The organism is Klebsiella sp. 1SOBk5mer, assembly GCF_046603115.1.
Lineage (GTDB): Bacteria > Pseudomonadota > Gammaproteobacteria > Enterobacterales > Enterobacteriaceae > Klebsiella > Klebsiella quasipneumoniae.
This window is the reverse complement of the sequence record NZ_JBKIUU010000004.1, coordinates 110,799-225,355: the sequence shown is the minus strand read 5'-3', so window position 1 is coordinate 225,355 and position 114,557 is coordinate 110,799. Positions and strand designations below refer to the sequence as shown.

General features: G+C 57.4%; 105 protein-coding genes, 1 other RNA gene and 1 other annotated feature (2 of these 107 cut by a window edge). Of the genes, 42 read left to right on the top strand and 64 right to left on the bottom strand.

What is annotated here, in order from left to right; all coding sequences use genetic code 11:
• Both purE and purK read left to right on the top strand, forming a co-directional pair.
• Positions 1-458 carry the 3' portion of a 5-(carboxyamino)imidazole ribonucleotide mutase gene (gene purE, locus ACLH1U_RS12085; protein WP_004151322.1) on the top strand. 52 nt of this gene lie to the left of the window's left edge, so only the last 458 of its 510 coding nucleotides appear in the window; the start codon falls outside the window, past its left edge; it ends in the stop codon at positions 456-458.
• Positions 455-1,522: a 5-(carboxyamino)imidazole ribonucleotide synthase gene (gene purK, locus ACLH1U_RS12080; protein ID WP_411299265.1), complete on the top strand. Its 1,068-nt coding sequence runs from the start codon at positions 455-457 to the stop codon at positions 1,520-1,522. The genes purE and purK overlap by 4 nt, the downstream gene beginning before the upstream one ends.
• A gap of 263 nt (positions 1,523-1,785) precedes the next feature.
• Here the strand turns inward: purK and ACLH1U_RS12075 are convergent, their stop codons facing one another.
• From ACLH1U_RS12075 to ACLH1U_RS12060, 4 genes are read right to left on the bottom strand one after another with little or no spacing between them, the layout of a single operon-like run.
• On the bottom strand, positions 1,786-2,679 hold the full coding sequence (locus ACLH1U_RS12075) for a carbamate kinase (RefSeq protein ID WP_105490870.1): 894 nt from the start codon (positions 2,677-2,679) through the stop codon (positions 1,786-1,788).
• 8 nt (positions 2,680-2,687) lie between these two features.
• Entirely contained in the window at positions 2,688-3,491 is an 804-nt protein-coding gene (locus tag ACLH1U_RS12070; protein ID WP_411299264.1) for a DUF2877 domain-containing protein, read from the bottom strand.
• Between the two features lie 9 nt (positions 3,492-3,500).
• Positions 3,501-4,760 (bottom strand): DUF1116 domain-containing protein, encoded by a 1,260-nt coding sequence (locus ACLH1U_RS12065; RefSeq protein ID WP_411299263.1) that lies wholly within the window; start codon positions 4,758-4,760, stop codon positions 3,501-3,503.
• A gap of 9 nt (positions 4,761-4,769) precedes the next feature.
• On the bottom strand, positions 4,770-6,437 hold the full coding sequence (locus ACLH1U_RS12060) for an acyl-CoA synthetase FdrA (protein ID WP_411299262.1): 1,668 nt from the start codon (positions 6,435-6,437) through the stop codon (positions 4,770-4,772).
• Between the two features lie 314 nt (positions 6,438-6,751).
• Between ACLH1U_RS12060 and allD the strand changes: the two genes are divergently transcribed.
• Genes allD through allE form a run of 3 tightly spaced genes read left to right on the top strand, consistent with a single transcriptional unit; the run spans position 6,752 to position 9,851 of the window.
• Positions 6,752-7,801 carry an ureidoglycolate dehydrogenase gene (gene allD, locus ACLH1U_RS12055; RefSeq protein WP_050533058.1) on the top strand — a complete coding sequence of 350 codons (1,050 nt, stop codon included), beginning with the start codon at positions 6,752-6,754 and terminating at the stop codon, positions 7,799-7,801.
• Between the two features lie 21 nt (positions 7,802-7,822).
• A complete protein-coding gene (gene allC, locus ACLH1U_RS12050) occupies positions 7,823-9,058 on the top strand; it encodes an allantoate deiminase (protein ID WP_105490873.1) in 1,236 nt (411 codons plus the stop codon).
• Positions 9,059-9,068: 10 nt separating this feature from the next.
• Complete coding sequence (gene allE / locus ACLH1U_RS12045) at positions 9,069-9,851, top strand: (S)-ureidoglycine aminohydrolase (RefSeq protein WP_048334232.1); 783 nt, start codon at positions 9,069-9,071, stop codon at positions 9,849-9,851.
• A gap of 219 nt (positions 9,852-10,070) precedes the next feature.
• Here allE and glxK read toward each other — a convergent pair whose 3' ends face one another.
• From glxK to allA, 10 genes are all read right to left on the bottom strand, one after another.
• Complete coding sequence (gene glxK, locus ACLH1U_RS12040) at positions 10,071-11,216, bottom strand: glycerate 3-kinase (protein ID WP_105490875.1); 1,146 nt, start codon at positions 11,214-11,216, stop codon at positions 10,071-10,073.
• Positions 11,217-11,233: 17 nt separating this feature from the next.
• Positions 11,234-12,544: a uracil/xanthine transporter gene (locus ACLH1U_RS12035; protein WP_411299261.1), complete on the bottom strand. Its 1,311-nt coding sequence runs from the start codon at positions 12,542-12,544 to the stop codon at positions 11,234-11,236.
• Positions 12,545-12,731: 187 nt separating this feature from the next.
• The gene (gene allB / locus ACLH1U_RS12030) at positions 12,732-14,093 is read right to left on the bottom strand and encodes an allantoinase AllB (protein WP_411299260.1); all 1,362 of its coding nucleotides are present in this window, start codon (positions 14,091-14,093) and stop codon (positions 12,732-12,734) included.
• Positions 14,094-14,222: 129 nt separating this feature from the next.
• Positions 14,223-15,677, bottom strand: coding sequence for an allantoin transporter (locus ACLH1U_RS12025; RefSeq protein WP_072420826.1), 1,455 nt, complete (start codon positions 15,675-15,677; stop codon positions 14,223-14,225).
• A gap of 77 nt (positions 15,678-15,754) precedes the next feature.
• Complete coding sequence (locus ACLH1U_RS12020) at positions 15,755-17,011, bottom strand: MFS transporter (RefSeq protein ID WP_110211625.1); 1,257 nt, start codon at positions 17,009-17,011, stop codon at positions 15,755-15,757.
• A gap of 54 nt (positions 17,012-17,065) precedes the next feature.
• A complete protein-coding gene (glxR, locus tag ACLH1U_RS12015; protein WP_048334220.1) occupies positions 17,066-17,944 on the bottom strand; it encodes a 2-hydroxy-3-oxopropionate reductase in 879 nt (292 codons plus the stop codon).
• 119 nt (positions 17,945-18,063) lie between these two features.
• Positions 18,064-18,840 carry a hydroxypyruvate isomerase gene (gene hyi / locus ACLH1U_RS12010; protein WP_050533065.1) on the bottom strand — a complete coding sequence of 259 codons (777 nt, stop codon included), beginning with the start codon at positions 18,838-18,840 and terminating at the stop codon, positions 18,064-18,066.
• Between the two features lie 13 nt (positions 18,841-18,853).
• A complete protein-coding gene (gcl, locus tag ACLH1U_RS12005; RefSeq protein ID WP_263083560.1) occupies positions 18,854-20,635 on the bottom strand; it encodes a glyoxylate carboligase in 1,782 nt (593 codons plus the stop codon).
• Positions 20,636-20,723: 88 nt separating this feature from the next.
• Positions 20,724-21,542 (bottom strand): HTH-type transcriptional repressor AllR, encoded by an 819-nt coding sequence (gene allR, locus ACLH1U_RS12000; RefSeq protein WP_048334214.1) that lies wholly within the window; start codon positions 21,540-21,542, stop codon positions 20,724-20,726.
• A gap of 91 nt (positions 21,543-21,633) precedes the next feature.
• Entirely contained in the window at positions 21,634-22,116 is a 483-nt protein-coding gene (gene allA / locus ACLH1U_RS11995) for an ureidoglycolate lyase (RefSeq protein WP_048334213.1), read from the bottom strand.
• Positions 22,117-22,324: 208 nt separating this feature from the next.
• Between allA and allS the strand changes: the two genes are divergently transcribed.
• Together allS and mnmH are read left to right on the top strand one after the other, a co-directional pair.
• Positions 22,325-23,248, top strand: a complete 924-nt coding sequence (allS, locus tag ACLH1U_RS11990; RefSeq protein ID WP_048334211.1) for an HTH-type transcriptional activator AllS — start codon at positions 22,325-22,327, stop codon at positions 23,246-23,248.
• An 87-nt stretch (positions 23,249-23,335) separates the two neighbouring features.
• Positions 23,336-24,415: a tRNA 2-selenouridine(34) synthase MnmH gene (gene mnmH, locus ACLH1U_RS11985; RefSeq protein ID WP_072420896.1), complete on the top strand. Its 1,080-nt coding sequence runs from the start codon at positions 23,336-23,338 to the stop codon at positions 24,413-24,415.
• Between the two features lie 117 nt (positions 24,416-24,532).
• Here mnmH and ACLH1U_RS11980 read toward each other — a convergent pair whose 3' ends face one another.
• A complete protein-coding gene (locus tag ACLH1U_RS11980; RefSeq protein WP_236947551.1) occupies positions 24,533-25,678 on the bottom strand; it encodes a porin in 1,146 nt (381 codons plus the stop codon).
• 91 nt (positions 25,679-25,769) lie between these two features.
• Between ACLH1U_RS11980 and ACLH1U_RS11975 the strand changes: the two genes are divergently transcribed.
• Positions 25,770-25,883, top strand: coding sequence for a hypothetical protein (locus tag ACLH1U_RS11975; protein WP_032428640.1), 114 nt, complete (start codon positions 25,770-25,772; stop codon positions 25,881-25,883).
• Here ACLH1U_RS11975 and ybbP read toward each other — a convergent pair.
• Entirely contained in the window at positions 25,860-28,274 is a 2,415-nt protein-coding gene (ybbP, locus tag ACLH1U_RS11970; protein ID WP_411299259.1) for a putative ABC transporter permease subunit YbbP, read from the bottom strand. The genes ACLH1U_RS11975 and ybbP overlap by 24 nt on opposite strands.
• Positions 28,271-28,957, bottom strand: a complete 687-nt coding sequence (gene ybbA, locus ACLH1U_RS11965) for a putative ABC transporter ATP-binding protein YbbA (protein ID WP_411299258.1) — start codon at positions 28,955-28,957, stop codon at positions 28,271-28,273. Before ybbA ends, ybbP begins: the two co-directional genes overlap by 4 nt.
• Between ybbA and tesA the strand changes: the two genes are divergently transcribed.
• The 3 genes from tesA to ACLH1U_RS11950 are packed head-to-tail and all read left to right on the top strand — an operon-like array spanning position 28,928 to position 31,263.
• Entirely contained in the window at positions 28,928-29,551 is a 624-nt protein-coding gene (tesA, locus tag ACLH1U_RS11960; protein ID WP_050533146.1) for a multifunctional acyl-CoA thioesterase I/protease I/lysophospholipase L1, read from the top strand. The genes ybbA and tesA overlap by 30 nt on opposite strands.
• Entirely contained in the window at positions 29,541-30,350 is an 810-nt protein-coding gene (locus ACLH1U_RS11955) for an SDR family oxidoreductase (RefSeq protein WP_072096484.1), read from the top strand. The genes tesA and ACLH1U_RS11955 overlap by 11 nt, the downstream gene beginning before the upstream one ends.
• 58 nt (positions 30,351-30,408) lie before the next feature.
• Complete coding sequence (locus ACLH1U_RS11950) at positions 30,409-31,263, top strand: co-chaperone YbbN (protein WP_023288662.1); 855 nt, start codon at positions 30,409-30,411, stop codon at positions 31,261-31,263.
• Between the two features lie 107 nt (positions 31,264-31,370).
• Here ACLH1U_RS11950 and fetB read toward each other — a convergent pair whose 3' ends face one another.
• Both fetB and fetA read right to left on the bottom strand, forming a co-directional pair.
• Positions 31,371-32,153 (bottom strand): iron efflux ABC transporter permease subunit FetB, encoded by a 783-nt coding sequence (fetB, locus tag ACLH1U_RS11945; RefSeq protein WP_004204721.1) that lies wholly within the window; start codon positions 32,151-32,153, stop codon positions 31,371-31,373.
• Positions 32,140-32,817, bottom strand: coding sequence for an iron efflux ABC transporter ATP-binding subunit FetA (gene fetA / locus ACLH1U_RS11940; protein WP_023288661.1), 678 nt, complete (start codon positions 32,815-32,817; stop codon positions 32,140-32,142). Before fetA ends, fetB begins: the two co-directional genes overlap by 14 nt.
• Positions 32,818-32,957: 140 nt before the next feature.
• Between fetA and ACLH1U_RS11935 the strand changes: the two genes are divergently transcribed.
• Entirely contained in the window at positions 32,958-33,875 is a 918-nt protein-coding gene (locus ACLH1U_RS11935; RefSeq protein ID WP_004204723.1) for an SPFH domain-containing protein, read from the top strand.
• Positions 33,872-34,330 carry an NfeD family protein gene (locus ACLH1U_RS11930; RefSeq protein WP_032454207.1) on the top strand — a complete coding sequence of 153 codons (459 nt, stop codon included), beginning with the start codon at positions 33,872-33,874 and terminating at the stop codon, positions 34,328-34,330. The genes ACLH1U_RS11935 and ACLH1U_RS11930 overlap by 4 nt, the downstream gene beginning before the upstream one ends.
• Here the strand turns inward: ACLH1U_RS11930 and cueR are convergent.
• Positions 34,327-34,737: a Cu(I)-responsive transcriptional regulator gene (gene cueR / locus ACLH1U_RS11925; protein WP_004204725.1), complete on the bottom strand. Its 411-nt coding sequence runs from the start codon at positions 34,735-34,737 to the stop codon at positions 34,327-34,329. The genes ACLH1U_RS11930 and cueR overlap by 4 nt on opposite strands.
• A 106-nt stretch (positions 34,738-34,843) precedes the next feature.
• Between cueR and copA the strand changes: the two genes are divergently transcribed.
• From copA to ybaK, 3 genes are all read left to right on the top strand, one after another.
• The gene (gene copA, locus ACLH1U_RS11920; protein WP_032454213.1) at positions 34,844-37,345 is read left to right on the top strand and encodes a copper-exporting P-type ATPase CopA; all 2,502 of its coding nucleotides are present in this window, start codon (positions 34,844-34,846) and stop codon (positions 37,343-37,345) included.
• Between the two features lie 130 nt (positions 37,346-37,475).
• Complete coding sequence (locus tag ACLH1U_RS11915) at positions 37,476-38,270, top strand: TraB/GumN family protein (protein WP_023288658.1); 795 nt, start codon at positions 37,476-37,478, stop codon at positions 38,268-38,270.
• A 201-nt stretch (positions 38,271-38,471) separates the two neighbouring features.
• Positions 38,472-38,951, top strand: coding sequence for a Cys-tRNA(Pro)/Cys-tRNA(Cys) deacylase YbaK (gene ybaK, locus ACLH1U_RS11910; RefSeq protein WP_411299257.1), 480 nt, complete (start codon positions 38,472-38,474; stop codon positions 38,949-38,951).
• Positions 38,952-39,040: 89 nt separating this feature from the next.
• Here ybaK and ushA read toward each other — a convergent pair whose 3' ends face one another.
• The gene (gene ushA / locus ACLH1U_RS11905; RefSeq protein WP_032454206.1) at positions 39,041-40,693 is read right to left on the bottom strand and encodes a bifunctional UDP-sugar hydrolase/5'-nucleotidase UshA; all 1,653 of its coding nucleotides are present in this window, start codon (positions 40,691-40,693) and stop codon (positions 39,041-39,043) included.
• 369 nt (positions 40,694-41,062) lie between these two features.
• On the opposite strand from ushA, the gene ACLH1U_RS11900 reads away from it, so the two are divergent.
• A complete protein-coding gene (locus ACLH1U_RS11900; protein ID WP_023288656.1) occupies positions 41,063-42,283 on the top strand; it encodes an MFS transporter in 1,221 nt (406 codons plus the stop codon).
• A 225-nt stretch (positions 42,284-42,508) separates the two neighbouring features.
• Positions 42,509-44,185, top strand: a complete 1,677-nt coding sequence (ybaL, locus tag ACLH1U_RS11895; protein ID WP_411299256.1) for a YbaL family putative K(+) efflux transporter — start codon at positions 42,509-42,511, stop codon at positions 44,183-44,185.
• A gap of 34 nt (positions 44,186-44,219) precedes the next feature.
• Here ybaL and ACLH1U_RS11890 read toward each other — a convergent pair whose 3' ends face one another.
• The 9 genes from ACLH1U_RS11890 to ACLH1U_RS11850 form a co-directional block, all read right to left on the bottom strand.
• Positions 44,220-45,524, bottom strand: a complete 1,305-nt coding sequence (locus ACLH1U_RS11890) for an inosine/guanosine kinase (RefSeq protein ID WP_032454205.1) — start codon at positions 45,522-45,524, stop codon at positions 44,220-44,222.
• A gap of 63 nt (positions 45,525-45,587) precedes the next feature.
• A complete protein-coding gene (gene hemH, locus ACLH1U_RS11885) occupies positions 45,588-46,550 on the bottom strand; it encodes a ferrochelatase (RefSeq protein WP_023288653.1) in 963 nt (320 codons plus the stop codon).
• Positions 46,551-46,678: 128 nt separating this feature from the next.
• Positions 46,679-47,323, bottom strand: a complete 645-nt coding sequence (gene adk / locus ACLH1U_RS11880) for an adenylate kinase (RefSeq protein WP_002892184.1) — start codon at positions 47,321-47,323, stop codon at positions 46,679-46,681.
• A 222-nt stretch (positions 47,324-47,545) separates the two neighbouring features.
• Positions 47,546-49,420 (bottom strand): molecular chaperone HtpG, encoded by a 1,875-nt coding sequence (htpG, locus tag ACLH1U_RS11875; RefSeq protein ID WP_023288652.1) that lies wholly within the window; start codon positions 49,418-49,420, stop codon positions 47,546-47,548.
• Between the two features lie 111 nt (positions 49,421-49,531).
• On the bottom strand, positions 49,532-50,137 hold the full coding sequence (gene recR, locus ACLH1U_RS11870; protein WP_002892177.1) for a recombination mediator RecR: 606 nt from the start codon (positions 50,135-50,137) through the stop codon (positions 49,532-49,534).
• Entirely contained in the window at positions 50,137-50,469 is a 333-nt protein-coding gene (locus ACLH1U_RS11865; protein ID WP_008805448.1) for a YbaB/EbfC family nucleoid-associated protein, read from the bottom strand. The genes recR and ACLH1U_RS11865 overlap by 1 nt, the downstream gene beginning before the upstream one ends.
• A 57-nt stretch (positions 50,470-50,526) precedes the next feature.
• Positions 50,527-52,434 (bottom strand): DNA polymerase III subunit gamma/tau, encoded by a 1,908-nt coding sequence (gene dnaX, locus ACLH1U_RS11860; protein WP_105490880.1) that lies wholly within the window; start codon positions 52,432-52,434, stop codon positions 50,527-50,529.
• Positions 51,130-51,194, bottom strand: a sequence feature (DnaX frameshifting element). It overlaps the preceding gene by 65 nt.
• A 92-nt stretch (positions 52,435-52,526) precedes the next feature.
• The gene (gene apt / locus ACLH1U_RS11855; RefSeq protein WP_023288650.1) at positions 52,527-53,078 is read right to left on the bottom strand and encodes an adenine phosphoribosyltransferase; all 552 of its coding nucleotides are present in this window, start codon (positions 53,076-53,078) and stop codon (positions 52,527-52,529) included.
• Positions 53,079-53,228: 150 nt separating this feature from the next.
• Positions 53,229-53,606, bottom strand: coding sequence for a DUF454 family protein (locus ACLH1U_RS11850; protein WP_004204740.1), 378 nt, complete (start codon positions 53,604-53,606; stop codon positions 53,229-53,231).
• 69 nt (positions 53,607-53,675) lie between these two features.
• Here ACLH1U_RS11850 and priC point away from each other — a divergent pair, with 69 nt between their 5' ends.
• The 3 genes from priC (at position 53,676) to ACLH1U_RS11835 (ending at position 55,356) form a co-directional block, all read left to right on the top strand.
• Positions 53,676-54,203, top strand: coding sequence for a primosomal replication protein N'' (priC, locus tag ACLH1U_RS11845; protein WP_048296890.1), 528 nt, complete (start codon positions 53,676-53,678; stop codon positions 54,201-54,203).
• Between the two features lie 12 nt (positions 54,204-54,215).
• Positions 54,216-54,389, top strand: a complete 174-nt coding sequence (gene rsmS, locus ACLH1U_RS11840) for a pleiotropic regulatory protein RsmS (RefSeq protein ID WP_004204742.1) — start codon at positions 54,216-54,218, stop codon at positions 54,387-54,389.
• 67 nt (positions 54,390-54,456) lie between these two features.
• Positions 54,457-55,356, top strand: coding sequence for an Rpn family recombination-promoting nuclease/putative transposase (locus ACLH1U_RS11835; protein ID WP_032454012.1), 900 nt, complete (start codon positions 54,457-54,459; stop codon positions 55,354-55,356).
• Between the two features lie 35 nt (positions 55,357-55,391).
• Here ACLH1U_RS11835 and mscK read toward each other — a convergent pair whose 3' ends face one another.
• Both mscK and acrR read right to left on the bottom strand, forming a co-directional pair.
• Positions 55,392-58,739: a mechanosensitive channel MscK gene (gene mscK / locus ACLH1U_RS11830; RefSeq protein ID WP_237902200.1), complete on the bottom strand. Its 3,348-nt coding sequence runs from the start codon at positions 58,737-58,739 to the stop codon at positions 55,392-55,394.
• A gap of 129 nt (positions 58,740-58,868) precedes the next feature.
• The gene (gene acrR / locus ACLH1U_RS11825; protein WP_023288646.1) at positions 58,869-59,519 is read right to left on the bottom strand and encodes a multidrug efflux transporter transcriptional repressor AcrR; all 651 of its coding nucleotides are present in this window, start codon (positions 59,517-59,519) and stop codon (positions 58,869-58,871) included.
• Positions 59,520-59,661: 142 nt separating this feature from the next.
• Between acrR and acrA the strand changes: the two genes are divergently transcribed.
• From acrA to maa, 5 genes are all read left to right on the top strand, one after another.
• Positions 59,662-60,855: a multidrug efflux RND transporter periplasmic adaptor subunit AcrA gene (acrA, locus tag ACLH1U_RS11820; protein WP_023288645.1), complete on the top strand. Its 1,194-nt coding sequence runs from the start codon at positions 59,662-59,664 to the stop codon at positions 60,853-60,855.
• 22 nt (positions 60,856-60,877) lie between these two features.
• Positions 60,878-64,024, top strand: a complete 3,147-nt coding sequence (gene acrB / locus ACLH1U_RS11815; RefSeq protein WP_023288644.1) for a multidrug efflux RND transporter permease subunit AcrB — start codon at positions 60,878-60,880, stop codon at positions 64,022-64,024.
• Between the two features lie 483 nt (positions 64,025-64,507).
• Entirely contained in the window at positions 64,508-64,882 is a 375-nt protein-coding gene (tomB, locus tag ACLH1U_RS11810) for an Hha toxicity modulator TomB (RefSeq protein ID WP_002892066.1), read from the top strand.
• A gap of 26 nt (positions 64,883-64,908) precedes the next feature.
• The gene (locus ACLH1U_RS11805; protein ID WP_002892050.1) at positions 64,909-65,127 is read left to right on the top strand and encodes an HHA domain-containing protein; all 219 of its coding nucleotides are present in this window, start codon (positions 64,909-64,911) and stop codon (positions 65,125-65,127) included.
• 158 nt (positions 65,128-65,285) lie between these two features.
• Positions 65,286-65,852: a maltose O-acetyltransferase gene (maa, locus tag ACLH1U_RS11800; RefSeq protein ID WP_049013780.1), complete on the top strand. Its 567-nt coding sequence runs from the start codon at positions 65,286-65,288 to the stop codon at positions 65,850-65,852.
• Here the strand turns inward: maa and ACLH1U_RS11795 are convergent.
• Entirely contained in the window at positions 65,824-65,955 is a 132-nt protein-coding gene (locus ACLH1U_RS11795) for a hypothetical protein (RefSeq protein ID WP_032428629.1), read from the bottom strand. The two genes, maa and ACLH1U_RS11795, sit on opposite strands and share 29 nt — an antisense overlap.
• A gap of 33 nt (positions 65,956-65,988) precedes the next feature.
• Here ACLH1U_RS11795 and ACLH1U_RS11790 point away from each other — a divergent pair, with 33 nt between their 5' ends.
• Positions 65,989-66,459, top strand: a complete 471-nt coding sequence (locus ACLH1U_RS11790; RefSeq protein WP_023288642.1) for a YlaC family protein — start codon at positions 65,989-65,991, stop codon at positions 66,457-66,459.
• Here the strand turns inward: ACLH1U_RS11790 and ACLH1U_RS11785 are convergent.
• Positions 66,428-67,885: a PLP-dependent aminotransferase family protein gene (locus ACLH1U_RS11785; protein WP_110211634.1), complete on the bottom strand. Its 1,458-nt coding sequence runs from the start codon at positions 67,883-67,885 to the stop codon at positions 66,428-66,430. The genes ACLH1U_RS11790 and ACLH1U_RS11785 overlap by 32 nt on opposite strands.
• Positions 67,886-67,985: 100 nt before the next feature.
• Here ACLH1U_RS11785 and ACLH1U_RS11780 point away from each other — a divergent pair, with 100 nt between their 5' ends.
• Complete coding sequence (locus tag ACLH1U_RS11780) at positions 67,986-68,684, top strand: GNAT family N-acetyltransferase (RefSeq protein ID WP_411299255.1); 699 nt, start codon at positions 67,986-67,988, stop codon at positions 68,682-68,684.
• Here the strand turns inward: ACLH1U_RS11780 and ykgO are convergent.
• The 3 genes from ykgO to ACLH1U_RS11765 all read right to left on the bottom strand — a co-directional run bounded on the left by ykgO (position 68,681) and on the right by ACLH1U_RS11765 (position 70,271).
• Positions 68,681-68,821 carry a type B 50S ribosomal protein L36 gene (gene ykgO / locus ACLH1U_RS11775; protein ID WP_002892018.1) on the bottom strand — a complete coding sequence of 47 codons (141 nt, stop codon included), beginning with the start codon at positions 68,819-68,821 and terminating at the stop codon, positions 68,681-68,683. The genes ACLH1U_RS11780 and ykgO overlap by 4 nt on opposite strands.
• Positions 68,821-69,084 (bottom strand): type B 50S ribosomal protein L31, encoded by a 264-nt coding sequence (locus tag ACLH1U_RS11770; protein WP_004204754.1) that lies wholly within the window; start codon positions 69,082-69,084, stop codon positions 68,821-68,823. Before ACLH1U_RS11770 ends, ykgO begins: the two co-directional genes overlap by 1 nt.
• Before the next feature lie 116 nt (positions 69,085-69,200).
• Positions 69,201-70,271, bottom strand: a complete 1,071-nt coding sequence (locus ACLH1U_RS11765) for a LacI family DNA-binding transcriptional regulator (protein WP_023288639.1) — start codon at positions 70,269-70,271, stop codon at positions 69,201-69,203.
• Positions 70,272-70,541: 270 nt separating this feature from the next.
• Here ACLH1U_RS11765 and ACLH1U_RS11760 point away from each other — a divergent pair, with 270 nt between their 5' ends.
• Positions 70,542-71,813 (top strand): maltoporin, encoded by a 1,272-nt coding sequence (locus tag ACLH1U_RS11760; RefSeq protein WP_023288638.1) that lies wholly within the window; start codon positions 70,542-70,544, stop codon positions 71,811-71,813.
• 136 nt (positions 71,814-71,949) lie between these two features.
• Here the strand turns inward: ACLH1U_RS11760 and ACLH1U_RS11755 are convergent, their stop codons facing one another.
• From ACLH1U_RS11755 to ACLH1U_RS11730, 6 genes are all read right to left on the bottom strand, one after another.
• Complete coding sequence (locus tag ACLH1U_RS11755) at positions 71,950-72,264, bottom strand: glucose PTS transporter subunit EIIB (protein WP_023288637.1); 315 nt, start codon at positions 72,262-72,264, stop codon at positions 71,950-71,952.
• 64 nt (positions 72,265-72,328) lie between these two features.
• Positions 72,329-74,386, bottom strand: a complete 2,058-nt coding sequence (locus tag ACLH1U_RS11750; protein ID WP_032453929.1) for a beta-galactosidase — start codon at positions 74,384-74,386, stop codon at positions 72,329-72,331.
• A gap of 30 nt (positions 74,387-74,416) precedes the next feature.
• Positions 74,417-75,619, bottom strand: coding sequence for an arabinogalactan endo-beta-1,4-galactanase (locus tag ACLH1U_RS11745; RefSeq protein WP_032453928.1), 1,203 nt, complete (start codon positions 75,617-75,619; stop codon positions 74,417-74,419).
• A gap of 4 nt (positions 75,620-75,623) precedes the next feature.
• A complete protein-coding gene (locus tag ACLH1U_RS11740; RefSeq protein ID WP_004204761.1) occupies positions 75,624-76,475 on the bottom strand; it encodes a sugar ABC transporter permease in 852 nt (283 codons plus the stop codon).
• A 10-nt stretch (positions 76,476-76,485) separates the two neighbouring features.
• Entirely contained in the window at positions 76,486-77,793 is a 1,308-nt protein-coding gene (locus ACLH1U_RS11735) for a carbohydrate ABC transporter permease (protein WP_032453927.1), read from the bottom strand.
• A 62-nt stretch (positions 77,794-77,855) separates the two neighbouring features.
• Positions 77,856-79,088, bottom strand: coding sequence for a maltodextrin ABC transporter substrate-binding protein (locus tag ACLH1U_RS11730; RefSeq protein WP_017898899.1), 1,233 nt, complete (start codon positions 79,086-79,088; stop codon positions 77,856-77,858).
• A gap of 354 nt (positions 79,089-79,442) precedes the next feature.
• Here ACLH1U_RS11730 and ACLH1U_RS11725 point away from each other — a divergent pair, with 354 nt between their 5' ends.
• Both ACLH1U_RS11725 and ACLH1U_RS11720 read left to right on the top strand, forming a co-directional pair.
• Positions 79,443-80,552: an ABC transporter ATP-binding protein gene (locus ACLH1U_RS11725; protein ID WP_023288632.1), complete on the top strand. Its 1,110-nt coding sequence runs from the start codon at positions 79,443-79,445 to the stop codon at positions 80,550-80,552.
• A gap of 235 nt (positions 80,553-80,787) precedes the next feature.
• The gene (locus ACLH1U_RS11720) at positions 80,788-82,347 is read left to right on the top strand and encodes an EAL domain-containing protein (RefSeq protein ID WP_032453864.1); all 1,560 of its coding nucleotides are present in this window, start codon (positions 80,788-80,790) and stop codon (positions 82,345-82,347) included.
• A gap of 62 nt (positions 82,348-82,409) precedes the next feature.
• Here the strand turns inward: ACLH1U_RS11720 and ACLH1U_RS11715 are convergent, their stop codons facing one another.
• Entirely contained in the window at positions 82,410-82,682 is a 273-nt protein-coding gene (locus ACLH1U_RS11715) for a metal-sensing transcriptional repressor (protein ID WP_004204767.1), read from the bottom strand.
• Positions 82,683-82,846: 164 nt separating this feature from the next.
• Here ACLH1U_RS11715 and ACLH1U_RS11710 point away from each other — a divergent pair, with 164 nt between their 5' ends.
• Positions 82,847-83,683: a nickel/cobalt efflux protein RcnA gene (locus ACLH1U_RS11710; protein ID WP_044521274.1), complete on the top strand. Its 837-nt coding sequence runs from the start codon at positions 82,847-82,849 to the stop codon at positions 83,681-83,683.
• 44 nt (positions 83,684-83,727) lie between these two features.
• Here ACLH1U_RS11710 and ACLH1U_RS11705 read toward each other — a convergent pair whose 3' ends face one another.
• Complete coding sequence (locus ACLH1U_RS11705) at positions 83,728-84,342, bottom strand: YczE/YyaS/YitT family protein (protein WP_032453862.1); 615 nt, start codon at positions 84,340-84,342, stop codon at positions 83,728-83,730.
• Between the two features lie 88 nt (positions 84,343-84,430).
• Between ACLH1U_RS11705 and ACLH1U_RS11700 the strand changes: the two genes are divergently transcribed.
• Positions 84,431-85,858: a PLP-dependent aminotransferase family protein gene (locus ACLH1U_RS11700; protein ID WP_032453861.1), complete on the top strand. Its 1,428-nt coding sequence runs from the start codon at positions 84,431-84,433 to the stop codon at positions 85,856-85,858.
• A gap of 134 nt (positions 85,859-85,992) precedes the next feature.
• On the opposite strand, the gene ACLH1U_RS11695 is transcribed toward ACLH1U_RS11700, so the two are convergent.
• From ACLH1U_RS11695 to ffs, 3 genes are all read right to left on the bottom strand, one after another.
• Positions 85,993-86,208, bottom strand: a complete 216-nt coding sequence (locus tag ACLH1U_RS11695; RefSeq protein ID WP_004142688.1) for a hypothetical protein — start codon at positions 86,206-86,208, stop codon at positions 85,993-85,995.
• A complete protein-coding gene (locus tag ACLH1U_RS11690) occupies positions 86,205-86,462 on the bottom strand; it encodes a hypothetical protein (protein WP_023288627.1) in 258 nt (85 codons plus the stop codon). The genes ACLH1U_RS11695 and ACLH1U_RS11690 overlap by 4 nt, the downstream gene beginning before the upstream one ends.
• Positions 86,463-86,771: 309 nt before the next feature.
• Positions 86,772-86,868, bottom strand: an RNA gene (ffs, locus tag ACLH1U_RS11685) — signal recognition particle sRNA small type.
• Between the two features lie 241 nt (positions 86,869-87,109).
• On the opposite strand from ffs, the gene ACLH1U_RS11680 reads away from it, so the two are divergent.
• Both ACLH1U_RS11680 and ACLH1U_RS11675 read left to right on the top strand, forming a co-directional pair.
• The gene (locus ACLH1U_RS11680; RefSeq protein WP_032453860.1) at positions 87,110-87,517 is read left to right on the top strand and encodes a hypothetical protein; all 408 of its coding nucleotides are present in this window, start codon (positions 87,110-87,112) and stop codon (positions 87,515-87,517) included.
• Between the two features lie 65 nt (positions 87,518-87,582).
• Positions 87,583-87,894, top strand: a complete 312-nt coding sequence (locus ACLH1U_RS11675; RefSeq protein ID WP_411299254.1) for an MGMT family protein — start codon at positions 87,583-87,585, stop codon at positions 87,892-87,894.
• 37 nt (positions 87,895-87,931) lie between these two features.
• On the opposite strand, the gene ACLH1U_RS11670 is transcribed toward ACLH1U_RS11675, so the two are convergent.
• Positions 87,932-88,423, bottom strand: a complete 492-nt coding sequence (locus tag ACLH1U_RS11670; protein ID WP_023288625.1) for a YbaY family lipoprotein — start codon at positions 88,421-88,423, stop codon at positions 87,932-87,934.
• 216 nt (positions 88,424-88,639) lie between these two features.
• Between ACLH1U_RS11670 and tesB the strand changes: the two genes are divergently transcribed.
• On the top strand, positions 88,640-89,503 hold the full coding sequence (tesB, locus tag ACLH1U_RS11665) for an acyl-CoA thioesterase II (protein WP_032453859.1): 864 nt from the start codon (positions 88,640-88,642) through the stop codon (positions 89,501-89,503).
• A 51-nt stretch (positions 89,504-89,554) separates the two neighbouring features.
• Here the strand turns inward: tesB and amtB are convergent, their stop codons facing one another.
• The 5 genes from amtB to ACLH1U_RS11640 all read right to left on the bottom strand — a co-directional run bounded on the left by amtB (position 89,555) and on the right by ACLH1U_RS11640 (position 95,502).
• A complete protein-coding gene (gene amtB, locus ACLH1U_RS11660; RefSeq protein ID WP_004204781.1) occupies positions 89,555-90,841 on the bottom strand; it encodes an ammonium transporter AmtB in 1,287 nt (428 codons plus the stop codon).
• Positions 90,842-90,874: 33 nt separating this feature from the next.
• A complete protein-coding gene (gene glnK, locus ACLH1U_RS11655) occupies positions 90,875-91,213 on the bottom strand; it encodes a P-II family nitrogen regulator (protein ID WP_002891893.1) in 339 nt (112 codons plus the stop codon).
• 243 nt (positions 91,214-91,456) lie between these two features.
• A complete protein-coding gene (locus tag ACLH1U_RS11650; RefSeq protein WP_032453858.1) occupies positions 91,457-93,235 on the bottom strand; it encodes a SmdB family multidrug efflux ABC transporter permease/ATP-binding protein in 1,779 nt (592 codons plus the stop codon).
• Positions 93,228-95,000, bottom strand: a complete 1,773-nt coding sequence (locus ACLH1U_RS11645) for a SmdA family multidrug ABC transporter permease/ATP-binding protein (RefSeq protein ID WP_023288622.1) — start codon at positions 94,998-95,000, stop codon at positions 93,228-93,230. Before ACLH1U_RS11645 ends, ACLH1U_RS11650 begins: the two co-directional genes overlap by 8 nt.
• Positions 95,001-95,043: 43 nt before the next feature.
• Entirely contained in the window at positions 95,044-95,502 is a 459-nt protein-coding gene (locus ACLH1U_RS11640; RefSeq protein ID WP_004204786.1) for an Lrp/AsnC family transcriptional regulator, read from the bottom strand.
• 115 nt (positions 95,503-95,617) lie between these two features.
• On the opposite strand from ACLH1U_RS11640, the gene ACLH1U_RS11635 reads away from it, so the two are divergent.
• Positions 95,618-96,670: a PLP-dependent cysteine synthase family protein gene (locus tag ACLH1U_RS11635; protein WP_023288621.1), complete on the top strand. Its 1,053-nt coding sequence runs from the start codon at positions 95,618-95,620 to the stop codon at positions 96,668-96,670.
• Positions 96,671-96,714: 44 nt separating this feature from the next.
• Here the strand turns inward: ACLH1U_RS11635 and cof are convergent, their stop codons facing one another.
• Positions 96,715-97,533, bottom strand: a complete 819-nt coding sequence (gene cof / locus ACLH1U_RS11630; protein ID WP_044521268.1) for an HMP-PP phosphatase — start codon at positions 97,531-97,533, stop codon at positions 96,715-96,717.
• A gap of 127 nt (positions 97,534-97,660) precedes the next feature.
• On the opposite strand from cof, the gene ACLH1U_RS11625 reads away from it, so the two are divergent.
• On the top strand, positions 97,661-99,358 hold the full coding sequence (locus tag ACLH1U_RS11625) for an SgrR family transcriptional regulator (protein ID WP_085551207.1): 1,698 nt from the start codon (positions 97,661-97,663) through the stop codon (positions 99,356-99,358).
• Between the two features lie 66 nt (positions 99,359-99,424).
• Positions 99,425-100,126, top strand: coding sequence for a 7-cyano-7-deazaguanine synthase QueC (queC, locus tag ACLH1U_RS11620; protein ID WP_085551208.1), 702 nt, complete (start codon positions 99,425-99,427; stop codon positions 100,124-100,126).
• Between the two features lie 128 nt (positions 100,127-100,254).
• Here queC and ACLH1U_RS11615 read toward each other — a convergent pair whose 3' ends face one another.
• From ACLH1U_RS11615 to bolA, 9 genes are all read right to left on the bottom strand, one after another.
• Positions 100,255-100,656, bottom strand: a complete 402-nt coding sequence (locus tag ACLH1U_RS11615) for a YbgC/FadM family acyl-CoA thioesterase (protein WP_023288617.1) — start codon at positions 100,654-100,656, stop codon at positions 100,255-100,257.
• A 111-nt stretch (positions 100,657-100,767) separates the two neighbouring features.
• Complete coding sequence (locus ACLH1U_RS11610; protein WP_023288616.1) at positions 100,768-101,136, bottom strand: helix-hairpin-helix domain-containing protein; 369 nt, start codon at positions 101,134-101,136, stop codon at positions 100,768-100,770.
• Positions 101,137-101,284: 148 nt separating this feature from the next.
• On the bottom strand, positions 101,285-103,159 hold the full coding sequence (ppiD, locus tag ACLH1U_RS11605; RefSeq protein WP_032453854.1) for a peptidylprolyl isomerase: 1,875 nt from the start codon (positions 103,157-103,159) through the stop codon (positions 101,285-101,287).
• A 214-nt stretch (positions 103,160-103,373) separates the two neighbouring features.
• Positions 103,374-103,646: a nucleoid-associated protein HU-beta gene (gene hupB / locus ACLH1U_RS11600; protein ID WP_002444653.1), complete on the bottom strand. Its 273-nt coding sequence runs from the start codon at positions 103,644-103,646 to the stop codon at positions 103,374-103,376.
• A 209-nt stretch (positions 103,647-103,855) separates the two neighbouring features.
• Positions 103,856-106,210, bottom strand: coding sequence for an endopeptidase La (lon, locus tag ACLH1U_RS11595; RefSeq protein ID WP_023288614.1), 2,355 nt, complete (start codon positions 106,208-106,210; stop codon positions 103,856-103,858).
• A gap of 183 nt (positions 106,211-106,393) precedes the next feature.
• Positions 106,394-107,668: an ATP-dependent protease ATP-binding subunit ClpX gene (clpX, locus tag ACLH1U_RS11590; RefSeq protein ID WP_002891807.1), complete on the bottom strand. Its 1,275-nt coding sequence runs from the start codon at positions 107,666-107,668 to the stop codon at positions 106,394-106,396.
• A 249-nt stretch (positions 107,669-107,917) separates the two neighbouring features.
• Positions 107,918-108,541 carry an ATP-dependent Clp endopeptidase proteolytic subunit ClpP gene (clpP, locus tag ACLH1U_RS11585; protein WP_002891804.1) on the bottom strand — a complete coding sequence of 208 codons (624 nt, stop codon included), beginning with the start codon at positions 108,539-108,541 and terminating at the stop codon, positions 107,918-107,920.
• Positions 108,542-108,850: 309 nt separating this feature from the next.
• Entirely contained in the window at positions 108,851-110,149 is a 1,299-nt protein-coding gene (gene tig / locus ACLH1U_RS11580; RefSeq protein ID WP_023288613.1) for a trigger factor, read from the bottom strand.
• A 345-nt stretch (positions 110,150-110,494) separates the two neighbouring features.
• Positions 110,495-110,812 carry a transcriptional regulator BolA gene (gene bolA / locus ACLH1U_RS11575; RefSeq protein WP_002891649.1) on the bottom strand — a complete coding sequence of 106 codons (318 nt, stop codon included), beginning with the start codon at positions 110,810-110,812 and terminating at the stop codon, positions 110,495-110,497.
• 302 nt (positions 110,813-111,114) lie between these two features.
• On the opposite strand from bolA, the gene ACLH1U_RS11570 reads away from it, so the two are divergent.
• The 3 genes from ACLH1U_RS11570 to cyoA all read left to right on the top strand — a co-directional run.
• The gene (locus ACLH1U_RS11570) at positions 111,115-111,693 is read left to right on the top strand and encodes a lipoprotein (RefSeq protein ID WP_004204800.1); all 579 of its coding nucleotides are present in this window, start codon (positions 111,115-111,117) and stop codon (positions 111,691-111,693) included.
• Positions 111,694-111,736: 43 nt separating this feature from the next.
• A complete protein-coding gene (ampG, locus tag ACLH1U_RS11565) occupies positions 111,737-113,212 on the top strand; it encodes a muropeptide MFS transporter AmpG (RefSeq protein ID WP_032453853.1) in 1,476 nt (491 codons plus the stop codon).
• A 479-nt stretch (positions 113,213-113,691) separates the two neighbouring features.
• Positions 113,692-114,557: the 5' portion of a cytochrome o ubiquinol oxidase subunit II gene (gene cyoA / locus ACLH1U_RS11560; RefSeq protein ID WP_004204802.1), read on the top strand. 79 nt of this gene lie beyond the right edge of the window; 866 of the gene's 945 nt are visible here — the first part of the coding sequence; it begins with the start codon at positions 113,692-113,694; its stop codon lies off the right edge, out of view.

The following is a 114,557-nucleotide window of genomic DNA, read 5'->3' as shown; positions in this document are numbered from 1 at the left end:
GCGACTGGGCTACCATGCAGTTTACCGCAGAAATCCTTGATGCCCTGAACGTTCCGTACCATGTCGAAGTGGTCTCCGCCCATCGCACGCCCGATAAGCTGTTCAGCTTCGCTGAAAGCGCCGAAAGCCACGGTTATCAGGTGATTATTGCAGGGGCAGGCGGCGCGGCGCATCTGCCGGGCATGATTGCGGCGAAAACCCTGGTGCCGGTGCTCGGCGTACCGGTTCAGAGCGCGGCCTTAAGCGGTGTCGACAGCCTCTACTCCATTGTGCAGATGCCGCGCGGTATTCCGGTCGGTACCCTGGCCATCGGCAAAGCCGGGGCTGCAAACGCCGGTCTGCTCGCCGCGCAGATCCTCGCCCAGCATGATGCTGAACTCCACCAGCGCCTGAGCGCCTGGCGTCAGGCGCAAACCGATGAAGTGCTGGATAACCCGGACCCGCGGGGTGCGGCATGAAACAGGTATGCGTGCTCGGTAACGGCCAGTTAGGCCGTATGCTGCGCCAGGCCGGCGAGCCGCTGGGTATCGCCGTCTGGCCGGTGGGGCTGGAAGCCGATCCGGAAGCGGTGCCGTTCCAGCAGAGCGTCATCACCGCAGAAATTGAACGCTGGCCGGAAACCGCCCTCACCCGCGAGCTGGCACGCCACCCGGCGTTCGTCAACCGCGACGTCTTCCCGATTATCGCCGATCGCCTGACGCAAAAGCAGCTGTTCGATAAGCTGGGCCTCGCCACTGCCCCGTGGCAGCTGCTGGCGGATAAAAGCGAGTGGCCGGCGGTGTTTGCCCGCCTTGGCGAACTGGCGATCGTTAAGCGTCGCGTCGGCGGCTACGACGGCCGCGGCCAGTGGCGTCTGCGGGAAAACGAGATCGATCAGCTACCGGACGATAACTACGGCGAGTGCATCGTCGAGCAGGGGATTAACTTCTCCGGCGAAGTGTCGCTGGTAGGCGCCCGCGCCCATGACGGCAGCACCGTCTTCTACCCGCTGACCCGCAACCTGCATCAGGACGGTATTCTGCGCGCCAGCGTCGCCTTCCCGCAGGCCAATGCCCGCCAGCAGGAGCAAGCGGAAAGCATGCTGACGGCGATCATGAACGAGCTGAACTACGTCGGCGTGATGGCGATGGAGTGCTTCGTCACCGCCGAGGGGCTGCTGATCAACGAGCTGGCGCCGCGCGTACACAACAGCGGCCACTGGACGCAAAATGGCGCCTCCATCAGCCAGTTTGAGCTGCATCTGCGAACGATGACCGACCTTCCTCTGCCGCCGCCGGTGGTTAACAGCCCGTCGGTGATGATCAACCTGATCGGCACCGATCTCAATTACGACTGGCTGAAGCTGCCGCTGGTCCACCTGCACTGGTACGATAAAGAAGTGCGCCAGGGTCGTAAAGTCGGCCACCTGAACCTGACCGACAGCGATACAGACCGTCTGAGCGCGACGCTGGAAGCGTTGAAGCCGCTGCTGCCAGCGGAATACGCCAGCGGTATCGTCTGGGCGCAGGCGCAGCTGGCGTAATCCAGCTCTCCACAGTCCCGGAGGCGGTGCTGCGCACCTGTCCGGGCTACCTCTATGGCATAATCCTTCGCCTGAATCCCGGCTTGCGGCGCGCTGCGCCTTAGCCGGGCTACCAGACCAACCATCATTCGCCCCGTAGCCATTCAACAAAATCCGCAAACCGCACGAACATGTAGCCCGGGCAAGGCGCGTCGAGCGCCGCCCCCGGGGAAAGAGCGCAGGATATTTCAGCGTCTGCTTCGCTGCTTGATTTTACCTGTGCATCAGGGCTTAATGCAGGTTCCCGCCCGCCCGGCAAGGGTATCCTCAATGCGTGATAGTGCGCCAATCCACGCCCGCTTGCCCCTGCGGCTAACATAGCTGCTGACTGCCGAAATTTTCGGCCCCATCGCCCCATCGTCGCGAGCAAAAGGCGCCAGCGCTTCCGGAGTCGCTTCACGGATCGGTCGCTGCATTGGGGTGCCCCAGTGTTCATATACCGCATCCGCATCGGTGAGGATCACCAAACCATCGGCATCAATCTGTTCCGCCAGTAGCGCTGCGGCCAAATCTTTATCGATAACCGCCTCTGCGCCCTGTCCGCTCTCGAGCACCGGAATGCCTCCGCCGCCACAGCAGATCACGACATGTCCCTCGCCCAGCAGGCGCTCAATCGAGTCGCTCTCCGCAATTTTCACCGGCCTTGGCGAGGCGACGACCCGACGCAAGTATTTGCCGTCGCGCTTCATCGTCCAGCCATACTCCTCTTCCAGCTGCTGCTGTAACTCAGGGTCATAGACCGGACCGATAAATTTCTCCGGCGCCGAAAAGGCCGGATCGTTCGATGCCACAGTAATACGCGTCATCACTGTCGATACCGGCGGTACCGATGATTCCTGCGCCAGACATTGGGCCAGCATATAACCAATCATGCCCTGGCTCTCCGCGACCAGCACGTCCAGCGGGTAAGGTTCGACGTCGCTATAGGCCAGATTTTGCAGCGCCAGCAGACCTACCTGCGGCCCGTTGCCGTGCACAATGGCCAACCGGTAATGCTGCGCCAGGCGCGCCAGCGCGGGAACGGCACTGTGAATATTGCGATACTGATTTTCTACCGTCAGCGCTTCCCCGCGCTGTAATAAAGCGTTCCCCCCGAGGGCAACTACCAGCGTTTTCATAAAAGTCCTTACATTATTTGTTGCGCCAGCCAGAATCCCAGAAGCGTATCGGCACCAGAGGTGTGCCCCATCGCCAGCAGGGCTTCGACGGCAGGTTCAATTCGTCGTCCGCACTGAAGCGCGTTAACAACATGCAGTAGCGGTGAAGCGAAGCATCCCGCGCTGGCGTAGCGTAAATAGTTGACGCTGACCTGCGTTGTGGCGGCATGCAGATCGCCAGAGGCACGAAAGAAATGGTGTCCGCTGTTGCGCGACATCAGTCCAGAACACCACGCGAACAGCATCATGCCGATCAGCATATCGTCCATGCTCGGCGTCAGGCCTGGCCCCTTCCCCAGCCACAGCCGCCAGTCGACAGCGTTGCCAGCCAGCGCGGAGGCAAAACAGTGGCGAAGCTGGCGCAGCTCGGGATGCTGCTGCAGTTCGATAGCCTGCGACAGCGGCCCAAACAGCCCGGTCTCTTCCGGTCGACTCATCAGCGCTGGCGGCAGGTAAGCGCCTGCGGATTGACAGCGGAGCCGCAGGGAGCAGCGTCTGCGCGGCGGCATCAGCAAAAGATCGCCGACCTGAATACCGTCATTCCGCGCTATCGGCGACGCCCCCGTCCGCAGCGCCGCGTGCAGCCGGATAAAATCGCGATGACGAACAACCCATCCGCCGGGGCTCACGCCCTGTCCCCGATGATGCAGCGTCAGCAGCGCGCCGCCTGCAACATAGAGGTTAATGGTGCGCCGCCAGAGGCCGCCGGTTCGCCACGGTTGGCGATGATCCGGTGCATCGACGCTGCCTATCAGCGGACGAATCCTCTCCATCGCGCCACCTCAGCTCACGCCCAGTTCGTCCGCCAGCGCTTCCAGCGCCTGCTCGAAACAGGCCAGCGGCGCTCTGACGGTTCCGGCGCCAATCTGGCCGATCCCCGCTTCTTTATGGGCGATCCCGGTGTTAATGAGCGGCGTAATGCCGGTTTCAACCACCCGGCGAATATCCAGTCCCAGACAGGCGCCCTGGAAATCCCAGCCCGGAATCTGCAGCTGCATATTGCGCTCAAGGAAGATTTCCGCCATCTCCTCCGAAACCGATTTTGCCGCCTCCATTCCGCCAGCGCCGACAAAGCGGGTCACCCCCGGCGCCGCGATCATCGCCGCGCCGCCGATGCCGAAGGTTTCGGTAATGGCGCTGTCGCCCATATCCGGGTTGGCCTGTTCCTGAGAGAAACCGGTAAAGAACAGCCCCTGCGGCGTATTCACCGGTGCGGTAAACCAGCGGTCGCCCAGTCCGCTAACGCGAATACCGAACCTATCGCCGTTGCGGGTCATCGCGGTGACAATACTGCCGGCGCGGATCTGCGCCCCGGCATCCATCGCTGATTTGCAGTAGGCCATCGCCAGGTTGAGGAAGAACTGATCGGTGATGGCGAGAAAATCCATCACTTCGGCGATCTGTTGTTTGTCGTGGTCGAGTCGCGCCAGATGCGGTGCCAGCGTGCGCATCAGCAGCGCGGAGGTGGCGATATTACGCTGGTGGAACTCATCGCCCATAGTGATGCCCTGCGCCATCATCGCGGTGAGATCAATGCCGCGCGTCATCTGTTTCAGCGCCGCGCTGAGGACGGGCATCAGCACATCGCGCATCCAGCGCAGGCGCTGCTGCACGTCTTCGCCGTAGGCGCCGAAACGCATCACCTTGCCAATGCCTTCGTTCAGGTTGCAATACGCGCGGTTACCTTCGGCGATGTTCTCCACGACCAGCATCGGCATATTCGGCGAAGTAATACCGCCCATCGGCCCTACGGCATTAACGTGGTGGCAGGGAATAAAAGTAATCTCGCCGTTTTCCAGCATCGCGTGGGCCGTTTTCTCATCCTGCGCCCAACCTTCGAACAGGCAGGCGCCAATGCAGGCCCCTTTCATCGGACCGGTCATCTCCTGCCAGCGCATCGGCGGCCCGGCGTGGAGCAGCGTTTTGTTTTGATTCAGCGCCCCGATTAAAGAACCCGCCGGCTTCACATCCAGCCAGTGCGGACGTGCATTACGAATTCGTTCTATTACTGCGTCATTGGCCTGCGCCACTGATGTAAACATAGAGACCTCTTATTGCAAACGTTCTAATAAACGAGCCAGTTTCTTATTCCCACCGGCAATCGGCGCCCACTGATAGTGAACAACCGGCGTTCCGGCGGTCTGTAAATCGAGCGCAAAGCTGCGCAGGCCAGCATTAATCACCGACACGCCGTCCAGCAGTCCAGCGCGCGGGGCCGGAGCGGCTTTCCGCGGCGGGCTAATCAGTGCGGCGGCAAGCAAGGTAGCTTCAGGCAGGCTATCGACCACGGCGATCCCCGCATCTTCAAGGACTGAAATCTGACCGGAGCGGCACTGCGGATCGCTTTCGGTTCCGGTCACCGTCGCGATAACGTGCAGCGGACTATCGTCGGCCCTGGTCGCCCACGCCCGCTGGCATGCTTCGACCAGCGAGCCGGCCGGATCGGCGGTGGCGCCGTAGCCAATCACCACGTCCAGCAGCAGTACGCCAACCTGAGTTTCCGCGCCAAGTTCGGCAATCAGCTGGTTGCGCAGGGAGGGATCGATCATCGGATGCGGACGGCCGACGGTGTAAAAATCGTCTCCAAGATCGACGACCCGGTGCCCCTTCGCGTTGAGCATCATGCCCTGCGGGTGATGCGCATCAGGGGTAATGTTCAGCCGTTCTGCCAGCAATCCTGCGGATTCAGCAGCCAGCGTACCGCCGGTGTATAAGCCGCGAATCTGCTTGCCCGCCACCGCGGGAAGGCTTGCCTGACGCCGCCCCACTCGCGCCAGCAGACAGGCCAGACGCCCGGCCTCGTCAAGCGTGCGGGCGAACCAGACGTTTTCATCGCGGGCGATCGGCGGCGTATAGCCGAGAAATAGCGCCACCACCGGTTTCGCGCTGCGCTTCATGGCGGCGATGATCTTCAGACGCACCGCTTCGGCGGGAGGTTTAGAAACAAAGGCCAGCACCTGGCTCTGCGCATCCTGGGTCAGCATTTCCAGCGCCGTTTGCGCGCTGATACCGCCCACTTCGGCGCTCAGATCGCGGCCGCCGAGACCGATCGCATGGCTGATCCCTTCGCCGCCGAGGACAATCTGCGAGACCAACTCCTGAATACCGGTGCCGGACGCGCCAATAACGCCGATGTTGCCTTCCGGCGTAACGTTGGCGAAAGCCAGCGGCGTGCCGGCAATCATGGCGGTGCCGCAGTCCGGCCCCATGACCAGCAGCCCTTTGTCGCGAGCGCGGGTTTTGAGCGCGATTTCATCATCCAGCGTGACGTTGTCGGAGAAGATCATGACGTTTTTCTCGCTGCTGAGCGCCTGATGGGCAAGCTCCGCGGCGTACTCCCCGGCAACGGAAATTAAGGTCATATTGGCCTGCGGTAGCTTCTGCGTTGCGCTTTGCCAGCGGCGAACCACGTTCAGACTCAGACTTTGCCCACTTCCCTGCGCCAGGGCGGATAAGGCGTCATCCAGACGGGCGATAATCATTTCCGTCACCGTCGCATCTGCGCAATCGGTACGGATCGCCACGCAAATATCATTCGGCGTCGCCGTGGCAAAATCGTCATGCCAAAAACCGGTAGTTTCCAGCAGCGCTTTATTTGCCGGCGTGCCCATCATGACCGAAACATCGTCGACATTTTCTGACTCACTCAGCTTACGTGAAATAATCATTAAACTGACGGAATCCTGAAAACAGCCCTTTTTAATAAAGGCATGGATCATAATAACTCCCCAATAATTGCACCCATTGCAATTGAATGAGCATGGTTAATCTGCCATCAGGCTAACGGGATGGAATTATCAATGGCGTGACCAAAATCACATGAGGATTATTACCACAGGCTTTCAAACAAACCGCCTGACATTAGCAGTGATTTTTTAATAAATCGATTTCACGGTCATTTATGACAAATCCGTTACGATTATCAAATAAAATCTAACACTGGTCATTTAACTATACAGATCACAATTTCAGTTTCTTTTCCCCGTATTTTAGTCAGCAGTCAGGCTCTACACCGTCGTTAAAAGGAAGACAGATGAAAGTCAGTCGGGAAACACTACATCAGCTTATTGCTAATAAGCTGAACGCAGCAGGACTTACTCATAATCACGCGGATATTATTGCCGATGTGTTGGTTTATGCCGATGCCAGAGGCATTCATTCCCACGGCGCGGTTCGCGTTGAATATTATGCGGAACGTATTTCAAAAGGCGGAACCAATCGTCATCCCACCTTCACCTTTGAAAAGAACGGCCCCTGCAGCGGTATTTTGCATGCCGATAATGCCGCCGGTCAGGTGGCCGCCAAAATGGGCATGGAGCACGCGATAGAATTGGCCAGGGAAAACGGCGTGGCCGTGGTCGGCATCCGGCGTATGGGCCACAGCGGAGCGATCTCTTACTTCACCCGGCAGGCCGCCCGAGCCGGGCTAATCGGGATTTCGCTATGCCAGTCGGACCCGATGGTCGTGCCTTTTGGCGGGGCGGAAATCTATTACGGAACCAACCCGCTGGCCTTTGCCGCGCCCGGCGAGGGCGATGATATCATCACCTTCGACATGGCCACCACGGTGCAGGCATGGGGGAAAATTCTCGACGCCCGCTCGCGCCATGAAACCATTCCCGATAGCTGGGCGGTGGATAAAAACGGCGCGCCGACCCGCGATCCTTTTGCCGTTCACGCCCTGCTTCCGGCAGCCGGCCCGAAAGGCTACGGCCTGATGATGATGATCGACGTCCTCTCCGGCATTTTGCTCAATCTCCCCTTCGGCCGCCAGGTCAGCTCTATGTACGACAACCTGAGCCAGGGACGCGAGCTGGGCCAGCTGCATATCGTCATCAACCCGGCATTTTTCTCCTCCAGCGCGCTATTCCGCCAGCATATCAGCGACACCATGCGTGAATTAAACGCCATTACGCCAGCGCCCGGATTTAACCAGGTTTATTACCCCGGGCAGAACCTGGATATCAATGAGAAAAACAGCGCCGTCAACGGAATCGAGATCGTTGATGAGATTTATGACTATCTGGTTTCGGACGCTTTATATAACCGCTCTTATGAAACCAATTCCCCATTTGCTCAATAAATTAAAATACAGGAGTTGCGTATGGCTCATTATTTTCGACAGGCAATAGAAGAGACATTGCCCTGGTTTTCCGCTTTCGGCGCCGACCCGACCGGGGGCATAACCCGCCTGCTCTATTCGCCAGAATGGCTGCAGGCGCAGCAGGCATTCAAACAAAGAATGAGCGAAAGCGGACTAGAAACGCGCTTTGATGAAGTGGGTAACCTCTATGGTCGTCTGCCCGGCACGCGCTTTCCCGATGAAGTTATCCTCAGCGGTTCGCATATTGATAGCGTCGTTAACGGCGGCAATCTTGACGGCCAGTTCGGCGCGCTGGCGGCCTGGCTGGCGGTTCGCTGGCTAAAAGAGACCTACGGGGCGCCGCTGCGCACCGTGGAAGTGCTGGCGTTAGCGGAAGAAGAAGGTAGCCGCTTCCCTTACGTCTTCTGGGGCAGCAAAAATATCGTCGGCATCGCTAACCCGGCGGACGTGCGTGAGATTAAAGACGCCAAAGGCGTGGCGTTTATCGATGCCATGAAGCAGTGCGGTTTCAGCCTACCCGCCGCCCCGCTGGCGCCGCGCCGGGATATTAAAGCCTTCGTGGAGCTGCATATTGAGCAGGGTCGCGTGCTGGAAACCAACAAGCAGTCTATCGGCGTGGTCAACGCTATTGTCGGACAGCGTCGCTACACCATCACCCTCACCGGCGAGTCTAACCATGCCGGCACGACGCCAATGGGCTACCGTCGCGACACCGTCCATGCCTTTAGCCGTATCTGCTGCGAATCTATCGCCAAAGCAAAAGCCCACGGCGACCCGCTGGTGCTCACCTTCGGTAAAGTCGACCCGCAGCCGAATACGGTCAACGTGGTGCCGGGCAAAACCGTCTTCACTATGGACTGCCGCCATACCGATGCGCTGGAGTTAACGGCATTTACTGAGGTCATTGAGGCCGATATGCGGCGGATCTGTCAGGAGATGGATATTGGCATTGAGGTCGATCTGTGGATGGATGAGGCGCCGGTTCCCATGGATAAGAAGCTGGTGGCCCAGCTCACCGCGCTTTGTGAAAAAGAGAAGGTGAATTTCCGTGTGATGCACAGCGGCGCGGGACACGACGCGCAGATATTCGCGCCCTGCTTTCCGACCTGCATGATCTTTATGCCGAGCATCAAAGGCATCAGCCATAACCCGGCGGAAAGCACGCATATCGAGGATCTGGCGGAAGGCGTAAAAACGCTCGCCTTAATGTTGCATCAACTGGCCTGGACTGAATAAGGAAACGATCATGGGTTATTTAAACAATGTGGTTGGCTATCGCGATGATTTACTGGCCAGCCGTTCCATCGTGCGCCACGGCAATTACGCGCTGCTGACGCCGGACGGTCTGGTCAAGAACGTTATTCCGGGTTTTGAACATTGCGATGTGACTATTTTGTCAACGCCGAAATTAGGCGCCACCTTTGTTGATTATCTGGTCACGCTGCATGAAAACGGCGGTCATCAAAGCGGTTTTGGCGGCGAAGGCATCGAGACCTTCCTGTATGTGATTAAGGGAGAAATCATCGCCGGGGCTCAGGGTAAATCCTTCGCGCTGACCGAAGGCGGTTATCTTTACTGCCCGCCGGGTGAGCGGATGACTTTCAGTAATAACCATTCAGCCGATAGCCAGCTCTTCCTCTATAAGCGCCGCTATATTCCGACAGAGGGACATGCGCCTTATCTGGTCACCGGCAACGTCAGCCAGCTGGAGCGTATTCATTATGAAGGAATGGAAGACGTTATCCTGATCGATTTCCTGCCAAAAGAGCTGGGCTTCGATATGAATATGCATATTCTCTCTTTCGCACCGGGGGCCAGCCACGGCTACATTGAAACCCACGTCCAGGAGCATGGCGCCTATATTCTCTCCGGCCAGGGAGTGTATAACCTCGACAACCACTGGGTTCCGGTCAAGCAAGGCGATTATATCTTTATGGGCGCTTACTCCCTGCAGGCGGGATACGGCGTCGGACGGGAAACGTTCAGCTACATCTATTCGAAAGACTGCAACCGCGACGTTGAGATCTGATGGCTATCAAACTGCGCACGTCGGTATCGCCCGGCGGCGCTTCGCTTGCGCGGGCCTACGGGTAAATCTCGCCGCTTTCGTAGGCCGGGTAAGACGTCAGCCGCCACCCGGCGAAATGCGGGCACAATAGCAAGGACGAATTTGTTATCCATCTCATAAAATTCATTTTTGTTTAGCTATGTTGGATTTTGCCACGGTGAGAACCGTGGCATTTTTTATTCAGGCGGGAATGTTCTGACCGATCTTGATAGCACAGGCGATATTGCGCGCGCAGGCATACAGATTTTGCTCGCCGCGATCCAGCACCTCGGCCAGCGGCGCCAGCGCGGGCAGAATGCTAAATACCGCATCAATACCATGCTGATGCACCGCTTCCACGCCGTCCCCCAGCACGCCTGCGATACCGATCACCGGGATGCCATGCTTTTTCGCGAGCCGCGCCACGCCAATCGGCGCTTTGCCGCCGACGGTTTGTGAATCCATTCGCCCTTCACCGGTAATCACCAGGTCCGCGTCGCGCAGCGCCTCCTCCAGTTTCATCGCCTCAATCACGATATCGATGCCCGGCTTCAGCGCCGCGTTAAGGAATACGCAGGCCGCCACGCCCATCCCGCCGGCCGCGCCGCCGCCGACTATCGCCGTCACCTCCACACCCGTTGCCATTAGCAACACCTGAGCGTAATTTTGCAAACCGCGCTCGAGGGCAGCGACCATCTCAGCGCTGGCTCCTTTTTGCGGGCCAAAGACCGCCGCCGCGCCGCGCTCGCCGAGCAGCGGATTATCCACATCGCAGGCTACGTCAATCCGGCACTCGCGAAGTCGCGGGTCGAGATCGCGTAAATCAACGTTGACCAGCCGCTCTAACGCTCCGCCGCCGAGCCCGACGCTATCGCCGCGTTCATCAACAAAGCGTGCTCCCAGCGCCTGAGCCATCCCCATTCCGCCATCCACCGTGGCGCTGCCGCCAATACCGAGAATGATGTGACGGACGCCGGCGTCCAGCGCATGGCGAATCAGCTCACCGGTGCCGTAGCTGGTGGCCTGCAGGGGGTTGCGTTCGTCGGGGGGAACCAGCATGAGTCCGCTGGCCGCCGCCATCTCAATAAACGCGGTGTGTCCGTCGCCGCTCAGGCCATAGAAGGCGCCGACAAAATCGCCCATCGGCCCCATGACCGGCAGCATCACCATTTTACCCTCGGTGGCCTCAACCATTGCCTCCACCGTCCCCTCGCCGCCGTCGGCGATCGGCAGACAGATGCACTCCGCCTGCGGGAAAATAGAGGTAAAGCCCGCCTTAATCGCCTGGGCGCAGCGGCTGGCGCTGACGCTTTCTTTGAACGAGTCCGGTGCAATAATAATTTTCATGGTTCATCCTTTTAATGTCATGACTTAATACGATCCCAGGGAATGAGATTCTCCATGGCTACCGCCAGCAGCACCCCGATTAGTAAGCCGTTACCTACAAGGGGTCTGATTGTCAGAGGCAACGTCTGGAGATAAACCGGCGGCAGACCCATCAAAAAAATGCCGACAAATAACGGCAGCGCCAGCCGGTAGATATTTCGTGCGGTAAAGGTAATTTGCTTACTGAAAGATAAACTGGAATATAACAACGGCAAATAAGAGACCAGCATGACCGCGCTGCTGATCGGTAAAGGCAGGGTGGTAAAAAAGTGGGTCAGCGGCGTAAATAATCCAACCAGCAGACAGCACAAGCAGCCGATAATAAATGGCCGGCGCGAGGTGTCGCCAGTTTGAGTTAATAAAGCTGTCGACGAAACAAAGGGAGAAAATGGCACCACGTTGAGCGGAACCGTTATTAATGTTATCAAACCGGAGATCATAAAGCTGCGTCGATAGCGGGTATTACTGGCCCCTTGTTCGGGGTAAAAAACATCGGTGCTGCGAATGGCGCCATAGGTATTGGTAATATTCACCAGTCCCGCCAGCAGTGCGGTTAAGATGATGCCGGGCCGTAGCTGGCCGCCGTAACCCAGCGGGAACCACTGCCAGTGAATCGGCCCGGATGCCATCGTGGCAGGCGGAGTGCGAAACAGCAGATACCAGCCAGCCCAACCCGCCAGGGTTCCGATCAGCAGGGCGTAGCGAGCGATACCATCCGGGAGAAAAATGATCATTCCCAGCACCAGAATCATCACCATCAGCGCCAGGCAAAATGGCGCCAGCTGAATACCCGGATTGACCTGCGTTGAACTAAAGGGCAGCCCAAGCATGCCTTTAAAAAAGATGGTAGTCAGCTGGGCCCCCAGCAGCAGCATGAAAAAGACCATGACCGTTGGGCTGAAGAGCTTCGCCAGGCGATGGCCAATGCCGCTCACGCCGATGATGATGGTGAGCGCCGCCGAGAAAAATATGCCGACAGCCAGGCTGGAGGCGATGCTGTCGAACGGCGTCCCTCGTGCGGCTTCGCCCACGGTGACCGTCAGAATGGTGCTCCACCACAGGCCCGTCGGTCCTTCCATAATCGCCCGACGATGTCCCAGCAGCGCCTGCGCCAGACAGGCCAACCCGGTGGTGATAAACCCGTACTGGGTAAGCGTAATTAACGCGCTGGCAGGGAGCTGAAAAGCAGACTGTAATGTTGGCGGTACCACAACGGTGTTGCAGAAAATAAAGAAGAACCATTGAAATCCCGCCAGGGTGTTACGTTTATTTAGCGGCAATACCACCATGATGAAATCCTGAAAAAGCGCCTGCCGTTAAACAGGCGCTAAATATGGAATGGGGGCGAGGAACAGTCGCCTCTTCCCTTTTGGGGAGAGGGTTAGGGTGAGGGGAAATGTACCCCCCCCATGCCCTCACTCCGGCCCTCTCCCAAAGGGAGAGGGAGAAAACCATCCCCAACTGTTTATTCGCCCGTTACTGCTGATGCTTAAGGATAAATTTCCCCTTAGGCGCGCGTGGGAAGCCCTGCTCGATGTCATAGATCACCTCGCCGCGCAGGATGGTTTTAGCAATCCGAACGCCAATCTTGCGCCCAACGTAAGGGCTGACTTTATGGCGATATTCGAGGTCTTCTGCCCGTAAGACGTAGCTGCTGTTCGGCTGAATAAACACCAGGTCGGCGTCTTTACCCGGCGCGATGCGGCCCTTATGCTTCAGGCCGAAAATATCCGCGGCGTTGGTCGCCATCAGACGGGCAAACTGCGGCAGAGACATACCGCGTTTCTGCACCGCTTCATCGAACATCACGTCCATGCAGTTTTGCAGACCGGCAATCCCGCCCCAGGCCTGCATGATATTGCCAGCCTTCATTTCCGGTGGGCACGGCGAATGGTCGGAGACCAGGCAGTCGATTTCTCCGTTGAACAGCTTTTCCCACATGCCTTTCTGGTTTTCCGCATCGCGGATCGGCGGAGAGCACTTCGCCAGGGTACCGATCTCTTCAAACTGATCGGTATCCAGGACAAAGTAGTGCGGGCAAGATTCGCAGGTGACATCCTGCCCTTCCTGACGGGCGCGGGTCACTTCGGCGACCCCTTCCGGGCTGCTGACATGACACACGTGCAAGCGGCAACCGGCGACTTTCGCCAGATACAGAACGCGGCGAATAGCTTCCACTTCGGTGAAGACCGGCCGAGAGGCGACGTAATCATGGGCAGTCACGCGCCCTTCTCTTTTCGCCTCTTCGCCCAGCTCATCGCAGATCAGCGCGTTTTCGCAGTGCACCAGCACGGTCTGCTTCATTTCGGCCAGCTTTTGTATACCTTTGAAGAACTGCCAATCGTTGACGTCGCGGAAATCGTTATCGATCCCCCGGTCACCGCAGGTGGCGACGAAGCATTTAAATCCCACCACCCCCACTTCATCCAGTTCATGCAGCCGGTCGAGGTTATAAGAGACCAGGCCGCCAAGCTGCGCGGCATCGATGGTCAGTTTGCCTTTCGCCGCGTCGAACTTCAGCTCAATGGTCTGCCGGTCAACGGTGGCCGGTAGCTGATTCAGCGGCATTTCGATCATCGTGGTGATGCCGCCTTTTGCCGCCGCGCGGGTTCCGGTTTCGTAACCTTCCCAGTGGGTACGGCCCGGCTCAGAGATGTGCGTATGCGCATCGACCATGCCCGGCGAAACGATCAGGCCCGTGGCATCCATGACCTGCTTCGCCTCGCCCAGGTGTTCACCGATAGCGGCGATTTTGCCGTCGCTCACCGCGATATCGACTACCCGGGATTCGTTTTCCAGAATAACAGTGCCGTTTTTAATGATTAAATCAAAAGACATAATAACTCCTTGTATGTGTACAGATGGGTCAGCCGCCATACTTCTGCTGCGACAATGCGTGCCGCAATAACAATGGCTTTGGCCGGTAATGCTTCATCCATGAAATAAACTTTCCTGGTTAAAATTAAATTAACTAACAGTATTTGGCCGCGTCAGATTATTGGGTTGCGCCCGTTTCTTCAGCAAAGCGTATGCGACAAAAGCGACAATAACACCGACAAACCATGACACGCGGGAGAACGGTTCGAGCAGCGGGATAAATTTTCCGCCGAGCGATAAAATAACCGCCACAATCGTTACCAGGAATGCGGTAACGTTAAATCCATTATCGAAATATTTATAATCTCCTGCCGCAGTGTAAAGTTCATCAAGATTAATTTGCCCACGCATGACGATAAAATAGTGCGCCATCATTACGCCAATAACCGGACCCAGCATGCCGCCGATAATATCGAGAAAAAGATAAATACTGTCCTGATTTTCCATTAATTTCCAGGGGCAGATCAGCAGGCTAATAATACTGGCGATGAGCACGCCGTTTTTATAGGTCAGTTTCGTGGGAGCAATCGCCGCAATTTGATAACCCGCAGGAATAATATTACCGGTGGCGTTGGTGGAGATCGTGGTCATTAATATCACCAGCACCGCAAAGAACGAGGCAAACAGGCTGTCCCATTTCTGCACAATATCCAGTACGTTCCAGGTATCCATACCGTAATGGATACTGGCGCCGGCGATAATACAGACGCCGGCGACCGCAAACAGAATATAGGCCACCACGAGTCCAAGCGTCTGACCAATAGCCTGCTCGCGAAACGAACGCGCGTTCTGGGTGAAATCCGAGGCGCTGACTGCCGGAGCGGCCCAGACGGCCACCACCGCATTGATCACCACCAGGAACAAGAAACCGGTATGTTCCGCTTTTGCCACCCCGGTCGGCAGGTAGTCGAGGATCGGGCCGAATCCTACCAGCGAAATGGCCCAGATAGCCATCCCGCCGAAGACGATATAGATGCAGGGGTTGAGGATTGCGGTAAATTTATTCAGCACTTTTCCGCCGCCAAAGCCAATCCCGACGTTAATCAACCAGAACACCAGAAAGGCGATCAACCCCGGCAACGACAACCCCAGCAGCTTAAAATCACCGCCAAGCGTCAGAAACGCAGGCCATAATTTGCCTAATAAGATCAAAAATGCCAACGATCCGGCGTAGCATTGCAAGCCAAACCACATAATCGCTGCGATACCGCCTCTGAGCAGTCCGGGTAATAATGCACCGCGTACTCCATATGAGGCTCTTAATATCATCGCGAAGGGTACGCCATACTTACTTCCGGCTGCACCATTAAACACCATAACCAGGGCAATTATAAAGGCACTTAATATTATCGCCATCATAATGCTAAAGGTGGAAAGACCAAGGATAAAAAAACCACCAACCATCACATAATTTGGTACGTTGTGTACAGAACCCATCCACAACGTGAAATAGTTGAATGTTTTCCAGTTACGCTGTGTGTCTGATTTCGGCAATAGATCATCACTATAGCCCCTGGCTTTGTACAGGTCTTGAGTTTGTTCCATAATTCCCTCTTAATACGCATCGGATTACGTTTGTAGGTTTAGCTATGTGGAACAACAATATTTATTATTTATTTTTATTATACGGTGATGGTCTTTGACGGTATTTTATTCTTGCGCAAGGTGATCAGGGCAAAAAGTATCGTCCCGGTAACAACCAGTCCAGCAGACATCACAAAACTAATTTCTTTCGATCCGGTCAGGTCGGAAATAAAACCGGTGAGCGTCGGTGCAACTACTGCAGAACTCATACCAAAGAAATTAAATAAGCTGAAGGCGCGGCCTAACGTTTTCGCTGACGCCTGCTCGGAGACGAACGAGATAAGAATCGGATCAACGGCCATTTTGCCCAGCAACCCGTACAGTACCAGGCTAATCATCAGCATGGTGGTATTCGGCGACAGAACGGTAAACATCAACATGGCCGCCGCGACTATCTCCAGCCCGAGAATAACTTTGACTTTACTGTCGCGGAATTTATCCGAGAGATGGCTAAAGAACAGCGCGCCCGGGACCCCGACCACCGCCACCAGCGCGGAAGCAAAACCAATCGCCCCACCGTCAAACCCGCGTTCGGTCTGAAGATAAGAGGGTAGCCAGGTCACAATCAGATAGTAGCCGTAGCAGGTGCAGAAATAGAGGAAATACACGCTGCACAGTAATGGCGAGAATAGCGGCGCCGATTTCTCTTCTGCAACCGGCGCTGATGCCGCTGCACTCGTTTTATTTTCCGCTGCAGCGGGTGCTTTCAGTTTGCGGCGAATCACCAGGGTAAACACGCAGAGCATCACCACCAGGATCGCGGCGACGATAAACAAGACATTTTGCCACGCCATATGCATGCTTTTGACCAGAATGCTTGAGCCAATCAGGCCAATCCCCATGCCGATGGCGGAGCCGCTGTTGATGATGGCGTTCGCCAGCGCCCGGCGTTCCTGCGGCACATTGGCCGAGGAGAGCGAATAGGCGGAGCTAAAAAACGACGCGCAACCAGCGCCGGCCAGCAGCGAGCCGATATAAATCAACGTCAGATTTCCGGCATTAGCGATACTCAGGGTACCGATAATAAATAGCGAAAAACCGCACATCAGCATAATTTTCTGGCCCAGTTTATCCACCAGAATGCCGCAGGGGATCTGCATGCCGCAGTAGGCCAAAAAATAGAAGCTGGCAATCGCGCCAATTTCAGCATTACTGACGTTACCTAATGACGCCTGAATCTCCGGATAAATCGGCGTTAATACGGTACGATAGATCCAAATTGCCACCCAGCCCAGACTCATTACCACGACTATTTTTTTCCAATAGTCGACACCTTTGTTATTGATCGTATCCATAAAGTCACCTGTGAGGTTCAAATAAAGCTGCCGGTTTCGGCAGCTTTACGCTTATTACGCTATTTGATGATTTGCCATTAATTCCAGAGCCTGAATCAGAGACGAATGATCTAACTCGCTACCTCCATTGGCGGCACAAGTATTAAACAGTTCCTGACAGGTAGCAGTATTCGGCAGATTAAGCGCCAGGGCTTTAGCGCTCTGCAGAGCCAGATTGAGATCCTTCTGGTGCAGAGAAATTTTAAAGCCTGGATTAAAGGTACGGTTGAGCATTCTTTCACCGTGCACTTCCAGAATACGAGAGGAAGCGAAACCGCCCATCAAAGCCTGACGAACGCGAGCAGGGTCCGCCCCAGCTTTAGAGGCAAAAACCAGCGCTTCGGACACCGCTTCAATATTCAGCGCGACGATAATTTGATTGGCGACTTTACATGTCTGACCGTCGCCGTTCCCGCCGACGAGGGTGATATTTTTACCCAAAATATCAAACAGCGGTTTCACGCGGGCAAAGATGTTTTCATCGCCGCCAACCATAATGGAGAGCGTGCCTTCACGTGCGCCAATTTCACCGCCCGAGACCGGCGCATCAAGGTAATCGGCGCCGAGATCCCGCACCTGCTGCGCAAAACGTTTCGTTTCTATCGGCGAGATAGAGCTCATATCCACGATAATTTTGCCCTTCAGCGCCGCTTTAGCACAACCATGTTCGCCAAACAGCACTTCGGCAACCTGCGGGGTATCGGGTACCATGATAAAAATAATGTCTGACTGCTCCGCCACCTGTTCTGCGCAGGCCAGATGTTGTGCCCCGTGCTTGAGCAATTCGTCAGCAACAGGCCCAATGGTAGTAACGTGCAGTGCGTGGCCTGCCCTGGCAAGTCGGAGCGCCATCGGGGTGCCCATAATACCCAGACCAATAAATCCCAGTTTCATAAGTTTCCTCTCAGAATTTCTGTTTCGATTTACCCGGGCAATAGTTATCCCTTCCTGTTGTCAGGAAATAAAACCCCTGCGTCTGGAATAATAAATACTGCCCAACGATAAATTAAAAATTAGCGGTAACGATTAAACCATGTTAGTCCCGCTTCGGTGGTGGTCAATGGTTTATATTCACAACCTACCCAACCGTCATAGTTTGATTTATCGATGAAATTAAAAAGATATTCATAATTAATTTCACCGGTCCCGGGCTCACCTCGATTCGGATTGTCCGCGATCTGTAAATGGCCAATACGATTAGCGTAAGTTTGCATCGTATGGGTTAATTCCCCCTCCATTCGCTGCATATGGTAAATATCGTACTGGATTTTCAGATTATCATTACCCACTTCATCAATCAGCGCTAACGCCTGATGCGTGGTATTCAGATAAAAGCCCGGCATATCGAAGTAATTGATCGGCTCAATTAGCAGCAGAATACCTTCCTGGGCCAGCGCGGCGGCGGCAAAACGTAAATTCGCCACCAGCGTTGAGCGAATATGTTCTTCGCGATAGCCCACCGGAGTTTTGCCGACCAGGCAGTTAATTTTACAATTGCCCAGCGCTTTGGCGTAGCGGATTGCGGCATCGACACCTTCGCGAAACTCCGCTTCGCGGCCTGGAATACAGGCGATGCCGCGTTCCCCTGCCGCCCAGTCGCCAGCGGGTAAATTATGTAAAGTATGCTCCAGCTGGTTGTCTCTCAGCTTTTGCTTTAATACCTCGGGCGCATAGTCATACGGAAACATAAATTCAACAGCACGAAAACCACAGGCCGCCGCTTTCTCAAAGCGCTCCAGAAAATCATATTCCTGAAATAACATGGAAAGATTAGCAGAAAAGCGCAACATAGGTTCACCTCATTTATTCATATTTCATAAAGCAGATTTCGGTTGGCGCATCGATGGCGCTATCGGCAACATCTTCAAATTCCATCACGTTATCCAGCTCGCTACCCATGGAGATATTGGTGACCCGCTCAAGGATCACTTCCACAACAACCGGCACGCGATAGGCTTTCATCCAGGCTTTGGCCTGCTCAAACGCGGGGGCAATATCCTCAGGCTTGAAGACGCGAATCGCTTTACAACCGAGTCCCTCCGCGACCTTCACATGATCGACGCCGTAGCCGTTTACTTCGCTAGAGTTAATATTTTCAAACGCCAGCTGAACGCAGTAATCCATGTCAAAGGCGCGTTGCGACTGACGGATCAAGCCGAGATAGGCGTTGTTTACCAGAACATGGATATACGGAATATTGAACTGGGCGCCTACCGCCAGCTCTTCAATCAGAAACTGGAAGTCAAAATCACCGGAAATCGCGACCACGTTGCGCTCAGGATCGGCAGCGCAAACGCCCAGCGCAGCGGGAAGCGTCCAGCCCAGCGGTCCCGCCTGGCCGCAGTTGATCCAGTGGCGGTCTTTGAACACGTGCAGCATCTGGGCGGCGGCGATTTGCGACAGGCCGATGGTGGTGACATAGCATACGTCCCGGCCAAACGCTTTGTTCATCTCTTCATAGACGCGCTGCGGTTTAACCGGCACGTTATCAAAGTGGGTTTTACGCAGCAGCGTACGCTTGCGCGCCTGGCACTCGCTAACCCAGCTCTCGCGGCGCGGCAGGCGCCCTTCTTTTTGCATCTGCTGCGCAATCTCTACCAGCTGAATTAACGCCGCTTTGGCATCGGAGACAATGCCTAAATCCGGGCACAGCACACGGCCAATTTGCGTCGGTTCAATGTCGATATGAATAATTTTGCGGCCTGCGGTGTACTTCTCAACCGAGCCGGTATGACGATTCGCAAAGCGGTTGCCAATCCCGAATACCAGATCTGAGGCCAACAGCGTGGCGTTACCGTAGCGATGCGCGGTTTGTAAGCCGACCATTCCGGCCATCAGTTCGTGGTCATCCGGGATACAGCCCCAGCCCATCAGGGTTGGGATCACCGGGACATGGGTGATTTCCGCAAATTGTTGCAGCAGCGCAGCGGCATCGGCGTTAATCACCCCGCCACCGGCAACAATCACCGGGCGTTCAGCCTGAGCTAACAGCGTCAGTGCCTTTTCGATTTGCGGACGCGTGGCGACCGGTTTATAAGCCGGAAGCGGCGAGTAAAGCTCAGGATCGAATTCGATTTCTGCCACCTGGACATCATAAGGCAGATCGATGAGCACTGGTCCCGGCCTGCCGGATCGCATCAGATGGAAAGCCTGCTGTAGCACGCCCGGAACCAGCGCCGCCTCACGCACAGTCACCGCCATCTTGGTGACCGGTTTAGCAATGGATTCAATATCCACCGCCTGAAAATCCTCTTTATGCAGGCGCGCACGCGGTGCCTGGCCGGTGATGCACAGAATGGGAATCGAGTCCGCGGAGGCAGAATACAGCGCGGTGATCATATCCGTACCGGCCGGACCGGAGGTCCCCAGACAAACCCCGATATTACCGGCGGTCGCACGAGTATAGCCTTCAGCCATATGAGACGCGCCTTCAACATGGCGGGCAAGAATATGACGGATCCCGCCGTGCTTACGCATCGCAGAATAGAATGGGTTAATTGCCGCGCCAGGCACGCCAAATGCAGTGTTAACCCCTTCTTTTTCGAGAACATACATTGCCGCGTCAACGGCTCTCATTTTTGCCATTTTTTACTACCTCACTATATTGGAAAATTTTTCCAAATTTAAACATAACCAAAAAAGTCCCGCTCAAGTGAGCGGGTTGGATCGGCGATCAGTCGGCCTGGGGTTTAAGGCCCAGCGCGGTACTGATATTCCTTGCCGTCTCCCTTACCAGCTCGCCCTGACTGACAAAACGGTCCGGGGTTAACCTGGACGCAGGTCCGGAAATCGAAATGGCCGCTACCACGGAGCCCACATCATCGTAAACCGCTGAAGCAATACAGTTTAATCCTGTAACATGCTCCTCCTGGTCAATGCTGTAGCCGCAGGCTCGCGCCTCATCCAGATTTCGCTGCAGGACCGGTAAATCCACAATCGTCGTCGGCGTAAACCGCTGCAGGCCAGTCTTCACAATCACATCCACCAGCTCTTCCGCAGACAGCGGATACAACAGCGCTTTCCCCGCGCCTGAAGCATGCAGCGGGAGTCGACTGCCGAGCGGCGCGCACATTCGCACCATCGACTTGCACTCCTGCTGGCCAATCAGCACCGCTTCGTTGCCGTTGCGAATCGCCACGTTGACTGTCTCCCCCGACATCAGCATCAGCCGCCGCATAAAAGGTCCGCCGACGGATAAAACATCCCGGTTATGGATGTACGCCGAGCCGATATTGAATGCGCCAAGCCCGATGTGCCACCAGCCTAGCTGCGCGTCCTGATAGACAAAATCCGCGCCTTCCAGCACTTTTAGCAGGCGAAAGGTGGTCGATAACGGTAAGTCCAGATTCAGGGAAATATCGCTAACCGACGAGCTGCCGCCGCTCTTCTCAAGGTATTGCAATATCGCGATCCCTCTCTCCAGCGCCTGTGCGCCTTTTTGCGCGGAAGGCTCCTGCTGGCCAGGCCTTCCACGCCTTCTCACTTCTGTCATACCTCGATTATCTCCGGCTCAAAACCTGAGCATAAATAGTGTGTAAGCGCCCACATGTTATGCAAGATAATCGACAGCGTCACGTGCAACCTCACGCAAAGCTCAGCTCCACGGTCGGGATCTCCACGACATCGCAGTTATCTTTTCCACCGCGATCGACGGTTAAAAAATCGGTTTCGCTCTGCCAGGCAAACAGCGGATGGTGCCAGACATTGCGATGATAATTTACCCCCTGGCGGCCATTGGAGATAAACGCGCGCAGCGTGGTCATGTCCGGCTCATCGCCTCCTGCCGCAACCACCACGACAAAAGTCTCCCCCCGCATCGGCACAAATGCCTGGGTACCCAGCGGATGGCGCTCCAGTTCGGTGACAATAATCGGCAGCACGGCGGGTTGCGCACGATTAATGCTGATGAGCGTACGATCCTGCTGTAATGTCTCCACCATCGCCAGATCGTGAAAACGCTGTACTTTGCCATCATTGATGTGAAAAAAATCCTGTCCTTCCGTTTCGATAACATCCCCATACGGGCGGAATGCATCTCGCGTCAGGGGCAATACTTCAAGCTTCATGACCAGTTCCTTATTCATTAAAAACCGTTCCCCTTCCCAACGTCGAAGGGGGTAGAGAAGCTGCGCAATCCACAGCCATCTAAGCATGGCAACACTATAAGTTGGAATAATTTTCCAAAATCTGATTTAACCCACATTATTGAAAAGGTTATTGTGAAAAAATACTTAAAAATCATGGGTGAATTATTAAATAACGAGGAATGTGGCGATGCTCGATCCCGAAACATTACGCACCTTTGTCAGCGTCGCTGAGACCGGCAGCTTCTCAAGAGCAGCGGAAAAACTTTATAAAACAACCGCCACCATCAGCTATCGCATCAAATTACTGGAGGACAACACCGGTGTCGCACTCTTTTCCCGTACAACGCGCAGCGTATTGCTAACGCCGGCCGGGATGCACCTGCTGGCGCAAGCCAGAGAGTGGCTGGGGTGGATTGATAGTATGCCCGGCGAGCTTCAGCAGATAAATGACGGGGTAGAGCGTCAGGTCAATATTGTGGTGAATAACCTGATGTACGACCCGCAGGCCATTGCCCGGCTGCTGGCCTGGCTCACCCAGCGCTACCCTTTTACGCAATTTCATTTTTCACGACAAATCTATATGGGCGTCTGGGATACGCTACTGCATGACGACTTTTCGCTGGCCATCGGCGTGACCGGCACCGAACCGTTAGCGGAAAATATGGCGGTTTACCCACTGGGTGAGGTGACCTGGCTGTTCGTGATGTCGCCACATCACCCGCTAAGCCAGCAAACCGACCCGCTATCAGAGGCTCAATTGCGGCGCTATCCGGCAGTGAATATTGAGGACAGCGCCCGAAGGCTGACGAAGCGCGTCGCCTGGCGTCTGCCCGGGCAAAAAGAGATAGTGGTTCCCGATATCGAAACCAAAGTTGCCGCCCATCTCGCCGGCGTCGGCATCGGCTTTTTACCAGAACCGCTGTGCCTGCCGCTTATCGCTCAGGGCAAGCTAATCGCCCGACACATTCCGACCATGCGCCCTCCTTCGCCATTGAGTCTCGCCTGGCGTAAAGATCATCATGGTAAAGCGGTGCAGGACATCGCTTCATTGTTCAGCCATTCTGCACCGGAAATTGAGGGATTCCTGACGCTATTCAGCAATACACCGTGAAAAATCAATCCTCACAGGCGCTCACCGCGTACAATAGGAGAATTATCGCGTCGAGCGACGCGTCTGGATTGCCTAACGGTTTAAATGATGGAATCAGTACCAAAAAATATTCTGCAGATCCTTGCCAGCGATACGCCACTGATTGACGTGCGCGCCCCGGTGGAGTTTAGCCAAAGCGCGATGCCGGCGGCGATCAACCTGCCGCTGATGAATGATGAAGAACGCGCCGCGGTCGGCACCTGCTACAAGCGCCAGGGGCCGGAAGCGGCGCTGGCGCTCGGCCATAAGCTGGTCCAGGGCGACCTGCGCGCCAGCCGGATCCAGGCCTGGCTGGAAGCGTGCGCCCGTTACCCGCACGGTTTCCTGTGCTGCGCTCGCGGCGGCCAGCGCTCGCATATCGTCCAGCAGTGGCTGAAAGAAGCTGGTGTGGATTACCCCCTGATCGTCGGCGGCTATAAAGCGCTGCGCCAGGCGGCGATCCAGGCCACCGACGCGCTGGTACAGCGACCGATCGTGCTGATTGGCGGCTGCACCGGCAACGGCAAAACCCAGCTGGTCTGCTCGCGCCCGGACGGTATCGATCTGGAAGGCCATGCCCACCACCGCGGCTCTTCGTTTGGCCGCACGCTACAGCCGCAGCATCCGCAGGCCACCTTTGAAAACCATCTGGCGGTTAGCCTGCTCAAAAAAGCCGAACAGCAGACGCGCTGGGTGCTGGAAGATGAAGGCCACATGATCGGCGCCAACCATCTGCCGGAGTGCCTGCGCATCCGCATGGCGCAATCGCCGCTGGCGGTGGTGGAAGATCCGTTTGACGTTCGCCTCGAACGGCTGCGCGAGGAGTATTTCGATCGCATGTATCGCGACTTTATCGCCGCCTATGGCGAAGAGAAAGGCTGGCAGGCATATGGCGAGTATCTACATCACGGCCTGTTCGCCATCCGTCGTCGCCTGGGACTGCAGCGTTTTGCTCAGCTCACTGCCAGGCTTGATGAAGCGCTGCTTGAACAGCAGAGAACCGCCGACACCGAAGCGCACTTCAGCTGGCTGGTCCCCCTGCTGGAAGAATACTACGACCCGATGTATCGCTATCAGTTGGGGAAAAAAGCCGGGAAGATTATTTTTCGCGGCAACTGGCAGGAGGTCGCCGCCTGGCTGGCGGAGTAATCTCACCCTCTCTTGTCCCGGCTTGCGGCGTAAACGCCTTAGCCGGGCTACGGGTCCGCAGACGGCGGTGAACCTGTAGCCCCGGTAAGCGCAGCGTCACCGGGGAATGGTTACCGCTTAGAAGTCGTAACGCAGACGCACCAGGTTCATATCGCCCAGGTTGTCGGTGCTGGAGGTAAACACGTGCTCGTAGTCAACGCGGAAACCATAATCCAGCTGGAAGCTGATCCCCAGACCGTTATCAATACGCTGGTAGTTACGGCCGTTCACATATTCCAGACGGTCGCCCATAAAGTACGGCTGAATAGATTTAACGGCATATTGATTGATCGGGAATTTATAGCCCGCAAAATATTCAATCCCCCAGGCGTCGCCGGCGAAGTAATTATGGACATCGGTTTTTTTGGTAGTGAGGAAGTTCTGATACCAGCCGCCGCCGAAGGAGAAAGTCCAGTTATCCGGGGTCCAGCTCAGCGCGGTACCGACGATGTTCTGGTCATAGGTTTTGCTGTCGGAACTTGACGGGTTGCGCATTTCGGCGCGGGTGTAGTTCCACGCGGTCCCCCAGGTCAGATCCTTCATGATGTGGTAGTCCGCGCCAACAGAACCGCCGCCTTTACGTTTATAGCGCAGACCATTACCCGGCAGGTATTCGCTGTCTTCGAACAGATAGGAGCCGTAAAGATCGACATCGCCAACGGTTTTCTTATATTTCAGCATATTACGGGAACGATAAGAACCATCGTAATCGCCGTTAATACCGTTGCCCGGCGCCTGGGCAATCATATCGTAGTCCCAGATATCGGTTTTCACCCCGACCACATCATAGTAAATACTGTTTTGCTGACCGTAGGTTAACGTCCCCCAGGTATCGCTTTTCAGGCCGGTATACAGCATGCGGCGGGTGGTATTGTTTGCCCCTTCCGCGTAGTGATTATCCCAGTCGAACAGCGCCGGAATATTCACCCCCAGCTCGTAGTAGCTGATCCAGCTAATATCATCGAACAGATAGTAGTCCGCGGCGAAACGAAAGCGGGTGCCGCCGTCGAAACCGTTGCGCTTATAGGAGCCTTTATCCCCGTCGCCGGTCATCATATTGAACTGCGGGCGGATACTTCCGCCGACGGTAAAGTTAAGCCGGCTTAACGGATCCCCCGCCTGCGGATCCTGTTTTAGCAGGGTGATCTCCGCGTGGGCAGCCAATGACGTTAACGCTAATGCTGCGCCGATCGAGATCGCCAGCGTTTTTATTGTGTGTGCCATAGTTTTTCCTTGATTAATAAGCAACCTTATATTTTCCAGTTGAATATTAACCGCGAATCAGCACAGCGTGTTGCTGGGTTTTTAATGTTTCGTGCGCTTAAAAATCAATGGTTTATCAATTTGTGCGCTTAAAATAAAAGCGCCGCCAAAAACGGCGGCGCATCATCAACATGTAATATTCTTACTGGCTAAACTGACGGAATAGCGCTTTCCCTTTTAATAAACGCAGCCCCAGCCCGCCGCCGCACAGGGATAACAACACTGCTCCCGTCAGCGGCAGCATCACCCACAGCCGCCAGTCCGGCGCCCAGGGAAAATCAAAGACTTTGGTCTGCAGCATCGCCAGCGCCACTTCAGCGCCTATCGCCGCCACCAGGCCGGAGACCAGCCCCAACAGGGCAAACTCCGCCCACAGCGTGGCGCGCAGCAGCGATTTCCCTGCCCCCAGCGTGCGCCAGACCACCAGCTCCTGATGACGCTGACGCATACCGACCTGCACCTGCGCCAGCAACAGCAGCACGCCGCAGGCCGTCACCAGGCCCACCATCACCTCCAGCGCCCGGCTGACCTGGGAGAGCACCTGGCCGACCTGACGCAGGATAGCGCCAATATCCAGCAGACTGACGGTGGGAAACTCGCGGTTCAGCTGGGTCAACATCGCAGGACCGTTATCCCAGCGGAAGCTGGTGAGCCAGCTCTGCGGCTGCCCGTCCAGCGCCCCGGTGGGGAAAATAAAGAAGAAGTTTGGCCGCAGGCTCTCCCAGTCGACTTTGCGCACGCTGCTCACCTTCGCGCTGAACTCCTGCATATCGCCGGTAAAGATCACCGTATCGCCGATTGTCACTCCCAATCGCTGCGCCAGCCCCTCCTCAATCGATACCTCGCCCTGCTTCGGCGGCCAGCTGCCGGCCACCAGCGGATTATGATCCGGACGCTGTTCGCTCCAGGTGAGATTAAGCTCGCGATTCAGCGCTTCGTCTTTATTCCCGTCCGTGGACTCGCCGTTGATCTGCGTCAGACGAGCCCGGACGATCGGATAGAATTCCGCCGCCCGCGTCTGATGTTCGGCGAGGAAGGTCTTCACCGGCATTATCTGCTCAGGGGCGATATTGATCAGGAAGTAGTTCGGGCTCTCCGGGGGCAGCTGCTGCTGCCAGCGGTCGAGCAGATCGCCGCGCAGCACCAGCAGGAGCGCCAGCAGCATAAACGACAGGGAAAACGCCGCCAGCTGGCTGAGGGTCGACCACGGCTGGCGCAGCAGGCGATTCACCGCCAGACGCAGCGGCAAGGCTCTGAGCGTCAGGCGTTTGAGCAGCCATAGCAACCCCCAGCCCACCAGGCCGCACAGCAGCGCCAGCACCACCGCCCCGGCCAGCACTGACCACAGCAGCGGACTGCCGCCCATCAGCCACGCCAGCAGGCCCACCACCACGGCGCTGACCGTCGGGATCCAGATCTTCAGCGGCCAGACGCTGGCCACCACGTCCTGGCGCAGCACTCGCAGCGGCAGGGTCGCCAGCAGCAGCCGATACGGCCGCAGGCCCACCAGCAGGGAAATCACGCCGGTCGCGCCCACCGCCCACAGCCACGGCCAGCCGCTGGCCGGCGGGAGCGCGGCGGGCAGAACCGGTTTGAGCACCAGCAGCAGCAGGCGCTCCAGCGCCAGCCCCGCCACCCCGCCGGTTAACACCGACAGCGCCAGCAGCAGCAGCCACTGACCGACAATCAGCTTGCGCAGCTGCGCCCGTCCGGCGCCCAGCGTCTTGAGTATGGCGACCAGATCGTAGCGGCTGCGGCAGTAGTGGCCCATCGCCACGGCCACCGCCGCGACGGCCAGCAGCAGCGTCAACAGCGCGGATAACAACAGGAATTGCTGCGAGCGTTCGAGGGATTTGCCCAGTGCGCTGTCGTCCTGTTCAAGACCAATCCAGCGATGCTCCGGGCCGAGTTTCGGCAGCAGCCACTGCTCATAACGGGCCAGCTGTTCAGCGTCGCCGGCGAACTTATATCGCCATGCGACGCGACTGCCGGGCTGCACGGCGCCGGTCTTTGCCACGTCGGCCATATTCATCATCAGCCGCGGCGCCATCTGGAAGGGGTTAAACCCCGCATCCGGCTCCTGAATCACTTCCCCGGCAATGCGCAGCGTGGCGTCGCCAACGTCAATCGTATCGCCGGTTTTCAAGTTCAGCAGCGCCATCAGCCTTGGCGCCAGCAGGACGCTGCCCGCCCGGGGCTTCAGCCCCGGCGGCTGCGTCTCGAGAGTGCCATACAGCGGATAGCGGTCATCCACTGCCTTGACGTCCGCCAGCTGCGGCGTATCGCCCGCAAAGGTCATGGTGGCGAAGCTCAGCTGTTCGCCGACGCTCAGCCCTGACTTCCGCGCTTGCGCGATCCACTCAGCGGGCACCTCGCGCGAACTGCGCAGCGTCCGGTCGCCCGCCATAAACTCACGGCTTTGCTGGCTGAGGCCTTTCTCCATTCGATCGCTTATCGACCCCAGAGCCAGCACGCAGGCCACGGCGAGGCTTAACGCCAGCCAGACGATCAGCAGCGACGGCGAGCGCCATTCGCGCCAGAACCAGCGGGCGATCATGCTTCCTCCCACAGCTGGCCATCCACCAGGCGCAGACGGCGGTCGCAGCGCGCCGCCAGCAGCGGATCGTGAGTGACGAGGATCAGGGTGGTGCCGTGTTCGCGATTAAGCGAGAACAGCAGATCGGCAATTTTGTCCCCGGTCTGGCGATCGAGGTTGCCGGTGGGCTCATCGGCGAACAGAATGGCCGGACGCCCATTGAAGGCCCGGGCCAGCGCCACCCGCTGCTGTTCGCCGCCGGAGAGCTGCGCCGGCAGGTGGTGCAGGCGTTTGCCAAGCCCCAGCTGCTCAAGCAGCGCCCGGGCATCGCCCCGGCTCTGGCTATCGCTGGCGCCGCGCAGCAGCGCCGGCAGCTCGACGTTCTCCAGGGCGTTGAGCGTTGGGATCAGCATAAACGACTGAAATACAAAACCGACGTGCTGCGCCCGCAGCGCCGCCCGCGCCTCCTCATCCATTCGATGCAGCGGTTTGCCCAGCATCGATACTTCCCCGCTGCTGCCATCGTCCAGGCCGGCGAGGATCGCCAACAGGGTCGATTTACCGGAGCCCGACTCGCCGATCAGGGCGATGGTCTGCCGCGGTTTGACAACCAGCTCAACTCCGGTAAGGATGGTGAGCTGATGCTCCCCCTGACCGACGGACTTCTTAAGATGATGAACTTCAAGTATGTTTTCCGCTGGCATGTGCCTTTCCTGTTTTTGTTCCTGTTTACCTGCCGCGCGATGGCGGCGGACACACTGCTGATCCTCGGCGACAGCCTGAGCGCTGGCTATCGGATGGCGGCCAACGCCGCGTGGCCTGCGCTGCTCAATGAGAAGTGGCAGGCGAAAACGCCGGTGGTGAACGCCAGCATCAGCGGCGATACCTCCCAGCAGGGACTGGCCCGTCTGCCAGCGCTGCTTAAGCAGCATCAGCCGCGCTGGGTGCTGGTTGAGCTCGGCGGCAACGACGGGCTGCGCGGCTTTCCGCCGCAGCAGACCGAGCAGACGCTGCGCACCATCATTCAGACGATCAAAGCGGCCAACGCCGAACCGCTGCTGATGCAAATTCACCTGCCGGCGAACTATGGCCGCCGCTATAATGAAGCCTTCGGCGCGATTTACCCGGCCCTGGCCAAAGAGTTCGCTATTCCTCTCCTGCCCTTTTTTATGGAGGAGGTGTATCTGAAACCCCAGTGGATGCAGGACGACGGCATTCACCCGAATCGCGACGCGCAGCCGTTTATCGCCGACTGGATGGCGAACCGGCTGGCTCCCTTAGTTAATCATGACTCCTGAACGCCAGGGGTCGCTGACAGGTAAAGTTATGCAAAAAACGGTTTTAGTGACAGGCTGTTCCAGCGGAATTGGTCTGGAAAGCGCGCTGGATTTAACCCGCGAGGGCTTTCGCGTGCTGGCGGCCTGCCGCAAAGCGGAGGATGTGGCGCGGATGCAGGAGCTGGGGCTAACCGGTATTTTGCTCGATCTGGACGACCCGCAGAGCGTGGAGCGCGCGGCGGCGGAGGTGATTGCGCTGACCGATAATCGTCTCTACGGCTTGTTCAATAACGCCGGATACGGCGTCTATGGCCCGCTGAACACCATCAGCCGCCAGCAGATGGAACAGCAGTTTTCCGCCAACTTTTTTGGCGCCCATCAGCTCACCATGCTGCTGCTGCCGGCGATGACCCCGCACGGCGAAGGGCGCATCGTGATGACCTCCTCGGTGATGGGGCTTATCGCCAGCCCCGGCCGTGGGGCCTACGCCGCCAGCAAATATGCCCTTGAGGCATGGTCCGATGCGCTGCGCATGGAGCTGCGCCACAGCGGTATTCAGGTCAGCCTGATTGAACCGGGCCCGATCCGCACCCGCTTTACCGATAACGTCAACCAGACGCAAAGCGACAAGCCCGTTGAAAACCCGGGCATCGCCGCCCGTTTTACCCTCGGGCCGGAGGCGGTGGTGGAAAAAGTGCGCCACGCTTTTACCAGCGATAAGCCGAAGCTGCGCTACCCGGTCACCCTGGTCACCCACGCGGTGGCGCTGCTCAAACGCCTGCTGCCAGCCCGCGCGATGGACAAAATTATCCACGGCTGAGTTGAAGCGCGGAATGCCGCCCCCATGTAAAACAGAAATCGACTAACGAGAAATGCCCATGTCCGAACAGAATATTGTCAACATTAGCGAAGCGAACCTGCAGCAGACGCTACAGCAGTCTATGAACGTCCCGGTGCTGTTTTACTTCTGGTCTGCCCGCAGCCAGCACTGCGAACAGCTGACCCCGGTTCTTGAGCGTCTGGCCGCGCAATACAATGGCCAGTTTACGCTGGCGAAGGTCGATTGCGACGCTGAGCAGATGCTCGCTTCACAGTTTGGTCTGCGCGCCATCCCTACGGTTTATCTGTTCCAGAACGGCCAGCCGGTGGACGGTTTTGAAGGCCCGCAGCCGGAAGAAGCGATCCGCGCCCTGCTGGATAAAGTCCTGCCCCGCGAAGAGGAGCTGAAAGCTCAGCAGGCGCTGGCCCTGATGCAGGAAGAAAAATACGCCGATGCCCTGCCGCTGCTGAAGGAAGCCTGGCAGCTGTCGAATCAGGAGAGCCAGATTGGCCTGCTGCTGGCGGAAACGCTGATTGCCCTGCACCGTTCCGATGAAGCGGAAAGCGTGCTGAAAACCATCCCGCTGCAGGATCAGGATACCCACTATCAGGGTCTGGTGGCGCAGATTGAGCTGCTCAAACAGGCCGCCGACACGCCGGAAATCCAGCAGCTGCAGCAGCAGGTGGAACAGAATCCGGAGGATGCGCTGCTGGCCTCCCAGCTGGCGCTACAGCTGCATCAGGTCGGGCGTAACGAAGAAGCGCTGGCGCTGCTGTTCAGCCATCTGCAGAAGGATTTAGGCGCCGGCGACGGCCAGGCGCGCAAGATGCTGCAGGAGATCCTCGCCGCCCTCGGTACCGGCGATGCGCTGGCCGCCAAATACCGCCGTCAGCTCTATTCGCTGCTGTACTAATTCGTTGCCTGCCCCGGATAGCGCTGCGCTTATCCGGGCTATGCAAACGATGCGCAACGTAGCCTTAGCAACCCGGGTGAGGCGTGAACGCCGCAACCCGGGATCGTTCACGGGCGTTTTTTCAGCTGCGTCACCACCAGCTGATGGCGGGCGTTGAAGAACTTCCGGTAGGTCAGATAGCCGGCGATAATCGTCGACAGGCTGGCGGTCGACAGCAGCATAAAAGTTACCATGATCTGGTACTTAATCGCCTTCACCGGGTCAATACCGGCAAAAATTAGTCCCGACATCATCCCTGGCAAACTCACCAGGCCGACCGTTTTCGCTGAATCGACGGTGGGAATCAATGACGCGCGGATGCTGTCGCGGATCAGCCGCGCCGAGGCCATCTTCGGCGTCGCGCCGAGGCTGAGCTTCTCCTGAATCTGCTGCTGCTCGCTGCTGAAGCGCTGGCCCATATTGTTGTAGCACAGCCCCACCGCCACCATGGCGTTCCCGGCCACCATCCCGGCAATCGGGATCACCTGCATCGGCACGAAGGCTATCGAGCCGGAGAACACCAGCACCGCCAGCGTCAGCCCAGCGCCGGTGGTGATGGCGATAAATGACGAGACAAACGCCTTATCGATATATTTACTGCGCTTTTTGGCATTCCACGCCGCGTTAAAGCAGATAAACAGCACCATCAACAGCGTCAGAACCGCATGGTTGACGTTAAAGATATATTTCAGCACATAGCCGACGATAATCAGCTGCACGATCGCCCGGCAGATGCTCCAGAGAATATCTTTTTCCAGCGCCAGCTTTTCCCGATAGCTCACCAGAATAGCGATCAGCACCAGCACCATCGACAGCGCCAGCGATTCGTTCGTAATGTTATGCCCGTTCATGCTGTGCCTCCTGCATGTTTCCGCCGGCAGGTTGCAGCGTAATTACTTCATCGGCATGCGAAATTTCATTGCGATCGTGGGTGACCCATAGAACAGCGACCTGTTTTTCCGTCGCGTAGCCATGAATAATGTCATTCACATTCTGTTTATTACTGTCATCCAGCGCGCTGGTAATTTCGTCCAGCAGCAGCACGCGCGGCAGAAATTGTAAATTGCGAATCAGCGATACGCGCTGCTTTTCACCGCCCGACAGTTCGTTAATCGATTTTTCCAGCATATTTTCGCCAAGACCAAAGCGCTGCAGATCGGCCACCAGCGCCTGCGGATCCGGTTGTTTATTACGGATCTGCCACGGAAAAATCAGGTTATCGTAAACCGAATCCCCGAACAGCGCCGGCGTCTGCGCACAATAAGAGACCTGCTGGCGATACCTTTCCGGCGACAGCGTCGCGACATCGGCATCATCGAAAAACAGACGTCCGGAGGTCGGGCTGAGCAGCGAGGCGATAATTTTCAGCAAGGTGCTTTTCCCGCAGCCGGAAGGCCCGGTAATCAACTTGAATTCCCCGGGTCTGAGCTGAAGGTTGATATTATGTAAAATAACTGCGTCGTCGGTCTTAAATCCCACATCCTCGAGACGCAAAAGCGCGTTATTTTCCTTCATGAGTCTTCCTGATTATTTTCTGAAACACCGCTAGTTTACCCCACTTTCCTTTCTCCAGGATGAGGAGAAAGATATACTCAATTTAAACATGCGCTATTTCCTTGTAGCGCCCCACCAGGCAACAAGACAGGAGGTTTTTGATGCTGATTTTTATTCCTATCCTTATTTTCGTCGCGCTGGTCATTGTGGCCGCGGCGGTGAAAATCGTCCCGCAGGGCTACCAGTGGACGGTGGAGCGCTTCGGGCGTTTTACCCAGACGCTGCAGCCGGGATTAAGCTTAGTCGTGCCGTTTATGGACCGCATCGGCCGCAAAGTGAACATGATGGAGCAGGTGCTCGACATCCCGTCACAGGAGGTGATCTCCCGGGATAACGCCAACGTCACTATCGACGCCGTTTGCTTTATTCAGGTGGTTGACGCGCCGAAGGCCGCCTACGAGGTCAGCAATCTTGAGCAGGCGATCGTCAACCTGACGATGACCAACATCCGTACCGTGCTCGGCTCGATGGAGCTGGACGAAATGCTCTCCCAGCGCGACAGCATTAACACCCGCCTGCTGCATATCGTTGACGACGCCACCAACCCGTGGGGGGTGAAAATCACCCGCGTCGAAATTCGCGACGTTCGCCCACCGGCGGAACTTATCGCCTCGATGAACGCCCAGATGAAAGCCGAACGAACCAAGCGCGCTTATATTCTCGAGGCCGAAGGGGTGCGTCAGGCGGAAATACTGAAAGCGGAAGGGGAAAAGCAGTCGCAGATCCTCAAGGCGGAGGGCGAGCGGCAGTCCGCGTTCCTGCAGGCGGAGGCCCGCGAGCGTTCCGCTGAAGCGGAAGCCCGCGCCACCCAGATGGTCTCCTCGGCGATCGCCTCAGGCGATATTCAGGCGATCAACTACTTCGTGGCGCAGAAATACACCGATGCGCTGCAGCAGATTGGCGCCGCCAACAACAGTAAAGTGGTGCTGATGCCGCTGGACGCCAGCAGCCTGATGGGATCGATCGCCGGGATCAGCGAGCTGATCAAAGAAGGCGCTGGCGATCGGAAAAAATCATGATCGACCTGATCCTCGCCCACCCCCATCTGTTCTGGCTTAGCCTCGGCGGGCTGCTGCTGGCGGCCGAGATGCTGGGCGGCAGCGGATACCTGCTATGGAGCGGCGTCGCCGGCGTGGTGACCGGCGCCCTGACCTGGCTCCTGCCGCTGAGCTGGGAATGGCAAGGCACGCTGTTTGCCGTCCTCACTCTGCTGGCGGCGTGGCTGTGGTCGAAGTGGCTGCGCAAGCGCGTCAAACTGCAGCGTCCTGCCGATGCTCAACTCAACCAGCGCGGGCTACAGCTGATTGGCCGCCGTCTGACGCTGGATACCCCGCTGGTAAACGGCCGCGGCCACGTACGCGTGGGCGACAGCTCCTGGCCGGTGATGGCTGACGAGGACCTCGCCGCGGGCAGCAAGGTCGAAGTGGTCGCCGTGGAAGGGATTACGCTGCGGATCAGACCCGTTGTTCGTTAAGCCTGCGCCTTGCGATGACAACAGCCGGAAAGATTATCGATAATCGGGCACTCCGCGCTGTCGTCGCCGGGGCAGGATTCAGCCAGCGCCAGCAGGTGCGCGCGCATATTTTGCAGCTCGCGGATATGGTTCTCGATATCCGCCACTTTCTCCAGCGTGCGTTTTTTCACATCGGCGCTGTGCCGTGACGGGTCGTTGAATAGCGCCACCAGCTCGCGGCACTCTTCCAGATTAAACCCCACCTGCCGCGCCTGGCGCAGCAGCGTCAGCTCATCGAGATGCTGCTGACCGTAGGTGCGGTAGCCGTTTTCGCTCCGCAACGGCGGCGTCACCAGCCCCTTCTCTTCGTAAAAACGAATCGCTTTGCTGGTTAAGCCGGTTTTTTTCGCCACATCGCTGATATTCATTTTTTCTCCTTGACCTTCCCCTTGCTGGAAGGTTTAACCTTCTTAATACTCGATGAAAGAGTGGTTCTGGTCAATCGTTGACCGGAAAATTATTCAGGAGTTATTTATGTCTAACACTATCGACCTGACGCTGGATGGCCTCTCCTGTGGCCACTGCGTTAAACGCGTGAAAGAGAGTCTGGAGCAGCGTCCTGACGTTGAGCAAGCGGAAGTCACCCTCACTGAAGCCCATGTGACGGGCAGCGCCAGCGCACAAGCGCTGATTGAAACCGTTAAACAAGCCGGATACGGCGCGGAGCTCAGCCACCCAAAGGCTAAACCGCTGGCAGAATCATCAATCCCGTCGGAAGCACTGACAGCGGCCACTCCTGAGCTTCCGGCAGCCCATGACGAAGATGACAGTCAACAGCTGCTGATCAACGGCATGAGCTGCGCCAGCTGCGTCTCCCGGGTACAGAACGCGCTTGCCGCGGTGCCGGGCGTCTCACAGGCGCGGGTTAACCTGGCGGAACGCACGGCGCTGGTGATGGGCAGTGCGTCCGCCGCAGAATTAGTGCAGGCGGTGGAGAAAGCGGGCTACGGCGCGGAGGCGATCGAGGACGATCTGGAACGCCGCGAACGGCAGCAGGAAACCGCCATCGCCACCATGAAACGTTTTCGCTGGCAGGCGATTGTCGCCCTGCTGGTCGGCGTGCCTGTGATGGTTTGGGGCATGATCGGCGATAACATGATGGTCAGCGACGACAACCGTTCGCTGTGGCTGGTCATCGGCCTCGTCACCCTGGCGGTGATGGTCTTCGCCGGCGGCCACTTCTACCGCAGCGCGTGGAAAAGCCTGAAAAACGGCACCGCCACCATGGATACGCTGGTGGCGCTCGGTACCGGCGTCGCCTGGCTGTACTCGATGAGCGTCAACCTGTGGCCACAGTGGTTCCCGATGGAAGCCCGCCATCTGTATTACGAAGCCAGCGCAATGATTATCGGCCTGATTAACCTCGGCCATATGCTGGAGGCCCGCGCCCGCCAGCGCTCCTCAAAAGCGCTGGAAAAACTGCTCGACCTGACGCCGCCTTCGGCGCGGGTCGTTACGCCCGAGGGCGAGAAAGATCTGCCGCTCGCTGAAGTTCAGGCCGGCATGACGCTGCGCCTGACGACCGGCGACCGCGTCCCGGTCGACGGCGTGATAAGCCAGGGGGAAGCCTGGTTTGATGAAGCGATGCTCACCGGCGAACCGGTACCGCAGCAAAAAGGCGATGGCGACGCCATTCACGCCGGCACCGTAGTGCAGGACGGCAGCGTGCTGTTCACCGCCAGCGCCGTCGGCAGCCAGACCACGCTGGCACGTATTATCCGCATGGTGCGCCAGGCGCAGAGCAGCAAGCCGGAGATCGGCCAGCTGGCGGATAAAATCTCCGCGGTGTTTGTCCCGGCGGTGGTCGCCATTGCGCTGATTAGCGCTGCGATCTGGTACTTTTTCGGCCCGGCGCCGCAGATCGTCTATACCCTGGTGATCGCCACCACGGTACTGATTATCGCCTGTCCATGCGCCTTAGGCCTGGCGACGCCGATGTCGATTATCTCCGGCGTTGGCCGGGCGGCGGAGTACGGCGTACTGGTGCGCGACGCCGATGCTCTGCAGCGCGCCAGTGAACTCGACACCCTGGTGTTCGATAAAACCGGCACCCTGACCGAAGGCAAGCCGCAGGTGGTGGCGGTGAAAACTTTCGCTGGCGTTGATGAGATGACCGCGCTGCGTCTTGCCGCCGCGCTCGAGCAGGGTTCAAGCCATCCACTGGCGCGAGCGATCCTTGATAAAACCGGAGACAGCCCGTTGCCGGAAGTGAGCGGCTTCCGCACTCTGCGCGGCCTGGGCGTCAGCGGCGAAGCGGAAGGCCATCGCCTGCTGCTCGGTAACCAGGCGCTGCTCAACGAGCAACATATCGCCACCGGCGATATAGAAAGCGAGATGATGGCGCAGGCCTCGCGCGGGGCTACGCCGGTGCTGCTGGCGGTAGATGGTCAGGCGGCCGCGCTGTTCGCCATCCGTGACCCGCTACGCGAAGACAGCGTCGACGCTCTGGCGCGCCTGCATCGTCAGGGCTACCGCCTGGTGATGCTCACCGGGGATAACCCCACTACCGCGAATGCTATCGCCAAAGAAGCCGGCATTGATGAAGTGATTGCCGGCGTGCTGCCGGACGGTAAAGCCGACGCCATTAAGCGTCTGCAGAGCCAGGGGCACAAAGTGGCGATGGTGGGCGATGGGATTAACGACGCCCCGGCGCTGGCGCAGGCGGATGTCGGGATCGCCATGGGCGGCGGCAGCGATGTCGCCATTGAAACGGCGGCGATCACCCTGATGCGCCATAGTCTTCACGGCGTGGCCGATGCGCTGGCGATTTCGAAGGCGACCTTACGCAATATGAAGCAGAACCTGCTGGGGGCCTTTGTCTACAACTCGCTGGGCATCCCGATTGCCGCCGGGATCCTCTGGCCGCTGACCGGCACGTTGCTCAATCCGGTGGTCGCCGGCGCGGCGATGGCGCTGTCGTCGATTACCGTGGTGAGTAACGCTAACCGCCTGCTGCGCTTTAAACCAAAAGCGTAAGCGTTGTTGAGGAAAGCGGGCGCTGACAGGGTCGGCGCCCGCTTTTTTACCGGGACAAGAAAAGCCCGCCGGAAGGGTGACGTGTATCACCATATGCGCTAGCATGAATGCCTCACACTTCGGAGCGCGTATGGGCCTGTTAAACCGGATAAAAATGCTGTGGCGAGCCGCCGTCGGCTCGTCTTATTCCTGGCCTGCGATGGATATCGTCCTGCCCGGCGAACGCTATCTGCACCTCGTCGGCAGCATCCATATGGGCACCCGCGATATGGCGCCGCCGCCAGCGAAGCTGCTGAAAAAAATACGCCAGGCCGATGCGTTAATCGTTGAGGCCGATATCAGCGGCAATGAAACCCCGTTTAGCCATCTCCCCGCTTATCCGCCGCTGGCGGAGCGCCTGAGCGACGCGCAGCTGAGCGAGCTACAGACGCGAGCCGGTGAACTCGGCCTGTCGGTCGCGCTATTCGACAGCCAGCCGCTGTGGCAGGTGGCGATGGTTCTGCAGGCCACCCAGGCGCAGAAGCTGGGGCTGCGGCCGGATTACGGTATCGATTATCAGTTGCTGATGGCCGCCCGCGAGAGCAACATAGCGGTGATGGAGCTGGAAGGCGCCGACAGCCAGATCGCGCTGCTGCGCGACCTGCCCGATGGCGGAATGGCGCTGCTGGAGGATACGCTTACCCACTGGCGCACCAACGCCCGTTTACTGCAGGTCATGATCGGCTGGTGGCTGGAGCAACCGCCGTCGCGCGGCGCGGTATCGCTGCCGACGACCTTCAGCCAGTCTTTATATGATGTGCTGATGCACCAGCGCAATCTCGCCTGGCGCGAGACGCTGCTGGCCCTGCCGCCGGGCCGCTACGTGGTCGCCGTCGGCGCGCTGCATCTGTATGGCGAAGGGAATCTGCCGGATATGCTGACATAAAAAAATGGCCAATATTGCTATTGGCCCGTCAAAGAGGAATTTCATCATTATTATTATCCCGGGATTTGCATCCCGGATCGTCTGATTGTCGCTCAAAGTGACCATCACTGCCAACACTATTGCGCAAGATGGTACTATTTTTTAGACAACCTGCGGGCGTATTCTGACGTCACGCAAAACCGGTTGGTAAGAAGGATAGCTATGACTCCCGCCGTTAAATTACTCGAAAAAAACAAAATCCCCTTTCAGATCCACAGTTACGATCACGATCCCAATGCGACCAACTTCGGTGATGAAGTGGTGCGCAAGCTCGGCCTCAATGCCGACCAGGTTTACAAGACCCTGCTGGTCGCCGTAAATGGCGATATGAAGCATCTGGCGGTCGCCGTCACCCCGGTCGCCGGGCAGCTGGATTTGAAGAAAGTGGCGAAAGCGCTGGGCGCCAAGAAAGTCGACATGGCCGACCCGATGGTGGCGCAGCGTATCACCGGCTATCTGGTGGGCGGCATCAGTCCGCTGGGGCAGAAGAAGCGCCTGCCGACGGTGATTGACGCCCCGGCGCAGGAATTTGCCACCATTTACATTTCCGGCGGCAAACGCGGGCTGGATATTGAGCTGGCGGCCAGCGATCTGGCGCAGCTGCTGGATGCGAAGTTCGCCGATATCGCCCGCCGCGATTGATGACGCGCCTCGTGCCCGGTAAGCGCAGCGCCACCGGGAAAGCGCCCGGATAGCGACGCAGCGCGCTTTATCCGGGCTTCCCCTCAGGGTTACTGCCAGCTCACCTCGCCTTTCGGCTCATAGGCGGCGGCATCCAGCGGCGAGTTCTTCTCGATATACTCTTTCAGCACTTCGGCATCGATAAAGCCGGTATTCACATACCCGGGTTTATCGGCGATGTTCGGATAGCCATCGCCGCCGGTGGCGTTAAAGCTCAGCGTCGCCATCCGGTAGGTCTTCGCCGGATCCACCGGTTCGCCTTTGATTTTCAGATCGTTCAACTTGCCGTCTTTGGCCACAAAGCTGATGTTCGCAAACTGCGGATAGGCGCCGGAATCCGGCTTCATCTGCGCGACGGCGGTCAGGTAATCCACCACCTCTTTGCCGCTCATATCGACATAGGTCAGCACATTGCCGAACGGCTGGACCTTCATCACATCCTTGTAGGTGATATCGCCCGCCTCGATGGAGTCGCGGATCCCGCCGCCGCTCATCACCGCGAAATCCGCGTTACTGCGCGCCATCTGCGCCGCCAGCAGCAGGTGGCCCATATTGGTCTGTACGAAGCGCACTTTACTGCGATCGCCCTCCAGATGACCATTCACGCTGCCGATCTTGACCTGCAGTTGCGCCTTACCTTTGTTCTGGAACGGCGTTAGCAGCGACATCATCTGCGGGTTCTCCGCGATCTGCGGCGTATACAGCACCCGCTCGCTTTGGCCGTTATCGTATGTCACTTTTTTCTTCAGGTTGACCGGGATCAGCTGATAGTGCACCAGCTTCATCTCACCGTTGCGGAACTCAAAATCGGCGCGGCCGACGTATTTGCCCCACTCATGCGCCTGGACGATCCAGATACCGTTCTGACGATCCGGGGCGCACGGCGTCCCTGGCACATAGTCGACCTGTTTTTTATTTTCCGACGCCATGCACACCGGATCCTGCGAGTGACCGCCGACGATCATCGCCAGCGAGCCCGCGGGTAAACTGCGTGCCATCTCGACATCCCCCGGCGCGTTAGACCCGTGGTTGCCGTTGTCATAGTGGCCCATATGGGTGGTGGCCAGGATCACGTCCGGCTTTTCATTCTGCTGCAGCTCCTGGATCACCAGCTTCGCCTCTTCCGCCGGTTTGCGGAATTCGATATCGGTGAAATATTCCGGATTGCCAATCTTGGCCGTATCGTCAGTGGTTAAGCCAATTACCGCGATTTTTAACCCGCCGCGTTTAAACAGCGCCCAGGGTTTGAACAGCCGTTCGCCGGTGCTTTTCTGATAAATATTGGCCGACAGGAACGGGAACTTCGCCCACTTTTCCTGCTGGCGCAGCACGCTCAGCGGATTATCAAACTCATGGTTCCCCACCGCCATCGCGTCGTAGCCGATCAAGTTCATGCCGCGAAAATCGGGCTCTGCATCCTGTAAATCAGACTCCGGCACCCCGGTATTGATATCCCCGCCGGACAGCAGCAGAACGCTACCGCCTTCGGCCGCCACCTCTTTACGAATACCGTCCACCAGCGTTTTCTGCGCCGCCAGGCCATATTCGCCGTAGTCATTGCGCCAGAAATGGCCGTGGTGATCGTTGGTGTGCAGGATGGTAATTTTATAGGTTTTATCCTGCTCATAGGCCTGCGCGGACAGGCTGCCCAGCGATAAAGCGGCGAATAACGCCAGCGCCACGCTGTGTTTGAAATAATGCATGCTTCACTCCCTGACTTAATCCCAAGTGCCGAAAGTATAGCGAGTTAGCCGCGTTGACAAATATGTTTTCAGAATTGCGACTTCCTTCAAACCTTATCTGCAGGTATGTTAGTCGGATAATAATTCTACCCGTCATACTTCAAGTTGCATGTGCGTTGGCAATAACTCGGCCCATCCCTGGGCCTCGCCCTTACGGGCGCAGTGAACTGCGTTCAAATTCGTTCCTGGCGAATTTGTCCTCGCTCACCCCAGTCACTTACGAGAGTAAGCTCCTGGGGATTCGCTGCGTCGCCGCCTGCCTGCAACTCGAATTATTTAGGGTAACAACCTGCATTCTCTACAACAAATCGAACTCGCTGAAGTGAACCTATGACAACCAACCAATCCGCTCAGACCTTACCCAGTACCGACGCGCCGCCGCAAAAAGCGCGCACCTCGTTTGGCATCTTAGGCGCGATCAGCCTGTCCCATTTGCTTAACGATATGATCCAGTCGCTCATACTCGCTATCTACCCGCTGCTGCAGGCCGAGTTCTCCCTTACCTTCGTGCAGATTGGGATGATCACCCTCACCTTCCAGCTCACCTCATCGCTGTTCCAGCCTGTGATTGGCTACATCACCGATAAACGATCGATGCCGTGGTCGCTGCCGGTGGGCATGTGCTTTACCCTCTGCGGTTTGATCCTGCTGGCGCTGGCCGGTAGCTTCGGTATGGTGCTGCTGGCCGCCGCGCTGGTGGGTACCGGCTCCTCGGTTTTCCATCCGGAATCATCCCGCGTGGCGCGGATGGCCTCCGGCGGCCGTCACGGCCTGGCCCAGTCGCTGTTCCAGGTCGGCGGCAACTTCGGCAGTTCGCTTGGCCCGCTGCTGGCGGCGGTGATCATCGCCCCGTATGGTAAAGGCAACGTCGCCTGGTTCGTGCTGGCCGCCCTGCTGGCTATCGTCGTGCTGTCGCAAATCAGCCGCTGGTACGCCGCGCAGCACCGGATGAATAAGGGCAAACCGAAGCCGGCGATCGTCAATCCGCTGCCGCGCAATAAGGTGATTCTGGCGGTAGGTATTCTGCTGATGCTGATTTTCTCGAAATACTTCTATATGGCGAGCATCAGCAGCTATTACACCTTTTATCTGATGCATAAGTTCGGCTTATCGGTGCAAAACGCCCAGCTGCATCTGTTTGCCTTCCTGTTCGCGGTTGCCGCCGGGACGGTGATTGGCGGGCCCGTTGGCGATAAGATTGGACGAAAATATGTTATTTGGGGCTCTATCCTCGGCGTGGCGCCTTTCACCCTTGTTTTACCCTATGCCAGCCTTGAATGGACCGGAATTTTAACGGTGATCATTGGTTTTATCCTCGCCTCGGCCTTCTCCGCTATTCTGGTCTATGCCCAGGAGCTGCTGCCGGGACGTATCGGCATGGTTTCTGGCCTGTTTTTCGGCTTCGCCTTTGGTATGGGCGGCCTTGGCGCCGCGGTCCTGGGCCTGCTGGCGGACCATACCAGCATCGACCTGGTATATAAAATCTGCGCCTTCCTGCCGCTGCTGGGATTCCTGACGATATTTCTTCCTGATAACCGGCAAAAAGCCTGATTATCCGGCGGCCAAAGTGTAACGCTGGCCGCCGTTACCCCTTGCGCCATCGGCCTGATGCGCGCATTCCTCTCTCGATTTTTCCTTCTGTGCCTTTTCAGCGGCCAATTGCATTTTTTTGCACAATTCAAGAATTATTCATAAACAAAGTGAACGTTTTTGTCATAAACTATTACGCGGACAGGGTAGCAAAATGGACCGATTCACCACTGGAAAGGAGACGGAATGCACCACGCAACACCGCTAATCACCACCATTGTCGGCGGCCTCGTGCTCGCCTTTATTCTCGGCATGATTGCCAATAAGCTACGTATTTCTCCTCTGGTGGGATATCTCTTAGCGGGCGTGCTGTCCGGACCTTTCACCCCTGGCTTTGTTGCTGACACCAAACTGGCTCCGGAACTGGCGGAGCTCGGCGTGATCCTGCTGATGTTCGGCGTCGGCCTGCATTTCTCCCTCAAGGATCTGATGGCGGTAAAGTCGATCGCCATTCCCGGGGCCATCGCCCAGATAGCCGTGGCGACGCTGTTGGGTATGGCGCTCTCCGCCGTCCTTGGCTGGTCGCTGATGACCGGCATCGTCTTTGGTCTGTGCCTCTCCACCGCCAGTACCGTGGTGCTGCTGCGCGCCCTGGAGGAACGACAGCTGATTGACAGTCAGCGCGGGCAGATCGCCATCGGCTGGCTGATTGTGGAAGACCTGGTGATGGTCCTGACGCTGGTCCTGCTGCCGGCGGTGGCCGGTATGGCGGAGAAAGGCAACCTCGGCTTCGCTTCCCTGGCCCTCGACCTCGGGATCACCATTGGCAAAGTGGTGGCCTTTATCGCCATTATGATGCTGGTCGGCCGTCGGCTGGTGCCGTGGATCATGTCGCGCAGCGCGGCCACCGGCTCGCGCGAGCTGTTCACCCTGTCGGTGCTGGCCCTGGCGCTGGGCATCGCCTTCGGCGCCGTGGAGCTGTTTGATGTCTCCTTCGCCCTCGGCGCCTTCTTTGCCGGCATGGTGCTTAACGAATCCGAGCTGAGCCACCGTGCCGCTCATGACACCCTGCCGCTGCGCGACGCCTTCGCGGTGCTGTTCTTTGTCTCCGTCGGTATGCTGTTTGACCCGATGGTGCTGGTCCAGCAGCCGCTGGCGGTGCTGGCGACGCTGGCGATCATTATCTTTGGTAAATCCGCAGCCGCCTTTTTCCTCGTGCGTATGTTTGGCCACTCGCCGCGTACCGCACTGACCATTGCCGCCAGCCTGGCGCAGATAGGTGAATTTGCCTTTATTCTCGCCGGCCTGGGGATGGCGCTTAACCTGCTGCCGCAGGCCGGGCAAAACCTGGTGCTGGCCGGAGCGATCATCTCGATTATGCTCAACCCGGTACTGTTCACTCTGCTGGAGAAATATCTCGATAAAACCGAAACCCTCGACGAGCAGACCCTGGAAGAGGTGCTGGAAGACGAGAAGCAGGTGCCGGTCGATATCTGCAACCACGCGCTGCTGGTCGGTTTCGGCCGCGTCGGCAGCCTGCTGGGCGAGAAGCTGATGGCCCAGGGGATCCCGCTGGTGGTGGTTGAAACCTCGCGCACCCGCGTGGATGAGCTACGCGAGCGCGGGATCAGCGCGGTGCTGGGCAATGCCGCCAATGAAGAGATCATGGAGCTGGCGCATCTCGACTGCGCCCGCTGGCTGCTGCTGACCATTCCCAACGGCTATGAGGCCGGCGAGATTGTCGCTTCCGCACGGGAAAAATGTCCGCATATCGAGATTATCGCCCGCGCCCATTATGATGACGAAGTAGATTACATTATCGACCGTGGGGCCAATCAGGTGGTGATGGGCGAGCGGGAAATTGCCCGCGCCATGCTGCAGCTTCTGGAAACGCCACCCGCCGGTGAAGTGGTCACCGGCTGATGTTCTGCCCTCTCCCGTCGGGAGAGGGACTCGCTTACCGATCCCAGTACGCCTCTTCCAGGCTGTCCTCACGTTCCGGCAGGCCGCGGGTTAAGCGCGGCGAGTGCTGGTTCAGCACCTGATAGCTCACGCGGTTGGCATATTTACACACCTGCGCCAGCGAGGAGTAGGTCAGCCATTTGCATTTGTGTTTGCTGGAGTTGGGGACGTTATTGCGATGGTAGTTATTGGCGGTGATGTCATGCAGCAGCGCCGCCAGCGCGCCGTCCCCTGCGCCGTTGGTGTTCATGATCTTCTCCGGGCCGCCCATATACGGCGCAATATGCGAATAAATACGCAGCGGATTGACGCAGTCCTGGTGACGCATCGCGCGACTGAATTCGAACTGGTTAAATTCCGGGATCGCCCCCGGCAGCAGCGGATGCTGGGTCTTACGCTTCGCCTCTTCTTCAGTGAAGCCCGCCATATACAGCCCCGCCGGTCCGGCGGTGCACAGCACCAGGTCGACCCAGTCCAGCGCTTTATCCGCCGCCGACAGCGGATCGGCAAAGCCGGTCAGCGCTTCCCCTTCCTCTTCATTCATCGCCAGAATCGAGACATGCTCCTGCAGGAACTGCTGCCACCACGCCGGGTTATCGGCAATCACGTATTTGGTTCCAAGAGTCAACACCACCGGCACATCATGCTTTTTGGCATACTCGATGGCTTTCATCGTCGCGTCCGGCATCGGCTCGCCCGGCTTGCAGCGTACCAGGTAGGAGGTCAGCACCAGCGCCGAGGCGCCGGCGATCACCGCTTCCGGAATGCTTTCCGGGCGCAGCTTGTTCATATGTCCCGGGCTGATGGCGAAGGTGCGCTCGCCGCTGTCGCTGATCAGGGTGAAGCAGCGGCCAATGGCGCCGTCGACGCCCTGCAGATAGTTCAGATCGGTACGGCTGGAGGTATTGCACAGGTAGCGATAGGCATAGCCGCCGATTTCGATATTGCTGCACATGACGCCAAGCAACACCGAGCGATCGTCCGCCAGCACCGAGTAGTTGTGCATGGTATTGCCGATCGTGCCGCCGGCAAACTGATGGGTAATAAGATTATTGCGCACCAGCTCCTGGTACAGCGCCTCAGCGACGTCATCTTCAATCACCAGCGAGTGGCCCGCGCTCAGGCCGTAGCGCACGATAAACGCCTCATCCACTTTCGCTTCGATATCCACCAGCGTCTGGTCGATACCCACCACCCAGGAGACGCTGGATTCATTCTCCGGCTGAATTTGCTGCAGCAGCGGGTCGCGGGCGTTAACGGGAAAATAGTGTTTGGATTTGCGTTTACCGGGAAATTTCATAGTGGCGCTTAAATAACAGGGAACAAGCGGGAAATAGTAGCATATTCCCCGCCCTGCGCGCGATCAGCGATAAGGCGCCGTCAGGTTGACCATCATCTCAATATGCGCGGCGTCCGCGTTAAGCGCCGGAATGTATTCATATTGCTTTCCGCCCGCTTCGAGGAATATTTCCCGGTTCTGGACGGCGATCTCTTCCAGCGTTTCGAGACAGTCGGCGGCAAACCCCGGGCACAGCACCTGAATATGCTTCGTCCCTTTCTCGCCGAGCATCTTCAGCGTCTCATCGGTGTACGGCGTCAGCCAGGGTTCCCGACCAAAGCGCGACTGGAAGGTCATCATCACCCGCTCCGGCGGGAGCCCCAGCGCGGAGACCAGTTCCCGCGTGGTATCGCGACAGCGCTGAGGATAATCATCCCCTTGATTGGCATAGCGCTGCGGGATCCCATGATAGGAGAGCAGCAGCAGATCCGGTTCCCCATGAACGGCAAACGAGGCGCGCACGCTGGCCGCCAGGGCATGGATATAGTCCGGGTGCCCGGCGTAATCGCGAATAAACGAGATACCGGGAATGGCGCGTTTCTTCGCGAGGATCCGCGCCAGCTCATCCCAGACGGCAGCCACCGTCGAGCAGGAATATTGCGGATACAGCGGCAGCACTACGATGTGCCCCACCCCCTGCGCCAGTAAATCATCCACCGCGCTGGCCAGCGACGGCGATCCATAGCTCATACCCAGCGCCACCGGGGTATCCGGCAGTCTGGCGGCCAGCGCCTGCTGCTGACGACGGCTGTATACCATCAGCGGCGACCCCTCTTCCATCCAGACGGACTGATAGAGTTTAGCCACGCGGGGAGAGCGAATCGGCAGTATGACGCCGCGCAGCAGCGGCCACCATAGCAGACGAGACGTATCCACCACCCGTTTGTCGCTGAGGAATTGTCGCAGATAGCGCTTCACCGCACCGGGGGTGGGCGCATCGGGAGTGCCTAAATTGGCCAGCAAGATACCTGTTTTCGTCTGATGCATTACCGCCTCTTAACCATTTGAATCGCAGCCAATTGTAGCTGAAATGGCGCTAAACGGAACCAATCATAGCAAAAGGTAGGAATGAGAGGAGTTCTCATCCTGCCGCAGCAGGATGAGAAAAGGCTTTATCAGCCGAGGATTTTTTCCAGTTCGGCGCGCACGTCAGCCACCGCTTTGGTGCCGTCGACTTTGGCGTATTTGGTGTTGCCCGCCTGCGCTTCTTTGGTGTAGTAGCCGATCAGCGGCGCCGTCATCTGATGATATTCCACCAGGCGCTTACGCACGGTCTCTTCCTGGTCGTCTTTACGGGTGGTCAGCTCTTCGCCGGTCACGTCGTCTTTGCCTTCCACCTTCGGCGGATTAAATTTGATGTGGTATACGCGACCGGATGCCGCGTGAACGCGACGGCCAACGATGCGGTCGACGATCAGTTCGTCCGGCACATCGAATTCCAGCACGTAATCAACGGTAATGCCCGCTTCTTTCATGGCGTCAGCCTGCGGAATAGTGCGCGGGAAGCCGTCCAGCAGGAAGCCGTTACGGCAATCTTCCTGGGCGATACGCTCTTTAACCAGCGCGATAACCAGCTCATCGGTCACCAGCTTGCCGGCGTCCATGATGTCTTTCGCTTGCTTACCGAGCTCGGAGCCGGATTTTACCGCAGCGCGCAGCATATCGCCGGTGGAGATTTGCGGAATACCGTATTTCTCCATGATGAACTGAGCCTGAGTTCCTTTACCCGCGCCCGGAGCGCCAAGCAGAATAATACGCATTACGAAAATCCCCTCAAAAGTCGATTCAATTTTTCAAAAACGCTAAACCATACCACCAGAACGGCGATGGCTCAAGGAAGGCGGTGCGGCTGAAACGGTTAATGGTGAGATATTTTATGCCATCCAATGTGAAATGCCCCGCCGGAGCAAATCGCTCAGACGGGGCATTTATCCCGTTCCCGGCGTCGCGTCGCTCGGCCGGGCTACTCATTCAGGTTCGCGTCAGGAAGCCAGCAGCTGGTTCATACGGCGGATAAACTGGTTCGGATCTTCCAGCGTGCCGCGCTCGGCCAGCAGCGCCTGATCCAGCAGCAGTTCCACCCATTCGCCGAACTGCGCGTCATCCTGGGTATCGGCTGCGCGTTTCACCAGCTGATGCGCCGGGTTCAGTTCGAAGATGTATTTCACTTCCGGCGCCGCCTGGCCCGCAGCCGCGAACAGCTTCGCCATCTGGGTGCTCATCTCGTCGGCATCGGTGGTGACAATCGCCGGGGTGTCGGTCAGACGATGGGTCAGACGCACCTCTTTGACCCGGTCGCCAAGCAGGTTTTTCACACGCTCAACGAACGGCTCCAGCGCTTTTTCGGCTTCTTTGGTGGACTCGTCCACTTCGTCCGCCAGTTTGTCCAGCGACTCGTCGGCTTTAGCGACAGACTGGAACGCTTTGCCGTCGAATTCGGTCAGGTAGCTCATCATCCACTCGTCGATGCGATCGGAGAGCAGCAGCACTTCGATCCCTTTCTTACGCAGCAGTTCGAGGTGTGGGCTGCTTTTCGCCGCCGCATAGCTGTCGGCTGTGATGTAGTAGATCTTCTCCTGACCGTCTTTCATACGCGAGACGTACTCTTCCAGCGACACGGTCTGCGCGGAGGAGTCGGTATGGGTGGTCGCGAAGCGCAGCAGTTTGGCGATCGCCTCCTGGTTGCTCGGATCTTCCGCCGGGCCCTCTTTCAGCACCAGGCCGAACTGTTTCCAGAAGGTCTGATATTTTTCGGCGTCGTCTTTCGCCAGCTTATCCAGCATCTGCAGCGCGCGTTTGGTCAGCGCGGTGCGCAGGTTACGGGTCACGCTGCTGTCCTGCAGGATTTCACGGGAGACGTTCAGCGGCAGATCGTTGGAGTCTATCAGGCCGCGTACGAAGCGCAGGTAGTTCGGCATAAACTGCTCGGCGTCATCCATAATGAACACACGCTGGACGTACAGCTTCAGGCCGTGTTTATGATCGCGGTTCCACATATCCCACGGCGCCTGCGACGGGATATACAGCAGGCTGGTGTACTCCTGCTTACCTTCCACGCGGTTGTGGCTCCAGGTCAGCGGGTCGCTGTAGTCATGGGCAATGTGCTTATAGAACTCTTTGTACTCGTCGTCGTTAACTTCAGACTTGCTGCGGGTCCACAGGGCCTGCGCCTTGTTGATTTTTTCCCAGCTGATAACGGTTTCGCCGTCTTTCTCTTCCTGTTTTTCAATCTCAACCGGCAGCGCGATATGATCGGAATACTTGCTGATGATGGAGCGCACGCGCCAGTCGTTGAGGAAATCGTCCTCACCTTCGCGCAGATGCAGGGTGATTTCGGTCCCGCGATCGGCTTTGGTGATGTCGGCCACGGTATATTCCCCTTCGCCGGCGGATTCCCAGAACACGCCGTTTTCAGGTTTATCGCCTGCCGCACGGGTGCGCACGGTCACTTTGTCCGCCACGATGAAGGCCGAATAGAAGCCGACGCCGAACTGGCCAATCAGTTGGCTATCTTTTGCCTGGTCGGAACCCATGGATTCCAGGAACGCTTTGGTGCCGGATTTGGCGATGGTGCCGAGATGGTCGATAACCTCTTCCCGGTTCATGCCGATACCGTTATCGGCGATGGTCAGGGTACGGTTGTCTTTATCAAACGAAACCCGCACGCGCAGCTCGCCGTCTCCCTCATACAAATCCGGCTGCGACAGCGCGCGGAAACGCAGCTTATCGGCCGCATCAGAGGCGTTGGAAATCAGCTCACGCAGAAAGATTTCTTTGTTGGAATAGAGGGAATGGATCATCAGGTGCAGAAGCTGTTTTACTTCTGACTGAAAACCACGAGTTTCTTGTCCTTTCATCTGATTCAACCTCAACAATGCCATTTTAAATGGGTAAAAAACCGTTGAGTGGGAGATGGGGACAGCGGGGAAATTTTTCAAGCGGAGGCGGCGATGGCCGCCTCCATTTGTTCAGAAAGTAATCTTGTGGCGACCGGCCAGTGAGTGGGACAGCGTAGTGCCGTCGACCATCTCCAGCTCGCCGCCCACCGGCACGCCGTGGGCGATTCGGCTGGCGTCGACGCCATACTGCGCGCACAGCTCTGCGATGTAGTTGGCCGTCGCCTCGCCCTCAACGGTCGGGTTAGTGGCAAGGATCACCTCGGTGATCGACTCCGCCTCCAGCCGTTGTTCCAGGCGATCGAGCCCGATGTCGTCAGGCCCGATGCCGTCGAGCGGCGACAGGTGCCCCATCAGCACGAAGTAGCGGCCGGAATACTGCCCGGTCTGCTCAATGGCGTAGATGTCCGCCGGACTCTCCACCACGCAGATTTGGCCGTTTTCCTGGCGACGCGGGTTGCTGCAGATATTGCACACCTCCTGCTCGGTGAAGGTGCGGCAATCGGCGCAGTGGCCGATCTCCGACATCGCGCGCGTCAGCGCCTGCGCCAGACGCATCCCGCCGCTGCGATCGCGCTGCAGCAGGGTAAACGCCATGCGCTGCGCGGACTTCGGGCCGACGCCCGGCAGACAGCGCAGCGCTTCCATAAGCTGAGTTAACAGCGGGCTGGTTTGCATCAGAACGGCATCTTGAAGCCTGGCGGCAGCTGCATACCGGCAGAGACGGAAGCCATCTTCTCTTTCTGGGTCTCTTCGATACGGCGCGCGGCGTCGTTGAACGCGGCAGCCACCAGATCTTCCAGCATCTCTTTGTCATCTTCCAGCAGGCTTGGGTCGATCTCCACGCGGCGGCAGTTGTGCGCGCCGTTGATGGTCACTTTCACCAGACCCGCGCCGGACTCGCCGGTCACTTCCAGCTGAGCGATCTCTTCCTGCATCTTCTGCATTTTGTCTTGCATCTGCTGGGCCTGCTTCATCAGGTTACCCAGGCCGCCTTTTCCACCAAACATAGGCTTCTCTCTCAGTCAGTCATCATTAAAGGTACTGACTGCAAGTCAAACTTGCAGTCAAATGGGGCGGATACTCTCTTCATCCAGATCGGCGTCGAAGAAACGACGCAGGGTCTGAATGTTATTATCCGCAATAATCGCGTCGCGCGCCTGCGCGAGCTTCTCTTCATAAATAGCCTGCCGCCACTCCAGCGGCGTGCGCATCGCGGGATTATCGTCTTCCACGATGGTCAATTCAACCGGCGTACCGTACAACACCCCCAGCGCTTCAGCCAGCTTTTGCTGCGCGCCGGCGGAATTGAGGTGGCGCTGACTGGGGCGCAGATGCAGACAGACGCGATTGCCCTCCTGCTCTTTCCACGCGTTGAGCGCCACCTGCTCGACCAGCTTCGGTACCGCCAGCTGGCTCACTTCCGCCGCCCAGCTGTCGCGCTCGACCGCTTCAACGGCAAGTTTAGCCGCCAGCTCCGGCGTTTTTTCATGCTCCAGCGCTTTTTTCAGCGCTTTAGGCGTGGCGACTTCGACTTTGGTCTCTTCAACCACCGTCGTCGCCTTCCAGCGATAGGCCTCTTTCTTCGCCGGGGCCTGCTCCAGCGCCGCCGCGGCCGGACGAGCCTGGACGCGCTCGGTAATCGAACTCAGTCGCTCCAGCGCAGCGTTATTCACCGGCCGCGCGCGGGAAGCGGCTGCCGGTTCACTCTTTTTTGGGGTGGTTGCTCCCTGGCTGCGCTGCAGGTGGCTGCGGGCCGCCAGCACCTGGCTGGTGGTCGGCGGCAAACTCTGCGACGGCTGCGGCGGCGGCGCTGCGGGGGAAACCGGCTGGCGCGGCGCGGGCGCGGCGGCCAGTGCCGGCTGCACCTCCGGCTCGGGCAGCGGCTCACGCGGATGAAACGCCAGGGCGCGCAGCAGCGTCATTTCGACGCCCATCCGCCGGTCCGGGGCATAGGGCAGCTCTTTGCGGCCAATCAGCAGCGTTTGGTAGTAGAGCTGAACGTCGCCCGGCGGTACGGTGCGCGCCAGTTCGCGCATTCGCACTTCGACCGCGGCCATGTCGGCGCCCAGCGCCGAAGGGGACAGCTGAACCATGGCGATGCGGTGCAGCAGGCTCTGCATCTCCACCAGCAGCGCCTCCCATTCAACGCCGCGCGCGGCGGCGTCATTGACGCCCGCCATGACCCGCTCGCCATCGGCGGCGACCAGGGCTTCAATCAGCGACAGCGCCTGATCGTCATCGAGGGTGCCGAGCATGGCGCTCACCGACGCCGCCGTCAGTTGCCCTTCTCCACTGGCAATAGCCTGATCGGTCAGACTTAAGGCATCACGCAGACTGCCGTCGGCGGCGCGCGACAGAAGCTGCAGCGCGCGGGGCTCGAAGGCAATCTGCTCTTCGCCAAGAATATGCTCCAGCTGATGGCGGATCTGTTCAACGTCCAGCGCCTTCAGGTGGAACTGCAGGCAGCGGGATAAGATCGTCACCGGCAGCTTCTGCGGATCCGTCGTCGCCAGCAGGAATTTGACGTGCGCCGGCGGCTCCTCCAGCGTCTTTAATAACGCGTTGAAGCTGTGGCGCGACAGCATATGGACTTCGTCGATGAGATAGACCTTAAAGCGGCCGCGGGCCGGCGCGTACTGGACGTTATCCAGCAGGTCGCGAGTATCTTCGACTTTGGTTCGCGAGGCGGCGTCAATCTCAATCAGATCGACAAAGCGCCCCTGTTCTATTTCCCGGCAGTTATCGCACACGCCGCAGGGGGTGGCGGTGATGCCGGTTTCACAGTTTAACCCTTTCGCCAGCAGGCGGGCGATGGAAGTCTTACCGACCCCGCGGGTACCGGAAAAGAGATAAGCGTGATGAATGCGCCCTAACGACAAGCCGTTCGCCAGTGCGGTCAGCACATGTTCCTGGCCGACGACGTCAGCAAAGGTTTGTGGGCGCCATTTACGGGCTAAGACCTGATAACTCATGGGCTGGCTCTGAAACGCTGGAAGGTGAAATCACGAAGGGGTCATGCTATCACAGCCCCGCCCGATCGGCGAGGCTATGTGGAGGGATTTGCTTAGTGGCCCGGGAACGGCACCAGACTGTAGCAGTGGACCCCCAGCTTCTCCAGGCGCTGTTCGCCGCCCAGATCGAAGAGATTGATAATGAAAGCGGCATCCTGTACTTCGCCGCCGAGACGGCGGATCAGTTTGACCGTCGCGTCGATGGTTCCGCCGGTCGCCAGCAGATCGTCCACCACCAGCACTTTGTCGCCCGGTTTGATGGCGTCAACGTGGATCTCCAGCTGATCGGTGCCGTACTCCAGCTCATAGCTCTCAGCGATGGTTTCACGCGGCAACTTACGCGGCTTGCGTACCGGAACAAAGCCCACGCCCAGCGCCAGCGCAACCGGTGCGCCGAAAAGGAAGCCACGCGCCTCAGTCCCTACCACTTTGGTAATTCCCGCGTCTTTGTAGCGCTCGGTCAGCAGTTCAATGCTGAGCGCGTAAGCTTTCGGGTCTTCCAGTAAACTGGTGACATCGCGGAAAAGAATGCCAGGTTTTGGATAATCCTCGATACTCTGGATGCTGTTCTTCAGATATTCAAGCTGCTGTGCAGTTGCGGTCATAAGTGTATGCCTGATTGAAACGGTGTTACCCACGGGCGTGCAAAAGGGGCCAAAGAAACATTTGTTTAACCTTTGACCAGGCTTACCCGCGCTCGAAAACGCCAGAATTTACTGGCTGTCAGCAACAATTGCAACAGGCATTATTGCGCATCAGTGCTTTTGTTGCTTTGCGTCAACCACCGGAATGCGCCACATAAAGATCAGCAGACAGGCCAGAATGACCAACAGCATGATGCGCACCCACGTAAGCTTAACCAGCCACAGTGAAATAGCAAAAGTCGCCACGATCATGGCAATGGCGCGCGGTTTGGCGCCGCGGGGCATGGCGCGGTACTGCTGCCAGTGGCGAAGATAGCCGCCGAACCATGAGCGATACAGCAGCCACTGGTGAAAGCGCGGCGATGAGCGGGCAAAGCACCAGGCGGCGAGCAGAATAAACGGCGTCGTCGGCAGCAACGGTAAGAAAACACCCAGCGTACCCAGCGCTACCGCCAGCCAGCCGATAATGGTTAAAATAACAGGTGGCATAATGCGAATCGTTATCAAACAGATACGGCTACTGTAGCACAGTTGGCTGATGGAAAATGGAGGGGGCGGGTGAAAACAGCTCAACTTTTACAAACGCTGAACAATCAGCTCAGCGAGCTGGCCGCGCTGGTGGCGCCGCTGGCGGAGCACGCGACCCTCAGCCCGCGCTTTGACCGCCAGCTCTTCCACACCCGCAGCACGCTGATGCAGGCCTATCTGGCGGAAGCCCAACACAACTTCAGCCAGCTCCGCCAGGCCGTCGAGCGCCAGCAGCTGCCGCAGGTAGCCTGGATCGCCGAGCGGCTGGCGGCGCAAATCGCCGCGCTGCGTCGCGAAACCGCCACCTGGTCGCTGCGCAGTTGGGACCATGCCTCGCCAACGCTGAGCCGCTGGCAGCGCCGTCGCCTGCAGCATCAGGAGTATGAGCGCCGCCTGCTGGCGATGCGCGACCAACGCCAGCGCCAGCTGACGCAGGCTACCAGCCTTGACGAGCAGCAGCGGCTGGCCAGCGAAGTCGAGGTCTACAGCGGACGGCTGGCGCGCTGTCGACAGGCGCTGGATAAGATTGAAAACGTACTGGCGCGGCTGACGCGCTAACAGGAGAGTCTGATGTCGCTGGAAAATGCCCCCGATGAGGTCAAACTGGCCGTCGATTTAATCATGTTGCTGGAGTCGCATCAGATCCCGGCGCAAACGGTGCTGGACGCGCTGGAAATTGTCAGGCGGGATTATGCAAACAAGTTAAAAAACGCGGAAAGCGCCTCGCAAACGCCGCAGAAGTAAGATGTTGCCCACGACGACGTGCTGGCAGAGTGGTCCTCTGCGCATGACGCCGATGGAGGCAATATTGATGGAAAAGGTCAGTCAAACCCCGCACGATGCGGTTTTTCGCCAGATGCTGATGCATCAGGCGGTGGCGAAGGATTTCCTGCAGCTGTATCTGCCCGCGCCGTTTCTGGCAATTTGCGAGCTGGATTCACTGCAGCTGGTCTCCGGTAGCTTTGTTGAAGAGGACCTGCGCGCCAGCTATTCCGATATCCTTTACTCACTGCGCACCCGCCACGGACCGGGCTATGTTTACGCGCTGATCGAGCACCAGAGTACCCCGGACAAGCTGATGGCGTTTCGCCTGCTGCGCTACGCGCTGGCCGCCATGCAGCGTCATCTGGACGCTGGCCACGACACGCTGCCGCTGGTGGTGCCAATTCTGTTTTATCACGGCAAGGTCAGCCCCTGGCCCTGGCCCCGCAACTGGCAACAGCTATTCGCCGAACCGGCGCTGGCGAAGGCGCTCTATAGCGGTGATTTTCCGCTGGTGGACCTCACCGTTATGCCAGATAATCAGATCGTCCGTCATCGGCGTATGGCCATGCTGGAGCTGTTGCAAAAGCATATCCGCCATCGCGATCTGGCCGAGCTGCAGGTGCCGCTGATTGCGCTGATGACGCAAGGCTATCTGACAGAAGCGCAGTTAAATACGCTGCTGCGCTATATGTTGCAGGCGGGTACCACGGAACATCCGGGGGCGCTGATCCGCGCGCTGGCGGCGCAGTCGCCCAGACATAAGGAGCTGATGATGACCATTGCCGAATGGCTGGAAGAGAAAGGCCGTAAACAGGGGCAGCAGGAGGGCGAACAGGAAGCCACTCGCAGCATCGCCGCCAGAATGCTGGCGCGCGGCCTCGAACGTCAAATCGTGCGGGAACTCACCGGGCTTAGCGACGAAGAGCTCGCCGCGCTGACGCCCTGATGCAGCAGGGGCGGCTTTGCGCCGCCCCTTTTCAGTTAAGACGCGACGGAGGGAGCTAAATCGTCACCCTTTCCGTCCCGCTTCACTTCCGTGACCTCGTCGCCCTTTTCATTTCGCAGATGGACTTCCAGCTGGTTAAAGGCAATGTTGATGTCATTCTCCCGGCACAGACGGTCGATGGCGCGGTTGAGCTCATCCACCGTGTAGCTGCGATCGCGCAGTTCACGGACATACAGACGCAGTTCATGATCCAGGGTACTGGCCCCGAAGGTGGTGAAGAAGACCGCTGGCGCTGGCTCCTGCATCACTTTCGGATGATCGTGCGCGACCTTCAGGAGCACCTCCTTCACCTTATCCAGATCGGAACCGTAGGCGACGCCGAGGCGGATCACCACGCGGGTCACGGTGTCAGAGAGCGACCAGTTGATCAAGCGCTCGGTAACGAACGCCTTGTTCGGGATGATCACCTCTTTGCGATCGAAGTCGGTGATGGTGGTGGCGCGAATACGGATTTTGCTTACCGTACCGGAGAAGGTGCCGATAGTCACCGTATCCCCAATGCGCACCGGACGTTCGAACAGAATAATCAGGCCGGAGACGAAGTTACCGAAGATCTCCTGCAGACCAAAACCTAAACCAACCGACAGCGCGGCCGCCAGCCACTGCAGTTTATCCCATGAGACGCCCAGCGACCCGAATACCGTCATCGCCCCGATGGCGATAATCGCATAGTTAAGAATGGTGGTGATGGCGTAGGAAGTCCCCTGGCGCATGTTGAGCCGCGACAGGACCAGCACCTCCAGCAGCCCCGGCAGGTTGCGGATCAGCGCCCAGGCAACCATCGACGCCACAATGGCAAACAGCAGGCTGCCCATCGTGACGCTGCGCACCACGCTGGCCCCTGCCTCGGTGCCGTTGTAATGCCAGAGAGTAATGCTGTCGAGGTAGGCGAAAACGGTGATCAAATCCGACCAAATCGCCCAGAACATGACCGCGAACAGCGCGATCATCACCAGCATGGTGATGCGTAACGTCTGCTGGTTGACCTGCTCGAGGGCGATAGTCGGCTCCTCCTGCGGCTCGGCGCCTTCCGCGCCCTCCTTCACCAGATGCTGACGGCGCGCCAGCGCCCGGCGCCAGGCGATGCGCCGCGCCGCCACGCTCAGGCCGCGCAGCACAGTCTGGTACAGCAGGTTCCAGATCATGACCAGATAGACGGTCTCGATCCAGCGTCCCGCCAGGCGCAGCGTGGTGTAGAAGTAGCCGGTCGCCGTTAGCACCATCAGGGCCACCGGAACGATAGACAGCACTGTGATCGTCAGCAGGCGCAGGCTGTGCGACTCTTTATCGCGCCAGCTTTCCCGGCACATCGGCCAGACCAGCACCGCTATCAGCAGTAAGTTGAAGAAAATCACCAGCTGCCCCAGCACGTCGTCCATCAGGTTCAGCGGCGACAGCTCGGAAATCACCGACCAGAAATTCAGCGGCAGCAGCGCCAGGCTGACGCGAACAATCTGCCGCCGCCAGTGGCTGGTCAATTGCGCCGGCATATTAAAGTGGCTGACCGCTACGCCGTTCTTTTCCAGCACTTTCCAGCACAGGCCAAACACCAGCCAGAACATCGCCAGCTTTTTACTGTATGCCCACAGTAGAGCACTGATATTGAGCTGCATGGTGAGTAAGATCAGGCCAATCGCCAGAATCACCAGCACCACCGGTAAGGCGCGGATCAGGTCGATAAGGATCGCCTTCGGCGTATGCAGTTGGGTATCATTGCGCAGCTGGCCTACCTGGGAGGCAAGCTTTGCCTGATAATCCTTGAGCCACTGCAAACGCCAGCGGATCAGGCCGGCAATCAGCAGCAGCGGTAATCCGGCAAGAAAAGCGACAAACACCGCTGGCCACGCTTTTTCCCAGTTCACGGTGATTTTCATCGCCTTAAACTGACCTTTCAGCGCTTCCGGGAAGGCCTTAATCCACTCCCAGTCCATCGGTTTATTGCTGTTCACCCAGAAAATTTGCTGGGTCAGAATTTCTTTCAGGCTGCTCGAGACGCTCATCAGCTGCTGCTGGTTGATCTGCAGGTTGATGGCCATCATCAGCTGATTCCCCAGCTGTTTATTGAACTGGTCGAGCAGCTCCCGGCGCATGTCGATCACTTCCAGCAGCGCGGCGTGCACTTCATCGTTTACTTCAGCGCTGTGCCCCTCTTCCAGCTTAGCGACATAGGCATCGCTCTGGAACAGCGCGTCGCGTTTCTGATTCACCTCGAACTGTTCGAGCCGCAGATCGGCAATGCGATTGGTCATATCCTGCAGCTCATCCGCCGACGGCAGCGTCTGCTGCTGCTGGTAGAGAATGCGCGACAGCAGCAGGCTGCCCTTGAGCACGGAAATTTGCTCTTTAATATCCCGCTCAGACTGCAGGGCGCGGTCGAGCCAGTTCTTCACCTGAATATTGCGCTGCACCAGCTGGTTGCCGTTCTCCGTCGCCTGAATCAGTTTCTCGCTCAGCTGGTGGTTGATATCCAGCTCCTGCTTGACCAGCGGGTTGGCCTGAATACGCGCCGTTTCGTCGGGCGTGACCGCCTCCTGGGCGGTTTTCTCAGTCAGCGTCAGCCGCTTGCTGTTCACCGCCTCCTGCAGCAGCTGCAGCTGATGCTCCAGCCGGTTGCTCCAGGCGGTGACGTAGTCACGCTGCTTCTGCAGGGTATCCTGCAGCACCGTATTGCCTTCGAGGCTCTTGCGCTGCTGCTCGATCTGCGCGTTAAGCAACGCCTGCTGGGCCTGCAGCAGCACCTGCTGGGTCGGACGCAGAGTCTCATCCCCCACCGAGGTGCCATTCAGACGATTGCGGATCTGCTGCAGCTGCTGGGAGGCTTTGTACATCGCATTTTGCACGCGTTCCGGCTGCGTTTGCAGGGAAACCAACTGGCTGTTGTAGGTCGCCAGATCGTTTTGCGCATTCTGCAGATCGTCCAGCGTTTGGGTGACGCGCGATTCCAGCTGACGCAGGGAGAGCGTGCTCAGCGTTTTGCGCGTCGCGTCGTCGTTCGGGACATCGCTCAGATTGTTAAGGCTGTCCACCGCCTGGCGCAGCTTCGCCGGGGCTTGCTCGACCTGCTGGCGGAGCTGCGTCGTCTCGCTCTTGATGCGATCGATTTTATCCAGCGTTTCCAGGGTCTGGGTCAAATCCTGCTGGACCAGTTTGTCCTGCGGACTCAGTTCTTTTTGCTTGTTTAAGGTATTGAGCTGACTCTGCACCTCCGCCCGGTCAGGGAGGTCCGCGGCGCGGCCCTGAACTGGACTGAAAAGGCCAATAAAACAGAGCAGCATAATGATAAAGATGAACGTGGCGCGTTGCCTGGAGATCGTGTGCAGCATAGTTAATATGAATGAATGCAAATGCCGGAGAATACCGGGGGTCGTCGCAAGCGCGAAGAATAGCACTTCTCATCGCTGGCGAATAGCGGCGGACGGCGCTAAAAATTCACGTCCCTCCGCGCGCGACGTTTACGCTGACAGGTTCTCCGGGCCGCGCAGCGTGGGGCAGAACTGATACATCTCCAGCAGGATGGCGACATAGTCGCGCGCTTCTGCATGCAGGTCGAACGAGTCGGGGGCAAACAGCCAGTTCTCCATCAGGCCGGAAAGATAGCTGCGCATTAAAATCGCCGCTCGCCGGGTGAGTAAATTGGCGGGCAACAGCTTCGCGGCGATGCACTCTTTCAAGGTCTGCTCGATGCGCTCGTAGCTCGCCAGGGATAACTGCCGCTGGGCCTGCTGCACCACGGTCATTTCACCGACGAATTCACACTTATGGAAGATAATCTCCATCATCAACCGACGGCGCTCCTCTGTCACCGTCGCTTCAAGAACATAGACTAGTATCTCCCTGATAACTGAGAGTGGATCGTTAGGGAATTTTGCCCGATACTCAATTTCGAGATCGCTAATACTGGCGTCTGACAGCTCCCAAATTTCGTTGAATAAATCTGATTTATTCTTGAAATGCCAGTAGATAGCCCCCCTCGTTACACCCGCAGCTTTTGCAATTGTTGCCAACGAGGTAGATGATACGCCTTGCTGCGAAAACAGACGCAGAGCAACATCCAGAATCAGTTGCCGGGTTTCACGTGCCTGTTGTTTGGTTTTTCGTGCCATAGGTTAATGACTTTACAGAGGTTACGTTTACATACATTTGTGAATGTATGTACCATAGCACGACCATAATAGAAAGACTGTAGTGGGTTTGTGGTTGTTTGAGCCACTGAACATTTTGAAATTGGACACTCGAGGTTTACATATGAACAAAAACAGAGGGTTAACGCCTCTGGCGGTCGTTCTGATGCTCTCAGGCAGCTTAGCGCTAACAGGATGTGACGATAAACCGGCTCAACAGGGAGCCCAGCACATGCCGGAAGTCGGTATTGTGACGCTCAAATCCGCACCTCTACAAATGACCACCGAACTGCCAGGCCGCACCAGCGCCTATCGCATTGCGGAAGTCCGCCCTCAGGTCAGTGGCATTATTTTGAAACGTAACTTCGTCGAAGGTAGCGATATCCAGGCCGGCGTCTCCCTGTATCAGATCGATCCAGCCACCTATCAGGCCAGCTATGACAGCGCCAAAGGCGACCTGGCAAAAGCCCAGGCGGCGGCAAACATGGATCAACTGACGGTCAAGCGTTATCAGAAACTGTTAGGCACTAAGTATATCAGTCAACAAGACTACGATACCGCCGTCGCGACGGCGCAGCAGAGCAATGCGGCCGTGGTCGCGGCGAAAGCGGCCGTGGAAACCGCGCGCATCAATCTGGCCTACACCAAAGTCACCTCGCCGATCAGCGGCCGCATTGGTAAATCCGCGGTGACCGAAGGGGCGCTGGTGCAGAATGGTCAGTCAACCGCTCTGGCAACCGTTCAGCAGCTGGATCCGATCTATGTTGACGTCACCCAGTCGAGCAATGATTTCCTGCGCCTGAAACAGGAGCTGGCCGATGGCCGTCTGAAACAGGAAAACGGTAAAGCGAAAGTGGAGCTGGTGACTAACGACGGTCTTAAGTATCCGCAGTCCGGCACCCTGGAGTTCTCGGATGTGACCGTCGACCAGACCACCGGCTCTATCACGCTGCGCGCCATTTTCCCCAACCCGGATCACACCCTGTTACCGGGGATGTTTGTCCGCGCGCGTCTGGAAGAAGGGGTTAACCCTGACGCCCTGCTGGTGCCGCAACAGGGCGTGACCCGTACGCCGCGCGGTGACGCCAGCGTCATGGTAGTGGGTGAAGGCGATAAGGTCGAAGTCCGCCAGGTCACTGCTTCTCAAGCGATTGGCGATAAATGGCTGGTCACTGACGGTCTGAAATCCGGCGATCGCGTTATCGTCACCGGCCTGCAAAAAATCAAACCAGGCGTGCAGGTAAAAGCGCAGGAAGTAGCTTCTGATGATAAACAGCAAGCCGCAGGCAACGCGCCATCAGAACAAACCAAGTCTTAACTTAAACAGGAGCCGTTAAGACATGCCTAATTTCTTTATCGATCGCCCCATATTTGCATGGGTGATCGCCATCATCATCATGCTGGCTGGGGGATTATCGATCCTCAAATTGCCGGTGGCGCAATATCCGACGATTGCGCCGCCAGCAATTTCCATTACCGCCATGTACCCCGGTGCTGACGCCGAAACCGTGCAGAACACCGTGACTCAGGTTATCGAACAGAATATGAACGGTATCGATCACCTGATGTACATGTCCTCGAATGGCGACTCCACCGGTACGGCGACCATCACCCTGACCTTCGAATCCGGTACCGATCCAGACATCGCCCAGGTTCAGGTTCAGAACAAGCTGGCCCTGGCCACCCCTCTGCTGCCGCAAGAAGTACAGCAGCAAGGGATCAGCGTTGAGAAAGCGTCCAGCAGCTTCCTGATGGTTGTCGGCGTCATTAACACCAACGGCACCATGAACCAGGACGACATTTCGGACTACGTGGCGGCCAACATGAAGGACCCGATCAGCCGTACCAGCGGCGTCGGCGACGTTCAGCTGTTCGGTTCCCAGTACGCGATGCGTATCTGGATGGATCCGAATAAACTGAATAACTTCCAGCTCACGCCGGTGGACGTGATCAGCGCGCTGAAAGCGCAGAACGCCCAGGTAGCCGCTGGTCAGTTAGGCGGTACGCCGCCGGTGAAAGGCCAGCAGCTCAACGCCTCCATCGTCGCGCAGACGCGTCTGACCAATACGGAAGAGTTTGGCAACATTCTGCTGAAGGTGAACCAGGATGGTTCCCAGGTTCGTCTGCGTGATGTCGCCAAAATTGAACTGGGTGGCGAAAGCTATGACGTGGTGGCGAAGTATAACGGCCAGCCTGCGTCCGGTCTGGGTATTAAACTGGCTACCGGCGCGAACGCGCTGGATACCGCCAACGCGATCCGCGCTGAACTGGCGAAGATGGAGCCGTTTTTCCCGTCGGGGATGAAAATCGTTTACCCGTATGACACCACCCCGTTCGTGAAAATCTCTATTCACGAAGTGGTTAAAACGCTGGTGGAAGCGATCATCCTGGTCTTCCTGGTGATGTATCTGTTCCTGCAGAACTTCCGCGCCACCCTGATCCCGACCATCGCGGTGCCGGTGGTCCTGTTAGGGACCTTCGCGGTGCTGGCGGCGTTTGGCTTCTCGATAAACACCCTGACGATGTTCGGGATGGTGCTCGCCATCGGCCTGCTGGTGGATGACGCCATCGTGGTGGTCGAGAACGTCGAGCGCGTCATGGCCGAAGAAGGCCTGCCGCCGAAAGAAGCGACGCGTAAATCGATGGGGCAGATTCAGGGCGCGCTGGTAGGTATCGCCATGGTGCTGTCGGCGGTATTTATCCCGATGGCGTTCTTCGGCGGCTCAACCGGGGCCATCTATCGCCAGTTCTCCATCACCATCGTTTCCGCGATGGCGCTATCGGTACTGGTCGCGCTGATCCTGACGCCGGCGCTGTGCGCCACGATGCTGAAGCCTATTCAGAAAGGCAGCCATGGCGCGACCACGGGTTTCTTCGGCTGGTTTAACCGCATGTTCGATAAGAGCACGCACCATTACACCGACAGCGTAGGCAACATTTTGCGCAGCACCGGTCGTTATCTGGTGCTGTATCTGATCATCGTGGTGGGTATGGCGTGGCTGTTCGTTCGTCTGCCGAGCTCGTTCCTGCCGGACGAAGACCAGGGGGTGTTCCTGAGTATGGCCCAGCTGCCTGCCGGCGCCACCCAGGAGCGCACGCAGAAAGTGCTGGATGAGATGACGAATTACTATCTCACCAAAGAGAAGGACAACGTGGAATCCGTGTTTGCGGTTAACGGCTTCGGCTTCGCCGGCCGCGGCCAGAACACCGGTATCGCGTTCGTCTCGCTGAAAGACTGGAGTCAGCGTCCAGGCGACGAAAACAAAGTTGAAGCGATCACCGGTCGGGCGATGGGCTACTTCTCGCAGATTAAAGACGCGATGGTCTTCGCCTTTAACCTGCCGGCTATCGTTGAACTGGGTACCGCGACCGGCTTTGACTTCCAGCTGATTGACCAGGGCGGCCTGGGACACGAAAAACTGACCCAGGCACGTAACCAGCTGTTTGGCATGGTGGCGCAGCATCCTGACGTGCTGACCGGCGTGCGTCCTAACGGTCTGGAAGATACACCGCAGTTCAAAGTCGATATCGATCAGGAAAAAGCCCAGGCGCTGGGCGTCTCCATCAGCGACATTAACACCACGCTGGGCGCCGCCTGGGGCGGAAGCTATGTCAACGACTTTATCGACCGCGGCCGCGTGAAGAAAGTGTACATCATGTCCGAAGCGAAATACCGTATGCTGCCGGAAGACATCGGCAAGTGGTATGTTCGCGGCAGTGATGGCCAGATGGTGCCGTTCTCCGCCTTCTCGACCTCGCGTTGGGAATACGGTTCGCCGCGTCTGGAACGCTACAACGGTCTGCCATCAATGGAAATTCTTGGCCAGGCAGCGCCAGGCAAGAGTACCGGTGAGGCGATGAGCCTGATGGAAGAGCTGGCGGGTAAACTGCCGTCGGGTATTGGCTACGACTGGACCGGGATGTCTTATCAGGAGCGGCTGTCCGGTAACCAGGCCCCAGCCCTGTATGCCATCTCGCTGATTGTCGTCTTCCTGTGTCTGGCAGCGCTGTATGAGAGCTGGTCGATTCCGTTCTCGGTCATGCTGGTCGTACCGTTAGGTGTGGTCGGCGCGCTGTTAGCCGCCACCTTCCGCGGTTTAACCAATGACGTTTACTTCCAGGTTGGCCTGTTGACCACCATCGGCCTGTCGGCGAAGAACGCGATACTGATCGTTGAATTCGCCAAAGACCTGATGGAGAAAGAGGGCAAAGGGCTGATTGAGGCGACGCTTGAAGCGGTACGTATGCGTCTGCGTCCAATCCTGATGACCTCCCTGGCGTTTATCCTTGGGGTTATGCCGCTGGTTATCAGCTCTGGAGCGGGCTCCGGTGCGCAGAACGCCGTAGGTACAGGCGTAATGGGCGGGATGGTGACCGCGACGATCCTGGCAATCTTCTTCGTGCCGGTGTTCTTTGTGGTGGTTCGACGCCGCTTTAGTAAGAAATCGGAAGATATTGAGCACAGCCATCAGGTTGAGCATCATTAATCTGCACTGATGAACAAAGGGCCGCTACCGCGGCCCTTTTTTTGATCATTACCCACAGGGCACATATTGCCATTGTTTATTTTTCGCGCTGCATTTAATATATATTGATGTGTTCCCGGCTATATCTATCACGCTGTTTAGCCCTTAGGATCTTCTTACGCTCATTTACCAGGAATAATCCTAATATCATCATCACGGCCGGCGGTTTCTGAACGCGACGACTGCCTGCCTTAAGCCAATGATTGATAAGACATCTCTATTTTTCAGGCTGCGCGCCCGGGCCGGAGAATTTAATTCGTCTATTTTTAAGATAATTTCTCTCTGATAATTGTAATTTTTCGTAATAGCACGATGAAATCTGTTGGAGAGTGGATTATAGTTAAATCAGCAGGATTACTCAGTTAGTGTCAGGTCAGTTAGTCGTGTTCATCCCACAACGGTGTTTGTTAGTCGTCGTTTAAACCACTCAAAAGGGGATGCGTTATGGACGAATACTCGCCAAAAAGACATGATATCGCACAACTACGCTTTCTCTGCGAAACGCTGTATCATGACTGCCTTGCAAACCTGGAAGAGAGCAACCATGGCTGGGTCAATGACCCGACATCGGCTGTCAATCTCCAGTTAAATGAACTGATCGAGCACATTGCCACATTCGCCCTTAATTATAAAATTAAGTACGCTGAGGATAATAAGCTGATCGCTCAGGTTGACGAATATCTGGACGATACATTTACATTGTTCAGTAACTACGGCATTAACTCTACGGATTTGCAAAAGTGGAAAAAATCCGGTAATCGGTTATTTCGTTGTTTTGTCAACGCCAGCCGGGAAAATCCGGCCAGTCTTTCGTGTTAGGATTATTACAATCAAAAGGTGGAATTATGTCTGATAAGCCATTAACTAAAACAGACTATTTGATGCGCTTACGCCGTTGCCAGACAATTGACACGCTGGAGCGCGTCATTGAAAAAAACAAATATGAACTTTCTGATAATGAGCTGGCGGTATTTTACTCAGCCGCCGATCATCGTCTGGCTGAACTGACCATGAATAAGCTGTACGATAAGATCCCGACGTCCGTCTGGAAATTTATCCGCTAATTACCGCGCCCGACGCGGTCTGCTGACCGGACGGTAATCGCCAGCCTCAGCAGGGTATCTTTGTGATAGTCATCACATCATTTAGCCAACAGCAAACCTGTAACCGGTTTCTTTTTTATACTGCTTTGGCCATCTAACGTCAGGTATAAGGAAGACCAATGAGTGAAGAAAAACGCAAAATGATCGCCGGTGAGCTCTATTTATCTGGCGACCCAACGCTACGCGCCGATCGTCTGCGCGCCAGACAGCTGCTGCACCGTTACAATCATTCCGCCCCGGATGCGCAGGAAGAACGTCAGCGTATTCTCGCCGAGCTGCTCGGTCGCGCTGGCGATGCGTATATCGAGCCAAGCTTTCGCTGCGACTACGGCTACAATATCTTTCTCGGCACCGGTTTTTACGCCAATTTTGACTGCGTGATGCTGGACGTCTGCCCTATCCATATTGGCGATAACTGCATGCTGGCCCCGGGCGTCCATATCTATACCGCCACCCATCCGCTGGATGCTGAGGCCCGAAACAGCGGCCAGGAATATGGCAAACCGGTGACCATTGGCCACAATGTGTGGATTGGCGGTCGGGCGGTGATCAATCCCGGGGTGACCATTGGCGATAATGCGGTCATCGCATCCGGAGCGGTGGTCACTAAAGACGTCCCCGCCAGTACCGTTGTCGGCGGCAACCCGGCGCAGATCATTAAGCGCCTTCCGCCGCCAAATGCGTAACTGTTATGCTTTTCTGTAACTGATCTGTTACTTTCTCCGCAGAATACTGCAACATAAAATAGCCTTCAGGCTGAGCCTGCCACGCCCGAGCCACCGGGCGCACGGGGCAGGCTTATTGCAGAATTCGGGGACCAAGATGACAGAAATACAACGCCTGCTTACTCACACCATTGACGAACTGAACGTGCAGGAAAAACGCGATAATCGCCCGCGTTTTAGCATCAGTTTTATCCGTAACCATCCGGGCCTGTTTGTTGCCATGTATGCCGCGTTTCTGGCGACACTGGTGGTGATGCTGCGCTCTGAAACGCTGGTGGATTCGGTCTGGTTGTTGGTGGTGCTGTTCATCCTGTTCAACGCTTTTTTCTTCTTTGACGTCTATCCACGCTATCGTTACGAAGATATCGACGTCCTCGACTTTCGCGTGTGTTACAACGGCGAATGGTACAACACCCGCTTTGTCCCCCGACAGCTGATCGACCGCATCCTGCAGTCGCCGGACGTCGATAGCGAGCAGAAGGCGCAGCTTAAAAAAATGGTCGACACCAAAGGCGATCTCTCCTTTTACGATGTCTTTACGCTGACCCGAGCCGGTACTGCGCAATAAGACGATTCAGCGTCCGCAGCGCCAGCGGATAGCGGGAAGCAGAAGTATTGCCATACCCCAGCACCAGCCCGCTCCGCCCCCGCCGCGGGTCGAGATAGAAATGACTTAGCGCAGCGGGCGCCAGCTGAAACTGACGCGCCTGCTGCGCTATCGCGCGATCGTCGATCCCCTCGATGGCCAGCGTCAGATGGAGCCCCCCTTCCCCACCAAGGACTTCGCACGGCACGGTGATCTCTTGCGCCAGCGCCTCGCGCAGCTGCTGCTGACGTTTGCGGTACAGACGACGCATCGCCGCCAGATGACGCGCATAGTGCCCCTTTTCGATAAAGCTGGCCAGCGCCCGCTGTTCAGCGCGGTGCCCTCCGCGCAGCAGCGCGCCAATGGCCTCCTGAGCGGCATCCGCCAGCGCGGGCGGCATTACCATAAAACCGATACGCAGCGCCGGAAAAAGGGTTTTGCTGAAGGTGCCGAGATAGACCACCGGGGCATCCGGGACCATTCCCAGCATCGCCGGGATCGGCTCTCCGCTGTGGCGAAACTCGCTGTCGTAGTCATCCTCCACAATCCACGCGCCGTGCCGATGGGCATACTCCACCAGCGCCAGACGCCGCGCGGCGCTCATAACGCTCCCAAGGGGATACTGATGAGAGGGAGAGGTGAAAATCAGCCGGGGTGGCTCTGCCGCGCCGTTGGCCATACACATCCCTTCATGATCGACGGCCATCCCGCAGACCTGCAGCCCTGCCCGCTGGAAACCACTCCTGGCGCCCAGGTATCCCGGCTCTTCCTGCCACACGGTGTCGCCCGGGTTGGTCAACAGCGAGGCGCATAAGTTGACCCCTTCCAGCGCCCCCTCGGTGATGACGATCTGCCGGATATCGCACTGAATACCCCGGGAGAGCGCCAGATGGCGAGCGATCGCCTCCCGCAGTTGGGGATCGCCCGCGGCCTCACCGTAGCCCAGCAGCGTGCTGCCCTCGTCGCGCAATGCTTTATCCATTAACCGCCGCCACAGCGGCAGCGGGAAATAGTTCACCGCCGGCATGCCAGGCGTAAACGGCAGCGCCGGCGAGTCACGGCGCATAGCGGCTGGCAGCCCCTGCAGCCTCTCAGACAGCACAACGGGTGGCGCGTTTACCTCCTGCCGGCGGCTGGCGGCGAGCGGCACAACCTGCGTCCCCTGACGGCTTCGCGTCAGGTATCCTTCCAGCGTCAGCTGCTCCAGTGCGGCATTCACCGTATTGCGCGACAGATGCAGTCGACCGGCAATCACGCGCGATCCTGGCAAACGGCAGCTGGCCGCCAGGGTTCCCTGCAGGATGGCATGGCGCAAAGTGTGGTAAAGGGCGCGCTGCAGGGTTTCGTCCGTTCGCTGCCGCATCCCCTGCGTCACCAATCCATAAAACGCATCGTCCGGTATGTTCATGTCACCTCCTCGTGGATCCATAAGAACATACTCTGGTGGCACTTTTTATGGAACCAGCCAGCGCGTACGCTGCCTGTACATCCCCAATAAGGAAACCGCAATGTGTGAATATAATCAGTTTGGACAGGCGCTCGGCGCCGCGCTGCCCGACTGGCAAACCCGCCCCTGGCCAACGCGGCAGGTACTTCAGGGCAGCCGCTGTCGGCTCGAACCGCTCACCCTCGCCCACGCCAGCGATCTGTTTGCTGCCCACCAGCTGGCGCCCGACGCCCGCAGCTGGACGTGGCTGCTGCGCGAACCGGAAACCAGTCTGGCTGAATTTAGCGCCTGGGTGGCGCAGGTTGCGACGCTGACCGATCCTATCCATTTCGCCGTCGTTGACCAGCAGCGCGGGACGGCGGTCGGGTCGCTGGCGTTAATGCGCATCGATGCCAACCACGGCGTGGTCGAGGTGGGGCATGTCCATTTCTCTCCGTTGCTGAGCCGAACGGCTATGGCCACCGAAGCGCACTGGCTGTTGATGCAGTATGTTTTCGGGACGCTCGGCTACCGTCGCTATGAATGGAAATGCAATAGCCTCAATACGCCGTCAGGCCGGGCGGCAAGGCGACTGGGATTTCAGTACGAAGGACGTTTTCGTCAGGCGCTGGTGAGCAAAGGACACAACCGGGACACGGACTGGTTTTCTGTGATTGATGGCGAATGGCCGGAGCTGGATAGCGCCATGCGCCAATGGCTGGCCGCCGACAATTTTACCGCCGACGGCCAGCAGCGCCGTCCCCTGGAAAGCTTCCGTTAACGACGTTTTTTGCGCCCCTGCACCGCTTTAAAGCGGGGGTTGCTCTTACAGATCACGTACAGCCGCCCTTTGCGTTTGACCAGCTGGCAATCCGGGTGGCGCTGTTTGGCGCTGCGTAATGAGTTAACGACCTGCATCATGCCTTCCTTTTTGCATCAATAAAGCCGCCGAAGCGCTGGCGGAAACGGGCCGCGCTACCCTCGCTGGCGAACGTTTTTTGTTTGCCGGTGTAGTAAGGATGCGATTTCGATGAGACATCGATCGTCACATACGGATACGTCTCACCGTCGAGCTCAATCACGCGTTCGGTGCGGATGGTTGAGCCAACTTTAAAATATTCATTGGCGCTGGTGTCGTGAAACACCACCGTGCGATAGGGAGGATGGATATGGGCTTTCATGATGACCTCATCGTTATGTTATAACATAACAATAAAGTTACGCCGTTCCACGACAAAGATCAACCATGGTCATAGCAGGGGTAATAACAAAGAGGCGAGTTTCCTCGCCTTTGGCTTCAGGGCGCCAGACGGTGGGCGATAGCGCGAAGTTGCTCCGCGATAGCCTGCAGATCTTTCCCCTGCTCGACTCTGGCGCCGCTGGAATGGCGAATCACCAGGCGCGCCGGCAGGATGGATGAGGTATGCGCCGCGCCGCTGGTACTGGCGAGGATCCGCCGCACCGCCTCTTTACCCTGCAGGTCGAGGTCCAGCGATACCGTACTCAATGCCGGATAGAAAAAGGAGCTTTCATAGGTATCGTCATAGCCAATCACCGATTTCTCTCCCGGCACCGCCACCTGATGCTGATGGAAGGCGCTGAGCACCCCCAGCGCCATCTGGTCATTGCCCACCAGCACAGCGCTGAAGTTCGGCGTTTCACGCAGCATCTGCAGCGCGCCGGCGTAGCCGCTTTGCGCATCCCAGTTGCCGTGCAGGACGGTCACCGGCTTCAGACCGTAGCCATCCAGGGTCTCCAGCCAGCTTTTCAGCCGCAGTTTGGCCGATACGGAGCTGTCCGGCCCCGCCAGCAGCGCGATCTCCCGATGCCCCATCTCGTAGAGATATTTGACGCTGGCCCGGGTGCCGTCCGCCGGGTTAAACGAAACGTTAAACACAGAGCTGTAGGGATCAACATCGAGAAACAGGCAGACGATATCATCGTTGTCAGCGGCGATTTTCTGCGCCTGTTCGGTCTCCAGCGGCACGTTGATAATGACCTTATCCACCCGCTGAGACTTCAGCTCATTGATGGAATCCTGGATGCTTTGGTTGACGCTCTCATCGATCATCGAAATCAGGACCTGGTAACCTTCCAGGTTGGCATAGCGTTTTACCGCCGCCGCCACCTGGGAGGGGGCATGCCAGGCCAGCGAAATCGTCACCAGCCCCACCGTCTGGCTCTCCTTCCCCACCAGCTGCTGCGCCAGCCGGTTGGGCACATAGCGTAGAGCCTCTATCGATTTCTCCACCTTGCGGCGCGTCGCTTCGGATACATTGGCAGATTTGTTGAGTACCCTGGACACGGTCTGGTAAGAGACACCCGCATGACGTGCGACGTCTTCCAGAGTAGCGCTTTTAGACTTCATGGTCCGGTTCCTTATGTTGTTATCCCATGATTGTAACAGGGGCCATTTGAAAAAACGCTCACCGCCACTTCTCACCGCAAAATTAGACCACAAAAAGTATTACGTTCACAACCAGGTCAATTGTGAATCACCTCACTCATCACAACAAAAAACAGCGTTATTATTTGCACTTAGTCACACAATAATCATATCTCGTTTGCCTGAAGTTACATTTAGGCATTTTATTACATCAGTTATGTGAACGTAATACAAAACAATAAGAGGATAGAGATGAATACGACACTGCGCGCCCTTTCCACAGCATTAGCCGCTGCGCTAATCACCCCTTCCGCCTTTGCGGCTACCGCTGCGATCCCGACCGTTGATTTTCATGGCTATTTGCGCGCCGGGGTTGGGGTCTCCGGCGACGGTAGCGAAGCGGAATGGCAAAAGAACAAGCTGGGCCGGTTGGGGAACGAATCGGATACCTATGGCGAACTGGAATTGGGCTCCGAGGTCTACAAAAAAGATGATGTCAGTTTCTATCTCGACAGCATGGTCAGCATGGTCTCCGATGGCTCTAACGATAATGAAACCACGTTGAACGATGACGCGCAGTTCGGCTTACGTCAGCTGAATCTGCAGATCAAAGGGCTGATCCCGGGCGATCCGAATGCGGTGATCTGGGGCGGCAAACGTTACTATCAGCGTCACGATCTGCACATCATCGATACCAAATACTGGAACATTTCCGGCTCCGGGGCCGGGGTGGAAAACTACACCCTTGGCCCGGGCGCCGTCTCGCTGGCGTGGATCCGCGGCGATGCCAACGACGTTGACTATCGCGTCGATGGCGACAGCAACGTCAATATCAACTATATCGATTTACGCTATGCGGGATGGAAGCCGTGGTCCGGGTCGTGGACCGAATTCGGCATCGACTACGCCATGCCGAACACCACCAAAAAACAGGACAGCTACGGCGGGCTGTACGATGCCGAAAATGGCGTGATGCTAACCGGTGAAATCAGTCAGGATATGCTGGGCGGCTATAACAAAACCGTGCTGCAGTATGCCAACAAAGGGCTGGCGCAGAATATGGTCTCCCAGGGCGGCGGCTGGTACGATATGTGGAACTACGTGAATGACGCCACCGGCTATCGCGTGATTAACACCGGTCTGATCCCCATTACCGAGAAGTTCTCCATCAACCACGTTCTGACCTGGGGCTCGGCGGATGATATTACCGACTACACCGACAAAACGCGGATGCTGTCGCTGGTCGCCCGCGGGCAGTATCAGTTCACCGACTACGTGCGCCTGATTGGCGAAGTCGGCGGTTTCTATCAGAAAGACAGCTACAACAATGGCACCAGTTACAAACAGGCCGGTGAGAAATATACCATTGCTCTGGGTCTGGCGGACGGGCCGGACTTTATGTCACGTCCGGAATTACGTATTTTCGCGTCGTATCTGAATGATTCCGAAGATGGTAAACCATTTGAAGACCAGACGGCGAATAATACCTGGAATTTCGGCGTGCAGGTTGAGGCCTGGTGGTAATATCGCTCTGGTAAGAAAAATACGTTATTTATATCTCCAACGCTAAGGTCATTAATTACCCTCCGGTAATCATTATTGCCACTGCTGTCTTTGTCTTATTTTCGGGATAACCTGTTTTCAGGTTATCCCGTTTTATTTATTTCCGCGCGGCAAAATGGTCATCCAGCAATTGACGTAGCGCATCGGACTGCTTACCGAAAATAGCATGAACCTGCTGACCAAGAATAATGACGCCCAGCGCGCCCTGCTGCTGTAATGCGTCAGAGTCCACGGCCGCCAGATGACGAACCGTTACCCGCAGACGGGTAATACAGGCGTCCACTTGGGTAATATTCGCTTCACCGCCGAAGGCCTGAATCAGCGCCTCGATTTGCTGTTTTTCCGCTTCGCTTAACGGCTGTGCCGGACGCGCAGGCGAGAAATAGTGCAGGAAAGATTTTAAACTCACCATCATAAACTCCAGGGTAATAGATAAAAAAAAGCCTGCTCGTCAGAGCAGGCGTGGAGAAAAAGGATTACGCGTGGCGACGGAGAATACGGCAATCCCATGCTGACAGGGTCAGCGGGTCCGCCACCGCCGCGTCGGTCAGGCAATCCCGATACCCTGGCGGCAGGCTCAGGGTATGGCTTTGCGCGCTGTAGTTCTGCAGGAAGACAAACGTACTCTCACCGTCGGTGCGCGCGGTGGCCACCACTCCGGGCGGTAAATCCGACGCGATCGCCCGCGGCAGCGCCAGCTCCTTGCTCAGGGCGGCAAAAAAGTCGCGCTGGAAGGCCAAATCGTTGCGGGAGGCCACATGCCAGGCTTTACCTTTCCCGAAGCCGTTCACCGTCACCGCTGGCCTTCCGGCATAAAAATCATCCCGGTAGGTGGCCAGCGTCTGCGCGCTTTCGGTATGGATCAGTTCACAGAGATGGCGCACCTGATAGGGGCCCTGAAGACCGCACTGATTCCCGGCCAGGCCCTGCACCAGATTAAACTCGCCGTCATTCAGACAATCGATCTCCTCCGCCCAGATGCCCAGAAGATTGCGCAGCGGGCCCGGGAAGCCGCCGAGATAACAGAGATCGGACTCGTTGACGATGCCGGTCCAGTAGGTAGTCACCAGATGGCCGCCGCTGGCGACGAACGCCTCCGCCCGCCCGGCAAAGCCGTCGCGCACCATGTATAACATCGGGGCGATCACCAGCCGGTACGGCGTTAAATCAGCGTCGGCGTCAATCACATCGACGGCGATGCCCTGCTCCCAGAACGGACGGTAGTGCTCATTGACCGTCTTCTCATACTCCATACCCAGATTGCGCGGCCCCTGGGCGTCATCAAGCGCCCAGCGGTTCTGCTGGTCGAAGATAATCGCCACTTTCGCCTCGGTGCGACACCCCCTCACCGCCGGCAGCTTGCTGAGGATCTCGCCGAGCTGGCTGACTTCACGGCCAATGCGGGTATCAATATGCCCAACGTGGTCGACCACCGCGCCGTGGAATTTCTCAACCGAACCACGGCTCTTGCGCCACTGGAAATACTGCACCGAGTCGGCGCCATGCGCCACCGCCTGCAGCGAAGAGAGAATATGCATCCCCGGTTTCTTCAGTTTGCTGGTCGGCTGCCAGTTGGTGGCGCCCGGCGTGGACTCCATCAGCACAAACGGCTGGCCGCCCTTCAGGCTGCGCATCATGTCGTGATACATCGCGGTATAGCAGGCCAGCGCGGTTTCGTCTTTGTCGCGGTGCCACATCGGATAGCTGTCCCAGGAGATAAAGTCCAGCACCTCCGCCAGCTGCCAGTAGTCGTAATCGTAAAAATACTCCATAAAGTTGGTGGTCACCGGCAGGGCGGCATTCGCCGCCTTCAGCGGGGCGATTTCATGGCGGCAGAAATCGGTCACCTGGGCGGTATTAAAGCGATGCCAGTCCAGATTCAGGCCGTGGATCGACACCTCGCCCTGCGGCGCAGGCGATTCAATCTGCGACCAGTCGCTGTAGGTATGGCTCCAGAAAGTGCTCCACCAGGCCTGGTTGAGATTCTCCAGGGTCTGGTACCGCGCCTTCAGCCAGTCGCGAAAGCGAGTCTGGCAGCGCTCGCAATGACATTCGCCGCCATATTCATTGGAAATATGCCAGCCCAGCACCGCCGGGTGCGCAGAATAGCGCTCCGCCAACAGGGTATTGATTTTAAGGGTCTTCTCACGATACACCGGCGATGACATACAGTGGTTGTGACGGCCGCCGTGCAGGGCTGGCACCCGATCGCGCCCCACCCGCAGAACCTGCGGATAGCGCTGTGACATCCACGCCGGACGCGCGCCGCTCGGCGTGGCCAGAAAAACATGTATGCCGGCGGCATACAGTTTATCGAGGATAGTATCCAGCCAGGCGAAATCAAATACCCCTTCGCGCGGCTCAAGTTTCGCCCAGCTAAATATTCCCACCGACATCACATTACATTTTGCCTGCTGCATCATGGCAATGTCTTTATCAATAATATCGGGGTCATTCTCCCATTGTTCCGGGTTATAATCTGCGCCATGCAGCAGCGTATTAACCTTTGGATGTAAAGGTGCAAATTTATTCATAATAAACTTCCTGAAAAGAACGACAAAAAATTAATTAAATACTTTTACCGACGGCAATACTTTTCCCTGGCAATCAAATAGCGCCTGATTTTCACGCGCATTGCCCTCTTTCCATTCGTCATGGATATATTTCATCCCCGCCGGGGTGGCCCAGGTATTTCCCGGAACGGCAATCCACGTGGGCTCCCAGTAAAAAATCCCTTTGCCGCGCTGGTCGGGAACATCGATGACCGCCTGCATCAGATCGTGGATATAGCGATATTGTCCCTGCACGCTGGCGGGATATCCCCCGTCCTTTTCCTCTTTGGCCTGGAAACTATTTTCCGCGTTATCGCAATTGGCCAGGGTATAGGCATAGGCCGCCTCGACGACAATAACGTCTTTGTTATAGCGTTTGCTGATGTCATCCATATTGGCCTTCAGGGCGCTGATCGGCCCGTTCCAGTAGGTGTACATCGACAAACCGATCACGTCATACGGCACATGGCGTTTCTCTATTTCGTCAAACCACCAGCGGAAGGTATCGTTTTTGGTCCCTTCAGCCAGATGCAGCATGATTTTCACCTGCTCGCCGTTGTGCAGGTTCGCCTTCAGGCCATCAATGGCCGCGTTCAGCAGACCAGCCAGCCGGTCGAACTCTCCGCCCCCCTGCCCCCAGCTTTTCCCTTCCGGCCACAGCATACCGCCATTGATCTCATTGCCGATCTGCACCATATCCGGCAGGACGCCCGCCTGCTTAAAGCGGGCGATGGTATCCCGGGTATAGTCATGAATCGCCGTTTTCAGCTGCGGGTAATCCATCTTTTCCCAGGCCTTCGGTTTGAACTGCTTGCCGGGATCGGTCCAGAAATCGCTGTAATGAAAGTCGAGCAGCAGCTTCATTCCCTGGGCTTTCGCGCGTTTCGCCAGCGCCAGGGTCGTGGCCAGATCGTTATTCCCGCCGCCATAGCCCTCGCCGCTTGCCGATTGCGGATCCACCCACAGGCGGAGGCGAACATAGTTGACGCCGTTCTCTTTCAGAATGGCGATCGGATCCTTACGCCGGTTATTCTGGTCGTAGAAGGTCGCCCCGTGCTTTTCAGCATCCAGCAGCGTGGAGATATCCGCGCCTTTAATAAAGTCCGCCGGCATGCCCTGAAAGGCGCGGGTTTCAAGCGCGTCCGCCGCCAGCGAAGGGGGGGAAAAACTGCATGCCAGACAAACCGCAAGCCATGCGGGTGTAAATCTTTTCATGTGCTTATCCTTTAGTACTGCCCGAGGTCAGGCCGGAGACGAAGTATTTTTGTAACGCCAGATAGAGGATCGCGACCGGCACGGCAATCAGCACCGCCCCCGCCGCGTAGGTGGTGTAGCTGGCCCCCATTTTTTGCGCCACCAGGTTATACAGACCGATAGGCAGGGTGTATTTATCCGGGGTACGCAGGATGGTGCTGGAGAGGATGAAATCCCCCAGCGGGCCGGTGAAGGAGAACAGCGCCACCACCGCGAGGATCGGCCTCGACAACGGCATGATGATCTCGATAAAGATGCGAAAGCTGCTGGCGCCGTCCATGCGGGCGGACTCATCCAGATCTTTGGGGATCGCGTCGAGATACCCCTTCATCAGCCAGGTGTTCATCGGGATCATTCCCCCGACGTAGATCAGCACCAGCGCCAGATGGCTGTTAATCAGGCCAAGCAGTTGCGACAGCACAAAGATGGCAATCAGCGCGGAAAACTGCGGGATCATCTGCAGCAGCAGGAACAGCATCAGCCCGTTCTGCCGCCCTTTAAAGCGGAAGCGGGAGAAGGCGTAGGCGGTAAAGCTGACGCTAATCAGGGTCAGCACCATGGTCAGGAAGCTGATTTTCATCGAGTTCCAGTACCAGGTAAGGTAATTCACATTGCCATTGAACAGATCGGCATAGTGCTGGAACGACAGATTTTCCGGAATGATCGAGGTACTCAGCAGGCTATTGCCGGCGTTCAGCGACGCCCCGACGGTCCAGACCAGCGGATAGATAATCACCACCGAGACCAGGATAACCACCAGCCAGGTGAGAGAGAGTCGGATCCACTTTTCGCGTTTAATACTGGGTGATTGAGCCATGTTGCTTCCCTTACGCCATGTCGTCATTTTTGAAGGATTTGGTGGCGCGGAACTGCCACAGCGCCAGGCCGACGACGAAGATCGACAGCAGGATAGTGATGGTCGCCGCGATGGCGTACTGCGACGAGGACATCGTCAGCTTATAGATCCACGACACCAGAATATCCGTCCCGCCGGCGTTAGATCCCGCCACTGCAGGGCCGCCGTTGTTAAACAGATAAATGATGTTGAAATTATTAAAGTTGAAGGTGTACTGGGTGATGATGATCGGCGCGATCGCGTACAGCACCAGCGGCAGGGTGATGGTGCGCAGGCGGGTAAAGGCGCTGGCGCCGTCCATCGTCGCCGCTTCATACAGATCGTCCGGGATCGCCTGCAGCACGCCGGTGGTCATGGCAAAGACAAACGGGAAGCCAAGCCAGGTCTGCATCATGATCAGCGCGGTTTTGGTCCAGAACGGGTCGGTCAGCCATGCCTTTGGACTGATGCCGAAGAATGACAGGATCGCGTTGTTAATCACCCCGAAGGAGTCATTGAACATCCCGGCAAAGACGAGGATGGTGACAAACCCCGGCACCGCCCACGGCAAAATAAAGATAGTGCGGATCAGCGGCTTAAAGCGCAGATCTTTTTGGTTCACCAGAATCGCCAACAGCACGCCCACCGTACACTGCAGGGTGGTCGCCAGCAGCGTCCACACCACGGTCCACTGCAGCACATCCAGGAAGGTGGAGCGCCAGATGGAGAGGGTGAAAATATTGACGAAGTTTTTCAGGCCCACCCAGTCCACCAGCTTCGCCGGCGGCGTGTGGTACAGGTTATAGTTGGTGAAGGCGATGGCGAAACCAAACAGAATGGGAAAGATCACCACAAAGACCAGCAGAATAAAGCCTGGCGTGATCATCAGGTACGGGAAGCCATCGCTCAGCAGCATCTGGTACTGCTTACGCACGCTGTTCAGCGCGACCCCCTCATCGCGTTTTTTGCCGTTCAGCCACGCGTCCCGCAGCGAGAGAAAATAGATCAGCACGCCAAAAGCGACGATCAGCGCGCTGATAATCCCCTCCGCTAACAGGAAGATAGAGTTATCCCGGGGCACCTCTTCACCCAGGGTATAGAGCCCCCACAGCCCCTCGCGCAGGAAGTCATAAAAAATACCCAGAAAGCTGCTCAACAACACCAGGAAGACCAGCCCCTTCAGCCACTGGCGATGATAAAACTGACCGAAACCCGGCACGATTGCCAGCAGCAGGCCGCACCACGCATGGCGCCCGGGCCCGCGCGCGTCGCTATAATTTTCGCTGGAATGGATGCTCACACTCGACTCCTTCTACAAACGGGAGGTCCCCCTCCCGCTCGGTGACTTCACGTGACGGTAAATTACTGATTGCTGGCCTGCATCGCTTCGATCTGCATCTTGATCTGTTTCACCGCGTTATCGAGCGCGGCCTGCGGCGCCTGCTTGCCGGTGAGGCTCAGTTCAAGCGCGGCATTAGCCGGCCCCCACACTTCCCCCATCTCCGGAATGCCCGGCATGGCCATCGCCCGCGCCGACTGTACGGCGACGGCGCTGGCCTTTTCGTCATTTTTAATCACCGGGTCGTCAATCATCGCCTTCAGCGGCGGGATTTCGCCGGTGGCGACATAGCGGGCTTTTACATACTGCGGCTGGTTGATGAACTCGATAAACTGTTGCGCCAGCGCCTTGTCTTTACTCCAGGTCGATACCACGTAGCCCTTAACGCCGAGGAAGGAGCTCATCGGCTTGCCGTCCGGCAGGGTCGGCAGCGGCACCACGCCATAGTTGATACCGGCGGCTTCATACGGCTGGAAGGCCCAGGGGCCGTTGATCACCGCCGCCGCTTTTTTCTCGGTAAACAGCGAATCAATGGCGTTCAGCCCGTTATCGCCGAGGATCCCTGCAGGGAAAGCCTTCTCGGCATAGAATTTTTTCAGGAAGGTCACGGCTTCCACAGCGCCGGGAGTATTGAGCCCCACCTGCTGCGGGTTGAAACCGCCGCCGTCGTTCTTCGCGAAGATATAGCCGCCCATCGGGCCAATGGCTCCCCAGCTGTAGTAGATCTGATCAAACTTCGCCAGCAGGCCGTATTTGTTCTGCTCGCGCTGGGTCTTCGAGTAGTCCAGCCAGGCCTGCAGGCTGTCCAGCGGCTTGTCGATCAGGTCCTTGTTGTAGATAAGCACCAGGGTTTCCACCGCTTTCGGGATGCCGTACAGCGCGTTGTCCATGCGGAAGGCATTGATAGAGGCTGGCGTAAAGGCATCCTGTTTCGCCTGCTCGACGTTGAGCGGCGAGAGAAGCCCCTGAACGACGGCGCCGCCGAGCTGGTCATTCGGGATCACCAGCACGTCCGGCCCAATGCCCGCCGGGCCGTCGAGGCGCAGCTTTTCCAGCTGCTGGGCATAAGGCATCTCCTGCAGATTGACCTTCACGTTGTACTGCTTCTCAAAATCGCTGACCGCGGTTTTGATGCCAGTGGATTTTTTAATGTCTTCCCAAACGTTGAGCTGCCCGGCGGCATGCGCCTGCAGGCTGGTAAGTTGCCCCGCCGCGAGGGTGGTAAGGATCAGTGCAGCAAGCGTGTTCTTTTTCATTATCAACCTCATGTGAAGGTATAACAATTTAATGGTTTTTATTTGAATTACGTCTGTCAGCTAGAAAAAAAATCATTTCAAACTGCGTTGTTACATAGAAAACAGACGCTGATTCGCTTTTGTTATACGCTACGCTTTGATTAGGGATAAAACTACCATAAGCTGCCAGTTGTGTGATCATCCTTGCAGAAATGAAACGCCGCTGTATGGCGCAAAATCCGCGGAAGTTATAGTCAGGACATGATTTTAGCGCTGTTGAATATCGTCACGCTGTTTTGTTACACGTAATACAATTTCACTCAACTCAGCGACACGCCAACGGCAAACAACGGCTACTCACTTCGGGGAATGTGGATGTCCAATATACGACTGAGGAATGTCACCAAAAGGTTCGGCAGCACGGTGACGCTGCACCAGGTCAATCTCGATATTGAAGATGGCGAGTTTGCGGTCTTCGTCGGCCCTTCCGGCTGTGGAAAATCGACGCTGTTACGTATGATTGCCGGGCTGGAAGAGGTTAGCGACGGGGAGGTGCTGATCGGCGATGAGGTGATGAACGATGTGGTCCCCGCCCGCCGCGGCGTGGCGATGGTTTTTCAGTCCTATGCGCTCTACCCGCACATGACGGTGGCGGAGAATATGGGCTACGGGCTGAAGGTGAATAAAGTGCCGAAAGCGGAGATCCGTCGCCAGGTGGAAATGGTGGCCAAAACGCTGCAGCTCTCTCACCTGCTGGACCGTAAACCGAAGCAGCTCTCCGGCGGCCAGCGGCAGCGCGTGGCCATTGGCCGCGCTATCGTGCGTAATCCCCGGGTGTTTATGTTCGATGAGCCGCTTTCTAACCTCGACGCGGAACTGCGCGTCGATATGCGCCTGCATATTGCCCGCCTGCACCAGGAGCTGAAGACCACCATGGTGTATGTCACGCACGATCAGGTGGAGGCGATGACTCTCGCTGATAAAATCGTGGTCATGAACTACGGAAAGGTTGAACAAATGGGTTCGCCGATGGCGCTTTACTACAATCCGGTCAACAAATTCGTCGCCGGTTTTATCGGCTCGCCAAAGATGAACTTTTTACCCGCCACCGTCAGCGACTGGCAGCCAGAGCGTTTAACGGTCACCCTCGCCCAGGACCATCAGCTCACCCTGAACGTTGCCACCCAACCGCTTAACCCCGGCGCCGCGGTAACGCTGGGGATCCGGCCAGAGCACCTCACGCCTGAAGTCTCCACCGGTACCGTGGTGGAGTTTCAATGTGAAGTGGTGGAACGTCTGGGCAACAATACCTACCTGTTCGGCCAGTGCTATGGTCACGATAACGTCAAGGTTCTGCTGCCCGGCGACGTCCATTTCCGCCCGTGGCAGAAGATTAATCTGGCCTTCGATGACCGCTTCTGCATGGTGTTTGATGAGAACGATCTGCGCATCAGCGCCGATATCACGGCGCCAGACGCGCACTAAGCCAACATATTGCTGTCATCTGCGCAGCGTATGCTGCGACTGAATGCCGGAATACATCCTGCCCGGCATTCACACCCTCATTTTTATTCTGCTGCATCGGAATCATCCTTCTCTCCCGGCATCGCAGGCTATTGTGATGCCGGTTTTTTTCCCCGCACAGCGCGATTTCTCCCACTGCGCCCGGTTTATCTTTCGCATATACTGATGACACCCGGCGAACGATAAGGACACAGGCATGAGGACCCGGCATCTGATGGCGCTGTTTACAGGGGTGCTGATACTGGCCATCATCCTGCCCATCTCGCTCAGCATCTGGCAGGCGGCGCGGCAGGCCAAAATGCAGTTCTATCGTGAACTGGATGATTATTCCAACCGCATCGTCGTCCGCACGCTGCAGGTCGCCGATCAGGCCCGGGAAGCGCTGCGGGAGGCCGATGCACATACAGCCTCGTCCTGTAGCCCTGAACATCTGCTCACCCTCCGCCGGATCGCCTATACCCACCGCTACGTTCAGGAAGTGCTCTGGCTGCAGGATTCCGTGCCGCAATGCTCCTCCCTGGAAGACCATAGCGTCGCGGTGACTTTCCCGCCACCGGACCACATTGCCTCCGACGGCTATCGCACCTGGCTGACCTCGATTAACGATCTTGGCCTCAATCACCAGATGACGGCCATGGCCAGCCAGCAGCATATGGTAATGATCGATCCCATCTCCTTCATTGATGTGGCGCCCGTCAGCGAGGAGAAGATCCATAGCATGCTGTTTGGTTTGGACCATCTGAAAATGGTGATCAGCAGCCAGCCGCTGCCGGCGAAGGCCTGGCAACGGATTAAAGACCCGCACCTGAATATGCTTACCCTGGATAATACGGTCTACCGGATCCAGCGCATTCCCGAGCTGGGATCCGGCATTGTGACCTGGTCATCCACCCTGCCGCTGCAGCAGCACATACGACAGCAGTTGATTTTCTGGCTCCCGGCCGGCATCTTCACCAGCCTGCTTGCCACCTGGCTGCTGCTGCGCCTGCTGAGACACCTGCGTTCACCGCGCAACAGTATGCTGGACGCCCTCCATTCCCAGGCGATTCAGGTTCACTATCAGCCGATTATTTCATTGCAGGACGGGAAAATCGCCGGAGCCGAAGCGCTGGCGCGCTGGCAGCAACCCGACGGTACCTATTTATCGCCGGATATCTTTATTCCCCTGGCCGAGCAGACCGGACTGATCACCCAGCTGACGGAAGATATCGTCAGGAAAATTTTCGCCGATCTGGGCCCCTGGCTGAGGCAGCGGCCGGAAGTGCATATCTCCATCAACCTGTCGGTGGATGACTTACGCTCTCCCACCCTGCCCATGCTGTTACACGATCAGCTGCAGCACTGGGGGATCGCCGCCGAACAGATCATCCTTGAGATCACCGAGCGCGGGTTTGTCGACCCGGAGACCACCATGCCGGTGATCGCTCACTACCGTCAGGCTGGCCATCGGATCTCGATTGACGATTTCGGTACCGGCTACTCCAGTCTGAGCTATCTGCAGAAGCTGGACGTCGACACGCTGAAAATCGATAAATCCTTTGTCGATACCCTCGAGTACCGGCCGCTGACACCGCACATTATTGAAATGGCCAAGGCGCTCAATCTGACCACCGTCGCCGAAGGGGTGGAAACCGAAAGCCAGCGCGACTGGCTGCGACAGCATGGCGTTCAGTACGCCCAGGGGTGGCTGTACAGCAAAGCGCTGCCAAAAGAGTCATTTATTCAGTGGGCGGAAGATAATCTCCATGCGCATTAAGCGGCAGGCAGCCTGCACAGAAGGTCAGCGGGCGCAGCCTCTTCGCCGCTCTCTGCCGGAGGCTACTTCAGATAGGATTTAATCACCTGCATCACCGTCTCCAGATCCGCTTCACGCTGCGTCTCATCTGGCTCTTTCACCACATGGTCGGTCAAATGCCCCTGGATAACCTGCAGCATCATGCCATTGACCGCGCCGCGGATCGCCGCCAGCTGCTGTAGCACCTCAGCGCACTCATGCTCGCGATTAAGCATTTTCTCTAATGCGGTACTCTGCCCCTGAATTTTCTTCAGCCGGGTCAGTAACTTCTTTTTGTCTCTCACTGTGTGTGACATTGCGCGATCCACCGTTTTATTCTGCCGTCATTGCCCGACCTTCGACGCCGGCAACGCTTGCCAGCATAGCATGATCCCTTTTATCAGCCTCTTTTTCTACTGGGGGGTAGTATTTTACTACTGGGGGAGAGTAGCATAGAGCCACTTTTGGCAAGGATCCCGATATGAACGATTTCACTTCCCTTCTGCAGCAGGGCAATGCCTGGCTGTTTATTCCCAGCGCGATACTGCTCGGCGCGCTGCACGGCCTCGAACCCGGCCACTCAAAAACGATGATGGCCGCCTTTATCGTGGCGGTACGGGGAACCTTAAAGCAGGCGGTTCTGTTAGGGCTGGCGGCGACGGTCTCGCATACCGCGGTGGTCTGGCTGATCGCCATGGCCGGCCTGTGGTTTGGCCGCGGCTGGAACGCCCAGACTTCTGAGCCCTGGTTTCAGCTGATCTCGGGGATTGTCATTGTGTTGATTGCCTGCTGGATGCTCTGGCGCACCTGGCGCGAATCGCGGCCCCACGCCCACCACCATCATCCTCAGCACGGGCACGACCATGACCATGACCATCATCATCATGAACATCATGACCACCATCATTCTCACTCCCCTGGCGCGCCGCTGGTGGCGGAGGAGTGGCAGGACGCGCATCAGCGGGCCCATGCTCAGGAGATTAACCGGCGCTTCGATGGCCGCCAGGTGACGACCGGGCAGATTGTGATGTTTGGCCTGACCGGCGGGCTGATCCCCTGCCCGGCGTCCATTACCGTGCTGCTTATCTGTTTACAGCTGAAGAAATTCTCGCTGGGCGCCACGCTGGTACTGGGCTTTAGCGTCGGTCTGGCGCTGACGCTGGTGGCTTCCGGGGCTATCGCCGCCCTGAGCATGAAACATGCCACCCGCCGCTGGCCGTGGCTTAACGACATCTCGCGCAAAGCGCCCTGGATCTCAGGCTTACTGATTATTGTGGTGGGGATCTACATGATGCTTCATGGCCTGAGCGGCCTGTAAACCACAATGCGCCCTCTTCTTGACGACGAGGGCGCGGGTTCCCTTCAGGAGACGCTCTCCCGGGGAGTGCTGACCGCCCGGCGGCGGACGGGCTGGCTGAACCACGGCAGGCACAGCTGGATCAGCGGCCCAATCGACAGCGCGTAAATGACGGTTCCGACGCCAAACTTGCCCCCCAGCAGACAGCCAATCAGCAGCACGGAGAGCTCGATCGCCGTACGGATACCGCGCAATGACCAGCCGGTGCGAGCGTGCAGGCCGGTCATCAGGCCATCGCGCGGACCCGGGCCAAAGCCCGCGCCAATGTACATCCCGGTGGCGATAGCGTTCATCACAATCGCCACCACCAGCAGCGCACTGCGCGCCACCAGCGACTCCAGCGGAGGCAGGACGGCCAGCGTGGCGTCCGCCGCCAGCCCCAGCACGATAACATTACTCACCGTGCCGAGCCCCGGCATCTGCCGAATCGGGATCCATAGCAGCAGCACCGCGGCGCCGGTCAGGATAATCACGGTCCCGAAACTGATCCCCAGCTGTTTAGCCACCCCAAGATGAAAAACGTCCCACGGATCGGCGCCGAGATTAGCATGCACGAAGAGCGCCGTGGACACGCCGTAGAGCACCAGACCGATATATAACTGCAGCAGGCGACGAAGCATATTTTTTCCTCAACATCATTGCGAATGCCCTCATCATCAGCAAAAATGGACTGATAATTAATGGCCAGTTTTGGAAAAGTGGATCGCTATGTCAGCCCGACGCTTTGGAACACAGTCCCTGGTACGCCTGCTTGGCAACTGGCAGGAGTCCAGTTCCCGCACACCGCTATGGCGCCAGCTGGCGGAAGCGCTCCGCCTGCTGATCCTCGATGGCCGTCTGACGCTACAGACGCGCCTGCCCGGCGAGCGCGAGCTGGCGGCGGCCCTCAACGTCAGCCGGACGACCATCGCCAGCGCCCTCGGCCAGCTGCGGGAGGAGGGGTTTCTCCATAGCCGCCAGGGGAGCGGGTCGCGCATTGTCCTGCCGGAACGCCCTGCCGATCTGCCGCCGCCCTCTGCGACCCCCTCGACGATCAATCTCTCTACCGCTGCCCTCAGCGCCGGTCCGGAGGTCCATCAGGCCTTCCAGCACGCCATGACCCTGCTGCCGCCCTATCTCACCCAGACCGGCTACGATCAGCAGGGGCTCCCGGTGCTGCGGGAAGCGATTGCCCGGCGATACAGCGAACGTGGCCTGCCGACGCGGCCCGATGAAGTGATGGTGGTCAACGGCGCGCTCAGCGCCTTCGCGCTGATCCTGCGTCTGTTCACCGGCCCCGGTGACCGGGTGGTCATTGACGCCCCGACCTATCCAATGGCCATCAGCGCCATTCAGGGCGCCTCCTGCCGGCCCGTCGGGGTCGCACTCCCCCAGCAGGGATGGGACTGCGATGGATTAGCGGCGACCATTGCGCAGACCGCGCCGCGTCTGGCATGGCTGATGCCGGATTTTCACAACCCTACCGGGCGCTGTATGGATGCCCCTACCCGCCAGCGGGTCGCGGACATCGCGGCCAGGACGCGAACAACGCTGGTGATCGATGAGACCATGGTCGACCTCTGGTATAACGCCCCGCCCCCGCCGCCGCTGGCCTGCTTTAATCCCGACGCCGCGGTGATCACTATCGGTTCGGCCGGGAAAAGTTTCTGGGGGGGACTGCGCATCGGCTGGATCCGCGCCAGCGCGCGAACGATCGCCTCGCTGATTCAGGCCCGCGACTCTCTGGACCTGGGTACGCCGCTGCTGGAGCAGTTGGCCTGCAGCTGGCTGCTGGCAAACGCCGCCACGCTGCTACCGCCGCGACGGGAGATGCTGCAGGCGCGCCGGGACATGTGCGAAGTGCTGATGAAAGAGTATTTTCCCCGCTGGCGCTTTACGCCACCGGAAGGCGGACTCTCTTTTTGGGTGGAACTCCCTGACATGCTGGCCACCCTGTTCTCTGCGCGGGCGGAAAGCCAGGGGATCCATATCGGCACCGGGACGCGGTTTGGTCTGGAGGGCGCGTTCGATCGCTATTTACGTCTGCCGTTTACCTTGCCGGACGAAGCATTGCGCCAGGCCTTCTCCACGCTACAACCATTGTGGCATAGCCTTGCAGAACAGCGGGAAAATACGCGTTTGCGGAAAATAATATAAGAAAATATCGACGGGCTGGCTTCAGCCCGTCAAAAGTCCGTCATCCATGAGGTATATGAGATGTTTTTATAAAATTGCCTGAGTATCCTGCCATCTGGTTATGGCAACCCGGTGACGGAAATAAGGCAATTTCATTAATGCTGGCGCGGAATAGGAAACCCTTTCAGGGAAATAATAAAGCCATCTTCATCTTTTTTAATTTTAGCGCCGGTGTCACACCAGTCGGAGGCAATGCGAAAGAACTCATCACTACCGATATTCCAGTTCAGGCGAACGTGTTTTACGTATCCTGAGCGCAACATATCGCAGGCTTCGCTATAGTTGCTGGCTGTAGAGAATTGTTGTTTCATTTTTTCTTCTTCAGAAGTTTTCTTAATGCTTTGATTTCTTTAGGGGTTAATGGCGTCGCTTCCTCTTCGGTATGCTGGCTGTCAATGTCCTCTTCCGTCACCCCCGCCTCACCTGCTGATGCCTCCAGCTGAAAAGCCAGCTGCAGCAGCTTTTCCGTTGCCGTACCCAGGTTCTCGTTATTCACTTCCGCATAATGACGCAACTTCTCTTTTAACTCAGCGTCAATTTTTACATTCAAAACCACTGTGGTCATAGCTACGCTTCCCGTGCAATAAAATCATCATAATTAATACACGAAGTTAACATGCTGATCCAGAGATATATTTTATAGCATGGATCTGGCAACAAATTCCCAGCAATAAGATGCGCTTTATTTATGACACGAAAATGACATTAATATTGCAGTAGCATTTCAGATTTATGACAAGTCAATATTATGGAATAAAAACGGGTTGTTTTAGCAACAAAAAATAATATGTGATCTGTATCAGGTATTAAATATAGCAGGAATAAAGACCGGGAAAATATAAGGGATATATCATGAGGGCGAAATGGGTGGGGGCCCTGCCAGCTACATCCCGGCACACACGTCGTCTGCTCTGGCTGCTTCCTTCCGGACCTGACCTGGTAAACAGAGTAGCGTTGCGGGAGAACCAACAGAGCCCCCATTGAGAGCGTTGTTACCCAACGCGCTGGCGCATTATCCCTGCTGACCTGGTGAATTGCAAGCGCGCCCCGACTGCCTGCTGGTTTATTGCGCAATAACGCGAATAAAACCAGTCACTCACGCTCAATCTGTGAGAGTGAGAGCGTGCGCTCAGCACACTGCCGGGATATCCACCATACTTATCCACCTCATGTTCTCTTTTATCATCAGCGCATTGTCTCTACGGTAATCGAATGACTGACTCATCACCACAGACCATCACTCTGCCTTTGCCCGCCATTGAAGGGATGACCATCGCCTTTCAGGGGGTGAATTATCTGCGCCCTGAAAAAATGCTCAACTTCGTGACTATCAGTCAGGCGCCGGTGCGGGCGGTCACGCCGCTGGCGCTGCTCTATTCCACCGTCGGCGTGCTGCGTCAGGTGGAACTGCGCAAGCTACCGGTCTACATCAGCGGTCGGGTGGTCTACCCCATCTCGTCGCTGACCATGCCGGGCCTGCGCGCGAAGCTGATCATCAACGCCACCTCGCAGCGGTTAAAATTCCTGGAGAGCCTCATCGCCAGTTCACCTTCCGACAATGTCCATGGCATGCAGATCCTCGGCCTGGCCCTGACGTTCACCGTCGAACAGCCCGCCTGATCTGCAGGCTGTACAGCCTGCAGATCAGCGCTTATGCTGGCGTTTTTCGGGTAACAGGACTAAATATGGATCCGCTCGATACATTTCCCCAACGTGTCTGGCACATTGTGGCGTCAATACCGGAAGGGTATGTCACGACCTATGGCGATGTCGCCAGGCTGGCCGGTTCTCCGCGCGCGGCGCGCCAGGTGGGCGATGTGCTGAAGCGTCTGCCGGAAGGGTCCACTCTGCCCTGGCATCGGGTGGTCAATCGCCATGGCGATATCTCCCTCACCGGCCCCGATCTGCAGCGGCAGCGTCAGGCATTGCTGGCCGAAGGGGTACAGGTCTCCGGCAGCGGCCATATCGATCTCCAGCACTATCGCTGGGTTTACTGAAGACAAAAAAAAGCCCCCATCCGGGGGCTCATCGAGCTTACTGTGCGACAGGCACGGCGGTCTGCTGAACCGGAACCAGCGTCAGGTCGGCATGGGTGCCCCCCTGGTTGATCACCGTCTGCACGGTATCGGTAATGAACATCAGCTGGCCATTAACCGTAATCGCTGCGCTCAACAGAATGCGGGCGTTCGGTTGAATATCTGCCGGGTTGTAAGGCAGGGCAAAGTTAAATGGCGCCTGCTTGCCTTCGGTACGCACCGCTTTTTGCGACAATACGCGGGCTGGCGCATCTGCCAGAGAAGCATCCGACAGGGTCACCGTCAGCACCGCATCCGGCGGTAATGCGATTCTCTGGCGGATATTAATCGTCCCCGTGACGCTCGGCTGCTGCTGCGCCACGCTCAGCGTCGCAATACCGTAAGGGTCGGGTGCGGCTGCCTGAGCGGAAGAACTGGTGGAGTGGTGATTAGCACAGGCGGTCAGCGTCGCGGCGACGGCTAAGGCACTAAACATATAGGCAAATTTCATGATGTTCTCCTTATCATCCCTTTATACCCAGGAGGATGTTCCGCCGCTTCGCCGGCAGGAACTTTCGTGTCGTCAATAAGTGTGGCACAGATCTCAGATTTCTTCCTGTTGACCGGTTGTTATTCAGATTATTACACCCATCGGACCACTTGCGATTCCAGGTTATACTTTGCCACATTACGCGCACGGCGCCGCCATTGTTAATTGAGGATAAGTATGAGTCAGGCACTCTCTAACCTGCTGGCATTATTAGATCTGGAAAAAATTGAGGAAGGGTTGTTCCGTGGACAGAGCGAAGACCTGGGATTGCGCCAGGTTTTTGGCGGCCAGGTGGTGGGCCAGGCGCTGTATGCCGCAAAAGAGACCGTGCCCGTTGAACGTCTGGTGCATTCGTTTCACAGCTACTTTCTGCGCCCCGGCGACAGTCAAAAACCGATCGTCTACGATGTGGAGGTCCTGCGCGACGGCAACAGCTTTAGCGCCCGCCGGGTCGCCGCTATCCAGAACGGGAAGCCGATCTTCTATATGACCGCCTCTTTCCAGGCGCCAGAGCACGGCTATGAGCATCAGAAAGCGATGCCGGACGCCCCCTCCCCTGACGGACTGCCTTCGGAAACCGACATCGCCCGCAAGCTGGCGCATCTCCTGCCGCCGCAGGTGAAAGACAAATTCCTCTGCGATAAGCCGCTGGAGATCCGCCCGGTGGAATTTCATAACCCGATGAAAGGCCATATCGCCGAGCCGGCGCGCCAGGTCTGGCTGCGCGCCAACGGCGCCGTTCCCGACGATCTGCGCATTCATCAGTATCTGCTGGGCTATGCCTCGGACTTTAACTTCCTGCCGGTGGCGCTGCAGCCGCACGGCGTTGGTTTCCTTGAGCCCGGCATGCAGGTCGCCACCATCGACCACTCAATGTGGTTCCATCGGCCGTTTAATATCAATGAATGGCTGCTGTACAGCGTTGAAAGCACCTCGGCCTCCAGCGCCCGCGGCTTCGTTCGCGGCGAGTTTTACACGCAGGATGGCACGCTGGTTGCCTCAACGGTCCAGGAAGGGGTGATGCGCAACCGCAACGCATAAAAAAAGCCTCCCTGACGGGAGGCTTTTTGCTACATGGAGAAGGGTTTTCTGTCAGGCGTTGTAGGCGTTTTCGCCATGGCTGTTGACGTCCAGCCCTTCGCGCTCCTGCTCTTCCGGTACACGCAGCCCTACGGTCATATCCGCCACTTTGTAGCCGATGAAAGCGACGACGCCGGACCAGACCACGGTAATGCCGATACTTTCCAGCTGCACCAGCAGCTGATGGCCCATGGTGACGCCTTCCGCATAACCGACGCCGCCCAGAGACGTCGCCGCGAAGATACCGGTCAGGATGCAGCCGACGATGCCGCAGACGCCGTGGACGCCGAAGACGTCGCAAGGGTCATCCACACGCAGCCAGCGTTTCAGCGCAGTCACGCCCCAGATGCCCGCCAGGCCAGAGGCGATACCGACGATCAGCGCGCCGCCGACACCGATATAACCACACGCCGGCGTAACGCCAACCAGACCAGCAATTGCCCCGGAGCAGGCGCCCAGCAGTGAAGGTTTGCCGCGCAGAGCCCATTCGCCAAAGGTCCACGCCAGGATAGCCGCGGCGGTCGCCACGACGGTGTTAACGAACGCCAGGGCCGCGATTTCATTCGCTGCGCTGGCAGAGCCGGCGTTGAAGCCGAACCAGCCCACATAGAGGATAGCGGTGCCGGTGAACACCATCGGCAGGTTATGCGGTTTGAACGCTTCTTTGCCGAAGCCCACGCGTTTGCCCATCATATAGGCGCCCACCAGCCCGGCGACCGCGGCGTTGATGTGCACAACAGTGCCGCCGGCGAAATCCAGCGCGCCATGGGTCGCCAGCAGACCGCCGCCCCAGACCATATGCGCAATCGGCACGTAGGAGAGCGTCATCCACACCACCACGAAAATCAGCACCGCGGAGAAACGGATACGTTCAGCCAGCGCGCCGACGATCAGCCCGACGGTGATGCAGGCGAACGAGCCCTGGAAGGCGACGTGGATATACTGATAGAAGGTGCCCATCAGCGCTTTCAGTTCAATATTTTTCAGCATTACCCAGTCAAAGCTGCCGAAGAAGCTGCCGCCGGTGCCGAAGGCCAGGGTATAGCCATAAATGACCCACAGTACGCAGACGAGGCCAAAGGTGACAATCACCTGCGTTAGCATGGAAAGAACGTTCTTACCGCGGATCAGCCCGCCGTAAAACAGCGCAATCCCCGGGATAGTCATAAACAGAACCAGCGCGGTGCAAATCATCATAAACGCATTATCGGCTTTGTCCGCCACCGCAGGCGCGGCCATCGCCAGCCCCGGAAGAAGGGCTAACGCCCCCAGACCCGATTTCATTGTTGCCATTTTCATTGTTTCGTTCCCCATCACTGTGTGGTCTGGAAATTACAGTGCCGCTTCGTCAGCTTCGCCGGTACGGATGCGAATGACGCGCTGCAATTCAGCGACAAAAATTTTGCCGTCGCCAATTTTTCCGGTGTAAGCCGCTTTGCTGATGACATCGATAACTTCATCCAGCTGATCGTCGGCGATCGCCACATCAATCTTCACTTTTGGCAGAAAGTTGACGCTATACTCGGCGCCGCGGTAGAGCTCCGCATGACCTTTCTGACGGCCAAATCCTTTGACTTCAGTGACCGTCAGGCCCTGAATGCCGATGGAAGACAAGGCTTCACGCACGTCTTCCAGTTTGAATGGTTTGATTACCACGGTAACCAGCTTCATAAGTCCCCTCCAGTCAGTATTCGGTAATGGCCGCAGCTAACACGATGGATATAAAGCAAGGGCTATGCCAGAAATGAAAAAAGGCCGCTGAGCGGCCCTTTGATGGCAAAAAACAGGCGAGAGGTCAGGCATTAGCCTGCGTAAAGGCGTTTAACGAGCAAAAATGCACCACGGCGGTGCATTTGATGTAACGTTTTTGCACCACGACAGGCCGACCCGCCTTCGCTGCCTGCTGGTGGTGCATCAGGCGCTGAGCGACTCTTCTCTGGCGCTGGCCGCCAGCTCTTCACCAGCCAGCTGTAGCTGATACATCTGCCAGTAGCGGCCTTTCGCCGCCAGCAGTTGCTGATGGTTGCCCCGCTCGACGGCCTGACCGCGATGCAGGACCAGAATGGTATCCGCCTCAACGATGGTCGACAGGCGATGGGCAATGACCACCAGAGTGGTATGCTGGCGAACCTTCGCCAGCGCCTGCTGGATCGCCTGCTCGGTGCCGGAGTCGATGTTCGCCGTCGCCTCATCCAGAATCAGAACCTGCGGGGTCTCCACCAGCACGCGCGCCAGCGCCAGCAGCTGCTTCTGTCCGACGGAGAGATTATTGCCCTGCTCGCCCAGCTGGGTGTACAGGCCGTCGCGCATGCTGCGCGCCACCGCCGCCAGCTGCACCGCCTCCAGCGCTTCCCAGACCTGTGTTTCGCTGATGTCCCGGCCCAGCGCGACGTTGGCGTAGAAGGTATCCGCCAGCACCACCGGATCCTGTTGCACCATCGCGATGCCCCGACGCAACGCGCTGTGGCTGAGAGAAGAGAGCGGCCGGCCATCGATGCGGATCTCCCCGTGGGTTAACGGGTAATAGCCCATCATCAGACTGGCGAGGGTACTCTTCCCACTGCCGGTATGCCCGACCAGCGCCACAAAACTGCGGGAAGGTATATCCAGCGTGATATCCTGGAGGACCAGACGATCCCCGCGGTAGGCAAAGGAGAGATGGTCGATTTCCACCCGACCGCTGCTCAGCGGCGCGTCATCGGCGCCCCACGCCTGGCGCGGACGGTCCATCAATTCGAAAACGCGTTCGCCGGCGACCACCGCCTGCTGCAGCATCGACTGCTGGGTGGTCAGCTCAATGAGCGGCTCGTTGAGGCGTCCGAGATAGCTGATAAACGCGTACAGCACCCCGACCTCAATCGTGCCCGCCGCGCTAAAGCCGAACAGCATCAGCAGCCCGCACAGCACCAGCGAGGAAAAGAGGCTCAGCAGCGGACGCAGCAGAAAACCGTCCAGGCGCAGCGTCTGCATCCGCGCCAGGTAGTGGGCGTAGCTGGCCTCGCGCATCCGTTCGCCAAAGCGCGCCTGCTGGCGGAACTGCTGGATGACCCCCATGCCGTTGATCACTTCGTTAAAGCCATCGTTGATGTCGGCAAGCCAGGCGCGCACCCGGCGCACGATCGGCGTGCTATAGCGCTGATAAATGATCATCACGATCAGCACCGCCGGGAAAATCGCGATCGCCACCAGCGCCATCCGCCAGTCGAGGCTAAACATCGCCACCAGCATCGCGCCGATCAGCGCCGCGCTGCGCAGCACCGTCGCCACTACCGTCACATACAGGTCACGAATGACTTCGGTATCGTTGGTCACGCGTGAGATCAGCTGCCCGACCGGCTGAGTATCAAACTCGCTGAGCGGCTGATGCAGGGCGGCATCCATCACATCGCTGCGTAACTGCTGGACCACGCCGACCGCGGCGCGGTTAAACAGCAGCGACTGGTTATAATGCAGTAGCGCCGCCAGCAGCTGCAGACCGATATAGGCTGCCGCCAGGCCTGCCACCAGCTTCAGCGGCAGAGTCTGTTTCGCCACCATATTGTCGATGAAATAGCTGATAAGCAGCGGGCCGCTCACCTCCGCCGCCGCCGCGATCCACATCATCGCCACCGCGATGGCCAGCGGCTTACGCCACGGTGAACCATAGGCCAGCAGGCGTCTAAGCGTCGGCCAGAGTTCGGTAAAGCTACGCATCCAGGGCCTCCTCTTGCTCCTGGGGAACCTCGTCGAGCGCGGCTTCCAGCTGCTGATACCGATACATGTCGCGGTACCAGCCGGGCTGCACCGCCAGCGCCTCATGGCGGCCGCGCTGGGCGACATGCCCATGCTGCAGCACCAGGATTTCGCTGGCCTCAGTCAGCGCCGACAGGCGGTGGGCGCTGATGATCACCGTCCGCCCCTCTCCCCACTGGCGCAGGTTATGCAGGATCTGGTGTTCGGTGCGGCCATCCACCGCGGATAAAGCATCATCAAGGATCAGAATTTCGGCCTCCAGCAGCAGGGCGCGGGCAATCGAGATGCGCTGTTTCTGGCCGCCGGAGAGCATCACGCCGCGCTCGCCCACTTCGGTATCGTACCCCTGGGGCAGACGCAGAATGTCGTCATGCACGCTGGCCAGCCGCGCCACCCGCTCAATCTGTTCCGGCGTCGCGTCCGGTTTTCCCAGCGCGATATTATTGGCGACGGTATCGGAGAATAAAAACGGCGTCTGATTGACCACCGCCAGCCGTTCGCGCCAGCTGTCGAGCTGCAGACGCGGTAGCGGCAGATCGTGAAAGCGGATCTCGCCGCTGGTGACGTCAAAATGGCGCTGCAGCAGGGCCAGAATGGTGCTTTTGCCAGCGCCCGTCGGCCCGCAGATGCCCAGCATTTGCCCCGGCTGCAGGGTAAAATTAACCTGTTCCAGCGAAGGCTTGCTCGCCTGCGGATAGATGAAATCGCGGATAGCGACCTGCAGGACGCCGCGGCCAGCCGGTACCGTCTCGGTCCCGTCGTCCACCGCCGGCGCCTCTTCGAGCATGGTGCGAATACGGCCATAGGCCGCGCTACCGCGCTCCACGATGTTAAACATCCACGCCAGCGCCAGCATCGGCCAGATCATCAGACCAAGGTACATCACAAAGCTGGTGAGCTGACCCAGCGTCAGGCTACCGTGGATCACCATCCAGCTGCCGCCGCCGATGGCCAGCAGATTCGCCGCCCCGATGGCGATATAGATAGTAGGGTCGAAGCGAGCGTCAATGCGCGCCACGCGCATATTTTTCGCTCCGGTATCGGCCGCATCGGCGGCAAACTGCGCCGACTGGCGATCCTCCAGCCCGAACGCCTTAATCATGCGGATGCTGGTCAGACTCTCCTGCGTGCGATCGTTGAGGCTGGAAAAGGCCGCCTGGGCAACGCGAAAACGTTCGTGAAGGGCATCGCCGTTGCGTTTGATCGCCAGGGCCATCAGCGGCATCGGCAGCAGCGCCAGCAGGGTGAGCTGCCAGCTAATCTGCGTCGACATCACAATCAACACCGCACAGCCCATCACCAGGGAATCCACCAGGGTTAACACCCCTTCACCGGCGGCAAACACCACCCGGTCCACGTCGTTGGTGGCGCGGGCGATCAGATCCCCGGTGCGATGGCGCAAATAGAACGCCGGATGCTGGCGGCTCAGCTGCCGGTAAAAGTCTTCCCGCAGTTCAACCGCCAGCTGGTAAGAGGCGCCGAACAGCAGCACGCGCCAGACATAGCGCAGCAGGTAAACCATCACCGCGATCAGCACCAGCGCGCCGATCCACATCCACACCTTCTCCGCGGTGTAATGTTGTTGCGTCACGCCGTCGACCACAATGCCCACCACCTTCGGCGGAACAAGCTGCAGGACGGCAATAATGGCCAGCAGGGCAATGGCGCCAAGATAGCGGCGCCACTCCCGGCGGAAATACCAGCTGAGTTGTGCAAATAATCGCAAGCAGTAAGATCCTGATTTTGTTATGGGTTACGGCGCAATACCGTTATTCGACAGGCAAGGCGGTGGTGTATTTTATCTGTTCCATGGCAAAACTCGAAGTGACATCCGACAGCCCCGGCACGCTGTTCACCAAACGTTTATAAAAGTCGTCATAGCGCTTCATATCGGCCACCTGCACCCGCAGCAGATAGTCATACTCCCCTGCCATCCGCCAGAAGCCGAGCACTTCAGCCATCTGCGTCACTTCGCTCACAAAATGGCAATACCAGTCGCTGCTGTGATGTTGGGTCTTGATCAGGACAAACGCCGTCAGCCCCAGCCCCACCTTTTCCGCATCCAGTAAGGCGACGCGCCCGCGGAGAATACCCTCATCCTCGAGTCGTTTCAGGCGTTTCCAGCAAGGGGTCGTGGTCAGATTAACGGCATCAGCCAGCGCCTGCAAAGAGAGGGTGCAATCTTCCTGCAGCAGCGCCAGCAGCTTACGGTCAATTTTATCTAACATAAGGCCACCAGAGAGAATAATTTACTCCCGCAATTGTAATTGAAAGGCTAAATAGCAACAATTTTTCCCGCACAATCCGCTAAGCTGGGCACAAAATGACAAACAGGAATCCGAGATGAATAGCGCCTGGGTAAAACACGCCATTAGTGAAATTAACGCCGACTATCAGCGTTCCGCCGATACACACCTGATTCGCCTGGCGCTGCCTGGTTTTCCCGGGATCCCGATTTATCTGAAGGATGAAAGTACGCATCCGACCGGTAGCCTCAAACACCGTCTGGCGCGGTCGCTGTTTCTCTATGGCCTGTGCAACGGCTGGATCAAAGAAGGCACTACGATTATCGAATCGTCTTCGGGTTCGACCGCGGTTTCTGAAGCCTATTTCGCCCGCCTGCTGGGGCTGCCGTTTATCGCCGTGATGCCCTCCTGCACCGCCAGACGCAAAATCGAACAGATCGAGTTCTACGGCGGACGCTGTCATTTTGTGCAGAACGCCTGCGAAATCTACGCGGCTTCCGAAACGCTGGCGCGCGAGCTGAACGGTCACTATATGGATCAGTTTACCTTCGCCGAGCGGGCCACCGACTGGCGCGGCAATAACAATATCGCCGACAGTATTTTCCGCCAGATGAGCCATGAGCCGCACCCGCAGCCATCGTGGATCGTGATGAGCGCCGGCACCGGCGGCACCTCAGCGACCATTGGCCGCTATATTCGCAGCCAGGGTTACGAGACGCAGCTGATGGTTGTCGACCCGCAAAATTCGGTGTTCCTCGATTACTGGCAGACTCGCGACGCCAGCCTGCGCAGCCCGGTTGGCAGCAAAATTGAAGGCATCGGCCGCCCGCGCGTCGAGCCATCATTTATTCCCGACGTTGTCGATGAGATGCTGCGCGTGCCGGATGCGGCGAGCGTGGCCACTGCTTTGTGGCTGGAAACGCAGCTTGGACGAAAAGTCGGCGCCTCGACCGGGACCAATATGTGGGGGGTGCTGCAGCTGGCCGCGCGGATGCGCGAGGAAGGACGCACGGGTTCTCTCGTGACCCTGCTGTGCGACAGCGGCGAGCGTTATCTGGAAAGCTATTACAACCCACAGTGGGTGGCGGCCAACATCGGCGATATCGCCCCCTGGCAGGCGGAGCTCGCCCGGCTGGTCGGCAGAACATAAAAAAAGCCAGATAAAATGCTATCTGGCTTGCTGGAAGGGTCTCTCTATTCGGGGGAATAAGGAAGATCAGGATTATCCAGCCAATGCGTTAAAAAATGGGAGACCGCCTGATGCCGGCAGTCGCCGATAACCGGGAGATGCGGCAGCTCGGCTTTCAGCTGCGGCATCGCGTTGCCCATGATGAACCCCCGCCCGACGCTGCGAAGCATCTCGCGATCGTTCATCGCATCGCCGAAGGCCATGCACTCCTGTAGGGTGAGGCCCAGGTGCTGGCTCAGCCTCGCCAGCGCCGCGCCTTTATTGCAGCCAACCGGCAGCACTTCCAGACAGTCCATCGCCGAGAAGCAGAGAAACGCGCGCTGGCCCAGCGCCTCATTCAGTTGGATCCGCAGTCGGCGCAGATCGTCATGATCGCCGCAGAAGCAGATCTTGGTGACATGATGCGCCGACATACGTTTCGGATCGCACAGTTGATAGCGAAACCCGCTAAAGACATGCGCCTTCAGAAGCTCAGGCCTTGCCTGGCCGGTGAACCAACCGCCGTCATTAAACACGTGCATGCTGGCCCGGGTATCCCATCGACTATGCAGCACTTCTTCCGCTACCTCGGGATTGAGATCCTGACGGTACAGCTCCTCCCCTTCCAGCGAGTGGATGCGCGTCCCGTTGCCCGTGATCAGAAAGGCGTCCAGGGAAAACTCACCCATCACATGGTGCATCTCCAGCGCATGGCGGCCGGTGGCGAACGTCAGGGTGATATCGCGTTCCCGCAGCCGTTTAAGCGCGGTGAGCGTCTTTTCTCCGAGACGATGGTCCGGCATCAGCAAGGTGCCGTCCATATCAAATGCTGCCAGTTTTGCCATGGTGTTTTCCCCAATGTGTGATGGGCTTCGCTTGTGCTGCAGTATCACCTGGGATATACGGAAGTAATAGTGAATAGATAATATAAATTGTTCCGGGTTTATTACGGCCCGGTGGACGACAGCGCTTATGCGACTCTTACACCGTTTAAATCAGTACCAGCGGCTGTGGCAACCCTCAGCCGGGGCGCCGCAGCAGGTCACCGTCGGCGAACTGGCGGAACGCTGTTTTTGCAGCGAACGCCATGTCCGTACCCTGCTGCGTCAGGCGCAAGAGGCCGGATGGTTAAGCTGGCAGGCCCGCTCCGGGCGCGGCAAGCGCGGACTGCTCTCTTTTTATAAAACGCCGGAACGTCTGCGCAATGAGATGATGGAGCTGGCGCTGCATAAAGGTCAGCAGCAAAACGCGCTGGAGCTGGCGCAGCTGGCCCCGGTGGAGCTGAAAGCCCTGCTCCACCCCTTTCTGGGCGGTCAGTGGCAAAACAATACCCCAACGCTGCGTATTCCATACTATCGCCCGCTGGAGCCGCTACGCCCCGGCTTTCTGCCCGGACGCGCCGAGCAGCATCTGGCCGGGCAGATCTATGCCGGGCTGACGCGCTTCGACGAAGGCGACACTATGCCGATCGGCGATCTGGCGCACCACTGGCAGGTCTCCCCTGACGGCCTGCGCTGGCAGTTTTATATCCGCTCCACGCTGTGCTGGCACAACGGCGATGCAGTGGAAACCGCACAGCTGCGGCAGCGCTTACTGCTGCTGCTGGATCTGCCCGCCTTGCGGACCCTCTTCGCCAGCATCAGCCACATCAATGTCACTCACGCCCAGTGCCTCACCATCACGCTGCATCGCCCTGACTACTGGCTGCCGTTCCGCCTCGCCAGCTATTGCAGCGTGCTGGCCCATCCTGACGATCCTGCCATCGGCTGCGGACCGTTCCGCCTGAAGCGGTTTAGTCCGGAACTCGTCCGCCTGGAGAACCATCCCCGCTACCATCTGCGGCATCCGCTGATCCAGGCGGTGGAGTACTGGATCACCCCCCAGCTCTTCGATCGCGATCTCGGGACCAGCTGCCGCCACCCGGTGCAGATCACGATTGGCGATCGCGAAGAGCTCCATAACCTGCGCCAGGTCAGCAACAGCATCAGTCTTGGCTTCTGCTATCTGACCCTGCGTCACAGCCCTCGGCTTAGCAAAGCGCAGGCCCAGCGGCTGGTATCGATAATTCACCGCTCGTCGTTGCTGGAAACGCTGCCGCTCGACGAGGATCTGATTACGCCAAGCCATGAGGTGTTGCCGGGATGGTCCATCCCGCAGGGGCCGGAAAACAGCGCGGTGCCGCTGCCGGCCAGGCTCACGCTGCTCTACCATCTGCCGGTCGAACTCCACGCCATGGCCGAACAGCTGAGACAGCGGCTGGCTGTGCTGGGCTGCGAGCTGACGCTTCTGTTTCATGACGCCAAAAACTGGGAGGGCTGCCAGCATCTGGGGCAGGCCGACCTGATGATGGGCGACCGCCTGATCGGCGAAGCGCCAGAGTATGCCCTGGAGCAGTGGCTGCGCTGCGATATGCTGTGGCCCAATTTGCTGACCGGGGCGCAATATGCCCATCTGCAGGCGACATTAGACGCGGTACAGGCGCAGCCGGAAGCCCGCAGCCGCAACGATGCGCTGCGCAACGTATTTAACAACCTCATGGAAGACGCCATCATGACGCCGCTGTTTAAATACAACTATCGGATCAGCGCCCCGCCGGGTGTCAATGGCTTGCGCCTCAACGCCCGCGGCTGGTTCGACTTCGCCAGCGCCTGGCTGCCGGCGTCGACGTGAGAGAGCTGGTGGTGGCGGGCGTCTGGCGCTACCATATCGCCTTTACTCATTAAGTCAGGAATTGCCATGAAACGCGCCGTAGTTGTCTTCAGCGGAGGACAAGATTCAACCACCTGTCTGGTGCAGGCTCTGCAACAGTATGATGAAGTGCATTGCGTCACTTTTGATTATGGCCAACGCCACCGCGCGGAAATCGACGTTGCGCGCGAACTCGCCCTGAAACTTGGCGCCGTCGCGCATAAAGTGCTGGACGTTACCCTGCTCAATGAACTGGCGGTCAGCAGCCTGACCCGCGATAACATTCCGGTACCGGACTATCAGCCTGATGCCGAGGGCATTCCCAATACTTTTGTCCCGGGGCGCAATATTCTGTTTTTAACCCTGACGGCAATCTACGCCTATCAGGTAAAAGCCGACGCTATCATCACCGGCGTGTGCGAGACCGATTTCTCCGGCTACCCGGACTGCCGCGATGAGTTTGTCAAAGCGCTGCACCACGCCGTCAGCCTTGGGATGGCGAAAGACATTCGCTTTGAAACCCCGCTGATGTGGCTGAACAAAGCCGAGACCTGGGCGCTGGCCGACTACTGGGGTCAGCTGGATCTGGTGCGCCGGGAAACCCTCACCTGCTACAACGGCATTAAGGGCGATGGCTGCGGCCAGTGCGCCGCCTGCAACCTGCGCGCTAACGGGCTCAACCAGTATCTGGCCGATAAGACCGGGGTAATGGCGGTGATGAAGCAAAAAACCGGCTTGACACAGGCATAGCCTCCGAAGAGGTATCTGCCCGAAGCTTCAGTCCAAATTCCCCGGTGGCGCTACGCATACCGGGGCAAGGGGTTGATCACCTTCCGGAGGTCGAGGCGCGCCACCGCCCGGCACGCACGCGACGGTTGTCAGCGCAAGTTCATCTGGTCGAGTTTCTCTCGCAGTTCCCCTTCCAGCGGCAGCGCCTTCTGGGTTTTCAAATCAATACAGACGAAGGTGATCAGCGCATCGGCCACCACCTCGCCATTGGGGTTGAGGGTGACCACCTGGCTGAGCGTGCCGCTTTTGCCGTTGAGTTGCTCCAGTTTGCTGCTCACCGTCAGCACATCGCCCAGGACCGCCGGACGGCGGTAGTTGATATTAATATTCACCACCACGAAGGCGATGTTTTTCTCGGTCATCCACTGAAACGCCGGGCTATTTTCCAGACCATCCCAGCGGGCCTCCTCAAGGAACTCCAGGTAGCGTGCGTTATTCACATGCTGGTAGACGTCCAGATGATAGCCGCGAACTTTAATTTGTGTTTGCATAGCATCAATGCCTTTCTGTTATTGTTGTTTGTGAGGTAAGAGGTCACACCACTTAATGCAACCTCTTTATCCTGGCAAAAAATCACCGCTGTGCAAGCGCTGGCATAAAATTTACAGCGTTAGATGGGCTAAATTCCGCTCCACCAGCGCACTGCCCATCCCCGGGACCTGCTTCAGGTCATCAAGGGTTTTAAACGGCCCGTACTCCTCACGGTAGCTGACAATCGCCTGGGCTTTTTTTAACCCCACGCCATTCAGAGCCTGCGCCAGCTGCTCGGCGCTGGCGTGGTTAATGCTGACTTTGGTCGCCCCGTTGTCGGCCTCGCCGGGTTCCGCTTTCGCTTTCGCCGAAGAGGACGCCGGGACATGCTCTTTGGTTACCACCGCTTTGCCGCTGGCGGGGGCGGCCAGCGCACCCTGTGCGCCTACCGCGAAAACCAGAACGCCCGCGGCCATCAGTGCTTTTATTCCATATTTCATGCTGATATCTCCTTGTGTGTAGACAGCAAGGCTACGATAGCGTCAGTGCGGATGGACGACAAAAGGCAAATCACAGAAATGGAAAGGGCCGCGAAAGCGGCCCCTGAGGATTACATGGTGTTGCGTATTTTTGCGAAACGACACGAAATTACTGCTGCTGGTCGATGCTGTCGCCCAGCTTAATTTTCGCCGCCTTGCGCAGGTTGCTCATCAGCGCTTCGAAAGCGATTTGGGCATTGTTCTGGGTAATCCCCTGAACCATAGCCTTCTTCTGCTCTTCCGGCATGCTGCCTGCTTTCACTTCATCCAGCGCCACCAGCACCACATCGCCTTGCATGTTGCTGCCAACGCCATAGACCGGTTTGCCCTGCTGCGGCAGCGGCAGAGTGAATGCCAGCTGGCTCAGCGGATCCTGGCCGGTACGGGAAAGCGTCTGCGGCGCGCCAAAGCTCAGGCCAGCCGCCTTCATCGCCTCATCGCCTTTGCCGTCTTTCAGCGCCGCCAGCAGCTTATCGGCATCCAGCTTCGCCTGCTGTTCCGCTTTATTGTGCTTAACGATATCGCTGACCTGCGCCTTCACTTCGGCCAGCGGTTTCACCGCCTCGGCTTTGTGCTCGCTGATACGCAGAACAAAGGCGCGATCGCCATCAACGGTAATGATGTCAGAGTTGCTGCCCGGCGCGCCGTTCACACCGACCAGACCGCCGTTGAAGATAGCGTCAGCGACCGGTTTAAAGTTCAGCTCTTCCGGCAGGTTATCGCGGCCAAACCAGCCGGTTTCCACCACCTGCACTCCGGCGACCTGCGCCGCGCCCGCCAGCGATTCATTATCGTTGCTGGCCGCATCGCTCACCTTCTGCTGCAGCGCATAGTAAGCATCCAGCGCTTTCTCCTGCTTCACTTTCGCCGCAATGTCATTGCGCACGTCAGCCAGCGGTTTGACCTGCGCCGGCTGGACGTCGTCCAGACGGGCCACCAGGAAGCCAACCGAGGATTTGATCACCCCGGAGAGCTGGCCTTTCTCTTTCAGGCCGGCCTCTTTCAGCTCAGGCACGGTAGAGGCATCTTCCATCCACCCCATATCGCCGCCGTTGCGGGCAGAAATAATATCGGTCGATTTTTCTTTTGCCAGCGTGGCGAAATCAGCGCCTTTTTGCAGCTCGGCCAGCACCGCTTTCGCGTCGGCTTCAGTTTTAGTCTGAATCACGCTGTAGCGATTACGCTGCGGCTGAGTGAACTGATCTTTATGCTGGTCATACCATGACTGGATTTCTTCGTCAGAGGCGTTTTCCTGCATGCTGGCGGCATCCATCTTGATGTAGCTCACGCGGAACTGCTCCGGCGCCATAAAACGGGCCTGATTCTGCTGCCAGAAAGCGTTGATTTCCTCATCGCTGGCGGTCTGTTTTGCCGCCAGGGCGTTGACGTTGATGGTCGCTTCGCGGACGACACGCTGCTGAGACACCAGCGCCGCCAGCTGATCGGACTCACCCGGCAGCATGAAGTCGGTACCCGCAATGGCGTTAATCAGCTGCTGCGTGGTCAGCTGGTTACGCAGCGCCTGGGCGTACTGATCGGTGGTCATTCCCATCTGGGCGACAATACCGCTGAAACGCTGGTTGTCGAACTTACCGTTCGTCTGGAACGCCTGGGTCTGGAAGATCGCCTGCTTCACCTGCTCATCGCTGATGCTGAGGCCCAGCTCGCGGGCATACTGATCCAGAAGCGACTCATCGATCAGGCGGTTCAGCACCTGCTGGCGCATGGTTTTCATGTAGTTTTCGTTCGCCGCCAGCTCGGAGAACTGGTCGCCAAGCTGCTGCTGCATACGGTTACGTTCGCTGGCGACGGCGTTTTCAAACTGCCCACGGCCAATCTCCTGGCCATTCACTTTTGCGGCATAGTTTTTGCCACCGCCAATCAGGTAACCACTCACCCCGGTCAAAATGAACGAGACGATAATGATACCGAAAATAATCTTGAGCACGACGCTGTTGGCGGCCGTGCGTAGGTTGTCCATCATGGTGTAACAACGCTCCGCTGTAGATGACTTTAGCTCGCGCAGCATAGCACGTGATGGCCGCCGCGCGTGAGGACGTATTTTGACAAGAAAACAGGGTGATTGTCAGCCCACAAGTGGCGATAAACACACATAAAGTGGTCTGAAAAGGCAATAAAAAAGGCACATCTCACGATGCGCCCTTGTACTTCGTCACATTCCCTGACGGGAAAGCCGATCAGTTCACCGCGTCTTTCAGCGCTTTACCAGCACGGAAGCCCGGCACTTTTGCGGCAGCGATAGTAATTTCTTTACCTGTTTGTGGGTTGCGACCAGTACGGGCGGCACGTTCTTTAACAGCAAAGGTACCGAAACCTACCAGCGCAACGTCATCCCCAGCCTGCAGAGATTCAGTAACAGAAGCGATTAAAGCATCTAACGCACGTCCAGCTGCAGCTTTAGAAATGTCCGCACCCGCAGCAATTTTGTCAATCAGTTGAGATTTATTCACTGTTCTCTTCCTCTCTTTATAATTTATATCGCACCAGAGTCCTTCATAGTGCGACCGCGCAGCAGTTATATCAGGACTGTCATGCCCTTACAACAGCAGTTGTCGATGACCCCCCTGCCAGCGATCTAAGTTAGCTACACAAAAAAAGGCTGGCAAGTCCGAAATGACTTACCAGCCCTATTTTTATTAGCGCAATTTGCGCAGAATCACTATTTCGCGGTCACAACCTGCATGCCGAACGGTTCGTTCTGCAGCGCAAGTGTCAGAACTTCCTCGATTCGTTTCACCGGATGGATATCCAAATCGGCGATAACGTTATCCGGAATTTCTTCAAGGTCGCGTTTGTTCTCATCAGGAATCAGAACAGTCTTAATACCGCCGCGATGCGCCGCCAGCAGTTTTTCCTTCAGACCGCCGATCGGCAGCACCTGACCACGCAGCGTAATCTCCCCGGTCATCGCCACATCGGCGCGAACCGGGTTGCCGGTCAGGCAGGAGACCAGCGCCGTACACATGGCGATACCCGCGCTCGGACCATCCTTCGGCGTCGCCCCTTCCGGTACGTGGACGTGAATATCACGCTTCTCGTAGAAGTCGGCGTTAATGCCCAGCTTGTCCGCCCGCGAACGTACCACGGTCAGCGCAGCCTGAATCGACTCCTGCATCACCTCGCCCAGCGAGCCGGTGTAGGTCAGTTTGCCTTTACCCGGTACGCAGGCGGTTTCGATGGTCAGCAGATCGCCGCCCACTTCCGTCCACGCCAGACCGGTCACCTGACCGACGCGGTTCTCACTATCGGCACGGCCATAGTCGAAGCGCTGCACGCCGAGATAATCATGCAGATTCTCACCGTTAATTTCGATGTGTTTCAGCGTTTTATCCAGCAACAGCTGCTTAACGGCCTTACGGCACAGCTTGGAGATTTCACGCTCCAGGCTACGAACGCCCGCTTCACGGGTGTAGTAACGAATAATGCCGATAATGGCGCTATCGTCGACGGTCAGTTCGCCTTTCTTCAGCGCGTTGCGTTCGATCTGCTTCGGCAGCAGGTGACGCTTGGCGATGTTCAGTTTTTCATCTTCGGTGTAACCCGAGAGGCGAATTACTTCCATACGGTCCAGCAGCGGCGCCGGAATGTTCATGGAGTTGGACGTCGCCACGAACATCACGTCGCTGAGATCGTAATCCACTTCCAGATAGTGGTCGTTAAAGGCCACGTTCTGTTCCGGATCCAGCACCTCAAGCAACGCGGAAGCCGGGTCGCCGCGCATGTCGGAAGACATTTTGTCGATCTCATCCAGCAGGAACAGCGGGTTTTTCACCCCCACTTTCGCCATTTTCTGGATCAGTTTGCCCGGCATCGAGCCAATATAGGTCCGACGATGACCGCGAATTTCCGCTTCATCGCGCACGCCGCCCAGCGCCATGCGGACGTATTTCCGGCCGGTCGCTTTGGCGATAGATTGACCCAATGAGGTTTTACCTACCCCCGGCGGTCCCACCAGGCAGAGGATCGGCCCCTTGATTTTGTTCACCCGGCTCTGCACCGCGAGATACTCAAGGATGCGGTCCTTCACGCGCTCCAGACCATAGTGATCGGTATCGAGGATCTCCTGGGCCTGACGCAGGTCTTTTTTGACCTTACTGCGCGCATTCCACGGCACCTGCACCATCCAGTCGATGTAGCCACGCACGACGGTCGCTTCCGCAGACATCGGCGACATCATCTTCAGCTTCTGCAGTTCCGCTTCGGTTTTCTCTTTCGCCTCTTTCGGCATTTTCGCCGCGTCGATCTTGCGCTTCAGCGCTTCGTTTTCGTCCGGGGCGTCGTCCATCTCGCCGAGTTCTTTCTGAATCGCTTTCATTTGCTCGTTCAGATAGTACTCGCGCTGGGATTTCTCCATCTGCTTTTTGACGCGGTTGCGAATGCGCTTCTCAACCTGCAGCAGATCGATTTCCGATTCCATCATCGCCATCAGATATTCCAGACGTTCGTTGACGTCGGACATCTCCAGCACGGACTGCTTGTCCGCCAGCTTCAGCGGCATATGCGCCGCGATAGTATCCGCCAGGCGCGCCGGATCGTCGATGCTGTTCAGCGACGTCAGCACTTCCGGTGGGATCTTTTTATTCAGCTTGATATAGCCTTCAAACTGGCTGATAGCGGTACGAACCAGCACTTCCTGCTCACGTTCGTCAATCGCCGGCGAGTCGAGATACTCCGCTTTCGCCGAGAAATGTTCGCCATTATCAGACAGCGCAGAAATGCGTGCACGCTGTAGCCCTTCGACCAGCACCTTCACGGTGCCGTCCGGCAGCTTCAGCATCTGCAAAATAGACGCCACGGTTCCAACGGTGAAAAGATCGTTTACACCCGGCTCATCCGTCGACGCTTCTTTCTGCGCAACCAGCATGATTTTTTTATCATGGTCCATGGCCGCTTCGAGGCAACGGATAGATTTTTCCCGCCCTACGAACAGGGGTATGACCATGTGCGGATAAACCACCACATCGCGCAACGGCAATACGGGGATTTCAATGCGTTCAGAACGCTCAGGATTCATAGAGCTCTCTCTTAGTTTAAAGTCCGCCAGGTAGCCGACGACGCCACACTCCACTGCATCGTCGTTAATATGTAATCCAGTATATGGGGATGTATTCCACACATTCAACGGCGGGAATGCAGGAAAAATAAAAGGGGAGATAAAATCCCCCCTTTTTGTTAACTGCTTGAGTGAAATGGCTAATTATTCGCCAGATGCCTGCTGAGCCTCCGGTTTGCCGTAGATCAGCAACGGTTTGCTCTGCCCGGCGATAACCGACTCATCAATGACCACTTTTTCGACATCTTCCATCGAAGGCAGGTCATACATGGTGTCCAGCAGCGCCGCTTCCACAATGGAACGCAGGCCACGGGCGCCGGTTTTACGCGCCATCGCTTTCTTGGCGATGGCATCCAGCGCTTCGTCGCGGAATTCAAGCTCTGCGCCTTCCAGGCTAAACAGCGCCTGATACTGCTTGGTCAGGGCGTTTTTCGGCTCTTTCAGGATCTGGATCAGCGCTTCTTCGCTCAGCTCGTTCAGGGTTGCCACTACCGGCAGACGGCCAATGAATTCCGGAATCAAACCAAACTTGATCAGATCTTCCGGCTCGACCTGGGCCAGCAGTTCGCCTTCGCTCGCTTTGTCGGACTTCGCTTTAACCGTCGCGCCAAAACCAATGCCGGAGCCGGTTTCCACACGGTGGGAAATCACTTTATCCAGACCGGCAAACGCGCCGCCGCAGATAAACAGGATCTTGGAGGTATCAACCTGCAGGAACTCCTGCTGCGGGTGTTTACGCCCGCCCTGCGGCGGAACGGCGGCGACGGTGCCTTCGATAAGCTTCAGCAGCGCCTGCTGCACGCCTTCGCCGGAGACGTCGCGGGTAATCGACGGGTTGTCGGATTTACGCGAAATTTTGTCGATTTCGTCGATATAGACGATACCGCGCTGCGCTTTCTGCACGTCGTAGTCGCACTTCTGCAGCAGTTTCTGAATGATATTTTCGACGTCCTCACCCACATAACCGGCTTCGGTCAGGGTGGTGGCGTCCGCCATGGTAAACGGCACATCCAGCAGGCGCGCCAGCGTTTCCGCCAGCAGCGTTTTACCGGAGCCGGTCGGCCCGATCAGCAGAATGTTACTTTTACCCAGCTCTACGCCATTGCTGGTATCGCCATTGCGCAGACGTTTGTAGTGGTTGTATACCGCGACCGCCAACACTTTTTTCGCCTGTTCCTGACCGATGACGTAGTCATCAAGGTGGTGGCGAATCTCGTGCGGCGTCGGCAGCGCGCTGCGCTCGCGGTGCGGCGCAACTTCTTTAATCTCTTCGCGAATGATGTCGTTACATAAATCAACGCATTCGTCGCAGATATACACGGATGGCCCGGCGATCAGCTTACGCACTTCATGCTGGCTTTTGCCGCAAAAAGAGCAATACAACAATTTGCCCGATCCATCTTTGCGTTTATCTGTCATGAGTCCAAACCTCTTTTTAAGTTCTTTGTGCCGCACACGACGACGCAAATGCCATTCTCAGGCGCAAGCCGCCATATAGCGTTGTGCCGCCCTTCATTAGTATATACACAAAATCCTTCGCGCTACATCGAGGCGGTAGCGAAGCTACCGGCCGCCTGCCTGCCCGGCAAGCCTCCGGAAAAATGCCAACCGCTTAGCAGACGTGGCGAGAAGGATGCAGCGTAAAGCGGCACCCTTGCGCCTCGGGCATCAATTACGATGGGTCAAAATAGAGTCGACCAGTCCGTACTCCACGGCTTCCGCAGCAGAGAGGAAGCGGTCACGCTCGGTGTCACGCTCAATCTGCTCAAGAGACTGGCCGGTATGATGCGCCATCAGCTCATTCATGCGTCCTTTCACCTTCAGGATTTCACGGGCGTGGATCTCAATATCCGTCGCCTGCCCCTGATAGCCGCCCAGCGGCTGGTGGATCATCACGCGGGAGTTCGGCAGGCAGAAACGCTTGCCCTTCGCCCCGGCGGTCAACAGGAACGCGCCCATGGACGCGGCCTGTCCCATACAGATGGTGCTGACGTCCGGCTTGATGAACTGCATGGTGTCATAGATCGACATCCCGGCGGTGATCACCCCGCCCGGAGAGTTAATGTACAGGTAAATGTCTTTTTCCGGGTTTTCCGCTTCCAGAAACAGCATCTGCGCCACGATCAGGTTTGCCATGTGGTCTTCGACCTGGCCGGTCAGAAAAATGACGCGTTCCTTAAGCAGACGGGAGTAGATATCAAAAGAACGTTCACCGCGTGAGGTCTGTTCAATGACCATCGGCACCAGGGCCATATGGGGTGCAAAGTTGTCTCGTTCGCCACTGTATGACATTTCCGTCTCCTGGAGTAATTTTAAAATACCTGCTGCACTGATTGTAACCTTACGGACGGATTATCAGCCACAGTTTCTATCCGCTGAACGCGTCACCGCCTCTTCAACACGCGTGCAATTGCGGATGCAGTTGCCTCCCCCGGTAATGGGGATGGCGTTGCCATATTTCAAGCATAACAAGCTTTTGCTGTAACGCTATCATGGTAAATGCGTTTTAGCACCGTGCCTGAGGCTGGCATTATCCTAAAAAAAAACCCGCCGCCTTTCGGCAACGGGTTTTTGCCCGAACCTTAAACCATCGCGGCGAAATTACGCCTGCTGGTTCATCAGTTCGTTGAAGGAAGTGGCTTTTTCAGACACTTTGGCTTTCGCCAGCACGGCTTCAACAGCCTGCTCTTCCAGCGCCACGTTGCGCATGTTGTCCATCAGCTCTTTGTTCTTGCTGTAGAACTCAACCACTTCTGACGGATCTTCGTAAGCAGAAGCCATCTCTTCGATCAGGCCTTTCACGCGCTCTTCGTCAGCTTTCAGCTCGTTGGTGCGAATCACTTCGCCCAGCAGCAGGCCAACCACTACGCGGCGTTTAGCCTGCTCTTCGAACAGCTCACGCGGCAGTTCCAGCGCCTGTTTCTCGTTGCCACCGAAACGCTGAGCAGCCTGGCGACGCAGCACGTCGATTTCGCTGTCGATCAGGGCCGCCGGAACGTCGATTTCGTTAGCTTTAACCAGACCTTCGATAGCCTGAGACTTCACACGGTTACGCACAGCGCCTTTCAGCTCGCGTTCCATGTTTTTACGCACTTCAGCGCGCAGGCCAGCGACGGAACCATCTTCCACGCCGAAACGTTTGATGAATTCTTCGGTCAGCTCCGGCAGTTCACGTTCTTCAACTTTCTTCAGGTTGATAACGAACTTAGCCGCTTTACCTTTCAGGTTTTCAGCGTGGTACTCTTCCGGGAAGGTCACGTCGATGGTGAACTCGTCACCCGCTTTGTGGCCTTTGATACCGTCTTCGAAGCCTGGGATCATACGACCCTGACCCATCGCCAGTACGAAGTCAGACGCTTTGCCGCCTTCGAACTCTTCGCCGTCTACGGAACCGGTGAAGTCGATGGTTACGCGATCTTCAGCGTCAACTGCGCCTTCTTTGTCTTTCCAGGTGGCCTGCTGCTTGCGCAGGGTTTCCAGCATGGTGTCAACGTCAGCGTCGGTCACTTCAACAACCGGTTTTTCTACTTCGATCGCTTCCAGACCCTGCAGTTCAACTTCCGGGTACACTTCGAACTCTACCGCGTAGGTGAAGTCTTCGCCCAGTTTGTATTCGCCCGGAACGTAGTTCGGCGCGCCGGCCGGATTGATTTTTTCTTTGATGATCGCGTCAACGAAATGACGGCTCATCAGGTCGCCCAGCACGTCCTGGCGAACGGATGCGCCATAACGCTGAGCAACAACATTCATCGGCACTTTGCCTTTACGGAAGCCGTCAATGCGAACTTTTTTCGCTACGTTGACCAGCTCGCTTTTGACAGCATTCTCGATGCTGTCAGCGGCGATAGTAATCGTTACACGGCGCCCAAGGCCCTGAGTGGTTTCAACTGAAACTTGCATCTTGTTACCTCAAAAAAATCACAGTGCTCGGTCAACTCTGGAAGCGCGTGTAGGTGGCTTCGCAGAACCGGGATGCCCTCTTCAAATCAGAAACACATTCCCTGTCGTCAGAATCATCCCGAAGACATTCATATATAAGACGCGGCATTATAGCGGCATCACTTTTGTGAGTCGAGAACGGTTGTCGCCTGGTGCTGCGGCATTTTTCACATTTCCCGCTCAATTTTGTCCGCAAAAGCGCTGACTTTGCGCATTTTCCAGGCAAAACAAAACGGCCCGTAGGCCGTTTTTGCTAAATCTGCAAGCAACATACTGGAAAAGCGCCAGCGGTTGCAAATGGGATTTCTAGGCGATGCTCCCCGCGCCGCGGCACGGCGGCGAGGCGAAAACCGTATCCTGTAGCGCTTCCCATTCTTTAATCGTGTAGGTGTGCAACGCCAGGGCGTGCACCGTATTCGACAGCTCCTCGGTTAGCGTGCCGTAGATCATACGGTGGCGATTAAGGAAACGCTCGCCAGTGAAGCGATCGCTCACTAACACCACTTTAAAATGACTTTCAGAGCCCGCAGGGACGTTGTGACGATAACTTTCATCCACGACTTCGAGATACATCGGGTCGAACGCTGCTCTAAGTTTTGCTTCGATCTGTTCACGTATCATCATGAATTTTCTCCTCCGACAACGCTGAGATGCCGCCACTCCTTTTAAATGTTAGCCGCTTTTACCGCTTCCATTAGGAGAAAACAACAAAAAATTAGCATTGTTCTGATATTTTCATTCAAAAGTATCACGTTTACTGGCTCTGGTCGCCAGATCCGCCGGGGAAAGAGCGATTAACCGTAGCGGGGCGCTCAGAAAACCGCCAGGGCGATGGATTTACACGCGTTGCCACTTCCCCTTGCCGTTGGCAATGCTATGATGGCGGTAATTTTCCTTATAACAACACCATGCGTTGAGACCTGAACATGCTTAAGAAGATCCTTTTCCCGTTGGTCGCCATGTTTATGCTGGCAGGATGCGCCACGCCGCCGACCACCATTGAAGTATCGCCGAAAATCACGCTGCCGCAGCAGGATCCGAGCCTGATGGGCGTGACCGTCAGCATCAACGGCGCCGACCAGCGTCCGGACCAGGCGCTGGCGAAAGTGACGCGCGACAACCAACAGGTCACCCTCACCGCCTCCCGCGACCTGCGCTTCCTGCTGCAGGAAGTGCTGGAGAAACAAATGACCGCGCGCGGCTATATGATTGGCCCGAACGGCGCAGTCGATCTGCAGATCATCGTCAACAAACTTTACGCTGACGTCTCCCAGGGCAACGTGCGCTACAACATCGCCACCAAAGCCGATATTGCCATCATCGCCACCGCGGCAAACGGCACGAAGATGACCAAAAACTACCGCGCCAGCTACTCGGTTGAAGGCGCCTTCCAGGCCTCGAACAAAAACATCGCTGATGCCGTTAACAGCGTCCTGACCGATACCATCGCCGATATGGCGCAGGACACCAGCATTCACGATTTCATCAAGCAAAACGCGCGTTAATGCCACCACGAACCCGGCCTCCGCCGGGTTCGTGCTTTATGCTATGTCCAGTCACTACTTACGCATTTTTCAGCAGCCTAAATCAGCGATTTTGCTGATCCTCGGCTTCGCCTCCGGTCTGCCGCTGGCCCTCACCTCCGGTACCCTGCAGGCCTGGATGACGGTGGAAAATATCGATCTGAAAACGATCGGTTTTTTCTCGCTGGTCGGCCAGGCCTATGTCTTTAAATTTCTCTGGTCCCCGCTGATGGACCGCTACACGCCGCCGTTCCTCGGCCGACGTCGCGGCTGGCTGGTCACCACCCAGATCCTGCTCCTGTTGGCCATCGCGGCGATGGGCTTTCTTGAACCCGTCTCCCAGCTGCGCTGGATGGCGGCGCTGGCGGTGGTGATCGCCTTCTGTTCAGCGTCGCAGGATATTGTCTTTGACGCCTGGAAAACCGACGTTCTGCCGGCGGAAGAGCGCGGCGCCGGCGCCGCGATCAGCGTGCTGGGCTATCGCCTCGGGATGCTGGTCTCCGGCGGTCTGGCCCTGTGGCTCGCCGACCGCTATCTCGGCTGGCAGGGGATGTACTGGCTGATGGCGGCGCTGCTGGTGCCCTGCATCATCGCCACGCTGCTGGCGCCCGAGCCGAGCGACGTCATCCCGGTTCCCCGATCGCTGGAGCAGGCGGTGGTTGCGCCGCTGCGTGATTTTTTCGGCCGCAACAACGCCTGGCTTATTCTGTTGCTCATCGTTCTTTATAAGCTTGGCGATGCGTTTGCCATGAGCCTGACCACCACCTTTCTCATCCGCGGCGTCGGTTTTGACGCCGGTGAAGTGGGGATGGTGAACAAAACCTTAGGCCTGTTCGCCACCATTCTCGGCGCCCTGTACGGCGGCGTCCTGATGCAGCGGTTGACGCTGTTCCGGGCGCTGCTGATCTTCGGTCTGCTGCAGGGGGTCTCCAACGCCGGCTACTGGCTGCTGTCGATTACCGATAAGCACCTCTATTCCATGGCGACCGCGGTATTCTTTGAGAACCTGTGCGGGGGAATGGGCACGGCGGCGTTTGTGGCGCTGCTGATGACGCTGTGCAACAAGTCGTTCTCCGCCACCCAGTTCGCGCTGCTCTCGGCGCTGTCCGCGGTTGGCCGCGTGTACGTCGGGCCGATCGCCGGCTGGTTCGTCGAGGCCCACGGCTGGTCCACCTTCTATCTCTTCTCTGTGGTCGCGGCGGTGCCGGGGATCGCGCTGCTGCTGCTGTGCCGGCAAACGCTCGAGCATACCCAACGCACGGCAAGCTTTATACCGCGTAGCGAATATCCGCAGGCCTATGCGCTGGCGCTGGGGATCCTGACGCTGGGCTGCCTGCTGCTGGCGGTATGGCTGGGTCTGCTGATCCTCAACGCGCTGGATTATACGTCGTTCAGCTTCCTGTCCGGCCTGCTGGAGGTTGCCGCGCTGACGGCCGTTGGCGGTATTTTGCTCGGCGGCCTGCTCGACTACCTGGCGCTGCGTAAAACCCACCTGATTTAAGGACGCTGCATCATTATTAGCCGTTGTAATTACGAAACGTAATTATAACGGCTTATTAACGCTTTTATATTGCCCGCCGCGCTATTTGTTGTTTTGTGCGTTTTTGTTTTCTGGAAATTATTGACAGTTTTTATTCGATTCTTTAAATAATTTAACCGATTCAGCTAAGCCGATTTTATTTTACGTTTCCACAATGTCTTTTATTTGATAATTAAATGTTAAACAATTGTTCTAATTTTTGGGTGGTTATGCCCATTCGCCGCTAAGCACTCCTTTTCTTATCCCTTTCGTTATCGATCCCACGAAAATCAGGCTTTGCAAGCGATTACGTAACACTACGTAACATATGTGACAAAGCAAGCAGAAGCCGCTAACACAGAACTGACAGAGATCCAATCATGTTTACAGTAATGCAACCTTACCGTAAAATGCCCGTACACTTTAAACGCCACCAGATCCCGTGGAATTGAGGTCGTTCAATGAGACTCAGGAAATACAATAAAAGTTTGGGATGGATGTCATTAATCGCAGGTACTGTATTACTCAGTGGTTGTGATTCTGCACTCCTTGACCCAAAAGGACAGATTGGACTGGAGCAACGCTCTTTGATTCTGACGGCCTTCGGCCTGATGATGATTGTCGTTATTCCCGCCGTCTTGATGGCAGTAGGATTTGCCTGGAAGTATCGCGCGAGCAATAAAGATGCGAAGTATAGCCCGAACTGGTCACACTCCAATAAAGTGGAAGCTGTGGTCTGGACGGTACCTATTCTGATCATCCTGTTCCTGGCCGTTCTGACCTGGAAAACCACTCACGCACTGGAGCCAAGCAAACCGCTTGTCCATGACGAGAAACCAATCACCATCGAAGTCGTATCGATGGACTGGAAATGGTTCTTTATCTATCCGGAACAGGGTATTGCTACCGTTAACGAAATCGCCTTCCCGGCGAACGTACCGGTACACTTCAAAGTGACCTCTAACTCGGTGATGAACTCGTTCTTTATTCCGCGCTTAGGCAGCCAGATCTACGCAATGGCCGGGATGCAGACTCAGCTGCACCTCATTGCTGACGAAGCTGGTACTTATGACGGTATCTCCGCTAGCTACAGTGGCCCGGGCTTCTCTGGTATGAAGTTCAAAGCGATTGCTACCCCGGATCGTGCAACTTTCGATCAGTGGGTTGAAAAAGCGAAACAGTCTCCGAACGCTATGGACTCTATGGCCGCGTTCGAGAAAGTGGCTGTGCCTAGCGAATATAACAAAGTGGAATACTTCTCTAACGTGAAGCCGGATCTGTTCAAAGATGTTGTGAACAAATTCATGTCTCACGAGAGCATGAACAT

Coding starts and splice junctions, on each gene's coding strand:
- tesB (WP_032453859.1), top strand. CDS start 88,640: ATGAGTCAGGCACTCTCTAACCTGCTGGCATTATTAGATCTGGAAAAA.
- ACLH1U_RS12035 (WP_411299261.1), bottom strand. CDS start 12,544: ATGGTGGTATTGCCGCTAAATAAACGTAACACCCTGGCGGGATTTCAA.
- ACLH1U_RS11780 (WP_411299255.1), top strand. CDS start 67,986: ATGTGTGAATATAATCAGTTTGGACAGGCGCTCGGCGCCGCGCTGCCC.
- apt (WP_023288650.1), bottom strand. CDS start 53,078: ATGACCGCAACTGCACAGCAGCTTGAATATCTGAAGAACAGCATCCAG.
- ACLH1U_RS11955 (WP_072096484.1), top strand. CDS start 29,541: ATGACTCCTGAACGCCAGGGGTCGCTGACAGGTAAAGTTATGCAAAAA.
- tig (WP_023288613.1), bottom strand. CDS start 110,149: ATGCAAGTTTCAGTTGAAACCACTCAGGGCCTTGGGCGCCGTGTAACG.
- ACLH1U_RS11650 (WP_032453858.1), bottom strand. CDS start 93,235: ATGCGTAGCTTTACCGAACTCTGGCCGACGCTTAGACGCCTGCTGGCC.
- hyi (WP_050533065.1), bottom strand. CDS start 18,840: ATGTTGCGCTTTTCTGCTAATCTTTCCATGTTATTTCAGGAATATGAT.
- ppiD (WP_032453854.1), bottom strand. CDS start 103,159: ATGATGGACAACCTACGCACGGCCGCCAACAGCGTCGTGCTCAAGATT.
- allC (WP_105490873.1), top strand. CDS start 7,823: ATGGCTCATTATTTTCGACAGGCAATAGAAGAGACATTGCCCTGGTTT.
- copA (WP_032454213.1), top strand. CDS start 34,844: ATGTCTAACACTATCGACCTGACGCTGGATGGCCTCTCCTGTGGCCAC.
- ACLH1U_RS11675 (WP_411299254.1), top strand. CDS start 87,583: ATGGATCCGCTCGATACATTTCCCCAACGTGTCTGGCACATTGTGGCG.
- ACLH1U_RS11720 (WP_032453864.1), top strand. CDS start 80,788: ATGAGGACCCGGCATCTGATGGCGCTGTTTACAGGGGTGCTGATACTG.
- ACLH1U_RS11765 (WP_023288639.1), bottom strand. CDS start 70,271: ATGAAGTCTAAAAGCGCTACTCTGGAAGACGTCGCACGTCATGCGGGT.
- ACLH1U_RS11670 (WP_023288625.1), bottom strand. CDS start 88,423: ATGAAATTTGCCTATATGTTTAGTGCCTTAGCCGTCGCCGCGACGCTG.
- ACLH1U_RS11640 (WP_004204786.1), bottom strand. CDS start 95,502: ATGTTAGATAAAATTGACCGTAAGCTGCTGGCGCTGCTGCAGGAAGAT.
- ampG (WP_032453853.1), top strand. CDS start 111,737: ATGTCCAGTCACTACTTACGCATTTTTCAGCAGCCTAAATCAGCGATT.
- clpX (WP_002891807.1), bottom strand. CDS start 107,668: ATGACAGATAAACGCAAAGATGGATCGGGCAAATTGTTGTATTGCTCT.
- adk (WP_002892184.1), bottom strand. CDS start 47,323: ATGCGTATTATTCTGCTTGGCGCTCCGGGCGCGGGTAAAGGAACTCAG.
- ACLH1U_RS11785 (WP_110211634.1), bottom strand. CDS start 67,885: ATGAACATACCGGACGATGCGTTTTATGGATTGGTGACGCAGGGGATG.
- ACLH1U_RS11680 (WP_032453860.1), top strand. CDS start 87,110: ATGACTGACTCATCACCACAGACCATCACTCTGCCTTTGCCCGCCATT.
- ACLH1U_RS11740 (WP_004204761.1), bottom strand. CDS start 76,475: ATGGCTCAATCACCCAGTATTAAACGCGAAAAGTGGATCCGACTCTCT.
- glxR (WP_048334220.1), bottom strand. CDS start 17,944: ATGAAACTGGGATTTATTGGTCTGGGTATTATGGGCACCCCGATGGCG.
- ACLH1U_RS11835 (WP_032454012.1), top strand. CDS start 54,457: ATGGAAAAGGTCAGTCAAACCCCGCACGATGCGGTTTTTCGCCAGATG.
- ACLH1U_RS11930 (WP_032454207.1), top strand. CDS start 33,872: ATGATCGACCTGATCCTCGCCCACCCCCATCTGTTCTGGCTTAGCCTC.
- ACLH1U_RS11730 (WP_017898899.1), bottom strand. CDS start 79,088: ATGAAAAAGAACACGCTTGCTGCACTGATCCTTACCACCCTCGCGGCG.
- ACLH1U_RS11715 (WP_004204767.1), bottom strand. CDS start 82,682: ATGTCACACACAGTGAGAGACAAAAAGAAGTTACTGACCCGGCTGAAG.
- ACLH1U_RS11745 (WP_032453928.1), bottom strand. CDS start 75,619: ATGAAAAGATTTACACCCGCATGGCTTGCGGTTTGTCTGGCATGCAGT.
- tomB (WP_002892066.1), top strand. CDS start 64,508: ATGGACGAATACTCGCCAAAAAGACATGATATCGCACAACTACGCTTT.
- ushA (WP_032454206.1), bottom strand. CDS start 40,693: ATGCATTATTTCAAACACAGCGTGGCGCTGGCGTTATTCGCCGCTTTA.
- ybaL (WP_411299256.1), top strand. CDS start 42,509: ATGCACCACGCAACACCGCTAATCACCACCATTGTCGGCGGCCTCGTG.
- rsmS (WP_004204742.1), top strand. CDS start 54,216: ATGTCGCTGGAAAATGCCCCCGATGAGGTCAAACTGGCCGTCGATTTA.
- allB (WP_411299260.1), bottom strand. CDS start 14,093: ATGTCTTTTGATTTAATCATTAAAAACGGCACTGTTATTCTGGAAAAC.
- allA (WP_048334213.1), bottom strand. CDS start 22,116: ATGAAGCTTGAAGTATTGCCCCTGACGCGAGATGCATTCCGCCCGTAT.
- allR (WP_048334214.1), bottom strand. CDS start 21,542: ATGACAGAAGTGAGAAGGCGTGGAAGGCCTGGCCAGCAGGAGCCTTCC.
- ACLH1U_RS11700 (WP_032453861.1), top strand. CDS start 84,431: ATGTCAGCCCGACGCTTTGGAACACAGTCCCTGGTACGCCTGCTTGGC.
- ACLH1U_RS11770 (WP_004204754.1), bottom strand. CDS start 69,084: ATGAAAGCCCATATCCATCCTCCCTATCGCACGGTGGTGTTTCACGAC.
- ACLH1U_RS11900 (WP_023288656.1), top strand. CDS start 41,063: ATGACAACCAACCAATCCGCTCAGACCTTACCCAGTACCGACGCGCCG.
- glxK (WP_105490875.1), bottom strand. CDS start 11,216: ATGAAAATTATTATTGCACCGGACTCGTTCAAAGAAAGCGTCAGCGCC.
- mscK (WP_237902200.1), bottom strand. CDS start 58,739: ATGCTGCACACGATCTCCAGGCAACGCGCCACGTTCATCTTTATCATT.
- ACLH1U_RS11725 (WP_023288632.1), top strand. CDS start 79,443: ATGTCCAATATACGACTGAGGAATGTCACCAAAAGGTTCGGCAGCACG.
- acrA (WP_023288645.1), top strand. CDS start 59,662: ATGAACAAAAACAGAGGGTTAACGCCTCTGGCGGTCGTTCTGATGCTC.
- ACLH1U_RS12020 (WP_110211625.1), bottom strand. CDS start 17,011: ATGGATACGATCAATAACAAAGGTGTCGACTATTGGAAAAAAATAGTC.
- ACLH1U_RS11690 (WP_023288627.1), bottom strand. CDS start 86,462: ATGACCACAGTGGTTTTGAATGTAAAAATTGACGCTGAGTTAAAAGAG.
- acrR (WP_023288646.1), bottom strand. CDS start 59,519: ATGGCACGAAAAACCAAACAACAGGCACGTGAAACCCGGCAACTGATT.
- ACLH1U_RS12075 (WP_105490870.1), bottom strand. CDS start 2,679: ATGAAAACGCTGGTAGTTGCCCTCGGGGGGAACGCTTTATTACAGCGC.
- ACLH1U_RS12060 (WP_411299262.1), bottom strand. CDS start 6,437: ATGATCCATGCCTTTATTAAAAAGGGCTGTTTTCAGGATTCCGTCAGT.
- ACLH1U_RS11980 (WP_236947551.1), bottom strand. CDS start 25,678: ATGGCACACACAATAAAAACGCTGGCGATCTCGATCGGCGCAGCATTA.
- ACLH1U_RS11915 (WP_023288658.1), top strand. CDS start 37,476: ATGGGCCTGTTAAACCGGATAAAAATGCTGTGGCGAGCCGCCGTCGGC.
- ACLH1U_RS11710 (WP_044521274.1), top strand. CDS start 82,847: ATGAACGATTTCACTTCCCTTCTGCAGCAGGGCAATGCCTGGCTGTTT.
- gcl (WP_263083560.1), bottom strand. CDS start 20,635: ATGGCAAAAATGAGAGCCGTTGACGCGGCAATGTATGTTCTCGAAAAA.
- allE (WP_048334232.1), top strand. CDS start 9,069: ATGGGTTATTTAAACAATGTGGTTGGCTATCGCGATGATTTACTGGCC.
- cueR (WP_004204725.1), bottom strand. CDS start 34,737: ATGAATATCAGCGATGTGGCGAAAAAAACCGGCTTAACCAGCAAAGCG.
- ACLH1U_RS11705 (WP_032453862.1), bottom strand. CDS start 84,342: ATGCTTCGTCGCCTGCTGCAGTTATATATCGGTCTGGTGCTCTACGGC.
- ACLH1U_RS11625 (WP_085551207.1), top strand. CDS start 97,661: ATGCGACTCTTACACCGTTTAAATCAGTACCAGCGGCTGTGGCAACCC.
- lon (WP_023288614.1), bottom strand. CDS start 106,210: ATGAATCCTGAGCGTTCTGAACGCATTGAAATCCCCGTATTGCCGTTG.
- mnmH (WP_072420896.1), top strand. CDS start 23,336: ATGGAATCAGTACCAAAAAATATTCTGCAGATCCTTGCCAGCGATACG.
- purK (WP_411299265.1), top strand. CDS start 455: ATGAAACAGGTATGCGTGCTCGGTAACGGCCAGTTAGGCCGTATGCTG.
- queC (WP_085551208.1), top strand. CDS start 99,425: ATGAAACGCGCCGTAGTTGTCTTCAGCGGAGGACAAGATTCAACCACC.
- ACLH1U_RS11805 (WP_002892050.1), top strand. CDS start 64,909: ATGTCTGATAAGCCATTAACTAAAACAGACTATTTGATGCGCTTACGC.
- ACLH1U_RS12025 (WP_072420826.1), bottom strand. CDS start 15,677: ATGGAACAAACTCAAGACCTGTACAAAGCCAGGGGCTATAGTGATGAT.
- ACLH1U_RS11695 (WP_004142688.1), bottom strand. CDS start 86,208: ATGAAACAACAATTCTCTACAGCCAGCAACTATAGCGAAGCCTGCGAT.
- clpP (WP_002891804.1), bottom strand. CDS start 108,541: ATGTCATACAGTGGCGAACGAGACAACTTTGCACCCCATATGGCCCTG.
- cof (WP_044521268.1), bottom strand. CDS start 97,533: ATGGCAAAACTGGCAGCATTTGATATGGACGGCACCTTGCTGATGCCG.
- ACLH1U_RS11610 (WP_023288616.1), bottom strand. CDS start 101,136: ATGAAATATGGAATAAAAGCACTGATGGCCGCGGGCGTTCTGGTTTTC.
- amtB (WP_004204781.1), bottom strand. CDS start 90,841: ATGAAAATGGCAACAATGAAATCGGGTCTGGGGGCGTTAGCCCTTCTT.
- fetB (WP_004204721.1), bottom strand. CDS start 32,153: ATGAACGGGCATAACATTACGAACGAATCGCTGGCGCTGTCGATGGTG.
- ACLH1U_RS11615 (WP_023288617.1), bottom strand. CDS start 100,656: ATGCAAACACAAATTAAAGTTCGCGGCTATCATCTGGACGTCTACCAG.
- ACLH1U_RS12070 (WP_411299264.1), bottom strand. CDS start 3,491: ATGGAGAGGATTCGTCCGCTGATAGGCAGCGTCGATGCACCGGATCAT.
- ACLH1U_RS11950 (WP_023288662.1), top strand. CDS start 30,409: ATGTCCGAACAGAATATTGTCAACATTAGCGAAGCGAACCTGCAGCAG.
- recR (WP_002892177.1), bottom strand. CDS start 50,137: ATGCAAACCAGCCCGCTGTTAACTCAGCTTATGGAAGCGCTGCGCTGT.
- ACLH1U_RS12065 (WP_411299263.1), bottom strand. CDS start 4,760: ATGTTTACATCAGTGGCGCAGGCCAATGACGCAGTAATAGAACGAATT.
- ybaK (WP_411299257.1), top strand. CDS start 38,472: ATGACTCCCGCCGTTAAATTACTCGAAAAAAACAAAATCCCCTTTCAG.
- fetA (WP_023288661.1), bottom strand. CDS start 32,817: ATGAAGGAAAATAACGCGCTTTTGCGTCTCGAGGATGTGGGATTTAAG.
- ykgO (WP_002892018.1), bottom strand. CDS start 68,821: ATGCAGGTCGTTAACTCATTACGCAGCGCCAAACAGCGCCACCCGGAT.
- ACLH1U_RS11760 (WP_023288638.1), top strand. CDS start 70,542: ATGAATACGACACTGCGCGCCCTTTCCACAGCATTAGCCGCTGCGCTA.
- dnaX (WP_105490880.1), bottom strand. CDS start 52,434: ATGAGTTATCAGGTCTTAGCCCGTAAATGGCGCCCACAAACCTTTGCT.
- allD (WP_050533058.1), top strand. CDS start 6,752: ATGAAAGTCAGTCGGGAAACACTACATCAGCTTATTGCTAATAAGCTG.
- tesA (WP_050533146.1), top strand. CDS start 28,928: ATGAACTTCAAGTATGTTTTCCGCTGGCATGTGCCTTTCCTGTTTTTG.
- maa (WP_049013780.1), top strand. CDS start 65,286: ATGAGTGAAGAAAAACGCAAAATGATCGCCGGTGAGCTCTATTTATCT.
- ybbP (WP_411299259.1), bottom strand. CDS start 28,274: ATGATCGCCCGCTGGTTCTGGCGCGAATGGCGCTCGCCGTCGCTGCTG.
- htpG (WP_023288652.1), bottom strand. CDS start 49,420: ATGAAAGGACAAGAAACTCGTGGTTTTCAGTCAGAAGTAAAACAGCTT.
- ACLH1U_RS11850 (WP_004204740.1), bottom strand. CDS start 53,606: ATGCCACCTGTTATTTTAACCATTATCGGCTGGCTGGCGGTAGCGCTG.
- hemH (WP_023288653.1), bottom strand. CDS start 46,550: ATGCATCAGACGAAAACAGGTATCTTGCTGGCCAATTTAGGCACTCCC.
- ybbA (WP_411299258.1), bottom strand. CDS start 28,957: ATGCCAGCGGAAAACATACTTGAAGTTCATCATCTTAAGAAGTCCGTC.
- acrB (WP_023288644.1), top strand. CDS start 60,878: ATGCCTAATTTCTTTATCGATCGCCCCATATTTGCATGGGTGATCGCC.
- ACLH1U_RS11570 (WP_004204800.1), top strand. CDS start 111,115: ATGCTTAAGAAGATCCTTTTCCCGTTGGTCGCCATGTTTATGCTGGCA.
- bolA (WP_002891649.1), bottom strand. CDS start 110,812: ATGATGATACGTGAACAGATCGAAGCAAAACTTAGAGCAGCGTTCGAC.
- ACLH1U_RS11750 (WP_032453929.1), bottom strand. CDS start 74,386: ATGAATAAATTTGCACCTTTACATCCAAAGGTTAATACGCTGCTGCAT.
- ACLH1U_RS11755 (WP_023288637.1), bottom strand. CDS start 72,264: ATGGTGAGTTTAAAATCTTTCCTGCACTATTTCTCGCCTGCGCGTCCG.
- allS (WP_048334211.1), top strand. CDS start 22,325: ATGCTCGATCCCGAAACATTACGCACCTTTGTCAGCGTCGCTGAGACC.
- glnK (WP_002891893.1), bottom strand. CDS start 91,213: ATGAAGCTGGTTACCGTGGTAATCAAACCATTCAAACTGGAAGACGTG.
- ACLH1U_RS11890 (WP_032454205.1), bottom strand. CDS start 45,524: ATGAAATTTCCCGGTAAACGCAAATCCAAACACTATTTTCCCGTTAAC.
- ACLH1U_RS11935 (WP_004204723.1), top strand. CDS start 32,958: ATGCTGATTTTTATTCCTATCCTTATTTTCGTCGCGCTGGTCATTGTG.
- ACLH1U_RS11790 (WP_023288642.1), top strand. CDS start 65,989: ATGACAGAAATACAACGCCTGCTTACTCACACCATTGACGAACTGAAC.
- ACLH1U_RS11635 (WP_023288621.1), top strand. CDS start 95,618: ATGAATAGCGCCTGGGTAAAACACGCCATTAGTGAAATTAACGCCGAC.
- ACLH1U_RS11865 (WP_008805448.1), bottom strand. CDS start 50,469: ATGTTTGGTGGAAAAGGCGGCCTGGGTAACCTGATGAAGCAGGCCCAG.